The organism is Nonomuraea sp. NPDC050202 (genome assembly GCF_040656115.1).
Classification (GTDB): domain Bacteria; phylum Actinomycetota; class Actinomycetes; order Streptosporangiales; family Streptosporangiaceae; genus Nonomuraea.
In genome coordinates this window covers 165491-268080 of sequence record NZ_JBFALF010000016.1, presented here as the reverse complement: position 1 = coordinate 268080, position 102590 = coordinate 165491, and the positions used below count along the sequence as shown (strand labels likewise).

Below are 102590 nucleotides of genomic sequence, written 5' to 3'. Positions count from 1 at the left end.
GGCGCCCGGCCGCTGCGGCGTACGATCCAGCGCGAGCTGGAGGACTCGCTGTCGGAGAAGATCCTCTACGGCGAGCTCCGGCCCGGCCAGGTCGTGAAGGTGACGATCGAGGGCGAGGGCGACAACGCCAAGTTCATCTTCAAGGGCGAGACCGCCTCGAAGATCCCGGACTCGGCTGCCGCGATCGCCGCTCCGATCCAGAACTGACCCTGGGTCTGACGGAAGCCCCCGCGCGAGGATGCCTCGCGCGGGGGCTTTCCGCATGTCAGAAGGGTGATGCGGGCGGTCGCGGCGCTCGCCCCTGCCGCACACGCGCGGGTGCAGCTGCCCGTCAAACGTGGCGGGCCTCAACGTGGTGGACGTCATCCACGGCACCGATCTCAACGTCCCGGTCTGCGGTGGCGGGGCGAATCTCGTCGAGGTCCCCAACCCGGAGGCCGTCGTGGACTGCGCCGGCGTCCCGCTGTCCTGAAGCCGCCGGCGGCCCGGCCCCGTCAAGGGGCCGGGCCGCTGTCACATTCTGGCGGGCTATCCAGTCATAGCTGTGGACGGTGGCGGCGCTGAGGCCGCCGTTGGGGCCGTGGGAGGTGCCGGATGGAGCCGAGGTCGCCTGTTTGTCCGATAGCGCCCGGACGGGGCCATGGGCGGCATGTACGGCATCTTTGGAGATCTTCACATCCCACCTGGGGAGAAGTGAGAAGGTTGCCGTCGTTGCGTAATTGTTGGGTCAGCGGGTATACCGCCACCGCGAGTAGTACTACACTGCGTAGAGCTTCGCCAAGTCTCATCCAAGTGAGCCACAAGAGCGCGCTCCCAAGCTGGGGGCCTGCTCCCTGGGGAGTAGCAAGAAGTCAACTCAGGGCGGACGCGCGTGCCACCACCTGGCAGGCATGCTCACATGGTTCGCACGTCCGAGGCGGGCGACGGGAACACTAATGCAAGCCCTGGAGGAAACCGATGCGCCTGCGTCACGATGACGGAACGCTCGTTCACCTCGCCTACAACGCAGGCGTCCACCCCGCTGAGGACCTGGAGAACCTCATCGCGCACCTGACCCGCTACGCGGTCCCGGTGCGCAAGCGGCTGGGCGTCGAGCGGATGGGGATCGGGCTGTGGCTGTCCCCCAGCGTGGCCGACCACCTCACGGCCGACCGCATCGAGCTCGTACGCCTGCGCCGCTCCCTGGAGGAGCGCGGCCTGGAGGTCGTGAGCCTCAACGGCACCGGCGGCCGCAACCAGGAGGTCCCGGGCCCCGACTGGGCCAAGCCCGAGCGCTACCGCTACACGATGGCCCTGGCCAAGATCCTGGCGTTCCTGCTCCCCGAGGACGTGCGCTTCGGCAGCATCTCGACGATCCCGATCGGCTGGCGCCGCGACTGGCCCGCAGACCTGCACTCCATCGCCACCCGCCGGCTGGAGCGGCTGGCCCGCGAGCTGCGCGGCATCTACAGCACGACCGGCAAGACGATCAGGGTCGGGTTCGAACCGTGGCCGGGGTGCGTGCTGGAGACGACCGAGCAGGCGCTGGAGCGGGTGCTCGGCATCGACTCCGAGCACCTGGGCGTGTGCCTCGACGCCTGCCACCTCGCCTGCGACGCCGGTGAGCCGGGCGCGGCGCTGAAAGGCCTGGCCGAGGCCGGGGCGCCGGTGGTCAAGGTGGGTCACGTGCACAACCACACGGGCGAGACGCCGGGCACGGGGGCCGTGCTGCAGGACACGCTGACGGCCATGCTGTCGGGCGCGGTGAGCGGCAGCGCGCACATCGAGGTCGAGACGCACAACCTGCTCGTCCCCGGCCGGGCCAAGGGGCCGGGGGCGCTGGTGTCGATGCTGGCCGAGGAGCTGGCCTGGGCGCGTACGAACCTGACCAGCCTGGGTCTCCAGCTCGCCGCCTAGAGCCCTACAGGTTGCCGAACCAGCCCGGCGTGTCCAGCCGCCACGGATTGCCGGGCGTCATCCTGCGCAGGTCCGATTCGAGCTCCCGCAACCGCTCCTCGCCGAGCTCGGCCGCCCAGCGGGCGCGCAGGGTATCGAAGACGCGGGCCGAGCGGTCGAGGGCGTCCATGCCGTAGGGGGTCAGGCGCACGATCTTGCGCCTGGTGTCCTGGGGATCGGTGGTGCGCTCGACGTAGCCGATGCGTTCGAGCGTCTCGATCGTCTTGCCTGCGGCCTGCTTGGTGACGCCGAGCGTACGGCCCAGCTCGACGGCCGTGGTGCCGTCGGGCCCGATGGCCTGCATGACGAATCCGTGCATGGGCCTGATGTCCGGATGGCCCTGCCTGCCGAGCTCGGCGTGGAGCTCGTCGATCAGCAGTCTGAACGCGAGCAGCAGGCGTAGCGGAAGCTCGAAGCCGGGAACGTAGCTTGACACGATAGACAACCTGGTTAACTATATGGACAACGTAGTTGCCTATCTTAGGGGGTGCGGCGGCATGGCCGTCATACGTGGGGCCGAAGCGCGGCGGTCGGAGACTCCAGCCGGGGTCATGACGACCTTCGCCTCGCCGACGCAGGGAGGGGCCTCACGGTCCCTGTGGAAGGTCGAGGCCAGGCCGGGCGCCGTGGGGCCCGTGCACGACTTCGACAGCGAGCAGGTGTGGAGCTGGGTGGCCGGGGCGGCGACCGTGGAGCTGGGCGGCGAGACGTACCACGTCGCCGCCGGCGACACCGTCGTCATGCCCGCCCGCACGGTGCGGCGGGTCCTGGCCGACCCCGCCGCCGGCTACACCGCCGTCGTCACCGCGCCGGGCGGCGCCAGGGCCTCGGGCCCCGACGGCGCCGACTTCGGCGTTCCGCCGTGGATCGCGTGAGAGGAAAGACCGATGACCGTTGTCCTGGGAGTGGACTCCCGCAAGGTCGACACCCCGAACGGGGTCATGACCACCCTCGCCTCCCCGACGCAGGGCTCCGCCGGGCAGGCCGTCTGGCGGGTGGAGGCCAGGCCCGGCATGGTGGGGCCGGTGCACGCGTTCGACGCCGAGCTGGTGTGGACGTGGCTCGACGGGGCCGCCGTGGTCGAGCTGGGCGGTGAGCGGCACGAGGTGGGCGCGGGCGACACGATGGTGCTGCCCGCGGATGTGAGCAGGCAGATGTTCGCCGATGCCGAGCACGGGTTCGTCTCGATCGTGGTCGCCCCGGCCGGGGCCCAGGCGTACAACCCCGGTGGCGTGTCGGAGCCGGACGCCTGCGACCTGGCCCCGAAGGACGCCGAGCGGCTCGTGCCGCCCTGGGTTCGTTAGGGGCGCGGGACGCTCGATCATCACCCGCGCTGAGCCGGCCTCCCGGCCCTGACCCGGAAGGCGGGCCGGGCGTGCGGGGCCGTCAGGTGGAGTGCGGGCCGGGCGTGCGGGGCCGTCAGGTGGAGTGTGGGCCGGGCGTGCGGGGCCGTCAGGTGGAGTGTGGGCCGGGCGTGCGGGGCCGTCAGGGGGAGTGGGGCAGGCGGTAGGTGCCGTCGTCGAGGGCCTCGGCCAGGCCGTCGGCGACCAGGCCGTCCAGGGCGCGCTCGCGCTGCACCGCGTCGTCCCACACCACGTCGAGCGCCGCCTTCGGCACCGGGCCGTGGGCCTCGCGCAGCACCGCCAGCAGGCGGCCACGGCACTGGCGGTCGGTGCCCGCGTACGTCTGGCCCTTGCGCGCGGGGCCGGCGTGCGGCGGCTTGCCCGCCAGCCGCCAGGCGCACACGTGCGTGATCGGGCAGTCGGCGCAGCGCGGGGCGCGCGCCGAACACACCAGGGCGCCCAGCTCCATCACCGCCACCCCCCAGCGGGCGGCGCCCAGCTCGGGCAGCAGGCGCTCCGCCAGCCGCCGCTCGGCCGCCGAGGTGGCGGTCGGCGGGTACTCCTCGGCGCTGATCGCCCTGGCGAACACCCGCCGGACGTTCGTGTCCAGCACCGCGTGCCGCCCGCCGAAGGCGAAGCTGGCGACGGCGGCCGCGGTGTACTCGCCGATGCCGGGCAGGGCCAGCAGGGTCGCGTGGTCGGACGGCACCTCGCCGCCGTGCTCGTCGGTGATGGCGCGGGCGCAGGCGTGCAGGCGCAGCGCCCGCCGCGGGTAACCGAGCCGGCCCCAGTGGCGTACGGCCTCGCCGGGCTGCTCGGCGGCCAGCGCCTTGGGGGTGGGCCAGCGCTCCATCCACTCGTGCCAGATCGGCAGCACGCGGACGACAGGGGTCTGCTGGAGCATGATCTCGCTCACCAGCACGCCCCATGGGGTCGCGTCGGGTGCCCGCCACGGCAGATCCCGGGCGTTGTCCTCGTACCAGTCGAGAACGGCGGTGTGCAGGACGTTCGGCTCAACCACGCGGTCAAGGGTATGGGGCGATGACAACCCTTGGCGCGTCGGCGTTCCAGGAGATGCCATCCCTCGGCGTGTCGTCACTACGCGTCGTTGCCCGCTCACCATCCTGTGCTGTATGGACCCGGATACGATGCGTGGCGACGGCGGTGACATCTACTGGCGGCGCCGGATGAGCGTGCTGGTGGCGGTGCTCGTCGTGGTGGCCGTTGTGGCGTGGGCGTGCTCCAGCGGCGGCAGCGGCCCCGAACGAATGTCCAGCGCGCAGTCCTCACCCAGCGCGAGCGGCAGTACGGCCGCGCAGACCACGCCGGCCGTCGACCCGCTGCTGGCGGGCCTGCGTACGCTGGCCATGGGCACCGCGAGCCCGTCCCCCACGCCCACCCCCAAGGCGGCCCCCTCGGAGCGGCCCAGGCGGCCGGGGGAGCCGTGCGAGGAGAAGGACCTGGTGCTCAGCCTCCAGGGCGGCAGGGAGCAGATCTACGCCGGCGGCTCCCGCCCCACCTTCCTGGTCACGCTGGTGAACACCGGCTCGGTCATGTGCACGGCCGATGTGGGGCCGCGGGCCATGGAGATCAGGATCACCTCGGGCGCCGACCGCATCTGGTCGACGGCCGACTGTGTCAGCGGCGAGGGCAGCGAGGTCAAGGAGTTGCAGCGCGGGGTGCCGTACGTGCGCTCGCTGGAGTGGGACCGGCGGCGCTCCAGCCCCGACTGCCGCTCCACGCCTCCGGCCGCCCTGCCGGGGACGTACGTGGCGGTGGCGCGGATGGGCAAGATGCGCACCAACAAGGGGGTCTTCCACCTGCGCTAGCGTTCCGCGGTCGCCGAGACGGCGCCGCGCCGGCCCGGGCCGGTGGCCAGGCCGGCCTCCGACGTCGATGACATGGCCCGGCTGTGGGGGGACCGTGTTCGGCTCGTCGGCATTACAGGGCCCTGCTTGCCGGCATCGATGCCAGGGCTCAGACGTAGCGCTCCAGGATGGAGGATTCGGCCAGGCGGGAGAGGCCTTCGCGGACGCTGCGGGCCCGGGATTCGCCGACGCCGCCGACCGCCTGCAGGTCGTCGATGCTGGCAGCCAGGAGCTTCTGCAGGCTGCCGAAGTGGTTGACCAGCCTGTCGACGACCGTGGCCGGGAGGCGGGGGACCTTGGCCAGGAGGCGAAAGCCGCGGGGGCTGACCGGGGTCTCCAACTGGTCGGTGCCGTTGTGGCCGAGGACGTGGGCGACGGCCGAGAGGTCGAGGAGGTCGGCGCCCGAGAGTTCGTCCAGCTCGTGCAGGGCCTCCAGGAGGCGTTTCTGGCGGCGGCCCGCGGGGGCGGGCAGGTAGTCGCGGATGACCAGCTCGCGTTCGGAGTCGACCCCTGCCACCAGCTCGTCCAGTTGCAGCGACAGCAGGCGGCCGTCCGTGCCCAGCTCGACGACGTAGCCCTTGATCTCGTCGGAGATGCGGCGGACCATCTCGAGGCGCTGCGCGACGGCGGCGACGTCTCTGACCGTGACCAGGTCCTCGATCTCCAGGGCCGACAGGGTTCCGGAGACCTCGTCGAGGCGGTGTTTGTAGCGTTCGAGCGTGGCCAGGGCCTGGTTGGCCTTGGACAGGATGGCGGCCGACTCCTCCAGGACGTAGCGGATGCCGTCGAGGTAGAGGGCGATGATGCGCATCGACTTGCTGATGGCGATGATGGGCAGGCCGGTCTGCCTGGCCACCCGCTGGGCGGTGCGGTGGCGCGTGCCGGACTCGTCGGTGGGGATGGCGGGGTCGGGGACGAGGTGCACGGCGGCGCGTACGATCTTGTGGTCGTTGCTCAGCACGATGGCGCCGTCCATCTTGGCCAGCTCGCGCAGCCTGGTGGCCGAGAAGTCGACGTCGAGCTCGAAGCCGCCGCTGCAGACCTCTTCGACGACCCTGTTGTAGCCGAGCACGATGAGCCCGCCGGTCTGCCCGCGCAGAATCCGTTCCAGGCCGTCGCGCAGAGGTGTGCCCGGCGCTACCGCGGCCAGGGCTTCGCGACGGCGGTCGTCCAGACTCCTATCCACCTGACCCCCGTGTCGATCGGTCACCTCAGCTTAGCCGCGCTCATGTGACGTGTGTGAGGGCGTCCCAGACGTTCTCCGCCTGGACCACCTCGAACCCGGGCGCGAACGCCACCGGCCCGACCGGCACCAGGGCGCGCTGGCCGCCGCGCCTGCGGCCGCCTTCCTCGAGCGATCCGGCGGGGACGAGGGCGCGCTTGAAGCCCAGGCGGGCCGCCTCCGTCAGCCGCCTGCGCACGTCCTTGACCGGGCGCAGCTCGCCCGCCAGGCCCACCTCGCCCAGCGCGACGAGGCCAGGGGGGAGCGGCTTGTCGCCGGCGGCGCTGGCGACGGCGAGCATGACCGACAGGTCCACGGCGGGGTCGGCCAGCTTGATGCCGCCGACGGTGGCGGTGAACACGTCGCAGCCGCCGAGGCGGGCGTTGAGCCGGCGCTCCAGGACGGCGAGGATCATCTGCACGCGGTAGGTGTCGAGCCCCGACGAGGTGCGCCGGGGCTGCTGCGCCTCGGTGCGGGCCACCAGCGCCTGGACCTCGGCGGGCAGCGGGCGGGTGCCCTCGACCGTGACGGTGACGCAGGTGCCGGGGACCGGCTCGCTGCGCCGGGAGACGAACAGCCCGCTCGGGTCGGTGATGCCCTCGATGCCCCGCTCGTGCAGGTCGAAGCAGCCGATCTCGTCGGTGGGGCCGAACCGGTTCTTGATCGCGCGGACCATGCGGAGCCTGGAGTGGCGGTCGCCCTCGAAGTTCAGTACGACGTCGACGAGGTGCTCCAGGGTGCGGGGGCCGGCGATGGAGCCTTCCTTGGTGACGTGGCCGACGAGGACGGTGGCCATGTTGCGCTCCTTGGCCAGCCGGACGAGGTTGGCCGCCACCTCGCGCACCTGGGTCACCCCGCCGGGCACGCCGGTGGCCTGCGCGGAGCCGATCGTCTGCACCGAGTCGACGACCAGCAGCTGCGGCTGGACCTTCTCCACGTGCGTCACCAGCGCCGACAGCTCGGTCTCCGCCGCCAGGTAGAGCTGGTCCTGGATCGCGCCGATGCGGTCGGCCCGCAGGCGCACCTGGGCCGCCGACTCCTCGCCGGTCACGTAGAGGACGGTCGCCCGCTCGGCGATGCGCGCGGCGGCCTCCAGCAGGAGCGTGGACTTGCCGATGCCGGGCTCGCCCGCCAGCAGCACCACCGCGCCGGGCACCAGGCCGCCGCCCAGCACCCGGTCGAGCTCGGCGACCCCGGTGGTGCGGGCGGTCGCCACCTCGGCCTTGACCTGGCCGATCGGCAGGGCGGGCGCGGTGGTGGCCCCGGCCTGGACGACGTTGACGCCGGCCCTGGCGCCCTCCTCGTCGACCGTGCCCCAGGCCTGGCACTCCCCGCACCTGCCGACCCATTTGGTGGTGCGCCAGCCGCATTCGGTGCAGCGGTATCCGGGCTTCTGGGCAGTCTTGGCCATGCGGAGCAGGCTAGCGGCTGCTACCGACAATCACGCCAGGCCGAGCTCCGACACGAGCATGCGCTTGGGCTTGGCGCCGACGACCTGCTTGGCAGGCTCGCCGTTCTCGAACAGGATCAGCGTCGGGATGCCCATCACCCCGTAGCGGGCCATGATCTCGGGGTTCTCGTCGGTGTTCAGCTTGCCGATCGTCAGGCCGTGCTCGGCCTCGATCTGCTCCAGCACGGGCGCCACCATCCGGCAGGGTCCGCACCACTCGGCCCAGAAGTCGACCAGGATCGGCTTGTCGCTCCTGAGCACCTGCTCCTCGAAGTTGTCGGTGGTCAGCGTGATCATCTTCATCCCCTCACAAAGCAACCCGGGCACGACTGGGCGAGCTGGGCGGCCACCTCGGCGCGGCGGGCGAGCAGCACGCGGATCTCCTGGTCGATCTCGCTGAGCTTGCGCTCGTAGACCTCGACCGACTCGGCGCAGGAGCCTCCCGTGCTGTGCCCCTGGCGCAGGCAGTCGACGAACGGGCGGGTCTCCTCCAGCGTGAAACCGATCTGGAGCAGGGCCCGGATCTCGGAGACCAGCCTGACGTCGTCCTCGCTGTAGGCGCGGTAGCCGTTGGAGGCGCGCCGGGCGCGCAGCAGCCCGTGCTGCTCGTAGTAGCGGAGCGAGCGGGTGCTCACCCCGGTGCGTTCAGCCAGCTCACCGATGCGCATGCCTCCAAGGTAAACGTTGACGTCAGTGTCAAGGTCAAGGCCTCAGAAGTAGCGCCAGCGCAGCACGTTCGGATAGGCCAGCTCCAGGCCGGGCGTCTCGGCGATGGCCTGCTCGGCGACCTCGGGGGTGAACTCGATGCGCAGCACGGCCTCCAGGTCGGCGCGCCGCTGGAAGACCATGCGCAGGTCGAGCTCCTTGCGCTGCCAGCCCTGACGGTCCCAGAACGACTCGACCTCCCGCGGCGAGTACGTCGGCACCGTACGCGAGAACCACCGCCCGAACGACCCCCGGGTGGCGTCGAGGTCCAGGACGAAGGCGGCGCCGCCGCGCCGTACGATCCGGGACAGCTCGCGCAGGCCCGGCTCGCAGCCGGGCCCGAAGAAGTACGCCCAGCGCGCCATGGCCACGTCCACCCCGGCGTCGGGCAGCGGCAGGTCCTGGGCCGCCGCGGCGTGCACGGTCACGTTGGGCAGGCTCGCGCAGCGGCGGCGGGCCAGCGCGGCCAGGTCGCCGTGCGGCTCCACGCCGATCACCCGGGACGCCTCGGCGGCCAGGACGGGCAGGTGGTAGCCGGTGCCGCAGCCGATGTCGAGCACGGTGGCGCCGTCCCACGGGCGCAGGGCGCGCATCGCCGCGTCGGCCGCGCCATCGGGATCGACGGCGCGGTTCTCCAGCTCGTAGATCTGGGGCGTGTTCCAGATGTTCGGGCTGGGGATCGCACCTTTCGCTATCCGGGTCATGCCCCAACGCTAGGGGCTGACGCGCCAGATCGGCTTCTCCGGCTTAGGCTGGCAGCGTGGCTGATGTCATCCGCGTGCCCAATGCGAAGATCGCATTGTCCACCGCCTCGGTATATCCGGAACGTACTCCTGACGCGTTCGAGCTGGCCGCGCGCCTGGGTTATGACGGCGTCGAGATCATGGTCGGCGCCGACCCGGTGAGCCAGGACATCGATGTGATCGAGCGTCTGTCCGACCACTACGAGGTGCCCGTTCTCGCCATTCACGCGCCCTGCCTGCTGGTCACCCAGCGGGTCTGGGGCCGCGACCCGTGGGCGAAGCTGGTCAAGGCCCAGAAGGCGGCCGAGCGGCTGGGCGCCTCGACGGTCGTGGTGCACCCGCCGTTCCGCTGGCAGCGCGACTACGCCCGCGACTTCGAGACCGGGCTCGCCAGGATGCGGGACGAGACCGAGGTCACGTTCGCGGTGGAGAACATGTTCCCGCTGCGGGCCAGGGGCAACGACGTGGTGCCCTACTCGCCCGACTGGAACCCGATCGACTACGACTTCCCGCAGGTCACGCTGGACCTGTCGCACACCGCCGTGTCCGGCTCCGACGCCATGGAGATGGCCGTCAAGCTCGGCGACAGGCTGGCGCACCTGCACCTGGCCGACGGCCTCGGGGTGACGAACAAGGACGAGCACCTGGTGCCCGGCAGGGGCAACCAGCCGTGCGCGCAGATGCTGGAGCGGCTGGCGAACACGGGCTACTCGGGCCTGGTGGTGCTCGAGGTCAACACCCGCAAGGCGGCCAGCAGGACCGAGCGGATCGACGATCTGGCGGAGGGTCTGGCCTTCGCCAGGCTGCACCTGGCGGCATCCACATGAACACAGGGCCGATCAAGGATCTGGGCAGGACGTTCGACCTGGTGGCCGACGCCTACGACGCGGCCAGGCCCGGCTACCCCGACGAGGTCTACCGCGCGCTGACCGAGCTGTCGGGCGTCGAGCTCGACGGTGCCACCACGGTGGACGTGGGCGCGGGCACCGGCATCATGACGCACGCGCTGCGGGCGCGCGGTTCCCACGTGATCGCGGTGGACCCGGGCGAGGCGATGCTGTCCCGCCTCATCTCCAAGGCGGGCGCCCCGAACGGCACGCGGGTGAGTGCCGTGCTGGCCGACGGCAACGCGCTGCCGCTGGCCGACCAGGTGGCGGACCTGGTGACGTACGCCCAGTCGTGGCACTGGCTGGACCCGGTGGTCTCCATCGCCGAGGCCCGGCGGGTGCTGCGGCCGGAGGGCGCCATCGTGGGCTGCTGGAACCTCAACCACGCGGCGCAGGCCGACTGGCTGGCCGCCTACGAGGCCCGGCTGGCGGCCGAGGTGCCCGCCTACTGGGGGCCGGCGGTCGAGCAGTGGTCGGTGCCGCCGATCGCCTCGTCCTTCGAGGTGATCGAGGAGCGCTGGATCCCCTGGACGCGGCTGATCGGCATCGAGGACTTCCTGCTCGACCTGCGCTCCCACTCGTACATGGCGGCGCTGTCGCCGGACCGTGCGGACGAGGTGGTGGCGCGGCAGCGGGCGGCGTTGCGGGCAGAGTTCCCCGAGGGGCTGCTGTCGGTGCCGATGCGGGTCTACCTGGCGGTGGGCAGGTGACGGACAAGCGCAGGCCCGGGCGCAGGCCGGGGTCGGCCGACACGCGCGGCGAGATCCTCACCGCCGCCAGGAGGGTGTTCGCGGAGAAGGGGTTCGACAAGGCGACCGTTCGCGGCATCGCGCGGGAGGCCCAGGTCGATCCCGCCCTCGTGCACCACTACTTCGACACCAAGGAGGGCATGTTCGCCGCGGCCATGGAGCTGCCGATCAACCCTCAGCAGATCCTCCCGGTGCTGCTCGACGGTCCGCGCGAGGAGATCGGGGAGCGGCTGGTCCGGACGATCCTGCGCCTGACCGCCGACGAGAAGACGCGGGCGCCGGTGCTGGCGCTGCTCCGCTCGGCGATGAGCAACGAGCAGGCGGTCGGGATGGTCAGGGAGTTCTTCACCTCGGCCCTGCTCTACCAGGTGGCCTACCGGCTGGAGGTGCCGCAACTGCGGGTGGAGGCGGCTTTCGCGCAGATGCTCGGGATCGTCCTGGCCCGGTACGTGCTCAAGCTGGAGCCGCTGGCGAGCGCCGGGCACGACGAGCTGGTGGAGATCCTGGCGCCGACCATCCAGAGGTACTTCACGGGATAGAGCATTGTTCTGGAGACGGCGATGACCTTAGGGTATGTCGCGTAACCCAGTAAAGTTACTCGTGGGTAGGATTGCTGCTACATGCCTGCGCAGCGGGTGACCGTACGCTGACAGCAACGTCGTCTGTGGGAGGACCCCGTGCTCTGGGTAGCCGTCATCGGGCTCGTCATGACCGTCGCGGCGGTGGCCGTGGCCGGTCGCAGGGTCATGTTCCTGTTCAAGCTCGCCACCGTCGGGCCGCCGGCGCCCGAGCGCATCGAGTACGCCAGGACGCACGTCGGCGACGAGGTCAAGGCGCAACTCGTCGAGGTGTTCGGGCAGAAGAAGCTGCTGAAGTGGACGCCGTCGGGCGTCGCGCACTTCTTCGTCATGTGGGCGTTCTTCATCCTGCTGACCGTCTACATCGAGGCGTACGGCGCGATCATCCAGGGGGCGATCACCGGCACGCCCGACTTCCACATCCCGCTCATCGGGACCTGGGCCGTGCTCGGCCTCCTGCAGGACTTCATCGCGGTGGCGTGCCTGCTCGGCCTGGTCGCCTTCGCGATCATCCGGGTCAAGAACTCCCCGAAGACGCTGGGCCGCGACTCCCGCTTCTCCGGCTCGCACCTCGGCGGCGCGTGGCTCGTCCTGTTCATGATCTTCAACATCATCTGGACGCTCTTCCTGGCCAGGGGCGCGGCGGCGGCCAACGGCAACTTCCCCTACTCCTCCGGCGCGTTCGTCTCGCTCGCGCTCGGTGACGCGCTGCCGCAGAGCGCGCTGCTGGAGGAGATCGCGCTGCTCCTGCACATCGGCTTCATGCTGGTGTTCCTGGTCATCGTGGTGAACTCCAAGCACCTGCACATCTTCACCGCCCCGCTCAACGTGCTCTTCTCGCGCCGCCCCGACGGCCTCGGTGGCGCGCCCGAGATGCGGGTGGACGGCAAGCCGGTCGACTTCGAGGACGAGGACCTCGACCCGGAGCGGCTGGGGCGCGGCAAGATCGGCGACACCACGTGGAAGGGCTTCCTGGACTTCTACTCCTGCACGGAGTGCGGCCGCTGCCAGTCGCAGTGCCCGGCGTGGAACACCGACAAGCCCCTGTCGCCGAAGATGCTCATCCTCGACCAGCGTGACCACGCCTTCAAGGTGGCCCCGTACCTGCTGGCGGCCTCGGCGGGCGTCGAGCACAAGGACACCGACGTGCTGGCGCTGCTGGAGAAGCCGCTCGTCGGCGAGGAAGGCGTCATCCACCCCGACGTGCTGTGGTCCTGCACCAACTGCGGCGCCTGCGTCGAGCAGTGCCCGGTGGACATCGAGCACATCGACCACATCCTCGACATGCGCCGCTACCAGGTGATGGTGGAGTCGTCGTTCCCGTCCGAGGCGGGGGTGATGGTGAAGAACCTGGAGAACAAGGGCAACCCGTGGGGCATGTCCGAGATGAAGCGGGCCGACTGGATCGAGGAGCTCGACTTCGAGGTCGAGGTCGTCGAGGACAAGATGCCCGAGGGCACCGAGTACCTGTTCTGGGTGGGGTGCGCGGGCGCGCTGGAGGACCGGGCCAAGAAGACCACCAAGGCCGTCGCGGAGCTGCTGCACATCGCGGGCGTGAAGTTCGCGGTGCTCGGCCCGATGGAGGCGTGCTCCGGTGACCCGGCCCGGCGGCTCGGCATGGAGTACCTGTTCAACATGCTGGCCCAGCAGAACATCGAGACGCTCAACGAGGCCGGCGTCAAGAAGATCGTGGCCACCTGCCCCCACTGCTTCAACACGCTGGCCAACGAGTATCCGCAGCTCGGCGGCGCGTACGAGGTCGTGCACCACACGCAGCTGCTGTCGAAGCTGGTGGACGAGGGGCTGCTCACCCCGATCACGCCGATCGAGGAGAAGATCACCTACCACGACCCGTGCTTCCTCGGCCGCCACAACAAGGTCTACTCCCAGCCGCGCGACATCATGTCGAAGGTGCCCGGCGTGCAGACGCAGGAGATGCACCGCCACAAGGACCGCGGCTTCTGCTGCGGCGCCGGCGGCGCGCGCATGTGGATGGAGGAGCGCATCGGCAAGCGCATCAACACCGAGCGCGTGGACGAGGCGCTGACCACCAATCCTGACACGGTCTCCACCGCCTGCCCGTTCTGCATGGTCATGCTGGGCGACGCCATCAACGAGAAGAAGAACAACGGCGAGGCCAAGGAATCGCTGGAAGTCGTGGACGTGGCGCAGCTTCTGATCAAGTCTGTCAAGGGCGCTTCCTGACGGGAGATGTCGGACTCCTCCACACCTGGTGTGGAGGAGTTTCGCCTGTCAACGGGTGTGGTTGGAAGAAATCTGCCATCCACATAACGGGAAAATCACGGTAACCTCAACGTCGCATGGCCTTATTCGACGGGGAGGGGGCTCGTGATGGGCGTCGTCGTCACGGACGCCGAAGTCACCCTGGCCGACGTGCTCTCCCTGCGACTCGCCATCGACGAACCACTGGAAGACGGCACCGAACTCGTTCTCCGGCATCGCACCACGGGGGTGGAGCGCGACGTGCTGCTCGGCAGTCCAGGCGCGCGGGCGCGCGAGGCCACGCTGGCGGTCTCGCTGGCGCCGCTCGAGCTCAGCGCCGGCCGCTGGGACGCGTACCTGCGCCACGAGGGCAAGCGCAGCCGGCTGCGCAGCGTCGATCCGGGGTTCTCGCTCGACCATCTCGACGCGTACGCATTGTGCAAGCGCACGCTCGCCTACCGGTCCTATCGAACGCGCAACGGATTCCTCGCGCTGAAGATCTCCGACGCCGAGCCGGTGGCGGAGGTGCGCTCCATCTGGTTCAGGGAGGGCCGCTTCGAGGTGATGGGCCTGCTGGCCTACACCGGCCTGGAGGACGACGACTTCCGCCACGAGGCCGTGCTGACCCTGGAGCGCAGGCAGACGGGCGCCCACCTGAAGGCCACGGCCACGGTGCAGGGCGTGCGCTTCCACGCGGCGGTGTCGCTCGTGGACGTGCTGGCCGCCGACCCCGAGGGCTCCGGCCTGTGGGAGCCGGCGCTGCAGGTGGAGGGCGTGCCCGCGGAGCTGCGGCTCGGCTCGCGGCTCGACGACGTGGACGGCAAGCGCCGCCGGCTGCACTACCCGTCGGCCCGGGTGGACGGCGTGCTGATCAAACCCTGCTACACCGCCGACGACGAGCTGCGGATCGAGGTCGGCGGATGAAGGTCAGCCTGGTCCTCCCCTCCGCGTACGCCATGCGGGGCGACGTGCGCGCCACGCTCAACCTGGCCACCGCGCTGGCCGAGCGGCACGACGTCGAGGTGATCAGCGTCAGGCGGCAGAAGGAGAAGCCGTTCTTCCCCGTCGGCCCCAAGGTGAGCATGCGCAGCGTGGTCGACGTGCGGCCGGGGGTCAGGCACCTGCTCCCGCGCGGGCAGGTGCGCACCGAGGTGGCGTTGTGGCGGGTGCTGCGCAACCTCAGGTCCGACGTGCTGATCACGACCAGGCCCGGGATCGGCGTGCAGGCCGCCAGGCACGCGCCGCGCGACACCATCAAGATCGCCCGCGAGTGGAGCAGGCCGGCTGTGCCCGGGCCCGTGCAGCGCTTCTATCCGCGCCTGAGCGCCGTCGTGACGGCCACGGAGTCGGCGCAGGAGGAGTGGAGCAGGCTCCTCGGCGGCGCGCCCGCCGTGCACAGCGTGCTGGACGCGCTGCCGAGCGGCCCCTGGCCGCGCTCGCGCATGGACAACAGGATCGTGGCCGCCGGCGGCCGGTGGGTGCCGGTGAAGGCGTACGACCGGCTGATCAGGTCGTTCGCGATCGTGGCCGACAAGCGGCCCGACTGGCGGCTGCGGTTGTACGGCGGCGGCCCGGAGGAGCGGCGGCTGCGCTCGCTCGTGCGTGACCTCGACCTGCACAACCACGTCTACTTCATGGGCACCACGCCGGACCTGGCGGGCGAGTTCGCCAAGGCGTCGATCGTGGCCACCACCTCGCGCAGCGAGGACCTGGGCATGACCGTGCTGGAGGCCATGGGGTGCGGGGTGCCCGTGGTGGCCTTCGAGGGCGCCAGGGGGCCCAGGGAGTTCGTGGCGACGGGCTACAACGGGGTGCTGGTGCCCGAGTCCGAGGGGGACCTGCAGTTCTTCGCGGCGGCGCTGCTGGCGCTGATCGACGACGAGCGCAGGCGGCGCTCGCTGGCGGCCGGCGCGCTCGACACCGCGGTGCGGCACTCGGCCGACGAGGTGGCCGAGCAGTGGGAGAAGCTCATCACCGACCTTCGCTAGCCCATACTCCTTACGGGTACCGTAGAAGCATGCATGGGTACAGCGGAGACAAGCAGGCATATCTGACGCGCCTGCGGCGAATCGAGGGCCAGATCAGGGGTCTGCAGCGCATGGTCGACGACGATGCCTACTGCATCGACGTGCTCACCCAGGTCTCCGCCGCCACACGGGCCCTGCAGGCGGTCGCGCTGGGGCTGCTGGAGGAGCACATCTCGCACTGCGTGGCCGACGCGATCAACACGGGCGGCCCGGAGGCCGAGGCGAAGGTCAAGGAGGCGTCGGCGGCGATCGCCCGCCTCGTGCGTTCCTAGCGGGGTCTAGCCCTCCGTCGTGAGGGCCTCATCCGTAAGTCGGATGATCCAGCCGTGGATTGACTAGTTATGTGAAACCCCGGGAACTAGGTCCCCGGGGTCTTGGTAATCGAGTTGGTTCTTCAGCGACTCGCCGAAGTCCGCAATCCGAGCGCGTCGTCGAGTTCGTCCAAGGTCAGCCGCCGCTCACTGACTGCCACGGCGGTGAGCACCTCGGCGTAGAGCGCAATCTCGTCCAACGCGACACGGTCGTGGACCCGAGAGTCCAGGTCGTCGTGCCCCACCGCGTCGTCCTTCCTTCCGCAGCCCACACCCTCTACGAGGTTACGGCGCAGGCCCCTTCCGGCGACATGGCCCATCGGAGTCATTCCTTTCTGCACCGCGGGGGCCCCGTCAGGATCATTTCCCGAATCCGAGATCACAATTCAGCGAAATTGCTGTTATCTGTGGGGTTAGAACGATATAGGAGGAGTAAGGGGGAAATAGCGGCATTAGTGGTTTACATGTGCCCTGTGTGGTGGTCGTCCCGTTCGTGGACGATCTTCCGTACGAGTGCCGACTGCCCCGCCAGACCCCGCTCCGGCAGCTTGGCCCCCGTCAGCCGGCCCCACGCCAGCCCCATGGCGTACGCGGCCCCGAGCACCGCCGCCGCGCTCCCCCTGTCAGGCGGCTCCACCTGGAACACCGGTGCTGCCTCGGCGGTGCGTACGGCAAAGCCCTCCGGCTGCGTCGTCTCGGCCGCGGACGTGCCCGTGAGCCCGGCATGGCGCAGCTCCTCGTACGCCATCCGCAGCCGGTGATCCAGCCGCCCCGGCAGCATCCCCCTGGAGTCGGACAGGTCGGCCAGGAGCGAGGCCGCGGCCCGGCGCGGCTCCGACGTGAACGACAGGGCGTCCACGAGGTCGTAGACGGTGTGGGAGAAATGCGCCTCGGGGTCGTTCTCCACGAGCAGGGCCCGGCACAGGCGGGCGGGGCAGCGCTCCAGCCACTCGCGGCGCATCACCGCGTCGTCGTCGTACGGGTCGCCGAAGCCGGGGCGGCGCAGCATGGGCTCCACCATCGTGAGCAGCGCCAGCGCCCGCGGCCTGAACCGGGTGTCGAGCAGCAGGATCTGGGCCGTGTCCGCCATCACGGCGGCGAGCCTGAGCGCGGCCCGGGGACGCCCCGCCCGCATCCGCTCGGCCACCAGCCTGACGAGATCGAGCAGGGGCGGCGCCTGCAGCCAGCGCACCCACTCGTCGCCGGGCAGGGGGCGGCGCAGGTACTCGCCGAAGACGGTGATCAGCCGCTCGTTGCCGTCGAAGGCGGGCGCGTACGCGCACCACATGATCGTGCCCCAGGCGGCGGCCACCGTGCTCGGCACGTCTGTGGCGAAGATCTCGTCGAAGGACGACAGCGGGTAGTCCAGCTCGGACTTGCGCCCGCAGCCGCGTACCAGCACCCTGAGCTGCTCCGTGAGGCGCTCTGGCACGTCCGGGCCGATGAACGACTGGGTGGAGCCGGGCTCGGCGTGGAAGTCGTGGCCGGGCGGCACCACGGCGTCCGGCAGGACCGCCGCGGCGTGCGTCACCCGGCGCACCCGCGTGCCGCGCGGCGGCGGCGCCGGATGCCAGCGGCCGTCGGCGGGGTCGTGCAGGTGCCAGCGCGCGTGCGCGCCGAACAGCCACCGGTCGCCATCGGGGGTCACCAGGATCCTGGCCGCCAGCACGTGAGCGCGATCGGGCACGGAAAGCCCTCGCCAGCGCGGGTCCGCGACCATCGCGCGGACCTCCGCCTCCGCGGCGGTGAACGCATCCCAGGGTGGCACGGCGGTCATCGTACTGGGGGTACTCGGATCATCCATCGGCATTTCACGGCAGAATGGCCGCTATGAGGGCGAAGGTAGCAGGGACGTTGGTGGTCGTTAGCGTGCTCTCCGGTTGCGGTACGACGACGGCGGCGCAGCCGACACCCACCGGACCGGGCATTCTCACGCTACAGAACGCCACTCCGCCCGCTCCCGGCGGGGAGGTGGGCGAGGCCTCCACCGAGTTCGACGACGCGGCCGACCTGAAGGTGTGGACCAAGCTCAACGAGACCGAGAAGGACATCGACCGGCTCGCCAAGTTCGACGTGAACAAGACCGTGAAGGGCGCGATGTACCTGGAGCCCAACGTCTCGGCCTGGTTCGACGGCTTCCGCGGGCCCTTCGTGTACCAGGAGCTCGCCGGCGACATCGTCATGCACGCCCGGGTCAAGGTCGAGGGCAGGAGCGGCGGCCAGCCCAAGCGGAAATTCTCGCTCGGGGGCCTCATGGCCCGCCAGCCCGGCTCGTACGCCAAGCCCAACTGGGTCTCGGTCACCACCGGCACCGCTGAGAAGAGCGGCCAGGTCGAGGCCAAGCTCACCCAGGACGGCAGCTCCAAGCCCAAGGAGGTCGGCGTCAAGAGCGGCTGGGTGGACCTCGCGCTGGCCAGGGTCGGCCGGGTCTTCGTCGCGCTGTACAAGGAGGACAAGGGCACGTGGAAGGTGGCCCAGCGCTGGCCGTCCACCCTGCCTGACGTGCTCCAGTGGGGCGTGACGGCCTACACCGACTGGGACAGCTACAGCACGCTCAAGAAGGACGCGACCAAGGGCAACGCCAAGCAGGTCAAGGGCACGCCCGACCTCAAGCTCACGGTCGACTTCGTCCGTTTCCTGAGGCCGGAGCTGCCTGACTACGCCGACCCGCTCAACACGGCGTCGGTGTCGGACGAGGTCCTGATCAAAGCGATGACGCCTGCCGGTGCCTGAGTGCCTTGGCCATGTAGTTGTCCGGCGTGCGGGCGAAGGAGTCGCGATCGTCGTCGGTGAGCTCACGTACGATCTTGCCGGGCACGCCCGCGACCAGCACGCCCGCCGGGATCTTCTTGCCGGGGCCCACGAGGGCTCCGGCCGCCACCAGCGTGCCCGCGCCGATGCGGGCGCCGCCCAGCACGATCGCCCCGATGCCGATCAGCGCGCCGGTCTCCACGTGGGCGCCGTGGACCATGGCCTTGTGGCCGAGGCTGACGCGGTCCTCCAGGATCGCGGGCTCGCCCGGGTCGGAGTGCAGGCACGACAGGTCCTGCACGTTGCACTCCGCGCCGATCTCGATCCGTTCGTCGTCCCCACGGAGGACGGAGCCGTACCAGATGCTGGACGCCCGGCCCACGCGTACGTTGCCGACCACGACCGCACCAGGGGCTATGTACGCTTCAGGGTGTATGTCCGGGACTGCTCCGTTGTCCAACGCTGCTATGTACATTCGAGACATCGTAATTCCAGCTCTGGGTATGGCGTTCGGGTTGCGGACGTGGGCAGATGGCAGGAAAGTCGTTTCCTGACGTCCCGTTGCCAGACCCTCACAACCCGCTAGTTTTCCCCCGCCTCACGACGAAACCCCCAGGTAATCGCCATGATGAACCAGCACGAGAGCATTCCCGATCTGATGCAAGAGGACACCTTCGAGGTCGTGATGCGCGGCTACAACCGCCGCCAGGTCCACGACTACATCATCCGCACCCGTAACCAGATAAGGGATCTGGAGGAGCGGCTGGCACGGGCCATCGAGCAGGCGGAGCAGGGCCGCATCGAGCTGGCCGAGGCCAGGCGGCGCATGGTCGAGACGCCGCAGAGCTACGAGGACCTCAGCCCCAGGCTCGCGCAGATCCTCAGGCTCGGCGAGGAGGAGGCCGCGGCCAAGCGCGAGGACGCGGAGGCCGAGGCCGCCAGCGTGCGCGACGCGGCCAAGTCCGAGGCCGAACGGCTCGTCACCACCTCCCGCGAGACCGCCGACAAGATCCTCACCTCCGCCCAGGCCGAGGCCGAGCGGCGGGTGAGCGAGGCCACCCAGGCGGCCGAGCGCATGCTGGCCCAGGCGGGCAGCGACGCGGAGGAGCAGCTCACCTCCGCCCGCACCGAGGCCGAGGAGACGCTGCAGGTGGCCAGGGCCGAGGCCGAGCGCACGGTCACCATGGCCAGGGCCGAGTCCGAGCAGCTCATGCAGTCCGCCAACGCGCAGGCCGAGCAGGTGCTGTCCGGGGCGCACCAGGAGGCCGAGAACATGCTGGCCACCGCGCACCAGCGGGCCACGGCGCTGGACGAGCAGGCCGGGCGGCGGGTGGAGTACCTGAGCAACACGCACACGGAGGTCGTGCGGCGGCTGACGGAGATCAGCTCGGTGCTGGGTGACCTCATGCGTGCCGAGGCGAACGCGGGGTCGCTGGTGCCCGAGGCCATCGCGCCGCCCGCCCAGCCCGTCCAGCCTGCTCAGGCTGCCCAGCCCGCGCAGCCGGCTCAGCCCGAGCCGCAGAACGGCGAGGACGACCCCGAGCAGACCGTGCGGGTGATCGTCAAGGACGACGACCCGGAGCAGCGGGAGGGCGTCATCTCCGACGACACGGACGTGAACATCGGCCGGCTGTCGGAGTCGCGCAAGTAGCGGCTCAGCCCCTGGCCGGCAGGTAGGCCGTCCATGACATCCGCGGCCGAGGTCACCGCCACCGAGGTGACCTCGGCCATCAGGCCGGAGCCCGGGCGATCGCGACCGCCGCTCGAACAGCATGTCCACACCCTGGGGGATGGGGAGCGGAAGCCCCCGCCCCCGATCGGGTCGGGGACTTCCGCGTTCGTGGCCCCTCCTGAATCTTGGAGGCCCGGTGCCGGGGCCGCCGAGACGCTGGACCCGGCACCGGGCTGCTCGTGGACGCGGGCCGCGGAACGCTCCACGACCTGCGTCAAGGTGGTGCGGGGCCGGCTCGCCACGTGTGCTGCTCGCCGGCCCGCCTTTCCTGGTCCCGGAGCCGGTCGCGCAGGCCGTCCGGGTCGTCCGCGTCGATGGTCATCGCACATCCGGCATCGCGCTGCGCCGCGCTCAGCGGATGGTGTCTCGTGGCCCACCAGCGGCCCGCATCGCTCCGCCAGATGGTCCACTGGGGGTACTCCCGGGCGATCTCGGCGAGATGCCGATCAAAGGACATCGCTGTCCGCCTTTCCCGGGCCCCCAGGCGAGGTTCCATCTCCTTAGAAGATGCGGCACTTCTCTAGAGAGCACAATGATCGTCAGGGACAGGTCAACCTATCGCTTGACAGATCGGCTTGATTCAAGCGTCGAAGTCGTACTGAAGTACGTACGCCGCGGAATCCAGCACCATCTCGTTGACCTCGACCGGCAGCCCGCCCGACGTGTACGCCGTACGCGCGATCACGATGACGGGCGTGCCCGCGGGCAGGTCGAGCAGCGTGGTCTCGCGCGGGCTGGGCATGCGGGCCCGTACCTCCTCGGTGAAGTGGGCGGGGGGCAGGCCCAGATCGCTGAGCCTGGCGTAGACGCCGCCGGGGCCGGTGTCCGGGAGGGTGATCGCGCTGCCCTCCACCTGCCGGGCGGGGAAGTAGGAGGTGGCCAGTTGCACGGGCCTGGTGTCGACCGAGTAGCGGCGCCGGCGTACCCAGACCTCGCCGCTCTCGAGCACGGCGGCCACATCCTCGGTGGCTCGCTCCAACGTCACCTCTAACGCGTCGACGGTGAAGGGGCGGCCACGCGTGTCCGCGTCCCAGATGGCCCGTCCCTGGCCCCACTGCTCTCGTGACAGGCGGCGTGAGCCGTGCCTGCGTATCGGTTTGAACAGCCGCACGTAAACCCCCGAGCCTCGTCTGGGCACCGCCAGCCCTTCGTTGATCAGTACGGCAAGCGCCTGCCTGGCGGTGGCTCGTGCGATTGCGTATTCGGCCATAAGCGCGTTCTCGCCCGGTAGTCGGTCCCCGTCGCGCAGTTCGCCGGACAGAATCCGGGCGCGGAGGCCGTCGGCGATGCGTCGATAGATAGGGGGCTCGTGGGGTACCGGGGATTCAGACAACTTTGATCACCCTCTGTCACCAACCAGGTTGTGGCGTCTCCAGAGAACTTGCCCCGTCTTGTCCACGATCGCACAGAAGCAGGCCATGGTCGTGGGCTGATTTTGAGAGGATCGTGCCCGAGTGGTGAATTCCGCGATGTTTTAGCTGGCCGTAATCATGGAACGATCCCGTCCGGTATCCGACCGGGCCCACCAGCGGCGAGTAACCAAAGCGAAGATCGCCGCACCCGTCGCATTGAGGATGACGTCGTCCACGGAGGACAGACGCCCCAGACGGAACGCGTACTGGAGGGCCTCGACCAGGACCGAAAATGCCGCCGCGACCGCCGCAACGCGGCCGAGTGAGGACATCGCGCGGCTGCGTACCGGCAGCAGCGCGCCCAGCGCCGCGAACACCAGCAAGTTGCCTCCCACCTGCACCAACACCGCTTCCCACGGTGCCTCGGCCAGGTCCGCGAGGTCGGTGAACGGCACGAGGTTCACCCCCGAGGGGCCGGCCGACGGGGTCAGGATCATCCATGTCCACGGCGCCGTCCCGAGCGGGATGCCGACGTCGGCGAGGGAGGCGCGCAGGGGCGCGGGATGGCCGGCGCGGGCGCGGTGACGGGAGAGAAGCATGATTGCTAGCAAGCCCAAGGGGAGTGCAAAGGTACCAGCAATAATGACGTTTCCCCACAATTCCCACGTCCGCGCCATTCGCCCAGCATGGCGGTTGATCTAGGGATACCGGAAGCTGTCCAATCGGACAGGTCTCACCGGGCGGGCAGATGCTCGTTCAGGAACGCGATCGCCACCTCCCAGGCGCGCGCCGCGGGCTCCGGCTGGTGGAACATCGGCGACTCGCTGTTGTGGAAGGCGTGCCCGGCCTCCTCCTCGACGTGCATGACCACGTTCGGCCGGCCCTCGGCGGCCTTCTCCACGGCGGCCACCCGCTCGCGCGGGATGTACGGATCGCTGCCCCCGAACACCAGCAGCAGCGGCGACTGGATGCGCTCCATCAGCCCGGTCGCGTCGGGCACGGCCGAGCCGTAGAAGGACAGCACCGCGGCCAGCTCGACCTGGGTGGCGAGCATGTAGTCCACGGAGCCGCCCAGGCAGAAGCCGAGCGCTGCGACGCCGCCGCTCACCTCCGGCATGGCGCTCAGGTGGGCCACCGTGAGCGCGCAGTCGGACACGCCGTGCGCGATGTCGAAGCCCTGGGACAGCTCGATCGCGGCCTGCGTGCCCTCGGGCGTGTGCTCGCCCAGCCAGTGCGGCTGCAAGCGCCAGAACAGATCGGGCGCGGCCACCACGTAGCCGCGGGAGGCCAGGTCGACGGCGACCTTCTCGATGTACGGTCCCACGCCGTAGATCTCCTGGACCAGGAGGATGCCGGGGCCCGAGCCGGAGTCGGGCAGCCACACGTGGACGTCGAAGGTGCCGTCGTGGGCGGCGATGTGATCTGTACGGGTCTGCATGTCCACCAGCATCGCTCATAGCGCGCGCCGCGTTCGGGCGAGACGATGCGATCGGAGGTTCCGTGTCCCGGAACATCCTGTTGTCCACGAGCCGCACAACGATCTATACCGGGAGGCGAGGGAGAAATGAGGAGACAGTTGTGCTGACCCATTTCATCGGTGGCCAGCCGGTGGCCGCGGGCAAGACGTTCCCCGTCCACGACCCGGTCACGGGCGCGGTGGTCAGGCAGGTCCACGAGGCTGACCCCGAGGTGGTCGACCGGGCGGTGCGGGCGGCGCGGGAGGCGGCCCGCGACTGGGCGGCGATGCCTGTCGGCGAGCGCGCCGGGTGGATGAGGAGGCTGGCCGAGGGCATCGAGGCCCGCTTCGACGACCTGGTCGCGGCGGAGATCGCCGACACGGGCAAGCCGCTGGACCAGACCCGCACCCTCGACATCCCGCGCGGCATCGCCAACTTCCGGGCCTTCGCCGAGATCGCCGCGCAGCGTCCGGAGGACGCCTTCCACCTGTCGGGCGTGTTCAGCTACACCGTGCGCAGGCCGCTCGGCGTGGTCGCGGTGATCGTCCCGTGGAACCTGCCGTTCCTGCTCATGACCTGGAAGCTCGCGCCCGCCCTGGTCTCGGGCAACACGGTCGTGGTCAAGCCGTCGGAGCAGACGCCGGGCTCGGCCGCCGTGTTCGCCGAGCTCTGCGCCGAGGCCGGCCTGCCGCCCGGCGTGGTCAACATCATCTTCGGGTACGGCTCCGCCGGCCAGCTCCTCGTCGAACATCCCTGGGTGAACGCCGTGACGTTCACCGGCTCCACCGCCACGGGCACGGCGATCATGAAGTCCGTGGCCGACCGGGTCAAGCCGATCTCGTTCGAGCTGGGCGGCAAGAACGCGGGGCTGGTCTTCGAGGACTGCGACCTGGACAAGGCGGTCGAGGGCGCGGTGAAGTCGGTCTTCACCAACGGCGGCCAGGTCTGCCTGTGCACCGAGCGCCTGTACGTGCACCGCTCGATCTTCGAGGACTTCTGCGCCCGGCTGGCCGCCCGCGCCCAGGAGGTGGAGCTCCAGCCCATGATCTCGGCGGAGCACCGCGAGAAGGTGCTCTCCTATTACGCCTTGGCCCGCTCGGAGGGAGCCAAGGTGCTCGCAGGGGGCAGTGTCCCCGTGTTCGGCGATCATCGCGATTCCGGTTATTTCGTGGAGCCGACTGTGGTGACAGGCTTGTCTGAATGGTCGAGGTTCAACAGAGAAGAGATCTTCGGTCCCGTGTGCCACGTCGCGCCCTTCGACAGCGAGGCCGAGGCCGTCGACCTGGCCAACGGCAGCGAGTACGGCCTGGCCGCCACGCTGTGGACCACGAACCTCGACCGCGCCCATCGCGTGGCCCAGCGCCTGGAGGCCGGGCTCGTCTGGGTCAACACGTGGTACCTGCGCGACCTGCGTACCCCGTTCGGCGGTGTGAAGCTGTCGGGCATCGGCAGGGAGGGCGGCACCCGCTCGCTCGACTTCTACTCCGAACCCACCACGATCACCATCAAACTGGAGCAGCCCGATGCATGACGAATGGTCCCAGGCAGTGGACGCGCGTTCCCAGGCGGCCGAGCGGCTGGCCGAGGCGGCGCGTACAGGCCGCCCCTGCGCGCCGATCAGGGACCTGGTGGGCACGGCGGCCGACGCGTACGCCGTGCAGGAGCTCGGCACCAGGCAGGCGCTCGACGCGGGGCGGCGGCCGGTCGGCAGGAAGGTCGGCCTGACGAACACGACGGTGCAGCAGCAGCTTGGCGTCGACCAGCCGGACTTCGGCACGCTGTTCGCCGACGCCTGTTACGGCGACGGGCAGCCCATCCCGCCGGACCGGTTCCTGCAGCCGCGGGCCGAGGCCGAGGTCGCCCTGGTGCTCGGCAGGGACCTGAAGGGCGGTCCGTTCACGGTGGCCGACGTGATCAGGGCGGTGGAGTTCGCGCTGCCGGCGATCGAGATCGCCGACTCGCGGATCGCCGGCTGGGACATCACGCTGGTCGACACGGTCGCCGACAACGCCTCGTCCGGCGCGTTCGTGCTCGGCGGCACGCCCGTGCCGCTGCTCGGGCTCGACCTGCGGGCGGCGCGGATGACGATGACGCGGGGCGGCCAGGAGGTCTCGACCGGCTCGGGCGAGGCGTGCCTGGGGCACCCGCTCAACGCCGCCGTCTGGCTGGCCACCCGCCTGGGCCGCACCGACCACCCGCTGCGGGCCGGTGACGTGGTGCTGACCGGCGCGCTCGGGCCGGTGGTGCCGGTCGAGCCCGGAGACGTGTTCGAGGCGCGGATCGAGGGCCTCGGCCCGGTGCGGGCGGTGTTCGGCAAGTGAGCCCCCAAGTAAGACCGAGGGCCATGCGCGTGCCCGGCAAGGCCACCCCGCGAGGCAGGTTCCCCCACGTCAAGCGGGCCGGAGACTTCCTGTACGTCTCGGGCACGAGCTGCCGGCGCCACGACGACACGTTCGTGGGCGTCGAGGTGGACAAGCACGGCGCGACCAGCCTGGACATCCGCGCCCAGACCAGGGCGGTCATCGAGAACATCGGCGACATCCTCAAGGCCGCGGGCGGCTCGCTGGCCGACCTGGTGCAGATCACCACGTACCTGGTGAACATGAACGACTTCAAGGGCTACAACGAGGTCTACGCCGAGTTCTTCGACGAGGAGGGGCCCACCAGGACCACGGTCGCGGTGCACCAGCTCCCGCACCCGCACCTCCTCATCGAGATGCAGGCCGTCGCCTACCACCCGCAGGAGATCTCATGATCCCGCCCATCGACTTCACCGCATGGATCGACGAGCACGCCCACCTGCTCAAGCCGCCGGTCGGCAACAAGGTGGTCTTCGAGGCGGCGAACGACTTCATCGTGATGGTGGTCGGCGGGCCCAACTCCAGGACGGACTTCCACGTGGATCCGTACGAGGAGCTGTTCTACCAGGTGCGCGGCAACATGCACGTCAACGTGGTCACGGAGAACGGCCCGCAGACCGTGCACGTCCGCGAGGGCCAGATGTGGCTGCTGCCGCCGCGCGTGCCGCACTCGCCGCAGCGGCCGGAGGCCGGGTCCGTGGGCCTGGTGGTCGAACGGATCCGGCCGGAGGGCGAGCTGGAGAAGTTCCAGTGGTACTGCATGGCGTGCGGCGCCCTGGTGCACGAGGTCGAGCTGCAGGTACGTGACATCGTCAAGGACCTGCCGCCGGTCTTCGAGGCGTTCTACGGCGACGAGAAGGCCCGCACCTGCGGTCGATGCGGCGCGCTACATCCTGGCAAGGGCTGAATGTCCATCGACGAGCGCGCGCTGCGGCTGCTCGTCGACACTCTCGGGGAGGACCATGTGATGCTCGGCAGCGACTTTCCCCACCCGCTGGGCGAGTCACCCTCCGGTGACCTGATCCGGCGTGCCCCCTTCCTGTCCGGCACGGCCCGCGCCAGGCTGCTCGCAGCCAACGCCGAGGCGTTCCCGGGCTGAAGGGAGCTCCCCCATGCGCGCACCCGTGCTGGGGCTGCCCGTGGTTGGCCTGGCGGTGCTGATGGCCGCCGGTTGCGGCGGGACGGTACCGCCGCCTGACGAGGACAGGCTCCCGGTCAAGATCGGCGCGATCATCTCGCAGACCGGCGTGTACGCCATGCTCGGCGACGACATGGAGACCGCCATGCGCCTCTATCTCGACGACCACGGCGGCCGCCTGGGCGGCAGGGCGGCCGAGCTGGTGGTGGCCGACGACGGGGGCAACTCCGAGCAGGGCAGGAAGGAGGCCAGGAGGCTGATCGACGAGGTGGGCGTGGACGTGCTCACCGGCCTGATCGCCTCACCCGTCGCCGTGTCGGTGGTGGACGAGGCCGCCGGCGGTACGCCTGTGGTGGTCGCCAACGCCGGCTCCGACGAGCTGGACGGCCCGAACGTCTTCCGCGTCTCCTACACCAACCGCGACCACGGCCACGCCGCGGGCCGCTACGCCGCCGAGCGGTACGGGCGGCGCGGCGCGGTGCTCATGGCCTCCGACTACTCGGCCGGCGTCGAGACGCTCGACGGCTTCGCCGAGGGGTACGGGGCCGAGCCGCTCAAGCGCATCCTGACTCCGCACGGCCGGGTCACCGACCTCAAGCCGTACCTCGACCAGATCCCGCCCGAGGCCGGGCTGCTGTTCGCGTTCTACGCCGGCGGCGAGGCGGTCGCGTTCGCCAGGACGTTCAAGCAGCTCGGCTACGACACCAGGATCGAGCTGCTGGCCTGCATGAACCTCACGGACGAGGACGTGCTGCGGGCCGTCGGCCCCGACGCCGAGGGCATCACGAGCGTCGGCATGTACTCGCCCGCGCTGGACAACCCGGACAACGCCGCGTTCGTGGCCAGGTGGCGGGCCAGGACCGGCGGGAACCCCTCGGCCGTGGCCCTGCAGAGCTGGGACGCCATGCGCCTCATCGACGCGGCGCTGTCCAGGGGCGGCGAGCTGACCCGCGCGCTGGGCGAGGTGGGCGAGCTGGCGGGCCCGCGCGGCACGTTCCGGTTGGACGCGGCGCACAACCCGGTGCAGAACTGGTACGCCCGTCAGTACCAGAATGGTGTGAATAGGGTGATAGCCACCATTCCTCCATGACGGGAGTGACCTTGGATCGCGACCAGTGCCTCGCGCTCGACGCCGCGGACCCGCTGCGGGAGTTCAAGGACGAGTTCGTGCTGCCGGAAGGGGTGATCTACCTCGTCGGCAACTCGCTCGGCGCGCCGCCCCGCCGGGCCGCCGAGCGGCTGCGCAGGACCGTCGAGGACGAGTGGGGCAGGCACCTCGTCGGCGGCTGGAACCACGCCGGCTGGTACGAGCAGCCGCTCACCGCCGGCGACCGGATCGCCCCGCTGATCGGCGCGGGACCCGGCCAGGTCGTCGTGGGCAACACCACCTCGATCGCGGTCTTCCAGGCCGTGGCGGCGGCGCTGAAGCTGCGGCCCGAGCGGCGCGTGATCGTCTCCGACACCCGGAACTTCCCCACCGACCACTACATCGTGCAGGGCCTGGCCTCGCTGCTGGGCGGCTACGAGCTGCGCGACCTCGGCGAGGGGTTCGACGACGCGGCCGTGGTGCTGCTGTCGGAGGTGGACTACCGGACGGGCGCCCGCCAGGACGTGCCCGCGGTCACCGCCGAGGCGCACGCCGCCGGCGCGCTCATCGTGTGGGACCTGTGCCACAGCGTGGGCGCCATGGAGGTGGACGTCTCGGGGGCGGACTTCGCCGTGGGATGCACGTACAAGTACCTGAACGCCGGTCCCGGCGCGCCCGCGTTCCTCTACGTCAACCCGCGCCACCAGGCCGCCGCCGAGAACGTGCTGTCCGGCTGGTACGGCCACGCCGAGCCGTTCGCGTTCGAGAGCGGTTACCGGCCGGCCGAGGGGGTGCGCCGGTTCGCGGTGAGCACCCCGCACGTGCTGTCGTTGGCGGCGCTGGACGCGGCGCTGGAGGTGTGGGAGCGGGTGCCGATGGCGCAGGTCAGGGCCAAGAGCATGGCGCTGGGCGAGCTCTTCGTGAAGCTGGTCGGCGACCGGCTGGAGCTGGCCTCGCCCGCCGACCCGGACGCGCGGGGCAGCCAGGTGTCGCTGCGCCACCCCGACGGGTATCCGGTGATGCGGGCGCTGATCGACCGGGGCGTGCACGGCGACTTCCGGGCGCCGGACGTGCTCAGGTTCGGCTTCGCGCCGCTCTACATCGGCTACACCGACGTGTACGACGCCGCGACCACGCTGCTGGAGGTGCTGGACAAGGAGCTGTGGCGGGAGGAGAAGTACGCCACCCGCCTGGCCGTCACCTGAGATCGAGCTCCTTGACCGCCCGCTTGGGCGCGATGGCCCGGTAGCTCTCCTCCACCCAGTCGAGCAGCACCTCGGTCTCCGGGAGCCGCGACAGGAATGGCACGGTCACCCAGCCCGCCTTGCCCAGCCCGTAGCCGCTGGGCCGGGCGCCCTCGACGGTCAGCGCGTGGCCGTGCGCCTGCGACAGGAGCTTCACGCCGAACGAGGGGTCCCACTTCTCGGTCTGCTCGTCGACGCCGAGGAAGAGGAAGACCTTCTTGTTGACCTTGATGACGGTGTCGCCCCAGGGATGGTCCTCGTGGGCCTCCGGCAGGCCGAGCGCGAACGCGCGCAGCTGTTCCCTGACGTCGTGCCAGTCGTCGCTCATGCTCCCGACCTTAGCCCGGACGGCGGAATTCTTCGAGCTTGCGTTCGATACCGGCCCTGATCCGCTCGCGGGCCTCCATCCGGGGGACGCCCGCCATGAGCAGGTTGTCGTAGTCGGTGTCGAGGTGGCGGATCGAGGCGATCACGGCGAGCGTGATCGCGTTCTCGTCGAGCGCCCTGGCCGCCGCCGACCTGCCCACCCGGCCGCTGCCGCGCTGGCCGGCGTGCTCGGCGATCTCCCGCGCCCGCTCGTCCGGACAGCCGGGGAACAGCCGGGCGATCTCGGCGGCCATCGCGGCCTGGTACTCCACGTCCTGCTCCGCCCTGCGCACGCGGTCGCGCTCGCGGCGGCGCAGCCGTACCTCCTCGTCGGCCAGGCAGCGCTCCTCGGCCGCGGCCAGCGCGGACTCCTCCACCAGCAGGCCCATGCGCTGGTAGACCTTGCGCCGCCGGTTGTACTGCACGACCACCGCGGACAGGCCGCTCTCCTGCTTGGCCCGGCGGCTGAGCGCCGCGTTGCCCGACGGCAGGAACACCAGGTGGTCCAGGTCCGCGCAGGTCAGGCAGTGCGGCCGGTCGTCCTCCATGATCAGGTAGGGGCCGGTGTCGCCGCAGGACGCGCACGTCCACGCCTCCAGCGGGGCCACCGCCACCAGATCCGGCGCCTTGCTCTGCGCCTCGGTGAGCCGGCGCACCCTGGCCTCGCTGAGATCGGGCGAGAGCCAGTGCACCCGGAACGGCTCCTGCTCGTGCCGGGCGGTGAAGCGCAGCTCGCGACGGTCGCGGGTGCCCGCCACGTACGGGGTGTCCACCGGCCGCAGCCCCCTGGCCCGCGCCCAGTCGCGCAGCAGGCCGGCCGCGGTGAGCAGGCGGTCCTCGTCCACGGCCGCCAGCTCCGCCAGCGTGGCCGCCCGGCCCTGCCGCCAGGTGTCCACATGCCTGGAGTGCAGCCAGCGCAGGCCCGTCACCACGTCGATGAACGTCACGTACTTGCGGGTGGTCAGCGCGATCTCGGCCGCCTCCGCGACCCGCCTCGCCAGGTTGGGCTTACTCACGGTTCAAGTTTGTCGTGAGATGGCGAGCCCCGAAGCTTTCCTTGGAACAGTTGCGGCAAGTAACTCCTCTGGATCTGGCCCTGGAGGAAATCGTGCGTCTGTTCTGGCCTGCGCTCCTCGTGCTCACCACCTCGTGCGGTGTGGCCGAGGAGGGCACGCAACCCGTCGTGACGGGAAGGTTCGGCAGCAAGCCGATCGTCTCCATACCCAAGGGCCAGCCGGGGCGCACACCGCGGATCACGGTCCTGTCGGTCGGCAGCGGGCGGCGTACGGTGCCGGGGGACGTGGTGCTCGCCGATGTTGACATCCGGCGCTGGTCGGACAACCGGCCGTACCTGAGCACCCACGACGGCAACCAGCCCACCACGGTCGTGTTCGACGGCAGGCAGGTGGCGGAGACGTGGCGGCAGTCGCTCATCGGGCGGCCGGCCGGCAGCCGCGTCATGCTGGTCAGCCCGGCAGGGGAGGCCTTGGGGCCGAACGTGCCGCTGACCGGCGTCTCGCCCGCCGACACGCTGGTGCTCGTCTTCGACATCCTGGGCGGCTACCCGCCCGACGCGCGCCTCGTCGGCCGCCCGCTGCCGGTCGTCCCCGCCGACCTCACGCCCGACGCGCCGCCGCGCACCCTGATCGACGGGTCCGGCCAGGAGGTCGTGGCGGGATCGAAGGTGGTCGTCCAGTACGTGGCCGCGTCGTGGCCGTCGAGGGTCGTGGTGGACTCCTCGTACCGGCGGGGCGGGCCCAGCGCGTTCACGCTGGAGGCGGGGTCGGTGCCGGCGGCCTGGGTCGGCGCGCTGGCCGGCCGGCGGGTCGGCAGCAGGGTGGCGGTGCCGTCGCCGGGCCCGCGGCCCATGCTGTACGTGATCGACATCCTCGACACGATCACGCGCGCGTAGGCCGGCGGCTCCCGTCGCCGCCCGGCCTGCCCTCGAGGCGGGCGCCGATCACGCCGGGGAGCGTTCGGCGGGGCGCGGCGGAACAGTCATGATCGCGACACGATGCGGCGGACGAACCGCCTGAGCCGGGAGCCCTGAGCGGGCGTGCTGCGCAGCATCTCCAGCGCCTCGGCCGCCGACGGGCGCTTGGCGGGGGAGTGGTCGAGCATGCGCCGCACCACCTCGGGCACGTCGGGCCCGTGGGCGTCGCCGCTGGTGGGGAACTGGCCGGTGAGGAGCTGGTAGGCGATGACGCCGGCGGCGTACACGTCGGAGGCGGTCGTCATCAGGTCGGCCCGCTCCTGGCACTCCGGCGCCACGTACGCGGCGTCGAGGATGTTGCCCAGCTCGTGGGCCACGGTGTAGTTGCGCGGCCCTGGCTTGGCGTAGTCGAACCCGGTCAGCACCGCGTGCCCGTCGTCGGTGACCAGCACGGCGGCAGGGGTGAGCGCCCGGTGCACCACGCCGTTGGCGTGGGCGTGGGCCAGCCCGCGCAGCAGGTCCTGGATCACGCCCAGCGGCGCGCCCTTGCCCAGCGCCAGGTGCAGCGCCTCGCCGTGGACGTCGTCGAGCACCAGCACGAACCGGCTCTCGTCGTCGATGGCGAAGAAGTCGCGCGAGCGCACCACGCACGGATGGGGCGGGATCCTGGCCAGCGTCTGGTAGGCGTTGGCGATGCGCTGCCGCTCGGCAGCCCGCGCCTGCTGGTCGGCCAGCGGATCGGCCTGGTAGACCCGCAGCAGCACGGTCTCGCTGCCCGGCAGCGTGACGTTGAACGCGCGGTACTCGGTGACCTTGGAGTCGCCGCCGAGCTGCTCCTCGACCTCCCAGTTGCCGTACCTGGGCGGGGCCGTGCTGCGGCGTACGGTCTGGTTGAGCGCGTCGAGGATCGCGGTGAGGTACGGCCTGGCGTCGGGGCTGCACCCGCGCCTGACCCGGGAGACGTCGCTCAGCGTGGCCAGCAGGCCGGGCAGGTCGGTGACGTTGACCGCGTCGCGCCCCGCGGGGTCGACCAGCTCGGCGTCGGGCGAGGTGAGCACGACCAGGCTGTCGACGTAGACCCGCTCCAGCTGGGTGGCCCTGGACACCAGCAGGCCCTTGAGCGCCTTCGCGGTGCCCCGCAGCTTGGTCACCGGCGATCCGAACGCCTCCCTGCGCGGCGGGAACCAGCGCGTGCCGGACACCTCGATGCGGCCCCGGGTGCCCTTGACGTCGACCACGACGAGCGAGTGGCCGGTCAGCACGATCAGGTCGACCTCGAAGATGTCGGAGCCGCGTGGGACCTCGACGTTGTGCAGCAGCAGCCAGTCGGCGGGCGCGTGGTCACGGAGATAAGCGATCACGCGCCGTTCGGCGTCGTTGACCGGACGTCCTCCGCCGACGATCTCTGCCATGCGGCCTATCCTTCCACGGTTATGAGTTGACAGCATGTTGTCGAAATGACAAGATGTTGTCATGCAGAAAATCGTTCACCACGCCGTTTACGACACGCTCGCCGACTGGGAGACCGGTCACCTCACGGCTCACCTGCGCAACGGCAACTACCAGCGCGAACCGGGCGGATACGAGATCGTCACCGTCGGCCTGACGACCGGCCCGGTCGTCAGCATGGGCGGCCTGCGCATCACCCCCGATATCGCGCTGGCAGACCTCTCCCCGGCCGACAGCGCGCTACTCCTCCTGCCGGGCGCCGACCTGTGGGACGCGGGTGACTCGCTGGCGCCGTTCGCGCGCAAGGCCCGCGAGTTCCTCGACGCGGGGGTGCCGGTGGCCGCCATCTGCGGCGCCACGGCGGGGCTGGCCCGCGAGGGGCTGCTGGACGACCGCGACCACACCAGCGCCGTGGCGCAGTACCTGGAGGCCCAGGAGGGGTACGCCGGAGCCAAGCACTACCTCGACCGCGACGCGGTGCTCGACGGCGACCTGGTCACGGCGGGCCCGACCGAGCCGGTGGCCTTCGCCAGGGAGGTCTTCCGCCGGCTCGACGTCTACCGGCCCGAGGTGCTGGACGCCTGGTTCCGGCTGTTCTCCAGGAGCGACGCCTCGGCCTTCGAGGTGTTGATGACGGCGTGAGCGAGAGCGGCGAGCTGTTGTCGGGGATGGCGCTGGGGGCGTTCCGGCTCAACGGGCAGTTCCTGCAGGTGGCCGAGGAGCTGGCGCGGCCGGCCGGGGTGACGGCCGCGTGGTGGCAGGTGCTCGGCGCCGTGCTGCGCGAGCCGCTGCCCGTCGCGGGGATCGCCCGCGTCATGGGGATGACCAGGCAGGGGGTGCAGCGCATCGCGGACCTGCTGGTGGAGCGGGGCCTGGCCGAGTACCGGCCCAATCCCGCGCACCGGCGGGCCAAGCTGCTGCAGCCCACGCAGGCCGGGCGGGAGGCGATCGCCAAGATCGACCCCGGCCACCAGGAGTTCGCCGACCGGCTCGTGGGGGAGCTGGGGGTGGAGGATGCCCGGCGGTGCCTGGAGGTCCTTCAGCGGCTCTCGGCCGCCCTCGACCGCCTGGCGGAGGATTCGTGACCCGGCGCCGGCGGCGAACCGCCGGCGCCGGCGAACTCCCAAAGCGCCGGTCGAACTTTGTCCAAAGAGCGGTGAACGAATTCCCCTGCGCGTCTCGCCGGGGCGTGAAACCGGTTGAATGGCGGATCGCCGAAGTCCTGTGCAGGGGCGGTGCCGTGGCGGGCCGGGAAAACCGACGCCAAAAAATAGAGGCGGCACTTTGACCTAGCCGAGGCCTTTCCGAGTTGCGGTTTTCGTCGCATCCCATGAGGGTTATTCGCGGCACCTCACAGCCCTGCACGAACGACCACGGCGCCGGAATTCCGCGCCGATCCACGGAGGAAAGCAATCATGATCCGTCGTATTCTGGCCGGTGCCGCTATCGCGGCCGCCGCCTTCGGGCTCCCCGCGACCACCGCGTCCGCCGACGTCGGCCCCAACGTGCGCAACGAGGGCGCCGCCATCCTCAGCCAGTTTCAGATCATCGACGATGCGCTGAACAAGGTGCTGAACCACTCGGCCAACGACATCGAGGTCCAGATTATCAACATCCTGGACGAGGTCAACGTCCCGCTGCTGAACAACAACCAGCCCACTGTCGGCAACCACAACAAGGACACCGACATCGACAACGGCTCGGCCAGCGCCGAGTAGGCCCAGGGCGTTCATGGGCGGAGGGGCGGCGGCCGGGAGCCATGACCCGGCCCCCCTCCGGCCCCGCGCGTATGCGAATGAGCCGGCGGTGGCGATCCGCGAGGCCATGGAAAGACTTAAGCGCCGTCGATGTTTCGGGTGGGCAACCGCGCTGCACGGATGCCGGTTTCCTGACCGCGAAAACCTGACACCAAAAAATCGAGGCGGCTTCTTGACCTCCATAAGGCCTTTCCGGGTTGCGGGCTACGCCGCCCGCCGCAATTGTTATTGGCGGCACCTCACAGCCCTGCACGAACGACTATGGCGCCGGAATTCCGCGCCGATCCATGGAGGAAAGCAATCATGATCCGTCGTATTCTGGCCGGTGCCGCTATCGCGGCCGCCGCATTCGGGTTCTCCGCGACCGCCGCGTCCGCCGACGTCGGCCCCAACCCGTACAACGGCGGCCAGGCCATCCTGAGCCAGTTCCAGATCATCGACGACATCCTGAACGACGTCGCCAACCACTCGCTGAACGACCTCGAGGTCGAGATCATCAACATCCTCGACGAGGTCAACGTCCAGGCGCTGAACAACAACCAGCCCTCCGTCGGCGACCACAACAAGGACACCGAGATCGACAACGGGCACTCCAAGTCCGAGTAAGTCTCGGGAGGCGGGGGAGGTGCGGCGGCACCGCACCGGAGCGGGCCGCGTGGCCAACCGCCCTCCTCTCTCCCAGGTGCACGAAAGAATCTGATCGTGGAGACTCGCGAGGCCACGGAGCGGCTTTCGGGGCACTGAGGCGTTCGGCGGCCGTACGTCCTCAGCGTGACCGGGCGAAGGTCACCTGGGGACGTACGGCAGACGCTTCCGCGCTTTGTGCCGGGGCCGGCCGGGAATATCGTGAGTGACACGGACGCCGATTTCCACGGACACCGATACTCAACGACGACTTCTCCGGTCGCCGAAATCCAGTGCCAAAGAATCCAAGCGCCTCCTTGACCTCCATGAGGGCATTTCGAGTTTGCCATCTCCGATGTCCGCCACGATCGTTGACTGCGGCACCTCACAGCTCTGCACGTATGAACACGGCGCCGGGAGCCCCGCGCCGATCCATGGAGGAAAAGCAATCATGATCCGTCGTATTCTGGCCGGTGCCGTTGTCGCGGCCGCCGCCTTCGGGTTCTCCGCCTCCGCCGCGTCCGCCGACGTCGGCCCCAACCCGAGCAACAAGGGCCAGGCCCTGCTGTCCCAGTTCCAAATCATCGACGACGCGCTGAACGACGTGCTCAACCACTCGGTCAACGACCTCGAGGTCGAGATCATCAACATCCTGGACGAGGTCGACCTCCAGCTGCTGAACAACAACCAGCCTGCGGTCGGTAACCACAACAAGGACACCGAGATCGAGAACGGCCAGGCCAAGTCCGAGTAGCACCCCTGGGTGGCCGGGAGAGCCGGCCGTGGTGACTCGCGAGGCCACGGCGCGGCTTCCCGGACATCGAGACGAACGGCGGCCGCACGTCCCCCGGCGCGCTTCGGGTGAGGAGCGCCCGAGGGGACGTGCGGCAGGCAGCCGGCTCACAGCTCCACATCGCCGCGACCCCGATCCGGCCGCACCACGCCGAGCAGGTCCGGCCTGTCGAGCGGGTCGATCCGCACGAGCGCGCCGGTGTACGGCGCGTGCACCATGCGTTCGCCGTCCAGGGCCAGCCCCACGTGCTCCGGCCCCGGCCGCTTCCGGTCGTTGTCGTAGAAGACCAGGTCCCCTGGCTCCAGCAGGTCCTCAGGCACCCGCACGCCCGAGCGCCACTGCTCCGTCGTGGTCGTGCCGATGAGGATGCCCGCCCGCGCGTACGCGTACTCGGCCAGCCCCGAGCAGTCGAACCCCTTGGTCCCGGCGCCCCGCCCGATGCCGTAGCCGGGCCCGTGCACCCCGCCCCCGCCCCAGGAGTAGGGCACCCCGATCATCTCCAGCGCGGCCCTCAGCGCGATGCCCCCTGACGCGGACGCCGCCGTCGCCGGCGCCGGCCAGGCGACGCACCCGATCGTGCACACGATGGCGCACGCCGCCGCCGCTTTCCGTCGAATCCCTTTCTCTTTCATGGCTTATCAGCGCTCCCGTTCCGAGCGGCGTCCGGGGGCATGACCGCCGACCTGTACGCAGTTGTCTTATCTGCGTCTTTTTCTCGCTTCTCTTGCTACAAAACGCCCTCTCATAGCGCACGCAATAAGCGGATATTTCGCGTTATTTGGCGGCGAGGGGCAGGCGGCCGACGGAGCCGGCCGCCTTTCGGGAGATCCTCGGTAAGCCGCTGACGCCACGCGTATGCCGGGAGTGCCGGTGCTCGGCTGAAGCCGCCTGGCGGAGATGTTCAGGATTGTCCGAAAAATCGGTCATTTTCCTACGAAAATTACATCGTCAAACATCTGTCGTGTAATCTGGACTCGGGTCAACGGCCGGCGGCGCGTGCCGGCGGCCATCCCGATCGGCAGGACGACCCCCAGAGCGCGTGTTGGGGGGTGCGAGGAGCGTGAGCGTCCAGGAGCAACTGCTCTACCAGGACAGGCAGCTGACCATCGTGATGGCGAAGGCGCCGGGGGTGCCGGCCGTCGCGCTCATCGGCGAGATCGACGCCTCCAACAGCCCCGCGCTGGCCACCACGCTGGCCGGCTGCCGCAGCCCGGCGCAGGGCGCCTACATCGTGGTCGACACCGGCGAGCTGCGCTTCATCGACGTCTCGGGGCTGCGCGTGCTGGTCATGCCCACCCTGCCTCCCTCACAGCGGTGGATCCGGCTGCACAACGTCACGCCGTACCAGCGGAGACTCCTGCGCATGATGGGCTGGTTCTACCAGCCCAGGAGCCACCACGTGCCCCTGTAGGGCCGATCATGGCGGCCGAGGTGCCCAGGCCGCTGGGCCCGCCGAGCCACCGGCGCGGCGGGAGGTTGTGACGCAGCAGCGTCGGCTCGTCGTAGCGGAAGCAGCCGCGGTGCCAGTTGAGTATCCCGGCCAGCCAGTTGTGCAGCTCGCTCACGTACGCGTCCACGTCGCGGCGCGCCTCGGCGTCGAGGCCGAAGTCGTCGCAGACGACCGGCAGCTCGTGCTCGACGATGTGCTGGAACTGCCGCACCCGCGACTCCTGCAGGTCCCTGACGATGCCGAGCGCCGTCGGGTAGTCGCAGTCGAAGAAGCTCTGCACCACCAGCACGCAGTTGTGCACCTCGCCCTCGAACTCGATCTCCTTCTGGTACGAGAACACGTCGTTGACCAGGGCCCCGGCGTCCATCATCGCGTTCTCCAGCGCCACCACGGGCCCGCTGGCGTAGAACTCCCCGGGTATCCCCCTGGCATGCCGCAACCGGCACAGGCTCATCGTGAAGTGGGAGCCGAAGGTCGCCCGGCGCATCTCCATGTAGTCCACCGGGTCGGGGACGTGCCTGCCGATCTCGTTGGCCAGCTCCCACAGCCAGCCCTCGCACATCTCCTCGATCGCCGCGCGCAGCTTGCCCCGGTCCTCCGGCGGCATCGGCCCGGTCGTGCGCGCCCACACGTCGGCCAGGCCCCGCTCCAGCGCGTTCGCGGGGGGCGGCGGAGGGGTGCCGTCGAGCGGCATGAACAGCCCGAACCTGTCCACCGTCACCTTGGCCGCCGACAGGTTGCGTGTCCGGCCGAAGACGACCGGGAAGTAGTCGTCCCCGTACGTCCCCCAGGCCAGCCAGAAAGAGGCCAGGTCCAGCTCCTCCGGCGAGGCGTCCGGATGCAGGCCCGCCGCGCACAGCGGCAGGTCGATGTCGATCAGCTTGGCCTCGTCCCACACGGCGGACCCGACCACCCCGTTCTGCGGCTCCAGCATGCCCATCGCCGCGCACCAGGCCACGACGCCCCGCCGGGCGGCGTCCAGGTGGGGCGAGAGCTTCAGGTCGAACGGCACGTGCAGCTCGGGGATCACCGACGGCCCCACCCGCTGGTGCGGCACGTGCGCGAAGTTCCGCAGCCGCTTGGCCCCCAGCAGATCGGCCAGCGACGACATGCCCAGCGGCCGGGTGGCCCGCGCCCGCTCGTTCATGTAGCGGCTGGAGCGCAGGTGCCACTCGTGCCCGCCCGACTGCCAGTCCTGCAGCCCCTTGACGTAGGCCAGCACGCCGGCCGCGCTGAGCGGATCGACGGCGTGCTCCACGAACAGCGGCCCCAGCTCGAAGACCGCCGTGTGCTCGAACTGCTGCATCCGCGAGGTCAGCAGGTCGTTGACCGCGTCGGCGGCCTCCTGCGTGGTGCAGCCGAGGAACTTCTCCAGCACCAGCACCCCGTTGCTCAGCTCGCCCTCGTCGCCCACCTCCCGCTGGTAGGAGAACAGGTCGTTACGCAGGTGCACGGCGTCGGAGAAGGAGTCCTTGAGCACGCGCAGCGGCCGCGTGGCCGCGAGCACGGCCGGCACCTCGGCGCGCACGGCGTGCTCGACGAGCCCCGCCGACCAGGGCGCGCCGCCGACCTTGCGGCGCATCTCGATGTACTCCACCGGGTTCGCCACCCGGCCGCTGTTGATGTTGGCCAGCTCCCAGAGAGACTCGTTCAGCAGGTTGCGCGTGCTCTCCGCGAACCGGCTCCGCCAGTCCAGGGACATGCTGGGCACCGTGCGCGGCCACAGGTCGGCCAGGCCCGCCTCGACCGGGTTGGTCGGCTCCGGCACGGTCAGGTCGGCGCCCATCGGCATGAAACGGGCCAGCCGGCTCAGGTACTCCTTGCCGCCCCGCAGGTCGCCGGTGCGCTTGAAGACCTCCAGGAAGTGGTCGTCGAAGAAGAAGACCCAGACGTACCAGTCGGTGATCAGGCCGAGCTCCACGGCGTCGCACTCGGGATGGGTGTAGGCGCACATCAACGGGTAGTCGTGGGCGTCGAGATCGGCCTCCTCCCAGACGCCCGAGCCTTCGAGCATGCCCATGTCGCGAGCCCACTGCTTGGAGTGCGCGCGTGCCTCCTCCAGATGCGGGTTGAGCCGGGCCGGGTACGGCACGTAGAAGTCCGGCAGTTCGAACGGCTGGGACATCATCACTTCCTTACCTGTTTACCTCGACGTTCTCCAGCGCCCCGAGCGCGTCCGGTACCAGGACCGCGGCCGAGTAGTAGGCGCTGACCTGGTACGACGCGACGGCTCTGGCGTCGATCCCGGTGAACTTCACGCTGAGCCCCGGCTCGCGCTCGTCGGGCACGCCGCTCTGGTACAGGCCCACCACCCCCTGGTCCTCCTCACCCGTGCGCAGGACGAGGATCGTGCTCGTGCCGTGGCGGGTGATCGGGATCTTGTCGCACGGCAGGATGGGCACGCCGCGCCACGCGGTCAGCCTGGAGCCGTCGAGCTCGACGCTGTCGGGGTAGACGCCCCTGGCGCTGCACTCCCGGTGGAAGGCGGCGATGGCCCGCGGATGGGCCAGGAAGCAGCGCGACTTCTTCCTGCGGCACAGCAGCTCGTCGAGGTCGTCGGGGCCCGGCGGGCCGTTCCTGGTGTACAGCCGCTGGCCGGGGTCGGCCTGGTGCAGCAGCCCGAAGTCACGGTTGTTGATCAGTTCGCGCTCCTGCGACTCGCGCACGGCCTGGATGGTCAGCCGGAGCTGCTCCTCCCTCTGCTCCATCGGCTGGTTGTACAGGTCGGTCACCCGGGTGTGCACGCGCAGCACGGTCTGCGAGACGCTCAGCTCGTACTCGCGCGGCCCCGGGTCGTAGTCGGCGAACGTGCCGGGCAGCACGGTCTCGCCCCGGTGCCCGGCGGCCGTGACGATCTCGGCCTCGCCCCACTTGTTCCGCGGCGCCGCCCGCCGGGCGCGGTAGCGGTCGAGGTGGGCGCGCAGCGAGGGCGACTGGCCGGCCACCGCGTGGAACTCCGCCCACGGCAGGGCCAGCACCGTGCACGTGGTGCCGGCCTCCAGCGTGTACGCCCACACCTCGCCGTCCGCGGGCAGGTCGGCGCCCGCGTGGTCGCCACCGGCCAGCGAGCCGAGCAGCACGCGGTCGCCGTACGCGCCTGCCTGGAGCTTGTCCGCCTTCCCGCGGGCGAGGAGGATCAGCTCCCGCGCCGGCCGTCCGGCCCGCACGATCGTGTCACCGGGTGCGAACTCCCGCTGCTCGAACAGCCTCGCCAGGCTGTCGAGCACGCGGTCGTCCTGGAGCCCGTGCAGCGGCGGCAGCTCGGTCAGGCTCGGCGGCACCACGCGGACCCGGGCCCCGGTGTTGGAGAAGCCGACCCGGCCGCCGCCGACCCGGTACGTCAGCCGCCGGTTCACCCGGTAGACCGCGCCCGCGACGCTCACCCACGGAAGCACCCGGAGCAGCCAGCGGGGGGAGATCTCCCGCATCTGCGGGGGTGTCTTGGTCGTCGTGGCGAGTCGCCGCGCCGCCCCGGTGCCGAGGCTCAGCCGCTGTTCGGACTCCAATGACATGGTCACCACCGATCCATGGGGCCGGACGGACGAGAGCGGGGCCGGGTCAGCCGTTCCTGCCGAGCTCGACGTCCTCCAGCACGCCGAGCGCGTCCGGCACCAGGACGGCGGCCGAGTAGTAGGCGCTGACCAGGTAGGAGATGACGGCCCGCTCGTTGATGTTCATGAACCGGACCGACAGGCTGGGCTGGTACTCGTCGGGGATGCCGGTCTGGTGCAGGCCGACGACGCCCTGGTTCTCCTGTCCGGTCCGCATGAGCATGAACGACGTCGTGCGGGTGCCGCTGATCGGGATCTTGTTGCACGGGAAGATCGGCACGCCCCGCCAGGCCGGCACCCGGTGCCCGCCGACCTCGGTGGACTGCGGGTAGATGCCGCGCTTGCTGCACTCCCGCCCGAACGCGGCGATGGCCTGCGGGTGCGCCAGGAAGAACGAGGGTTCCTTCCACACCGTGGACAGCAGGTCGTCGAGGTCGTCGGGGGAGGGCGGGCCCGAGCGGGTGCGGATGCGCTGGCCGAAGTCGGCGTTGTGCAGCAGGCCGAACTCCTTGTTGTTGATCAGCTCGTGCTCCTGGCGCTCGCGCAGGGCCTCGACCGTGAGGCGGAGCTGCTGGTCGAGCTGGCTCATCGGCTGGTTGTACAGGTCGGAGACCCGGCTGTGCACGCGCAGCACGGTCTGGGCCACGCTCAGCTCGTACTCGCGCGGGGTCTGCTCGTAGTCCACGAACGTGCCGGGCAGCACGGCCTCGCCGACATGGCCGGACGACATGTTGATCGCGGCCTCGCCGTAGTCGTTCTGGTCGCGGTCGCCGCTGGTACGCCAGGCCTCGATGTGCTCACGCAGCGCCGGCGCCCGCTCGGCGACCTGCTCGAAGTCCGCCCTGGACAGCGTGAGCACGGTGGTGGCCGTCCTGGCCCGCGCGCTGTACTCGAACTGCCCGCCCTGGACCAGCGCCTGCTCGCCGAGGTAGTCGCCGTCGGCCAGCACGCCCAGGTTCTGGTCGTCCCCGTACGCGCCGCGCCCGATCTTGGCCACGCGGCCGTGGGCGATCAGCACGAGCTGGTCCACCTGGCCACCCTCGGAGACGATCTCCTCATCCGTCTCCACCTCACGCTGGGTGAAGCGGTCGGCCAGGGCTTCGAGCACCTCCATGTCGTCGAAGCCGCGCAACATCGGCAGCTCCGTCAGCTCGGCGGGGATCACCCGCACGTCGGCGCCTGTGGTGGTGAAGGTGATCCGGCCATCGCCCAGCGTGTACGTCAGCCGCCGGTTCACCCGGAACACACCGCCGGAGCACTGCACCCACGGCAGCAGTTTCAGCAGCCAGCGGGTGGTGATCTCCTGCATCTGCGGCGGAGTCTTGGTGGTCGTCGCGAGTTGCCTGGCGGCATCGGTGCTGAGGCTGAGCTGCCCGTTGCCGTTCTCAGGTGCGGTTGAGTGGGTCGGTTCGGTCATCGTGCTGCACCACCAATCTCGGTGTGGGCCCTAGCCCGGCTTGCGGTTGGAGCGGAGTTCGAGTGGAAGGGAGAAGGTCAGGGTCTCCTCGGTCACGGTCACCGGCTGCACGTCGGCGAAGCCGCGGGCGGCGAGCCAGTCCAGTAACTCGGTGACCAGCCCCTCCGGCACCGAGGCGCCGGAGCTCACGCCGACGGTCCGCACGCCGTCGAGCCAGCGCTCGTCGGCGTGCGCCGCCCGGTCGACCAGGTAGGCCGCGCCGGCGCCCGCGCCCAGCGCCACGTCCACCAGGCGCTGGGAGTTGGAGGAGTTGGCCGAGCCGACGACGATGACCAGCTCGCAGCGCGGCGCGATCCTGGTGATCGCCACCTGGCGGTTCTGGCTGGCGTAACAGATGTCGTCGCTCGGCGGGTCGACCAGGTCGGGGTGGCGTTCGCGCAGCTTCTCGACGGCCTGCAGGGTCTCGTCCACGGCCAGCGTGGTCTGCGACAGCCAGCTCAGCCGCCTGGAGCCGTCGGTCCGCAGGTCGCCGGGGGCGGCCGGGTCCATGACGTGGATGCGCTCGGGGGCCTCGCCGAGCGTGCCCTCGACCTCCTCGTGCTCGGCGTGGCCGATGAGCACGATCTCGTAGCCCGCCTCGGCCATCCGCACGGCCTCCTTGTGGACCTTCGTCACCAGCGGGCAGGTGGCGTCGATGGTCCGCAGCCCGCGCCGCGCCGCCTCCTGCTTCACCGCGGGCGAGACGCCGTGGGCGGAGAAGACGACCAGCGCGCCGTCGGGGACCTCGTCGAGCTCGTCGACGAAGACCGCGCCGCGGCGGCTCAGGTCGTCGACCACGAACGTGTTGTGGACGATCTGCTTGCGCACGTAGACGGGGGATCCGAAGCGCTTGAGCGCCTCCTCCACCGTGATGATCGCGCGTTCGACGCCCGCGCAGTAGCCGCGCGGAGCCGCCAGTAGTACCTGTCCCATGGTGAAGACGCCCCTCACTTGGTGCGGTGCGCGAGCTGGTCGGCCATCGCGGCCAGCACCGTGGCGGCCTCGGGCTTGATCTGGGCCCCGGCCAGGGCGGCCATGGCCTCGCGCACACGTTCTTCGATCATTTCCTCGACCCGGGCCAGCGCCCCGGTGTCAGTGAGGATCCGGCGCACCTCGGCGGCGCGCTCCTCGGTCAGCTCCGGGTTGCCGTGCCAGGTCCTCAGGTGGCCGAGCTGGGCGGGGGTGGCGTTCTGCACGGCGTAGGCGTACATCACGGTCTGCTTGCCCTCGCGCAGGTCGTCGAGCGCCGACTTGCCGGTCTCCGACGACGAGCCGAACGTGCCCAGCACGTCGTCACGGAGCTGGAACGCCTCACCCAGCGGCACCCCGAAGCCGGAGTACGCGTCCAGCAGCTCCGGCGGGGCACCGGCCAGCGCGCCGCCGATCTGCAGCGGCCGCTCGACGGTGTACTTGGCGCTCTTGTAGCGGATGACCGTCAGCGCCTCGGCCTCGGTCGCGCCCGAGCGGAGCTGGGCCAGGACGTCGAGGTACTGGCCGCTGATGACCTCGGTGCGCATGGCGTCGAACAGGTGGTGGGCGGCACGCAGCCGTGCCGCCTCCACCCCGCACGACGACAGCAGCGCGTCCGACCAGGCCAGGCTGAGCGTGCCCAGCAGGATGCCGCCCGCCCGCCCGAACGCCTCCGCGCCCGGCCCCTGGTGCAGGTCCGTCAGACTCCTGTGCACGGTGGCCTGCCCGCGGCGGAGCTGGCTGCCGTCCATGATGTCGTCGTGGATGAGCAGGCCGGCGTGGCACAGCTCCAGCGCGGCGGCGGCGCTGATGATCTCCTCGCAGTCGTCGCCGCCGGCGCCGCGCCAGCCCCAGTAACACAGCTGCGGGCGCACGCGCTTGCCGCCGCCGAGGATGAAGTCGGCCAGCAGTCCGTACGCGGCCTCGACGCCCGGGTCGGAAACGGGGTTCCGCCAGGCGTCGAGGAAGCCGCTCAGCCGCCGGTCGATGCGTGCGCCAAGGGAGGGCTGAGTGAAGCTCACCGGCATACGCGCGGCTCCTTCTGTCCGTCGGTCACTACCGCTAGTTACTCATCGAATACGCAGCGTGTAAAGTGTCTTTTGCGGCTCAAGCTTTCTTTTGCCACAGCAGTCCCACCTTCTGGGGAAGTCATGAAGACCCTGCTGCCCTACGTCTCCACCCCCGATGACCTGCGGTCCCTGCCCGCCGAGCTGCTTCCCGGGCTGGCCCGCGAGATCCGCGACTTCCTGATCGACAAGGTGAGCGCCAGAGGCGGTCACCTCGGCTCCAACCTCGGCATCGTGGAGATCACGATCGCGCTGCACCGGGTGTTCGAGTCGCCCGACGACGTGATCGTGTTCGACACGGGCCACCAGACCTACGTCCACAAGATCCTCACCGGCCGCCGCGACGGCTTCGACACCCTGCGCTGCCGGGGCGGCCTGAGCGGCTACCCCAGCAGGCAGGAGTCCCCCCACGACCACCTGGCCAGCTCCCACGCCTCCACCGCGCTGGCCTACGCCGACGGCATGGCCAAGGCGCGCCGGATCACCGGCGGCGACGCGCGGGCCGCCAGGTCGGTGGTCGCGGTGGTCGGCGACGGCGCGCTCACCGGCGGCGTCGCCTGGGAGGCGCTCAACAACCTGGGCGCGGCCCGGCACCGGCCGGTCATCGTCGTGCTCAACGACAACGGCCGCTCCTACGCCCCCACGGTCGGCGGCTGCGCCGGCCACCTCGGCCGGCTGCGCGCTGCCCCCGGCGTCACCGTCTTCGAGAACCTCGGCCTGCGCTACCTCGGCCCCGTGGACGGGCACGACATCGAGGCGCTGGAGCAGGTCATGCGGACGGCCCGCGAGCTGCGCGCGCCGGTGGTGATCCACTGCCTGACCCGCAAGGGGCTCGGCTACCAGCCCGCCGAGCAGGATCTCGACGAGCACCTGCACGCGATCCCGGTCACCGACCCGGCGACCGGGCGGCCGCTGTCGCCGCGCACCAGCACCTGGACGCACGCCTTCGCCCGCCACCTGTGCGCGCTCGGCGAGCGGCGCCGCGACCTGGTCGCCATCACCGCGGCCATGCCGGGCCCGACGGGGCTGGCCGAGTTCGGCCGGCGCTTCCCCGAGCGCATGTTCGACGTCGGCATCGCCGAGCAGCACGCGCTGGCCTCGGCGGCCGGCCTGGCCATGAGCGGCCTGCACCCGGTGGTCGCCGTCTACGCCACCTTTCTCAACCGCGCCATCGACCAGGTGCTGATGGATGTCGCGCTGCACCGGCTGCCCGTCACGCTGGTGCTCGACCGGGCCGGGATCACCGGCCCCGACGGGCCCAGCCACCACGGCATGTGGGACCTGGCGGCGCTGGCCATGGTGCCCGGCATGCGGGTGGCCGCGCCGCGTGACGCGGTGCGGCTGTCGGAGCTGCTGGAGGAGGCGGTGGAGCACGACGGCCCCACGGCGCTGCGCTTCCCCAAGGCCGCGGCGGGCCCGGAGATCCCGCCCGCGGGCAGCGTCGGCGACGTCGACGTGCTCTCCTCCACCGGCCAGGACGTGCTGCTGGTGGCCATCGGCCCGATGGCCGGGCCGTGCCTGAGCGCCGCCGCCATGTTGTCGGCCGCCGGCCTCGGCGTGACCGTGGTCGACCCGCGCTGGGTCATCCCGGTCTCCACCGATCTGCGCAAGGCGCTGTGCGGCAGCCGGCTGGTCGTCACGGTCGAGGACGGCATCGCCGCCTCGGGGGCCGGTGCGCTGGTGCGGCAGGTCTGCGTGCCGGGCCAGCACGTGCTCAACCTGGGCCTGCCGTGCGAGTTCATCGGCCAGGGCAGCCGCTCGGAGCTGCTCGCCGAGGCCGGGCTGACCGGCCAGGGCATCGCGTACGCCATCAGAAAGGAGCTGAACAGATGGCCGCTGTAGATCTGGGCCTGCCGTCCGTCCGCCGGCCCCGGCGGGTCTCCCGCCAGGTGAGAGTGGGGGACGTGCCGGTCGGCGGAGACGCCCCCGTCTCCGTGCAGTCGATGACCACGACGGTCACGGCCGACGTCGACGCCACGCTGCAGCAGATCGCCGAGCTGACCGCGGCCGGCTGCCAGATCGTCCGGGTGGCGGTGCCGTCGCAGGACGACGCCGACGCGCTCCCCGACATCGCGCGCAGATCGCAGATCCCCGTCATCGCCGACATCCACTTCCAGCCCAAGTACGTCTTCGCCGCGATCGACGCCGGGTGCGCGGGGGTGCGGGTCAACCCCGGCAACATCAAGAGATTCGACGACAAGGTGGGCGAGATCGCCAGGGCGGCGGCCGGCAGCGGCGTGCCGATCAGGATCGGGGTCAACGCCGGCTCGCTCGACCCGCGGCTGCTGGCCAGGCACGGCAGGGCCACGCCCGAGGCGCTGGTGGAGTCGGCGCTGTGGGAGTGCTCGCTCTTCGAGGAGCACGGGTTCCGCGATCTCAAGATCTCGGTCAAGCACCACGACCCGCAGGTGATGGTGGCCGCCTACCGGCTGCTGGCCGCGCGCTGCGACTACCCGCTGCACCTCGGCGTGACCGAGGCGGGGCCGCTCATGCAGGGCACGGTCAAGTCGGCGGTGGCCTTCGGGGTGCTGCTCGACGAGGGGATCGGCGACACGATCAGGGTGTCGCTGTCCGCGCCTCCCGTGGAGGAGGTCAAGGTCGGCATCGGGATCCTGGAGTCGCTGGGCCTGCGGGAGCGGCGGCTGGAGATCGTCTCCTGCCCGTCGTGCGGGCGGGCCCAGGTGGACGTCTACACGCTGACCGACCGGGTGACGGCCGCGCTCGACGGGTTCCCGCATCCGCTGCGGGTGGCCGTCATGGGCTGCGTGGTCAACGGGCCAGGCGAGGCCCGCGAGGCGGACCTGGGCGTGGCCTCGGGCAACGGCAAGGGCCAGATCTTCGTCAAGGGTGAGGTGGTCAAGACGGTGCCCGAGTCGCGGATCGTGGAGACGCTGGTCGAGGAGGCCATGCGCCTGGCCCGGGAGCGGGAGGCCCAGGCCGGGGAGGGGGCTCCCCAGCCTGGGGGCTCTGCCTAGACACCTTGTTCAAGCGTGCTGCCCAGGCGCCCTGTTCGAGCCGCGCCGCCTGGACTCGCCGCCTAGACCCGCTGCCAGAGAGCGGGCACGTTCGGCGGTTCCCAGCCGGGCTGCGAGGTGTGGCCCTGCAGGCACCGGTACGTCGCCCCGCCGTAGGTGACGGTGGCGCCGGCCGCGTACGCCGTGCCGGGCGCCCACGTGCCGCCCGGGTTCGTCGGCGTGACGGTCGGCGAGGGGCCGCCGCCCTGGGTGGCCAGGGTCAGGCCGTACGTGGAGAGGATCTCGTTGACCGGCTGGAAGTACGTCGTCCCGCCCGAGCCGCAGTTGCCCGAGCCGCCCGAGGTCACGCCCTGGGCCTGGTCACCGGAGATGAACGAGCCGCCCGAGTCGCCGGGCTCGGCGCAGACGCTGGTCCTGGTGACGCCGCTGACCGTGCCCTGCGGGTAGGTGACGCTGGTGTTGAGCTGCTGCACCGAGCCGCAGCGCCACTGGGTGGTCGAGCCGGAGCGGCAGATCGACGAGCCGGGCTGGGCCACGGTCGAGCCGCGGACCGGCAGGATGCCGGCGCTGTAGCCGTTCACCACGCCGGTCGGGGTCCACTGGGTGTTGACCTCGACCCAGGCGTAGTCGTTGCCGGGGAAGGAGGAGCCGCGGAACGTGCCCTGCGCCACCCGGTTGGAGCCCGTGGTGGTGGCGCCCGTGCTGCCGCAGTGTCCCGCCGTCACGAAGCCGCCCTGCGAGCCGGCCCGCGTCACCGAGAACCCGACCGAGCAGCGCGAGCCCGAGCCGATGTAGTAGGCGTCGCCGCCGCGCACGTCGTAGTAGGGCCGCGGCTGCTCCTGCGAGGGCACCACGCGCACGGCCGAGACGTCGGCGCCGCTGGTCCGGATCCAGGCGGTGGCCTTGGCGGGGGTGGAGGTCAGGACGATCACGGCGTTCTCGACGACGTCCACGTACCAGACGGGCGCGGTTCTCGGGGCCGTGGCCGAGGCCTGGTCGAGGGCGGCCTTGGTCCGGTCGAGGTGGCCGAGCGAGCGGGTGACCACGCGGGCCTCGACGCCGGCGGCCGTGATGGCGGCCGCCTTCGACGGGTCGGTGGTGGCGGCGACCGGGGTGGCGGTGGGGCCGGTCACCCAGGTGCCGGCGTACGCGGGGCCGAGCAGGGCCCGGAGCCTGGGCTCGATCCCGGCCGCGGCGGCCTCGTTGAGCAGCCGCTGCTCGGCCTGCTCGCCGGTGACGCCGAGGTCGCGGGCGAGCGCGTCCACCAGGCCGGGAGGGGGATCGGCAGTGACGGACGCGCTCGCCCTGGCCGCGGCGAACAGGGAGTCGTCCTGCCGCGCGGCGTACGCGACGGCGGGGACGACGATCAGGGTGACGGCCGCCAGCGCGATGCCGGCCGTCAGGGTCTTCCTGGGGAGCATGGTGACTCTCCTCGTACTGGGGGGTGCCGTCACCGTACGGGACCCGACACGAGGAGTGGTCGTGTCAAATAACACCTATCGCGGTGTTATGGCGGATCGCTCCTGCTCAGGCAGCTGCTCGTCGGCGAACTCGAACGTCATGCCGTGGCTGCTGGTCACGGTGATCACCCGCCGTCCGAGCATCGTGCTCACCCGGCCGGCCACCTCCTGGAAGTTGCGCTGGCTGCCTGGAGTGTCGAGGGCGGACAGGCGCACCGAGCCCTTTTCGAGCAGTTCCCTGGCGAGCCAGTCGGTCATCGCCGGGAGGAATCTGGCCATCTCGTCGGGGGTGAGCGGGGTGGGCTCTCTGCGTTCCATGCGGCGCAGTCTAGGGCGGTGGCCGGTGCTCGGAACCGTTTGGAGAGCTATGTGGGGGTATGCGGCATTTATGAAAGCAGTCACCTGGCACGGCAAACGGGACGTACGGGTCGAGGAGGTTCCCGACCCGGTCATCAAGGAAGCCAACGACGCCATCATCAGGGTGACCAGCACCGGCATCTGCGGCTCCGACCTGCACCTGTACGAGGTGCTCGGCCCCTTCATGGCCGAGGGCGACATCCTGGGGCACGAGCCCATGGGCGTCGTCGAGGAGGTCGGGGCCGGCGTCGAGAACCTCAAGCGCGGCGACCGCGTGGTGATCCCCTTCAACATCGCGTGCGGCCACTGCCACATGTGCGGGATGGAGCTCTACGCGCAGTGCGAGACCACCCAGGTCCGCGAGCGGGGCATGGGCGCCGCCCTGTTCGGCTACACCAAGCTCTACGGGCAGGTGCCCGGCGGGCAGGCCGAGTACCTGCGGGTGCCCGAGGCGCAGTTCGGGCCGATCAGGGTCCCCGACGGGCCGCCGGACGAGCGGTTCCTCTACCTGTCCGACGTGCTGCCCACCTCCTGGCAGGCCGTCGCGTACGCGGAGATCCCCGACGGCGGCAGCGTGACCGTCTTCGGGCTCGGCCCCATCGGCCAGATGTGCGCCCGCATCGCCCGCCACCTCGGCCACCGCGTGATCGGCGTGGACGGCATCACCACCCGCCTGGAGATGGCCCGCCGCCACGGCATCGAGGTCGTCGACGCCAGCGAGGTGCACGACGTGCCCGAGGAGATCCGGCAGCGCACCTCAGGGCGCGGCACCGACTCCGTCATCGACGCCGTCGGCATGGAGGCCCACGGCTCGCCCGCCGCCAAGCTCGCCCAGACGCTGACCGGGCTGCTGCCCGACGCCATGGCCGCGCCGCTCATGGCGAACGCCGGCGTGGACCGGCTGGCGGCGCTGAACCAGGCCATCGACTGCGTCCGGCGCGGCGGCGTCATCTCGATCATCGGCGTGTACGGCGGCATGACCGACCCCATGCCCATGTTGCGCATGTTCGACAAGGGCATCACGCTGCGCATGGGGCAGGCCCACGTCAAGCGGTGGATCCCGATGCTGATGCCGCTGGTGACCGACGACGCCGACCCGCTCGGCGTCATGGACCTGACCACCCACCGGATGCCGCTGGAGCAGGCGCCGCAGGCGTACGAGATGTTCCAGAAGAAGGCCGACGGCGCCGTGAAGGTCATGCTCCAGCCCTGAAGCCCGCAGCTCACAGGGTTTCGCGGCCTGAGAGCGGGGCAGCGGAGCACGCATGAGAGTCGTGGTGGTGGGAGCAACCGGGAACGTCGGCACCAGCGTGGTGCGCGCGCTGGCCGCGGACGGCGGCGTGACGTCGATCGTCGGGGTCGCCCGCCGGTTGCCCGGATGGCGGATCGACCGCACCGACTGGCGTCAGGCCGACGTCGCGTCCGCCGACCTGACGCGGATCTTCGACGGCGCCGACGCGGTGGTGCACCTGGCGTGGCTGTTCCAGCCGACCAGGGACCCCGCCACCACCTGGCGGGCGAACGTCCTCGGCAGCATGCGCGTCTTCCGCGCCGCCGCCGAGGCCGGGGTGCCCGCGCTGGTGCACGCCTCGTCCGTGGGGGCGTACTCACCGGGGCCCAAGGACCGGCCCGTGGACGAGAGCTGGCCCACGCACGGCTGGCCCGGCGCCGCCTACGGGCGGGAGAAGGCCTACGTCGAGCGGGTGCTCGACGTCTTCGAGCACGACCACCCGAACATCCGCGTGGTGCGCATGCGGCCCGGCTTCGTCTTTCAGCGGGCCGCGGCCACCGAGCAGCGCAGGCTGTTCGCCGGGCCGTTCCTGCCGCGGCGGCTCATCAAGGCCGGGCGGATCCCGTTCGTGCCGGACATCCCCGGGTTGCGGCTGCAGGCGCTGCACGCCGAGGACGCGGCGCAGGCGTACCGGCTGGCCGTGGTCAAACCCGTACGGGGCGCGTTCAACATCGCCGCCGAGCCCGTGCTCGACGCGCACGACCTGGCCAGGCTGCTGGACACGCGCACGGTGCGGGTCCCGCGTGGCCTGGCCACCGCGGCCGTGGCCGCGGGCTGGCACCTCAGGCTCATCCCCGCCGCGCCGGGGCTGCTGGAGCTGGCCCTGCGGGTTCCGGTCATGAAGACGGAGCGGGCCCGCGAGGTGCTCGGCTGGCAGCCGCGGCACTCCTCGGAGGAGGCCATGCGGGAGCTGTTCGAGGGGTTGCACGACGGTGCGGGCATGGAGACCGCGCCGCTGGCGCCCGACGCCGGTCCCGTCGGCCGGGTACGCGAGCTGGCGACGGGGATCGGCGGACGTCCGTAAACGGATGACCGTGTGTAAGTTCCGCCGGCCGGGGAAGGTGAATGACCACGCGAGGTCCTGAAGCGTGGCCTGCGTGTCGAGTCGGACGACACGGAGGAGCGCATGCGTACCTTGATCGCCCAGACGTTCACCCTTCAAGACGTGAGCAAGCTGCGTCACGTCGTCGCCGAGCACGCCGAGACCTGCGGGCTGCACGGGCCGCGGCTGGACGACTTCGTGCTCGCCGTCCACGAGAGCGTGGTCAACGCCGTCGAGCACGCGGGTGGGTGGGGACGGTTCAAGCTCTACACCGTCGACGGCGTCATCTGCTCCGAGACGAGTGACCGGGGGGCGGGCATCCCCGAGTCGTACGTCAACGGGGGCAAGCGACCGTCCGACTCGTCGTACACGGGGCGGGGCATCTACCTCATCCGCAGGCTGTGCGACGCCGCCGACTTCCGCACCGGGCCCAGCGGCACGACCGTCCTGCTCACCATGCGGTTACCGCGCCCGGCCGGCCTGAACGCCCGCAGCCGCATGCGGCGCATCAGGGTCACCGCGCCCGGCGGGCGCCCGTTCGGCCGCTTCACCGCCTGACCTGCGCCTGACCTGCGCCTGAGCCTGCCAGGTAGGCTCAAGGGGTGAGCGGCGAGAAGCTTTCCCCCGAGATCATCTCACCCGTCCGGCGCATCGGGCGGCGCGAGTTCGATTTCGAACGCCAGGTCGCCATCATGGCCATCGTCAACCGGACACCCAACTCCTTCCACGACCAGGGGCGCACCTTCGAGCTCGACAGCGCCGTCGCGGCGGCCACGAAGGCCGTGGACGAGGGGGCCGACTGGGTCGACATCGGCGGCTTCGCCTTCAGCGCCGCCCAGGCGCGGATCGGGGTGGCCGAGGAGATCGACCGGGTGGTCCCGGTCATCGCCAGGGTCAGGGCCGCCACCGACGCCGTGATCTCGGTGGACACCCACCGGCCCGAGGTGGCGGCGGCCGCCGTCGAGGCCGGCGCCGACGTCATCAACGACACCAACGGGCTGCGCGAGCCCGGCATGGCCGAGGTCGCGGCCGGGACCGGCGCCTGCGTCGTGGTCACCCACAGCCTCGGCGGGCCGGGGCGGCGGGTCTTCCGGCCCAGCTACGCCGACGTGGTCTGCGAGGTGGCCGACTTCCTGCGCGAGCGGGTGTCGGCCGCGCTGAAGGCCGGGATCGCCCCCGACAGGATCATCATCGATCCGGGGCACGACCTGAACAAGAACACCTTCCACTCCCTGGAGCTGACGCGGCGGCTGGAGGAGATCACCGCCATCGGCCATCCGACGCTGGTCGCGCTGTCCAACAAGGACTTCATCGGGGAGACGCTCGACCGGCCCCAGGGCGAGCGGAAGGAGGGGACGATCGCGGCCAATGTGGTCTCCATCCTCAAGGGGGCCCGCATCCTGCGCGTGCACGACGTGGCGGCCACCGTCGCGTCCGTCCGCATGACCGAGGCCGTGCTGGGGTGGCGCGGTCCCGCCGCCCCGAGCCACAACCTGGCATGAGGAGGATCCGTACGTGACCGATCGCAAGCCCCTCGGGATGCCCTTCGAGAGCTGGATCGACCGGCAGATCAGGGAGGCGGAGGAGCGAGGGGAGTTCGAGGACCTGCCGGGGAAGGGCAAGCCGCTGCCAGGTGAGGGGCGGCCCCTCGACGAGATGTGGTGGATCAAGCAGAAGATCGAGAGCGAAGGGCTGTCGATGCCGCTGCCGCCGACGCTGGCGTTGCGCAAGGACGCCGAGGAGGCGCTGCGCCAGGCGCGGGGGGCGCGGTCGGAGGCAGAGGCGAGGCGGATCGTCGAGAAGATCAACGAGCGGATCCGGGACGCCATCCGCACGGGGCTCTCCGGGCCGCCGCTCGACCTGGTGCCCTTCGACGTGGACCGGATCGTGTCGGAGTGGCGGCAGCCGCGGTGAGCACGGGAAAGGGGCCCGGGCGCGAAGCCCGGGCCCCTTCCGGTAACTGAGGGACCCGGGTCAGGCGGGTCCCTCGGGCCGGTCGGGGGCCCGGGTCAGGCGGGTCCCCGGCCGGCCGGGTCCATTCAGTTGATGGGCGGGTAGGCGTTGGCCAGCAGCTCGCGGAACTGGGCGGAGAACCACTGGCCCGAGAGCGGCGCGTCGGCCTTGGCGCCGGACATGTTGTTGCCGTTGAGGCTGTTGCCCGTGTACGTCGGGTCGCACATCCGGTCGAACTTCTTGCCCTCGTCGTTCGGGATGTCCCGGCTGGCGCCGTCGGACTCGCCCGGAGGCTTGATCCAGACGTAGGCGTCGAAGCCGGCGGCGGGGCTGGCGGTCGGGCGGGTGCCCATGCCGGCGCCGCTCTGGTTGCACCAGTTGCCGGCGTGGATGCGGCGGTCGACGCGCGACTGGTTGACGAAGTCGTCCACGGTGGTCGCGGTGCTCGGGCCGCTCGGGCGGGCGCTGCCGCCCCAGCCGTTGCGCGAGGTGTCGATCAGCATGCCGAGCCCCGACCGGAAGCCCTTGGCGATGAGCGCGTTGCGCAGCGCGGTGGCGAAGGTCTGCTCGTCGACGTAGTAGTTCCAGTCGACCCACTTGGACTGCCTGACCGTGGTGTTGTTCGGCCCCACCGTCGTGTTGATGGTGAAGTGCGGCTCGGTCGTGGCGGAGTAGTTGGCGGTGTTGACGATGAAGCCGTCCACGCTGTCCACCCCGGCGGTGGTGCCGGCGACGGTCTCGTGGAAGAGGTTCACGGACGGCTGGAAGTTCGAGTCCCAGCCCAGCCACGCGTGGTGGGCGGCGTCGATGTAGGTGTAGACGTTCGGGATGGCGTGGAGCTGGTTGAGCGCGTACCGGACGCCGTCGCGGTAGCCGCCGGGGCCGTTGGCCTCGCGGCACTTCTCGAAGGAGTTGAGGTTGGTGACGAGGTTCGGCAGCGAGTCGGGCTCGATGATCGTGACGATGCGCAGGTTGGCGTACGCGGAGTCGCGCATGATGGCCGCGATCGGGTCGATGTACTCGCTCTTGTAGCGGTTGAACCCGTCCTGGGCGATGAGCAGCTCGCCGTTGGAGGCCAGCGCCGAGCAGTCGCGGTTGGGCAGGTTGTAGATGACGACCTGGATGGTCAGCGGCGCGGAGCCGTTGGCGGCGTCCTGCCTGACGGCCTCGTCGAGGTGGGCGCGCAGGCCCATGGCGTTGGCGTTGCCGGCGATGGCGGCGATGCGGTCCATCCACACGGCGGTGGAGGTGTTGGCGACCGCCGAACCGCCGGGCTCGGCCGCGGCCTTGGCGCTCCAGTTCGGGTTCACGTAGCCGGTGGCGCCGGCGTACGGGTTCTCGACGTGGGTGGGGTTGGGGCCGCCGTCGTCGTCGGCCTCGGTGGCGGTGACCGTGCGCGAGGTCAGGCCGGTGGAGGCGACGGTGAAGGTGCGGCTGCCGTTCGTCGTGTCGGTGTCCTGCGCGGCGGCCAGGGTGACCGTCTGCGGGGTGTTCCAGTTCGACGTGCTGAAGGTCAGCGAGGCGCCGGAGCTGACGGTGATGTTGCTGTCGCCGCTGCCCGCCGTCGTGGTGACGGTCACGCTGGAGCTGGGCTGGGCGGCCAGGCGCGCGGTGAACGTGCCGGTCGAGCCCTCGGGGACGGTGACCGAGGTCGGCGTCACGACGATCGACTGCTCGACCGTGGCGTCGTCGTCCACCTCGGTGGCGTTGACGGTGACTCCGGTGACGCCGGTGCCGCCGACGCTGAAGGCGGCGCTGCCTGCGGTGGTGTCGGCGTCCTGGGCCGCGGCCAGGGTGACCGTCTGCGGGGTGTTCCAGTTGCTCGGCGTGAAGGTGAGCGAGCCGCCCGAGGTGACGGTCAGGTCCGTGTCACCGCTGGTACGGGCGGTGGTGACGGTGACGTTCGAGCTCGGCGCGGAGGAGAGCCTGGCCGTGAACGTGGCCGTGCCGCCCTCGCCGACCGCCACCGCGCTGGAGGAGGTGACGACCGTCGGGGTGGTCGGGCCCGTGCCGCCGCAGGTGGTGTTGTTGACGCTGAACGACGTCGGGTTCGGGTTGGTGCCCGTCCAGGTGCCGTTGAAGCCGACGGAGACGGACGCGCCGGTGGCCAGGCTGCCGTTGTACGGCATGCTGGTCCCGGTCACGGTCGTGCCGGACTGGCTCCAGTTCGCGCCCCAGCCGGTGGGGGTGTACTTCTGGCCGGTGGTCGGGTAGTCGAAGGCCAGCGACCACGAGGTCAACGGGTCGCCGGTGTTCTTCAACGTGATGCTCGCGGTGAATCCGCCCTGACCAGGGCTGCTCGTCCACGAGTTGGCTGTGTAGGTCACGTCGCAGGCGACGGCGGCGTTAGCGGCCGAGGTCTGGCCGACGACGAGCCCTAAGGCCGCGACACTCGCGGCGGTCATGGTCACGGCCCATTTGCGGAGGCCGCGGTGGAGTCTCACGAGCGATCATCTCCAGTGCTAGATGGCTGGGAGCGCTCCCATGGTGTGCCGTGGCCGGGGCTGTGTAAATCGGCCCCCCTCCGGCAAGGTGTCCACCGCCCCGCATGCTCGTTGAATGCCCCGGAACGGGGATGAAACTTTCATCCCGGGCAGCCTGGTGAGAGGAAACACGGGGGTTACCGCGACGCCATTCCGTTGACATACGCCGGAGGGCACCCACAATCCACTTTGGGAGCGCTCCCACACCCCTACTCCCATGGAGACCTCGTGAAGTACAGACCTCCCATCCTTTTGACCCGCTTATCGAAACGCCTCGCCGTGGCCACGACCCTTGTCCTCGTGGCGGGTGTGACCTCGGCGGTCACGGCCGCGCCCGCCCAGGCGGCCGTGGCGTGCGACGTGACGTACGCGGCCAACCAGTGGACAAGCGGCCAGGGCCAGGGCGGCTTCACCGCCAGCATCACGCTGAAGAACACCGGCGACCCCATCACGTCGTGGTCGCTGGCCTTCGACTACCCGACCACCGGCCAGAAGTACACCCCCACCGGCTGGGGCGCGAACTGGAGCCAGTCCGGCACCCGCGTGACCGGCACCAACATGCCGTGGAACGGCAGCCTGGCCACCGGCGCCTCCACCAACATCGGCTTCAACGGCACCTGGACGGGCAGCAACCCCAACCCGACCTCGTTCAGCGTGAACGGCGTCACCTGCGGCGGCACCGGCAGCGCGCCCACCGTGTCGCTGACCTCGCCGACCGCCGGCCAGACGTTCACCGCCCCGGCCACCGTGCCGATCTCGGCGAACGCCGCCGACGCCGACGGCACCGTGGCGAAGGTCGACTTCTACCAGGGCTCCACGCTGCTGGGCACCGACACCTCCTCGCCGTACAGCTACAACTGGCAGAACGTGGCGGCCGGCAGCTACTCGATCACCGCCAGGGCGACCGACAACGCCGGCCTGGTCACCACCTCCGCCCCGGCCGGGATCACGGTCTCCCCGGACACGGGCCCGGCGCTCGTGGTGAGCCCGACGACTGTGTCCGTGCCCGAGACGGGCACCGCGACCTTCGGCGTGAAGCTGTCGCAGGCCCCGTCGGCGAACGTGACCGTCTCCGCCGCCCGCGCCAGCGGTGACGCGGACCTCACGGTCGCCACGCCCGCGTCGAGGACGTTCACGCCGTCCAACTGGAACACCGAGCAGACCTTCACGCTCGGCGCGGCCGACGACGCCGACACGACCGCCGGATCGGCCGTCATCCGGGTCAGCGCCACCGGCTACACCCCCGTGGACGTCACCGCCAACGAGGCGGACGACGACGTCGGCGGCGACAACGTCTACGTCCAGCGCTTCGTCGAGCTCTACAACGAGATCCACGACCCGGCCAACGGCTACTTCTCACCCGAGGGCGTGCCGTACCACTCGATCGAGACCTTCATGGTCGAGGCGCCGGACCACGGGCACGAGACCACGTCCGAGGCCTACAGCTACTACCTGTGGCTGGAGGCGGCGTACGGCCGGGTGACCGGCGACTGGTCGAAGTTCAACACCGCGTGGGCCTCGATGGAGAAGTACATCATCCCGGCCACCGCCGACCAGCCGACGAACTCCTTCTACAACGCCTCGAAGCCGGCGACGTACGCGCCCGAGCACAACACGATCAGCAACTACCCGTCGCAGCTGGACTCCGGCGTCAGCGTCGGCACCGACCCGATCGCGAGCGAGCTGCAGTCCGCGTACGGCACCCGCGACATCTACGGCATGCACTGGCTGCTGGACGTCGACAACACCTACGGCTTCGGCCGCTGCGGCGACGGCACGACCAGGCCCGCCTACATCAACACCTACCAGCGCGGCCCGGAGGAGTCGGTCTTCGAGACGATCCCGCAGCCGTCCTGCGACACCTTCGCCCACGGCGGACCCAACGGCTACCTGGACCTGTTCACCAAGGACGCCTCGTACGCCAAGCAGTGGAAGTACACCAACGCCCCCGACGCCGACGCCCGCGCCGTCCAGGCCGCCTACTGGGCGCTGACCTGGGCCAAGGAGCAGAACAAGGCCGGGGACATCTCCGCCACCGTGGCCAAGGCCGCCAAGATGGGCGACTACCTGCGCTACGCGATGTACGACAAGTACTTCAAGCAGCCCGGGTGCACCAGCCCGTCGTGCCCGGCGGGCACCGGCAAGAACGCCTCGAACTACTTGCTGAGCTGGTACTACGCCTGGGGCGGCGCGACCGACTCCAACGCCGGTTGGGCCTGGCGCATCGGCTCCAGCCACAACCACTCCGGCTACCAGAACCCGTTCGCGGCCTGGGCGCTGTCCAACGTGACCGAGCTCAAGCCGAAGAGCTCCACCGGCGCGACCGACTGGAGCACCAGCCTGACCCGCCAGCTGCAGTTCTACACCTGGCTGCAGTCGGCCGAGGGCGCCATCGCCGGTGGCGCCACCAACAGCTGGAACGGCAGCTACAGCGCGCCGCCGGCCGGCCTGCCGAAGTTCCACGGCATGGCCTACGACTGGCAGCCGGTCTACCACGACCCGCCGTCGAACCAGTGGTTCGGCTTCCAGGCGTGGACCATGGACCGGGTGGCGCAGCTCTACTACGCCACCGGCAACGCCGACGCCAAGGCCCTGCTGGACAAGTGGGTGGCGTGGGCGCTGGACAACACCACGATCAACGCCGACGGCAGCTACCAGATCCCCTCCACCCTGCGGTGGACGGGCCAGCCCGCGGGCAACTTCAGCGCCACCACGGGCATGCCGCCGGCCAACCCCGGCCTGCACGTGACCGTCGTGGACCACACGCAGGACGTGGGCGTCGCCGGCGCGTACGCCAAGGTGCTGATGTACTACGCGGCCAAAGCCAACCACGCCGAGGCGCGCGACACGGCCAAGGCGCTGCTCGACGGCATCTGGGACAACCGTGACGCCGAGGGCGTCTCGGTGCCGGAGACCAAGACCGACTACCAGCGGGTGGACGACCCGGTCTACGTGCCGCCGGGCTGGACCGGCGAGATGCCCAACGGCGACCCGATCAACTCGAACTCCACGTTCCTGTCGATCAGGTCGTTCTACGAGGACGACCCGGACTGGCCGAGGGTCCAGGCGTTCCTGAACGGCACCGGCCCCGCGCCGGTCTTCAACTACCACCGGTTCTGGGCGCAGGTGGACGTCGCCGTCGCCCTGGCCGAGTACGGGCGGCTCTTCCCGTGATCCGAAAGGCAGCTCTGATCGCTGCGGCGTCGCTGGTCCTGCCCCTCTCCGCAGGGGTGGGGCCGGCGGCCTCCGCCGCCGGCGCCGCCGCGCCCGCCTTCGCGTACGGCGAGGCGCTGCAGAAGTCGCTGTGGTTCTACGAGGCCCAGCAGTCGGGCGCGCTGCCCGACTGGAACCGCGTCTCCTGGCGCGGCGACTCGGGCATGAACGACGGCGAGGACGTGGGCGTGGACCTCACGGGCGGCTGGTACGACGCGGGCGACCACGTCAAGTTCGGCTTCCCGATGGCGTTCTCCGCCACGATGCTGGCCTGGGGCGCGGTGGAGTACCGCGACGCGTACGCGGGCTCCGGCCAGCTCACCCACCTGCTCAACAACCTCAAGTTCGTCAACGACTACTTCATCAAGGCCCACCCGTCGCCGAACGTGCTCTACGGGCAGGTCGGCAACGGCGGCACGGACCACGCCTGGTGGGGCCCGGCCGAGGCGATGGCGATGAACCGGCCGGCGTACAAGATCGACGCCTCGTGCGGCGGGTCGGACCTGGCGGGCGAGACGGCGGCGGCGATGGCGGCCTCCTCGATCGTCTTCCGCCCGACGAACCCGTCGTACGCCGACACGCTGGTGACGCACGCCAAGCAGCTCTACTCCTTCGCCGACACCGTCAGGAAGAAGTACAGCGAGTGCATTACCGACGCCTCCAGCTTCTACAACTCCTGGAGCGGCTTCAACGACGAGCTGGTGTGGGGCGCGATCTGGCTCTACCGGGCCACGAACGACGCCTCCTACCTGGCCAAGGCCGAGAGCGGCTACGCCAACCTGGGCACCGAACCGCAGAGCACCACCAAGTCGTACAAGTGGACGATCGCCTGGGACGACAAGTCGTACGGCGCGTACGTGCTGCTGCACAAGCTGACCGGCAAGCAGCAGTACCTGGACGACGCCAACCGCTGGCTCGACTTCTGGACGGTCGGCGTGAACGGCCAGAAGGTGGCGTACTCGCCGGGCGGCCAGGCCGTCCTGGACCGGTGGGGCTCGCTGCGCTACGCGGCCAACACCGCGTTCGCGGCGCTCGTGCACAGCGACACGATCACCGACGCCACGCGTAAGACCCGCTACCACGACTTCGCGGTACGGCAGATCAACTACGCGCTCGGCGACAACCCGCGCAACTCCTCCTACGTGGTCGGCTTCGGCGCGAACCCGCCGAAGAACCCGCACCACCGCACGGCGCACGGCTCGTGGACCGACCAGATCACCAACCCCGAGCAGACCCGCCACACCCTGTACGGCGCGCTCGTCGGCGGCCCGCCGAGCCCCGACGACGCCTACACCGACAAGCGCGACGACTACGTCATGAACGAGGTCGCCACCGACTACAACGCCGGCTTCACCAGCGCGCTGGCCCGCCTGTACAAGGAGTACGGCGGCGCGCCGGCGGCGAACTTCCCGGTGGCGGAGACCCCGGACGGGCCCGAGATCTTCGTCGAGGCGGGCGTGAACGCCTCGGGGAGCACCTTCACCGAGATCAAGGCGCTGGTCCGCAACCAGTCGGCCTGGCCCGCCAGGGTCCTGTCCGACGGCTCCTTCCGCTACTACTTCACCCTCGACGGCTCGACGACCGCCTCGCAGATCAGCGTGTCGTCGGCCTACACGCAGTGCAAGGCACCGACGCTGCACCAGGCGAGCGGCAGCACGTACTACGTGTCGATCGACTGCTCGGGCCAGGACATCGCGCCCGCCGGGCAGTCACAGCACCGCAGGGAGGTGCAGTTCAGGATCAGCAGCTCGGGGACCTGGGACCCGGCCAACGACTGGTCCTACCAGGGCATCCCGACCACGCCCGGCACGACGCCGGCGCGTACGGACAACATCACCCTCTACAGCGGCGCCACCAAGATCTGGGGTGAGCCGCCAGGGCCGGTGGAAGAGGACACGACCGCGCCCAGCAAGCCGGGCAAGCCCGCCGTCTCGGCGGTCACGGGCTCCTCGGCCAGGCTGAGCTGGACCGCTTCCACCGACAACGTCGGCGTGACCGGCTATGACGTCTACCTGGGGTCCACGAAGGTAGGCACGGCCACCACGGCGTCGTTCGACCTGAGCGGGCTCACCCCTGCCACGGACTACACCGCCCACGTGGTGGCGAAGGACGCGGCAGGCAACACCTCGGCGCAGTCCGACAGCACGGCGTTCACCACCTCGGACACGGTGGACGGGACGCCGCCCAGCAAGCCGGGCAAGCCCTCGGTGTCCGGGATCACCGCCACGGGCGCGCAGGTGAGCTGGGCGGCGTCCACGGACAACGTCGGCGTGAGCGGCTATGACGTCTACCTGGGGTCCACCAAGGCAGGCACGGCCGGCACGACGTCGTTCGGGCTGAGCGGGCTGACGCCGGGCACCGCGTACACGGTGACCGTGGTGGCCAGGGACGCGGCGGGCAACAGCTCGGCCGCCTCCGACGGCACCGGGTTCACCACCACCGACGCGCCGGCCGGCGGGTGCACGGCCACCTACAAGGTGGTCAACTCGTGGGGCGGCTCGTACCAGGCAGAGGTGACGGTGAAGAACGCCGGCACGTCCGCGACCCGCGCGTGGACGGTCGCCTGGAGCTCCCAGAGCTCGATCACCCAGCTCTGGGGCGGCAAGCACACCGTGTCCGGCGGGACGGTGACGGTCGGGAACGAGGCGTGGAACGGCGCGCTCGCGCCGAACGCGACCACCACGTTCGGCTTCATCGCCAACGGCACGTCCGCCACTCCGGACCCGATCACCTGCACCCCGGCCTGACCCACGATCCCGCCCCCGCCGCAGCCGCGGCGGGGGCGGTTCCACCTGAACCCCAAGACCCACAGGTGCGTATGAGGAGGTGAGGCCCTAACCCATCTGATCCCTGCCCGAAAACCATCCCCGCCCGGATGGGACGGACGCGGCCGACACCTCTGCTTCGGCCGCGTCCGTTTTCGTGTGCCCGTGGGTTGGTGAATCCGTGGGTCCGGGGCCAGGGGTCCCAGGACCGGGGACCGGGACCGGGGGTCGGGGATCGGGGACCCGGGGCCGGGGTCCTATTTCGCTGCCGAGGAGGCCAGCGCGAACCGCTCGCGCGCGGCCTCGATCGCCGCGTCGTCCGAGAACTCCTCGAACGCCAGCGTGTGGTACCGCTCGGGGATGAGCTGCCTGACCCGGTCCGGATAGCCGGCCCCGGCCTTGGGCACCCGGACCTCCGGCGGGATGTCGATCTTCACGGCGATCGGGCCCGAGGCCCGTACGGAGGCCGCCCAGTCCGGGCTGTCCCCGGTGATCGCGCACATGTGGCGGGCGTAGACCCACCGCACCTCGACCAGCGAGGTGGCGTTCGGGGGCTCGGTGCCGAAGGGCTCCACGGCGCACACGACGCCGGATTCGAAGCTGTGGCCGTGGGCGTGGTGCTCGCCTGGCGAGGCCTGCTCGAGTATCAGGGTCACCTGGGCGGCGAGCTCGTCGTTGAGCGTCGATGACGGCTGCCTGGCAACGAAGAACGTCACCCCGGCCAGCACCACGCCGGCCAGGGTGACGATCGCCGCGATGAGCCCGCGACGGGTTTTGATCACGGGCTGGTACAGGTCAGGGTCGGGGCGGTGGCCGGGACCGAGCCGGTCGCGTTGAAGCCGAACGTGGCGGACGCGTTCGGCCCGAGCTGCCCGTTGTGGGTGGCGTTCTTGACCGTCACGTTGGGCGGCTGCCCGGCCAGCACGCCGTTCCACGGCGAGCCCTCGAAGCCCTCACCGTTGCTGTAGGTCCACTTGACCGTCCAGCCGTTGATCGAGCTGGTGCTGGTGTTCTTGACGGTCACCTCGCCCTGGAAGTGGCCGGCCCAGCCGGTGTTGGTGGCCTTCCACGTGGCCGTGCAGGCGCCCGTGGGGATCGGCTCGGTGGGCGTCACCGTGGGGGACGGGCCGGGGGTGCTGCCGCCGGGGCCCACCCCGGTCACCTGGCCGTTGCCGCCGTCGAAGACGACGTCGGAGCAGCTGTAGAAGTTCTCGTTGCTGTCCGAGCGGATCCAGTGGGTGAAGATGATGTGCCGGCCGCTCTTGCCGGACGGGAGCTGGGCGTTCCAGTAGTAGTAGTTGAGCCCGCCGGCGCCACCGGACTTGGGCGGGTTCGTGACGCTGCCGAACGGCTCCAGGTCGGACCACTTCAGCGGCCCGTTCGGGTTCCAGCCGTTCTTGGTGACGTAGTAGTTGAAGGACCCGGGGTGCTCGGCCCAGTTACTGTGCCGCATCTGGATGCTCGCCCCGGAGGTCAAGTGGGTCAGCGGCCAGTCGGACCGGACCGCGTTGTAGGCCGAGAAGTCGTAGGGCCCGCCGGTGCCGCCGCTGCAGATCTGCCCGTCGGGGATGAAGCCGGTGGTCCGGCCGGCGCCGTCGGAGCGCAGCACCGCGAACCAGTTGTACAGGGGGGTCGCGCCGCTCTGGTTGACCGCGGCGGCGCACGCTGGGTTGTAGGGGAGGATCTGGCCGTTGTCCCGCAGGCCGTCCTGCCAGCACAGGAACGTACGGCTGCCGGGGAACATCGACACGCCGTGGGCCTGCGCCTGGGTAGGCGCCATCAAGACAGAGGTGATCAGGACCAGGACGGCGGTGATCGCCGCCGACTTGAAGAACTTCATGGGGATTCCCTTGCGCTGACGACAGAGGAAACCTGCCCACGACCTGCCCGCCCGGCGAGCGCATTGAATCACGCCCGGCGCAATCCGACAACGTTCAGTGAAACTTTCAGCCGATCTTGGTCACGGTTTCCGCTGGTGGCCTGGCCCGCTCCACCTCACCGGCATGCGTACGTGCTTGCCGCGTTCGTGACCCCCAAGGAGGCTGAATGCTGGGAGCGCTCCCACTACACTCCCCTGTCAGAGAGGCGGGAGCAACACGCCATGAGGCACGCGCACATCCACCTGATCATCGGGGCGTTACTCGCCCTCGGCCTGTTCGCCGTTCCGGCCCAGGCCGCGCCGGTGATCTGCGAGAAGTACGGCTCCACGAGCATCCAGAGCAACCGCTACATCGTGCAGAACAACGTCTGGGGCGCCGACACCGCCCAGTGCATCGACGTCAACCAGAGCGGCGGCTTCACCGTCACCCAGGCCGCGCACAACAACTCCACCAGCGGCGCCCCCGCCGGCTACCCGTCGATCTACGCCGGCTGCCACTACGCCAACTGCACCACGGGCAGCAACCTGCCCATGCAGGCCAGCGCCTCGGGCTTCGCGGCGCTGCGCAGCAGCGTCAGCATGACGTACCCGGGCTCGGGCACCTACAACGCCTCCTACGACCTGTGGTTCGACCCCACGCCCCGCACCGACGGCCAGAACACCGGCGCCGAGCTGATGATCTGGCTCAACCGGCAGGGCTCCATCCAGCCGATCGGTTCCCAGGTCGGCACCGTGAACCTGGCCGGCGCGACGTGGCAGGTCTGGTTCGGCAACATCGGCTGGAACGTGATCTCGTACGTGCGCTCCTCGCCCGCGACCTCGCTCGACTTCACCATCGACACCTTCTACTCCGACGTGGTCAGCCGGGGTTACGGCCAGCGGTCGTGGTACCTGACCAGCGTGCAGGCCGGCTTCGAGCCCTGGATCGGCGGCACCGGCCTGGCGGTCAACTCCTTCTCGTTCGGCACGGGCGGCGGCACCTCCGACCCGACCCCGCCGAGCACCCCCGGCACGCCGTCGGCCTCGAACGTCACCTCGTCCTCCGCCACCCTCACCTGGGCCGCCTCCACCGACAACGTGGGCGTGACCGGCTATGACGTGCTGCGCGCCACCGGCGACACCTTCACCAGGGTCGGCGGCGGCACCGCCACCTCCTACACCGACACCGGCCTCAGCCCGTCCACCACCTACCGCTACCGGATCAGGGCCAGGGACGCCGCCGGCAACGTCTCGCCCGACTCGGCCGCGGTCACGGTGACCACCCAGCCGGGCAGCGGCGGCGGGGGCTGCGCCGTCACGCCCACCACCCAGACCTCCTGGAACAACGGGTACGTCATCCAGCCGGTCACCGTCGCCAACCGCGGCACGTCCACGCTGAACGGCTGGACGGTCACGTTCCCGCTGCCGTCCGGTCACACGATCACCGGCATCTGGGGCGGCACCTACACCGTCAGCGGCGGCACGGTGACGGTCAGGAACCTGGCCCACAACGGGAACCTGGCGCCCGGGGCCGGCACCTCGTTCGGCTACCAGGCCTCGCGGCCGACCGGGAACACGCAGGTGCCCAGCGGATACACCTGCTCATGAGGACTCGCGCGGGCACGCTTTGCGAGGGGCCCGGCCCGCGCGACGGAGGGGTACGGCTGGTGCTGCCGTACCCCTCATCAATCGTGCTCGTCAGTCGTGGCGCAGCGCCGTGTCGAGATCGTCCAGCCGCGCCTCCAGCTCGCTCAGGCAGGCGGGGGTGAGCCTGCCCTCCCTGAGGCGGTCGGAGAGCTTCTGGCGCAGGCTCCTGGTGCCGGAGGACCGCGCCGAGGGGCCGTGTTGCGGCGTCAGGGCGTTCTGCAGCACCTGCGTGAGGTCGAGCACGACGTCGTCGTCCGTCGCGCCGCACGGGGTCCGCGCCCGCAGCACGGTCGTGAAGCCGGCCGCGGCCTGCTCGACGGTGATCACCGCGCCCGGCGAGCTCTCGATCAGCCTGGCCGTGGGTGACGGCGTGGGCTGGGCGAGCTTCGGCGGCGGCTCGGGCGCCGGCGTCTGCTGGAACCACAGCAGCGCCGACAGCGCGAGGGCCGCCGAGCTCGTCACCGTGAGCCCGCGCCGCACGTGGCGGCCCAGCGTCGCCGCGCCGAGCGTGGAGGTCAGCCCCGAGACGATCTGTGCAGCCGTCGGGCGGTCCTCCGGCTCGTGCGCCAGGCAGCGCTGGCAGAGGGAGGCGAGCGCGTACGGCACGCCGGCCACCCGGGGCGGCGGCTCGGTCCTGTGCGCCGCCTCGATCTCCTCCCACGTCGTCCCCGGGTACGGCGTGCGCCCGGTGAGCATGGTGTGCAGCAGCACGCCGAGGGCGTACACGTCGACGGCCGGGTGGGTCGGCGCGCCGAGCAGCCGTTCGGGGGCGACGTAGGGAGGGGTGCCGCGGTCGTCGTCGGGGTCGCCGGCCCACGCCGCGATGCCGAAGTCGAGCAGCTTGGGGCCGTCGGCGGTGAGCAGAACGTTCTCCGCCGTGACGTCCCTGTGCACCAGGCCGCGGGCGTGCCCGGCCATCAGCACGCGGGCCAGCCGCAGGGCGATGGCCGCGGCCTCCGGCCACGGCAGCGGCTCCTTCTCGATGCGCTCGGCCAGCGGGGTGCCGTCGAGCAGCGGCATCACGACGTAGGCCGCGACGCCGCCGCTCGTGGTGACGGTCTCCCCGTAGTCGTAGATCTCGATGGAGTCGGGGTGGATGAACCTGGCCGCGGCGCGGGCCTCGCTGCGTACGCTGACCCGCTCTCCCGGGTCGGTGTGCAGCGAGGCCGTGAGCACCTTGACCGCGATCATCCGGTGCAGGGACTGGTCGAAGGCACGCCAGATGACCGACATGCCCCCGCGGGCCAGCGGGTCCAGCAACAGATACCTGCGGGCCAGTACGTCCCCAGGCTCAAGCCGACTCACGGATGACCAGTTCCGTTGGGAGCACGGGGTCGATCCCCGCGGCCCCCGTCAGGAGCAGCCGGGTGGCGACCGTGGCGAGCTCCTCGACGGGCTGGCGGATGGTGGTCAGGGCCGGGACGGTGTGCCTGGCGACCGGGGCGTCGTCGAACCCGATCACCGCCACGTCCGCCGGCACCTTGCGTCCTGCTCTTCGCAGGGCCTGGATCGCGCCCGCCGCCATCAAATCCGAGGCGACGAAGACGGCGTCCAGGCCCGGGGCATGGCGTAACAGCCACTGCATGGCGTGGGTGCCCGACGCGGCGGTGAAGTCCCCGTAGGCCACGGGTACGTCGGGCGCTCCTGCTGCCTGCAGGGTGCGTACCAGGCCCTCCAGCCGGTCGCGGGCGCCGGGTAAGGACGGCGGGCCGCCGATGGCCGCCACGTTACGGCGGCCCGATAGGAGGAAATGTTCGGCCGCTTGGCGGCCGCCGTCGAGGTTGTCGACGTCGGCGAACGGCAGCTTGAGGTCGTGGGGCGGGCGTCCGATGTTGCGGACGGGGACGCCCGAGGTGGATAACTTGATCGCCAGGGGGTGACGCTCTCGCGCCCCCACGATCAGCACCGCGCCGGATAACGCGGGCAGCGTGGAGGAGGTGGGGGTGACGGTGGTCACCATGAGGTGGGTGCCGTGCTCGGCTATCACGGCGCCCGCTGCGGACAGGAGCCTGGCGTAGTAAGGCTCGGAGAAGAGCCGGGGCAAATGGTCACAGACCACTGCTGTGACGCCGTCGGCCATGGTCTTGGCGGCCGTTCCCCGGGGTGCGCGTTGTCGGACGTATCCCATTCGGGACACGGCGTCGTAGACTTGGCGGCGGGTCGAGGTACTGACCCGCACCGAGCCTGTGAGGACTCGAGATGCGGTCGCGGGGGAAACCCCTGCAGCGGCCGCCACCTGTGCCAGTGTGGGCTGCTCGGTCATGGAGCACCTCGCGGAAAGATCCTGGGAGCGCTCCCACGTTACCAATGTTTCGCCGCTGTTAATAGGGCCTTTGCAAGGAGTGCGTCCCGCAGTACGGACGCACTCCGAATTTGCTCAGCTAGGGGCACTGGTAACCGATAGAGGTTTCTGTGCCGGATGTGGATCACGGCATATTGTCCATGCCCGATTTGTCTTATCCGGCGATCAGGAAACCCCTCCTACCCAAGATCAGTCGAAATCGGCGACGTCCACGTCCTCGAGCTGGCCGTCCGAGTCGTCGTCACCCTCCGGCTCGTCCGAGCGCTGCACCGGCTGGCAACCGGCGCCGCAGCCACCGAAGCGGCTGCTGTTGATCGGGGTGAACTCCGTCGCCGGCGTGCCCTTGAGCGCGGCCAGCATGGTGTCCTTCCAGATCGGCCCGGGGATGGAGGCGCCGAAGACCGAGCCGTAGTACTTGCCGCCGATGGTGACGTTGTTCAGCTTGTACTTCTGCGCGCCGCGCGAGTCGCCGATGCTGACCGCACCCGCCAGGTCGGGGGTGAACCCGGCGAACCAGGCGGTGGCCTGCGCGTCCGTGGTGCCCGTCTTGCCGGCGGCGGGCCGGCCGATGCCGCCCACGCCACGCATCGTGCCCTTGGTGAACACGCCGGACAGGATGTACGCCGCGGCGTCGGCGACCTCGGGGTCCAGGGCCTGCTTGCAGTCGGGCTTGTAGTTCGTCACCTTGCCGTCGCGGTCGGTGATCTTCGTGATGGCCATCGGCTTGCAGTACTTGCCGCGCGCGCCGATCGCCGCGTACGCGTTGGCCACCGTCACCGGGTCCATCTCGTTGGTGCCCAGCGTGAACGTCTCGTACTCGGTCAGCGCCAGGCCGTCGGACCGCTTGATGCCCAGCGACTTGGCCGTCTTGATCGTGTCGCAGAGGCCGACGTGCTCCTCCAGCTTCATGAAGAAGGTGTTCACCGAGCCCCAGGTGCCGGTCTGCAGCGACTTGAAGCCGCCGCCGCCCTCGTCGTTGGTGACGGTGTGGGAGGGGTCGCCGATGTTCTCGCCCTTGCAGTTCTTGAACGTGGAGTAGTACGGCGCGCGGTAACCGCTGCCGACGGAGAAGCCGTCGTTGACCTTCATGCCCTCCTTGAGGGCCGTGATCAGGGTGAACGTCTTGAACGTCGAGCCCGCCTGGAAGCCGATGCCGCCGCCGTGCACGGCGTCCGCCACGACGTTGTACGACATCTCCTTCTTGCGCTTGTTCTGGCCGTACTTGCGGCTGGCGGCCATGGCCTTGATCTGGCCCGTGCCCGGCTGCACCAGCGCCTCGGAGGCGACGGGGTTGTCGGAGGCGAACACGTGCTTCTTGATCGCGTTCTCGGCGGCCTTCTGCATCTTCGGGTCCAGCGTGGTCTGGATCGTCAGGCCGCCCCGGTTGAGGAACTGGCTCCTGGCCTTGGGCGTCTTGCCGAACGTCTTGTTGCTGAGCACCTCGTTGCGGACGTACATGCAGAAGTACGGATACGGGCTGGCCTCGCAGCCGCCCGGCAGGGGAGTGCCCTTGTAGCCCAGCGGCTTCTTCTTGGCCTCGGCCGCCTCCTCGACGGTGATCTTCTTCAGCTCGGCCATCCGGTCGAGCACCACGTTGCGCCGGTCGAGCAGCCTCTTGCGCTGCGCCTTGCCCAGGTTGGGGTCCGTGGCGTTGGGGTCCTGCACGGCGCCGGCCAGGGTCGCCGCCTGCACGAGGTTCAGCTCGGACGCCTTCACGCCGAAGAAACGCTTGGCCGCCGCCTCGATGCCGTTGGCGTGGGCGCCGAAGTAGGCGATGTTGAGGTACTTCTCCAGGATCTCGTCCTTGGTGTACTTCTCCTCGACCGCCATCGCGTAGCGCAGCTCCCTGAGCTTGCGCGCGTAGCTGGCCTCCAGGGCCGCGTTCCGCTCCTCGTCGGTGGTCGCCGAGTTGAGCAGCACCTGCTTGACGTACTGCTGGGTGATGGACGAGCCGCCCTGCGCGATGCCGCCGGAGGTGAAGTTCTTGGCCAGGGCCCGGATGGTGCCCTCGATGTCGATCGCGCCGTGCTCGTAGAAGCGGAAGTCCTCGATGGAGATGATCGCCGTCTTCATGATCGGGGCGACCTGGTCAAGAGTGATCGTCTCGCGGTACTCCTCGTAGAACTGCGCGATCTGGTTGCCGTTGGCGTCCAGGACCGTGGTCTTCTCCGCGAGAGGGGGCTCCTTGAGGTCCTCGGGTTTGATACCGAGATCCTCCGATGCCGAGACGAACATCGCCCCTGTCCCCCCGACCGCGGGCAGCGCGATGGCCGCGGCGACCACGCCGGCGGCGGCGGCCGCCGCCGTCAGGCGTGCGACACTCGACAAACGGGAACCCATGCTGGTAAAACCTCCCCATCCTGGCAATACGGTGCATCCTAAACCCGGGCATGACATGCTCCAGGTAAAAGTTGGACGTCCGGCGGGCCCGGATTGTTCGGGGTTTTTCGCCGAAATCGGGGTCATCGGCGGGTTCGTGCAGCGTGGGGCTGGTGAACCCTTCTGAGGTTCTTCGGGATTCCGCCACGCTACGGCAAAGAACCGTGTCGCCCGCGCGGCCGGTCAGGGCCCTTCTGGCAACGTCTACCAGGGCATTTCTTGCTGCCTTGGTGGAGGGGCTTATGCGTCGTCGTGTCGGCGAGGACGGCGGGCATGTCGAACGGCTGCTCGCCGCCGCCAGGACCTGCTGGGGAAACACCCCCGGCGGTGACGGATGCGTCGTGGCGGAGGCGTACGACGAGGATCTGCGCATCGTGGTGCGGACGCTGACCGTCGCCAGGGCGGTCTGCGGGCTGCTCTCGGCTCGGCTGGCCGTGCTGACCAGGCCCGAGTGGAGCCCGCTGGCCCGGGCGTTCGGCGCCGCGCAGGACCCGCGGCCCGAGCTGCCGCCCGCCGCGCTCGTCACCAGCAAGGCCGAGCGGGCCGTGCCACGCGACATCCCCGTCGTGCACGTGCACGGGACGGGGACGCTGCAGGCGTACGCGCTCTTCCCCGACCAGGGGCCGTGCTCCATCCAGGACGAACTGCCCGCCAGGGTCGGCGCCTTCTTCGAGCGGCACGTCTGGCCGCACAGGGAGCTCATCCGGCCCAGCGCCGAGCGGGTCGCCTGGCGGGCCAGGAGCGGCTACCAGGTCCGTACGGACACCGAACGCCGCCAGCTCCGCCACCACGGCTGCGCCCGGCTCGGCATCGACGCCGACCGGCCCACGATCGCGGTGCTCGGGCACGTGCCGTCGCGGGACGCGGAGCTGTTCGGGACGACGGCCGAGTTCGCCGCCGCGGACGAGAGCGCCAACTGGCTCTTCCTCGACCCCGTGCCCGCCGCCGACCATCCCCGCATCCGGTGCGTGAGCGGGACGCTGTCGACCACCATGGTGTGGAGCATGGCGGACGTGGGCGTCACGTTCGGCGACAGCGACCTGCCCGCCTTCGGCATCCCCGTCATCCAGGCCGGCTGGTCGGAGGGCGGCGCCTGCGGGAGCACGCACGTGGCCGGCTCGCCGTACGAGCACCGGCGGCTGCTCGAAGAGGCCATCGCCCAGCACGCCAAGGGCGAGTCCATCCTCGGGCCCGAGCAGCGTGAGCGCGCCCGGCTGTGGTTGTGGCTGCGCCGCTGCGGGGCCGACGTGCCCACCCAGCTCCTGCCGCACTGGGAGCAGGGGGACGACTACGCGCGGGCGCTCGCCGTCAACCTGCGGCACGTGGAGCCCGGGGGCGATCCGCTGTACAGGGCGGTCGGGCGGATGTGGCAGCGGCGCGAGCCCATGCTCACCCGCCTCGACTTCCGCGACCCGGCGGCGCTGAGCACCTTGGGGAGCACACGATGAGCATCCTTCGCGTTCCGGTAGGGCCGATCCCTGCCGGCTCGTCCGACCCGGCGGGGCCGATCCCCGCCCGCAGCATCCGATGAGTGGCCGCCACGACACGGCCGGACCTATTCCCTCCAGGAGCCTCACATGAGCAGCTCAGGATCCGCCACCGATCTGGACCAGGTGATCCTTCCCGCCATCCCGCCCGTCCACCTGACCAGCGGCCAGGTCGCCTCCTTGCAGGTCACCGACCGGCTGCAGCGCGGCAGCCAGATCGTGGGCAGGTTCGAGACGTCCGGGCTGGCCGGGTTCAAGGTCTCGGCGCAGGGTCGGCCGCTACGAGTGCTGGTGTCGCTGTCGGCGGACGAGCGGTCGGTGAGCGGCTGGCACAGCGGGCGCGCCGAGGCCGCCACGCTGCCGCGGCTCGTACAGATCCGGTCCCAGGGCCGGCTGCGCCAGTGCGTGCTGCTGCGCGGCAAGAAGGCGCACGCCAGGGTGGCCTTCGACCTGACGCCGGAGGAGATCCCCGACGACGGCCTGATCTGCGTCGAGGCGCTGGACATCACCGAGGGCGACGGCGTCTGCGACTCGGTGCGCCAGGCCGTGGCCGGGCGCGTCGCTCCCGACGGCGTGGCCGGGGTGCGGCTGGACAAGGTCGTGTTCGAGGAGCCGCCGCCGGTGGACTACGACCCGGACACGCTCGACGGGTCGCGCTGCGAGCTGTACTCGCTGATCAGCGCGGGCGGGCTGGCCAACGTCAACCGGCAGGGCGTGCGGGCGCTGCGGTCCGGCATGTTCGTGGTCAACCCGGTGCTGAAGGACCGGTTCGGGTCGAGCGGGCGCATCACACTGCGGCTGGGCACCAGGGCGGAAGCAGTGAGCATGATCCCCGCGACGTGGCGGCGGGTCAACAGCGAGCTGCGCTGGCTCCGGCACGCCACCAGGAAGCTGCTGCACTCGGCGGCGCCGTCCGTGGAGCGGATCATCAGCTTCAGGGACGGGGACCTGGGGGCGCCCGAGCAGCAGGCGCACGGCAACGTCACCGAGCTGGAGCTGGCCAGCCCGGCCGGCTCGCCGCTGCTGGTGATCCTCGCCCCGTGCCCGGACGCGGTGCCGACCCTGGAGTCGGGCACCTCGCACTAGGAGCCCGGCATCGCCCGCCCCGGCGGCTAGGATGCGAGGTCATGGGCGACGCCATCGACAGGATCATCGAGCAGTGGCGGCGTGAGCGGCCCGACCTCGACCTGTCGGCCATGGCTGTCTTCGGCAGGCTCGCCCAGGTCACGCGGCTGATGATGCCGCAGGTGGACCAGGTCTTCACCAAGCGCGGGCTGCGGCAGGGCGAGTTCGACGTGCTGGCCGCGCTGCGCAGGGCGGGGCCGCCGTACACGCTGATCCCCTCCGAGCTGTCGGACGTGCTGATGATGTCGCGGGCCGGCATGACCAACCGGCTCGACCGGCTGGAGGCCGCCGGCCTGGTCGAGCGCAGCCTCGACCCGGCCGACCGGCGCAGCTTCCGCGTCAAGCTGACCGAGGAGGGCCTGCGGGTCATCGACGACGCGCTCACCGAGCACGCCGCCAACCTCGCCCGCCTGGCCTCCCCGCTCACCACCGAAGACGTCGAGACGCTCTCCGAGCTCATGCGCAAGCTGGTCAACGGTCCCCTTGGTAAGCGCGGGGACGGCGGTGCCCAATGGACCCGGAAAAATAGCGATCACCTGTGATAACGCCGCTCACCGGGCAGTGGATCCGTGTGGGCATGAGCGGTTTGCGAATCGAGACGACCCGGCATCTGCCTTGCACGGTCATGCGCGCCAGCGGCGTGCTCGACCACGCGGGGCGCGTCCGGTTCAGTGCCCGCATCAACGCCGTGTGGGACTGGTCGCCCGGGCCCACCCTCGTGTTCGACCTGGCCGACCTCGACTTCTACGACTCGTCGGTCATCGGGGTGCTGGCGATGGCGATGCAGCGGATGGCCGAGGAGGGCAGCGGCCGGATCTTCGTCGTCCGCCCCTCCGACCACCTGCTGTCGGTGCTGCGGCAGACGGACCTGCTCCCGCACGTCGAGCTGCGCGACAGCGTCGAGGAGACGGTGGCGGAGCTGATGCTGCAGCAGCGAGATCGTGGAATCGGTGAGCGTGCCACGAACTCACGGTCGCCGATCATGTCGCGCCTGAACGTACGGCGGGATCTCGGCTGATCCGCCCGTGACGGCCGCGCCATCCAGAAGGCGGCCCGCCCGGCTCGCCGGCGCCTGCCATCGCGCAGGCGGCGGCCGGCCGCGTTCGGGCTCGGGGCGGCCGGCCACGTCCGCTCGCGCGTCACAGACCGTAGGCCTCCAGCAGCCGGAGCCAGATCTCGCTCACCGTCGGGAACGACGGCACCGCGTGCCAGAGCCGGTCGAGCGGCACCTCGGCGGTCACCGCGATCGTGGCCGCGTGCAGCAGCTCGGCCGCGCCGGGGCCCGCGAACGTGACGCCGAGCAGCACCTTCCTGTCCTCGTCCACGACGGCCCTGGCCTTGCCCCGGTAGCCGTCACCCATCAGGTACGCCCCGGTGACCGCCCCCATGTCGTAGTCCACCACCCGCACCCGGAAGCCGTCCGCGCGCGCCGCCTCCTCCGTCCGGCCGACCGCGCAGATCTGCGGGTCGGTGAAGACGACCTGGGGCGAGCCGTAACCGCCCGCGAGATCCCGCATCGCGGGCAGCTCGTCGCCCCGCGCCCGCGCGGCGATCACGTCACCGCAGATCCTCGCCTGGTACTTGCCCATGTGCGTCAGCAGCGTCCGCCCGTTGACGTCGCCCACGGCGTACAGCCAGCCGCCCTCGACCCCGGTGGCCCGCAGGCTGTCGTCCACCTCGACCGGCTGGTCCTCGGGCAGGCCCACCGAGGCGAGCCCGAGGTTACGGGTCGAGGCGTGCCGGCCGGTCGCCACCAGCAGCTCGTCCGCCTCCAGCGGCGGCCCGTCCGGCAGGTGCACGGTGACCTTCCCGCCGGGCTCGGGACGCTCGACCCTGGCGACGTCGGTGTGGGTGCGTACGTCGATGCCCGCCTCGGCGAACGACTCGGCGAGCAGTTCGCCCGCGAACGGCTCCATGCGGTTGAGCAGCCGGCCGCCGCGCACCAGCACCGTGGTCTGCCGCGCGCCCAGCCCGTGCATCGCCTGCGCCATCTCGCAGGCCACCACGCCGCCGCCGATCACGACCAGCCGCTCGGGGATGGAGGTCGCCGCCGTCACCTCGTGGCTGGTCCACGGGGACGCCTCGGCCAGGCCGGGCGTGCGCGGGATGGCGGCGGTGCTGCCCGTGGCCAGCACGACGGCCTGGCGGGCCGTCAGGACGCGCTCCTCGCCGGTCTCCGTCGTCACGCGTACGCGCTTGGGGCCGTCGAGACGGCCGCGGCCGCGTACGAACTCGGCGGGGACGCTCTCGACCCAGCGCACCTGACCGGCGTCGTCGTAACCGGACACGGCCTCGTCGCGCCTGGCCAGCACCTTGGCCACGTCGATCGGCCCGAGCGAGAGGCCGGGCACCCGCGAGACCTCGCCCGCCAGGTCGACCGGCCGCAGCAGCGCCTTGCTCGGCACGCACGCCCAGTAGGAGCACTCGCCACCGGCCAGCCGTTCCTCGACGATCGCCGCTGTCAGACCACCCCGCACGGCCCGGTCCACCACGTTCTCACCGGCGGGCCCCGCCCCGATCACGATGACATCGAACTCGTCAGCCACCCCTGCCTCCACAAGACTCGTTCGGCTATCGAGGAAATGCTTTCACGTGCGGTCGGCGGTCCGCGAACGCGCCCCGGCCGGTGCGTCGCCCGAGACGGCCGGGGAGGCGTGAGAGTCCTTTCATCTCGACCTCATCGTGGTCCCACGGCCCCTCGACACCCTGAATTCAGCCGCGGACATCCCGCGACCGGCTTCTAGGAGGAGCACATGCCTCAGGAATTAGGGCGGGCGCTGCTCGCCCTGGCGATCGCACTCGGACTGGGCGCCACCGCCACCCTCGCCACGACGACGGCGGCGCAGGCGGTCACCCTGACGAGCATCCAGGCGACGGCGGACGATGACGACGATGTCGGTGGTGGCGGGGACGATGACGGCGCGCCGCGCGGTGGGGTGGATACCGGCGTGGGCGGTTCAGCCGCGCGGGACGACGACGATGACGATGACGGCGCGCCCCGGGGCGCGGTGGATACCGGCGTGGGCGGTTCGGCCGCGCGGGACGACGATGACGACGACGGCAGCGCGCCGCGTGGTGGGGTGGACACCGGCATGGGTGGGACCGCTGGCAAGGGGGCCGTCGAAGACAGCACTGCCCTGACCGGCGGCGGGGCTGACGACAGCCGGTCGGTGCCTGTGGTGCCGCTGAGCCTGGCGGGCGCCGCCCTGCTCGGAGCCGGTGCGTACTGGGTGCGGCGCACGCTCTTCGCAGGCAGCTGAGCATGCGCACGCGACTGGCGGCCGTGATCTGCCTCATGGTCGCGGCCACCGCCTGCGCCACCGGCAACGCCACCGCCGCCGCACAGGCGCAGGCGGCCGGCGCCCTGAGCGGCTCCCTCCACGGGAGTGCCGGGGACGTGGCGGACCCTGTGCGGTTGCGGATTCCGGCGATCAAGCTGTCCACCCGCGTGATCCCGCTGCGGCTCGACGCCAAGGGCCGCCTGGTCGCTCCCACCGCGTTCGACCGGGTGGGGTGGAACAGGTCGGGCCCGGAGCCGGGCGAGAAGGGGGTCGCCGTGATCGCCGGTCACGTCGACTCCGCGACCGGGCCGGCGGTCTTCTACCGCCTGCGCCAGTTACGCGAGGGCGACCGCATCCACGTCGACCGCGCTGACGGCAGCACGGTCACGTTCAGGGTCGGCCGCCTGGCCCGCTACCCCAAGAGCCGCATCCCGGACAAGGAGGTCTACGGTCCCGCTCCAGGGGCCCAGCTCCGGCTGATCACCTGTGGCGGCACGTTCGACCACGCCCGCCGCAGCTACCGCGACAACGTCATCGTGTTCGCCCGTTGAGGTGACATCGCGCGGCCGTGCCGCCGAGGAGACAGAGACGCCTCCCCGGCGGCACGGCCGTGCCCGCGTGCGTCGTGCCCGTGTGCGTCGTGCCCGTGTGCATCGTGCCCGCGTGCGTCGTGCCTGCCTGCGCCGTACACGCCGCCGGGCTGGTGATGTTCGTGCGCGGGGCGCCTGTGCGCCGCGGTGGGGTGATGTCCGCCTGTGTCACCTTCGCACCGCCATGCGGCGGCGCCCACACCAGATGGTCTCCGCGTCCCCGGCCTCATTCGCCGTCACGTACGGCTCGCGTCGGAGTCCGTTAACCCGCGAGTCGTAGCGTGCCCGCATGGCGGATGACTACCCCACCTCGCTCCCGTACCGGCAGTCGACCGACGGCTACCACACCTACCGGATCCCGGCGGTCGTGGTGACCCGGGACGGCACGGTGCTGGCGTTCGCGGAGGGGCGGCGGGGCTCGGCGTCCGACTCCGGGCACATCGACCTGGTGCTCAAGCGATCGTCCGACGGCGGCCGTACGTGGGGCGAGCTGCAGGTGGTGGCGACGGAGCCGCGGCGGGGGACGGCCGGGAACCCGGCGCCGGTGGTGCTGGACGACGGCCGGATCGTGCTGGTCTTCGTGCGGCAGGGGCCCTCGGCCACCGAGGAGAAGATCAGGCGCGGCCAGGTCGCGGCGGCTGAGGGGCGGCGGGTGTTCGTCCAGGTCAGCGAGGACGACGGGGTCACCTGGTCGGCGGCCAGGGAGATCACGCAGAGCACGAAGCGGCCCGAGTGGCGGTGGTACGCGACCACGCCGGGGCACGCGCTCGTGTTGCGGCAGGGCGAGCACGCCGGGCGCATCGTCGTTCCCGCCAACCACTCGCTGCCGCCCGGCGGGCAGGACAACGGGACCGAGGGCAAGTACAACGGGGGCCACTCGCTGCTGAGCGACGACGGCGGGCAGACCTGGCGGATCGGGTACGTGGACGACAACCCCGACGGGTACGTCAACGTGAACGAGACCACCGGCACCGAGTTGCCCGGCGGGCGGATCTACTTCAACGCCCGCACCGACTCCACCGCCCCCGGCACCAGGGCCGACGCCTGCTCCGCCGATGGCGGGCAGACGCTGGAGCTGCCGTTCCGGCCGCAGGTCGGGCTGGCCGGGCCGGTCGTGGAGGGCAGCGTGTTGTGGTGCGAGTCGCCGGAGGTGCTGCTGTTCTCGGGCCCGGCGGCGCCCGACGCGCGGGCGCTGATGACCGTACGCGCCAGCCACGACCACGGTGTCACCTGGCGGGCGGTGCACACGGTGTCCGGGCTGCCCGCCGCCTACTCCGACCTGGTGCGGGTGGACGGCGACACGGTGGGCCTGCTGTTCGAGACGGGGAACTTCGGCCCGTACGAGAGCATCGCCTTCCGCCGCATCCCCGTCTCGGAGCTGGCCGCGGCCTCCTCCTAGGGCCGGGGGCCGCAAGCCCCCGCGGGTGGCTAGCCGTCGGAGTTGACGACGTTCATCATCATGATGAGCCCGTGCACGCTGTTGTCCTCCGTGCGCAGGTGCGACAGCTGCACCGTCAGCGGCGCCGGCCGGCCCCGGCGGTTCACCGCGTCGAGCACCAGCCCCTCCACCGTCTCCAGCGGCCTCGACCCGTCGGCGAGGGCGGTGCGCAGGCGCGGCAGCAGCAGCTCCAGGGGCAGGCCGATGTCGAGCCCGGCGAGCGGCTCGCCGACGGCCTCGTCGGAGCGCATCCCCCACAGCTCCTCGGCCCCCGGGCTCCAGACCACCACCCGCAGGTCGCCGTCCAGCACCACCACGGCGTCGCCGAGGCTGCGCACCACCGAGGAGACGAACCTGTTGACGTCGTCGAGCTCGATCGTGCGGGCGGTCAGGGCGTCGTTGATGTGCTGGAGCTCGTCGTTGGTGGACTGGAGCTCCTCGTTCATCGTCTCCAGCTCCTCGTTGGTGGACTGGAGTTCCTCGTTGGTGGTCTCGAGCTCCTCGTTGGTGGACTGGAGTTCCTCGTTGGTGGTCTCCAGCTCCTCGTTGAGCGACTGCAGCTCCTCGTAGGCCTGCTCGAGCTGCCTGTTGGCCTGCTCCAGCTCGTCCCTGAGCTTGCGGTAGCGGGTGACGTCGTAGAAGTGGATGCCCATCCCGACCAGGTTGCCCGAGGCCAGCAGGGGGACGACCGAGACGTCGAAGACGCCGGCCTCCGGCGATCCGACGCGGCGCCAGACCACCTCCCGCAGCTCCACCGGGCGCAGGTCGTGGCGGGCCTGCTCGATGACCGAGCGCAGCTCCACCGGCCGGTAGGAGACCTCCAGGTCCTGGAAGGGACGGCCGACGTCGCGCGGGTTGAGGTTGAACAGGGCCTCGGCCCTGGAGTTGGCCAGCGCCAGGTTGCCCGAGGAGTCCACGACGATCTGGGCCACGGGGCCGGAGGCGAGCGCCACGGACGCCAGTGTGGGCAGGCGTGAGGCCAGGTCTGCGGCGGCGCCGGTGACCGACCACGGCGCGCGGTTGCCGTGGTGGGCGGGCCGGATCTTCCTGAACAGGCGCATGCGCAGGTCGACCGGCTCGAAGTTGTCGCTGTGGTTGAGCAGCATCTCCGCCTTGCCCAGGAACAGGAACCCGGGGTCGGACAGCGCGAAGTGGAAGCGCCGGACGATGTTGAGCTGCGTGTCCGTGTTGAAGTACATCAGCGTGTTGCGGGCCAGCAGCAGGTCGACGCGGGAGATCGGCGCGTCGTGGGTGAGGTCGTTGTGGCCGAAGATGAGCTGGCGGCGCAGGTCGCGGCGGAAGGTGTAGCCGTTGTCCACCCGCTCGAAGTAGGTCTCGCGCAGATCGATGGGCACGTCGGCGAGCGACCGGTCGGTGTAGACGCCCGTCCTGGCGACGTTCAGCGCCTTCTCGTCGAGGTCGGTGCCGTAGATCTTGACCCGGTTGCGGAACTCGTCCAGGCCGAGCTCCTCGGCCAGCACCATGGCGATGGTGTAGGCCTCCTCGCCGGTGGCGCAGCCGGCGCTCCAGATCCTGATGGGCCGGCCCGCCGGCTTCTGGTCGAGCAGGGCGGGGACGACGAGCTCGCGCATCCGCTGCCACGCGGCGGCGTCCCTGAAGAAACCGGTGACGTTGATCAGGAGGCTGTCGAAGAGCCGCGTGAACTCCTCGGGCTCCAGCTCCAGGAGATCGCGGTATTCGCCGTAGTCGCGCAGCTTCAGTACCTCGAGGCGGCGGGCGATCCGCCGGATCAGGGTGGTGCGCTTGTATCCCGTGAAGTCGAAACCGCGCGTCTCCTTGAGGAGAAGGAGGAGGTCGTCGAAATCACGCTCTTCCTCTGTGGCCACGAGCGAAGCCTACGCCGATCCGGCCTGCTCAGCCCGGCTGCAGCGTGCCACCGTTACGACCGATGCCGGATTGCAGCATGCGAATGGTATTCAGCGCCTCCCCGGTGCGCTCCAGCTCCTCGTCGAAGTAACGCGACGAGACGTGCTGGCCCCGCTCCCCGGCGGAGCGGCGCATGCGTTCGAGCACCCGCAGCCGCTCCTCCAGCCGCTGGATCGCCACCCACAGGGCCCGCTCGACGGCGTCCGACTGCGCGTCCATCATGCTGTCGCGCGACCACGCATGCCCCACCCTGCAGACGTACCGGTCGGTCCTGCGGCTCCTCTGCTCGTAGATGGGACCGTTGCACTCCGGGCAACTGAGGGCGACCAGGGTTCCTTCGGGCTCGCCCAGTGCCGGCGCCTCCCGCAGGAACTGCTCGATCTCGTGCTCCATCTCGCCGTCGCACACCTGGTTCTCCGTACTCACAGGGGTACGGCTCTGCTCCGTGATCCACCCGGCGATCTGGCGTACCGGGAGTGCCCGTGCCGTCGGCACCGCCGTCTTGGCGGCCCTCGGCATGCCGGGGAAGGCGCACTCCGAGAGCTCCTGTACGGCGACCGCGCCCCCGTGCCTGTCGATCGCCTCGCATCCTCTCGCGCCGTCGTCCAGCGTGCCGCTCAGCACCACGGCCGCCACGCGTGCTCCGGCATCCAGGGCCGCGCTCATGAACAGCGGGTCGGCCGCCGGGCGGTGCCCGTTGTGCCGCGGGCCCCGCGACAGGCGGACCTGGCCCTTGCTCAGGAGCAGGTGGAAGTCGGGCCGCGCGACGTACACGCAGCCTGGACGCAGGCTCTCCCCGTCGTCCGCGGGGGCTGCCTTGAGCGGCCCTGCCCGGTCGAGGATGCCGGCCAGCACGCTGTTGCCCTGCGGCGGCACGTGCAGCACCACCAGCACCGCCGCCGGCAGATCGGGCGGCAGCCCGCCCAGCAGGACCCGCAGTGCCTCGACACCGCCCGCCGAAGCGGCGACCACGACCACGTCACGCCCTGCAGCCTCCATGCCCTGCCCTCTATCCGCGGGGGAGGGCCCCATGCGCGCGCATCGCCCTACAGTGGGGGAGATACCCGGTCCGCCTCCGTGAGCGTCAGGATCGAGCGGGCCTCCGAGAGGCTGCTGCGCAGGGCCAGCAGGCTGTCGTCGCAGCGGCGGCGGGCCCTGAGGAGCCGCGTGCGGGCCTCGGCCGCGGCGTGGAGCCGCTTGTGCAGTGCCTGCTGCTGGTGGACGGCCTGGTCGCGCAGCGAGCGCGACTCGAAGATGATCTCGGGGAGCCGGCTCGCGTCGAGCTCGACGGGCGGCGCGAGCGGGCGGGGCTGCTCGGGTGCCGGCTCGCGTCGCGACCGGGCCTGCCCCCGCGCCGGGGGCTGGGCGCGGGGCACGGTGCGCAGGCGCGGCAGGTGACGGCGCCGCACGGGCGGCTCGGGAAGCTGGTACGCCTCGACGCCGGCGGCGGCGAGGGCCTCGGGCATGCTGGCGAACAGCGGGATCGCCGTCAGGGACCGCTCGGTCATCAGCGCGACGAGACGGCGCAGCGGCGGCTGCACCTCGGCCAGGGCCAGGTAACCGTCCTTCTCCTGCAGCGCGCGGTGCGTGCGGGCGAGCAGGTCGAGCCCGTTCAGGTCGCAGAACCACAGGTCGCCCGCCGCCACGAGCACGTGCTTGACGGGGGTGTGCGGCAGGGGGTCGAGGAAGGCGGCGAGCACGGGTTTCGTCGTCGAGTCGAGCTCCCCGGTCAGCGCGATCACCAAGGTGACGTCGTCGACGGGCACGAGGCGCACCGACAGCTGCATCATGGTGAGCCCCCTCTCTCTGGGTCAGCGCGCCTTCTGGGACGGCCGCGCGTGGCAGATTCCGGCTCGGCCTCCATAGTCTCGCTCCGCCGCGCAAAGGGCCAGGCGATTGGCCATCAAGCACCCTGCCGGACGGTGAGAAAGTTGGGCAGGCTGGTCCAGCTGTCGCCCGGCGGGGCGCCGTCCAGCCGCGCGACCAGGTGGGCCTTCACCGCGATGCGCTCGCCGAAGAGGGCATTCCGGTCGGCACGTACGTCAGGCGTGTCCGGCAGCGCCTCGAACGCCTCGTGGGCGGCGGCGGCCACGATCGCCCAGAGCCGCCGCTCGACCGCCCTGTCGCGCTGCCCGAAGAGGGCGATCAGGCTGCCGAACGTGGTGCCCACCAGCGAGCCGAAGAGCTTGGCGTGCAGGACCGCCGGATCGTCACTGAGCAGCCGGGCACTGACCGGCGGCGGCTCGATCCCGTTGCGCGCCAGCCTGGCGGGGCTGATCCGCACGTCGGCCAGGTCGCGGTAGACCAGCCGGTACGGCAGGCCGTCCCCGCCGAGCGCGACCAGCAGGTTCTGGCCGTGTGCCTCCAGAGCCACGCCGAGCGCCAGCATCCCCAGCGTGTCCGCCAGCGCCAGCCGGGCGAACGCGGCGAGCCAGGCGGCCGGGTCGTGCGCCGTCGCACGGGTGACGGCGGCGACGGGCAGCACGGGGCCCTTCTCGGGGGTGGGCTCGCGGAGCATGCAGGACAGGTCGGCGCTGTACTCGCCGCCCGCCCTGCCGGCGGCCCCGGACAGGTAGCGGGCGATGCGCAGCCCGCCGCCGCACCGCTCGGACACCGTGGTGAGCAGGCTCGACAGGGGGACGCAGTCGCGTACGGAACCGGGGGAGATGTCCCTGACGCCAGAGGTCATCCGGGTGGTGAACGCCGTCTTCAGGTGCGGGCCGCCGTCGAGCGGGGCGAGCGTGCGTGCGGACATGAGCGGGCGGGCCCGGATGGCCCCCGTGGCGTGCGGGCGCAGGCCCAGGGCGGGCAGGACGTGCCGGGTCTGCCACGGGTGCACGGGCAGCAGCAGCCGGCCGCCGTCCACGAGCGAGGCCGGCCACGGCCCGGAGACGAGGCAGTCGCGCAGGGGCAGGGCCAGCAGGTCGAGGGCCACGGTGGGGCGGTGCTCGGGCATGTACGCGAGTTGCTCGGCCACGGACACGCCCGGCCGGTTGCGGCACCCCGGATGGTAGGGGTGACCGTCCACCACGCTCTGCTCGTGATCCTCCGGGGTGTCGCCCGGCCGGGGTGAGGCGCCGGCGCGGGACAGCGCCATGGAGGCGACGCTGTGGTCGAGCTCCTCGACCAGGCGGTCCGTGCAGGGCAGGCCGAGGGCGGCCAGCAGCTCGGCCGGATGGGCGTGGGGCCGCCCGTCCAGCCAGAGCGCGGGCTCCTCCCCGAGGTCGTACGGCCGCCGCTCCCGCCCCGTCAGCTCGCGCCCGTCGGCCAGCAGCAGGCGCGCGGGCCCGGCGGGCGTCAGGCCGGGGAGCGGTTCGTACAGCAGCCCCCGCCACAACCTCCCCAGCACGGCGGCCCGCGCGCCGGGAAGTGCCGCGGCGTAGCGGGCGGACAGACCGGGCCGGACGAGGGCCAGTTCGGCGGCGAACTCACCCTCTAAACGCCTCATAACCCCCATCTTCCCCAGAAACCAGCCTGATAGCTACTCTGAGGGCATCAATGGGGACAAAGGGTAGGAGTAGGTCGCCATGGCTTTTACCGACGGCCTCCTGCCCGCCGCAGGGCCAGGGCTCGAAGCCGAGTCCCTCGCCGTGACGGCGCTGCTGAACTGCCTCATCCGCGAGGTGGCCCGGCCCGCCGAGCCCGGAGCCTTCCTGCTGCCCGCGACCGGTCACCTGCTGCGGGCCGGCGGCACCCGGTTCCCCACCGCCCCCGCCCTGCGCACCCCCGACGGCTGGTGCCCGCTGCCGCTGCCGGAGCTGGTGGCGCTGACGGCCGCCGAGCTGCGCGCGGCCACCGGCGTCGCCAACGACGGGCTGCCCGCCGAGATCCTCGACAGCCGGGACGTCACCGCCGTCCTGCTGGCGGCCAGGCGCACCACCGTGCCGCCCGCCGACGCGTACCTGCGCTCAGAGCAGGCACTCGTGGCGGGACACCGCTACCACCCCGCCCCCAAGGCACGCGGCGGTGGCGACCCGGGGTCCTGGCTGCGCTACTCGCCCGAGGCGCGGGCGAGCTTCCCCCTGCCGCTGCTCGGCGTGCCCGCCGAGGACCTCGTGGAGGACGGGGACGCGAGCGCCCTGGACACGCTCGATCTCGCGAGCCCTCCGGACCGGCGCGGCGGCCTCCCGGATGACGGCCTGACCCTGCTGCCCGCCCATCCCTGGCAACTCGAGCTGCTGGGCGAGCCCGGCCTGCGCCGGCTGGGCGCCACGGCCGCCACCGCCGTGGCCACCGCGTCCGTCCGCACGGTGTACCTGCCCGAGGCGGACCTGTTCTGCAAGTTCAGCCTGGACGTGCGGATCACCAACGACATCCGCCGCCTGTGGCTGCACGACCTGCGCCGGCTCTCGCTCGTGGCGGCCCTGGTGGACGTGGCGTTCGACGACCTGCCCTGCCACCTGCCGCGCCCGGCCGTGCTGCGCGACCGCGGCTGGCGCAGCGCCCGGCTGGGCGGGGACGGCGGCGAGGCGCTGGCCGTGATCGTCCGCGACGGGCTGGGCGAGCACCTGCTCCCGGGGCTGACCGCGCTGCTGGCGGCGGGGATCAGCGAGGGCTTCCCCGGCAACCCGCTCGACGCCCTCGACGAGGACGGGGCGCTCGTGTGGTGGCAGCGGTACCTGGAGCACGTCGTGCCGCCGGTCCTGCACGCGTACCTGCGGCACGGGGTGGTGCTCGAATGTCACCTGCAGAACGTGCTGATCGCCGTGGACGAGCACGGCATGCCGGGGCAGGCGCTGTTCCGCGACCACGAGGGGGTCAAGCTCGTCGCCGAGCGCCATCCGGACCTCAGCGCGCCCGTGCTGGGCGGCGTGCGGGCGTGGGAGCGGCTGGTGTACTGCCTGCTCACCAACAACCTGTGCGAGATCGCCGGGGCGGTGGCGGAACGGCATCCCCGGCTGCGGGACGAGCTGTGGGCGCGGGCCAGGGCCGGGCTCGCCGACGCGGCCAAGGAGTACGGCGACCCGCCGGAGCTGCGCGACCTGCTGGCCGCCACGCACATCCCGGCCAAGGCCAATCTCCTGCTGCGCTGGCTGGACGCCGACGGCGCGGCCATGCGGTGGGTGCCGATCCCCAACCCGCTGCGGCTCTTCAGCCCGTGAGCGTCTACGGGCGCTCCTGGGCCCAGGGCGGCAGGGCGGCGTCCTGGCCGCGGCCCTTCGCGGGGCGGTCCTCGTGGGGCCACGGTGAAGCGGCCACCACCATGCCGTACAGCACGTGGTCGGCGAGCAGCGCCAGCCGCTCGGCCTTGCCGTGCCGGCGCGGCAGGCCCAGCGCGGGCGCGATCGCGACCTCGAAGGCGGCCCAGGCCAGCACCCCGTAGACCGGTCCCGCCCAGCGCCGCCGGCGCACGGCCCTCGGCAGGCAGCCGAAGAACGCGCCGCCGCCCGCCCCGTACAGCCAGTGCACGGCCTCCACCACGGCCGGTCGCCGCTCGGCGGGGACGTTGTGGAAGGCCGTGGGCGCGGTCCGCTCGATCACGGACTCGGGCGGGGTGCTCGGCACCATGCCGAGCGCGGTGGTGAGCTGCCGCAGGCCCGACATCGCCATGGAGGCGATCGCGCCCCTGGCGGCCGCCCGCACGATCGGCTTGCGCTCCCGCTCGGGTCGTACGTCTTCGCGCAGGTGAGAGGGGGTCTGCAGGGTCTGTGTCATGGTGTGCCGCCTACCGAACGGCACGGCGGCTAAACCTCGCTACGGCAGCGAGCGCATGCGGCCGATGATGGCGGTCGTGGAGCGGTCGGGCAGGTAACCGAGCACCCGCACCTCGCCGCCCAGCGCGCGGACCAGCGGCGCCTCCGCCAGCATCTCCGCGGTGTAGTCGCCGCCCTTCACGTACAGCTCGGGCCGCATCATCCTGATCAGCCGCTCGGGCGTGTCCTCGTCGAACTCGGTCACGTAGTCCACGTCGTTGAGCGCGGCCAGCACGGACATCCTGTCCTCGCACGGATTGACCGGCCGGCCGGGGCCCTTCAGCCGGGCCACGCTGGCGTCGCTGTTGACCGCCACCACCAGCACGTCGCCGAGCTGCCCCGCCTGCTCCAGGTACGTCACGTGCCCCCGGTGCAGCACGTCGAAGCAGCCGTTGGTGAACACCACCCGCTCGCCCCTGCGCCGGTGCTCGTCGAGGAGCTGGGCCAGCCGCTCGGCCGTCTGCACCGTGCCCTCCTGGCGGCGCAGCGCGCGCAGCAGGTCGTAGCGGGTGCAGACGGCGGTGCCCTGGCGGCGTACGACCACGCCGGCCGCCGCCTGCCCCGCCTCCGCCGCCTCCTCGGGCGAGGCCCCGCCCGCCAGCCAGAGCGCGAACGCGGCCGTGTAGGTGTCGCCCGCCCCCGTGGCCATGTGCTGCGGCGCCGGCTGGGCATAGGTCCGGTACGGCGGGCTGCCCTTCCTGTGCAGCAGCGTGCCCTCGCCGTCCAGCGTGGTGACCACGATCCCGGCGCCGGTCAGCTCCAGCAGCCGCTCGGACCGGCCCATCAGGTACGCGGGCCGGTCCACCGCTCCGCCGTCGTCCCCGAGCAGGCGTACGACCTCGGCGTAGTTCGGCAGCACCGCGGACGGCGCGCACTCCCGCCACGGCGCTACCCCGTGCGCGTCGACCACCAGCAGCGGCAGCCCCGCCAGCGCCCGCCGCACGGCCGGGGTGAACACCCCGCCGCCGTAGTCGCACGCCACCACCACGTCGGCCTCCGCCACGGCCTCGACGATCCGCCCGAGCAGCTCGCGCTCGGCCGCCTCCGGGATGGCGGACAGATCCTCCTCGTCGTAGCGCGCGGTGAGCTGCCCGCTGGTGATCAGCCGCCGCTTGTGCGCGGTGCGCCGCCCCGGCACGGTCACCAGGTCGGCGCCGACGCCGAACAGCCGCAGCGAGCGCTCCAGCTTCTCGCCGCAGTCGTCGTCGCCCACCACGCCGACGAGCCGGACGCGGGCCCCGAGTGCCACCAGGTTGGCGGCGGTGTTGGCGGCGCCGCCCGGGGCGTCCTCGGTCGCCTCCAGGCTCATCACGGGCACCGGCGCCTCCTGCGCGAGGCGCTTGGCCGAGCCGTGCAGCCATGAGTCGAGCATGACGTCGCCGACGACCACGGCGTTGACGATCCCCTCTGTGCCCATAGAGGAGCGTGTACCTGTGAAAGACCAGCTCAAACCATATATAGCGGAAGTTACGGACGGGGGACCCCGGGTAGCCAGGCCGCTATGCACCGCCCTTCAGACCTCGATGTGCTCGTCCCGTCCAGGGACCGGCCGGCCGCGCCCGCGGGCCCGCCGGCCACCGTCGCGGACCGGGGTGCGGAACGCCACGACTACGTGCTGGAGCCGTCATGACAGCGCTGATCGGGGACGTCCGGCGGATCGCTGTGCTGCGGGCCAACGCCATCGGCGACTACCTCATGGCCGTGCCCGCGCTGGAGGCGCTCAAGCGCGCCTACCCCGGCGCGCGCCTGACGCTGCTGGGCACCGCCTGGCACGCCGGGTTCCTCACCGGGCGGCCGGGCCCCGTGGACGACGTGGTGGCGCTGCCGCCGATCTCGGGCGTCTCCACCCGGGAGCCCGGGCACGCGGCGCCCGAGGAGCTGTGCGCGCGGCTGCGGCAGCGGGAGTTCGACCTGGCGGTGCAGATCCACGGTGGCGGCCGGTTCTCCAACCCGTTCGTGCGCCGGCTCGGGGCCAGGGTGACCGCCGGGCTGCGCGCGCCGGGGGCCGAGCGCCTGGACCGCTGGGTGCCGTACACCGACTACCACCACGAGACCCTGCGTTTCCTCCAGGTCGCGGCGCTGGTCGGCGCGGTGGACGGCGGGTTGGAGCCGCGGGTGACGGTCACCGGGGCCGACCGCGCCGAGCTGGCCCGCGCGCTCGGGCAGCCGCCGCAGGGGCTGGTGGCCGTGCATCCGGGCGCGACCGACCCGCGGCGGCGCTGGCCGGTGGAGCGTTTCGCCGAGGTGGCCGACCTGACCGGCCGCCCCGTGGTCGTGACCGGCACACGGGCGGAGCGGGAGCTGGTCATGGGCGTGGTCGAGGCCATGCGGCGGCCTGCGATCCCCGTCGTGGGCGCGCTCGGCCTCGGCGCGCTCGCCGCCCTGTACGAACGCTGCGACCTCCTGATCGCCAACGACACCGGCCCCCGCCACCTGGCCGCGGCCGTCGGCACCCCCACGGTGGCCATCTACTGGTGCGGCAACCTGATCCAGGCCGGCCCGCTCAGCAGGACCGCGCACCGGCCGCTGATCTCCTGGACCACGTCCTGCCCGCGCTGCGGCGCGGACGGCGTGGACCCGGCCGCCGAGCGTTGCCCGCACGACGAGTCATGGGTGCGCGACGTCTCGGTGGACATGGTGACGGAGCAGGTGGAGGACCTGCTGATCAAGGGTGACCGATGACGGAGCGGGTGCAGTGCCTGCGGACCGAGGAGGACCGATGACCGACCACGCTGTGCTGGACGAGCTGCGCCAGGCCATTGACGAGGCGTTCCACGGGCGCGAGCGGGTGGTGATGCGGGAGGTCTACGCGCAGGCCTCCCGGCACGTGAACCTGTCCGCCGACCTGCTGACGCACCTCAACGAGCTGCCCGAGGGCCCCTATGACAGGCGGGAGCTGACCGAGGCGATCAACGAGGTGATCGCCCGCAGGGGCGAGCAGGACACGCTGGGGCTGCTGGAGGTGCCCCGGCAGGCCGGGCCGGTGGACGAGACGGCCCGCGAGGAGACGCCGATGGAGTACCGCAACCCCAGGCCGACCTGGTCGGACGAGGACGAGGGCCCCGATCTGATGCGGTAGGCATAGCGGGAGGTGCCGCGCGGCGTCTGAGAGGGTGATGTCGATCCCCTGGAGGTGACCGTGGACGCCGCGGACGAGCAACGGTTCCGCGAGTTCGTCGACGCGCGTTCTCCTGCCCTCATGCGGCTCGGGTTCCTGCTCACCGGTGGTGACCAGCACGCGGCCGAGGACCTGGTGCAAACTGCGCTGGCGAAGCTGGCGGCCGGCTGGCGGCGGGTGGCGGCGCCGGAGGCATACGCCAAGCAGATCATGTACCGGCAGCAGATCAGCTGGTGGCGGGCGAGCACGCGGCGGGGCGAGGTGGTGCAGGCGAGCCCGCCCGAGCGGGAGGCGCGCGACGCGCACCACCAGAGCGAGCTGCGCCTGGTGCTGCGTTCCGCGCTGGCCAGGCTCACCGCCCGCCAGCGCGCGGTGCTGGTGTTGCGGTACTACGAGGACCTGCCCGAGCAGGAGGTGGCCCAGGTGCTGGGCTGCTCCATCGGTACGGTCAGGAGCACCGCGCACCGATCGCTGGCGCGGCTGCGCGAGATCGCCCCCGAGCTGGCCCGCGACCTGGAGGTGACCACGTGACCCGGCTGCTGCGCGACACGCTGGAGGACTGGGCCGGCGAGGCCAGGGTGCCGCCGGGCCTGGCCGACCGGGCGCTACGCAGGCGCACCTGGCGGCCGTACGGCGCGGCGGTGCTGGTCGCGGCCATGATCGCGGCCGTCGCCGTGTTCGTCACCGGGCAGCGCGAGCCCGAGCCCGTCGTGCGCCCGCTCAACAACATCACGCTGCCGCCCCGGCCGTCGCCCGCGCCGACGGACGTGCGTACGGACGTGGAGCACAGCCCGCCTGCCAAGCTCATCGCGGCCGGCCGGATGGCCGTGTCGGCGTACTACGTGACCACGCTGGAGCCGGTCGCGGGCGGCCAGCAGCGGGTCCGGCGCACCTGGTCCCTGTACGACCCGCGCACCGGCGGTTACGAGCAGACGCCGTACGCGTGGGTGGACGTCGCTCCAGGGTTGCAGGTGGCGGCGGTGATCGAAGGGGACCTGCTCGGCAGGCGCGTGGGTGTGATGGACCTGAACACCCGGCAGATGCTGGGCTGGTACGAGCTGGAGCACTCCGTGGGTTCCGTCGCCTGGTCCCCTGACGGCACCAGGATCCTGGCCACCGCCTACTCCGGCTACCCCGACCTCATGCAGGGCGAGGGCGACCAGATGGCGCCGGTGATGCGGGACAGCCCGCGCATCGGCTACTACGTCATCGACGTCCCCGGCGGCACGGCCGACTACCACGAGCTGGAGCCGTTGCCCGGTTTTCACGGCGACGCGCAGATCACCGGCAGCAACCGCCAGGACCTCGGCTGGAGCCTGGACGGCACGCTCATCTGGTCGCCCACGACCACCACGCCCGACCGGCTCTTCTACACCCCGGACGGCGAGTCCAGGGACGCGCCCGAGGGGGAGCGGTACCGGCGCGGGACCAGCCTCCCGGCCACCTCACCCGACGGCCGCCTGGTGCTGGGCCGCGACGGCATGCCCACGAGGATCACCGAGGTGGGGACGGGGAAGATCGTCGGGCGGCAGCAGGTGCTCCAACTGCACGCCTGGGCGGACGACGAGAACGTCATCGCGCTCGGCTGCGCGGGGAAGTGCGAGAACGAGTTCAACAACGGCCTCGTGCTGGTCAGCGTGGACGGCTCCAGGATGACCCAGCTCGCCGCCAACCGCGACAGCAACGGCGGCGGCGCCTGGCGGTGGGTCCTCACCCCGAGGTGAGGCTTGCGGTCCCGCGCATGACGTGATCCCGGCGGGGCAGCGCTCCGGGCATGACGAGGACGGCCCTCCTCCTCCTGACCGGCGCGCTGCTCCTGGCCGCCTGCGGCACGCGGCCCGCCGACACGCGGGTCACGCTGGAGTTCTTCCAGTTCAAACCGGAGGCCATCGAGACCTTCGACCGGATCATCGAGGGCTTCGAGGCCGCGCACCCCGGCATCCGCGTGGTGCAGAACCACACGCCCACCGCCGAGAGCGCGATCAGGGCCAGGCTGGTCAAGGACGACGTCCCCGACGTGATGGCGCTGAACGGCAACGGCGTCTTCGGCGAGCTGGCCAGGGCCGGGGTGTTCTACGACTTCTCCACAGCGGCGGTGCGCGTCTACCCGCCCGTCCAGCGCATCCTCGACGACCTCGGGACGCACCGGCAGGGGGAGCGCAACGGGCTGCCGTTCGCCTCCAACGGCAGCGGCGTGATCTACAACAAGGACCTGTTCAGGCGGCACGGCGTACGGCCACCGGCGACGTGGTCCGAGCTGGTCGCGGCTGCCAGGACGTTCGAGGCCGCCGGGGTCACGCCGTTCTACGCCACGCTGGCCGACGCGTGGACGGTGCTGCCCGCCTTCAACGCGCTGGCCGCGAACGCCGCGCCGCCCGGCTTCTTCGAGCGGCGCGAGGCGGGGCAGACGTCGTTCGCCGCCGCGTACCCGCCGGTGGCCGGCAAGCTGCGTGAGCTGTTCGGGCACAGCCAACGGGACCGGCACTCGCGCACGTACGAGGACGGCAACCTCGCCTTCGCCCAGGGCAAGGCGGCCATGTACCTGCAGGGCAGCTTCGCGCTGCCCGCCATCGCCGCCGCGCGCCCGGGCTTCGAGCCGGGCACGTTCGCGCTGCCCGCCACCGACGACCCCGGTGGCACCCGGCTGGTGTCGGGCGTGGACGTGGCGCTCACCCTGCCCCGCGAGCCGGAGCACCCGCGCGAGGCGATGACGTTCATCGAGCATCTCCTCCGGCCCGAGGTGATGAACGCGTACGCGCGGGAGCAGCGGGCCGTGCCACCGCTGGAGAACGCCACCTCGCCCGACCCCGCACTGGCCGGGCTGATGCCGTACTTCACCCAGGGCCGCCTGTCCGGCTACGCCGACCACCACATCCCGCTGACGATCCCGCTGGAGCAGCTCCTGCAGCAGTTCCTCATCGACGGGGACCAGGCCCGCCTGTTACGCGAGCTCGACGAGGAGTGGGACAAGGTCGCCGCCAGGAGCACCTCATGACGACCTCCCGCGCCTACTACTGGATGGTCCTCCCGGCCCTGCTGCTCTTCCTGGTCTTCCACACCGTGCCGGTGCTGCAGGGCTTCTACTACAGCCTCACCGACTCGCCCGGTTACGGCTCGTACGGCTTCGTCGGCCTGCGCAACTACGCCAACCTCTTCAGGGACGACCGCATCCTCGACGCCTACCTGTTCACCTTCAGGTTCGCCGTCGTGGCCACCGTGCTGACCAACGCGCTGGCGCTGGCCGTCGCGCTCGGGCTCAACGCGCGCATCGGCTTCCGCACCGCGCTGCGGGGCATCTTCTTCATCCCGAACGTGCTGGCCATCCTCATCATCGGCTACATCTTCAACTACCTGTTCGCCAACTCGCTCCCGGCCATCGCGCAGGCGCTCGGCATCACCGCGCTGAGCACGAACATCCTGGCCGATCCCGGCCTGGCCTGGCTCGGCATCGTGGCCGTGGCCACCTGGCAGGCGGCGGCGTTCAACATCATCATCTATCTCGCCGGGCTGCAGACCATCTCCGACGACGTGCGCGAGGCCGCCACCATCGACGGGGCGGGCGCGTGGCGGCAGTTCAGGTCGATCGTCTTCCCGCTCATCGCGCCGTTCTTCACGATCAACATGGTGCTGTCGCTGAAGAACTTCCTGCAGGTCTTCGACCACATCGTGGCCCTGACCAACGGCGGCCCCGGCACCGCCACCACCTCGGTCTCCCTGCTCATCTACAGCGGCGGCCTGGAGGGCGGCGAGTACGCGTACCAGACCGCCAACGCCGTCGTCTACTTCCTCGTCATCGTCGCCGTCTCCGCCTTCCAGCTACGCGTGCTGCAACGCCGTGAAATGAGCGCCTGATGCTGAGCCGATCCGTCAACCCGTGGCTGACAGCCCTGATGGCGGCCTGCGCCATGACCGTGCTCGTGCCGCTGTACTTCACCGTCGTCACCGCGCTGAAGCAGCCGGCCGAGCTGGCGGGCGCGGGCTTCGACCTGCCCGCCGACCCCCAATGGGGCAACTTCGCCACCGCCTGGCGGCTGACGGACTATCCGCGGGCCGCGCTGAACAGCGCGCTGATCACCGTCGGCGCGGTGATCCTGACGCTGCTGACCAACTCCCTCGTGGCCTACGCCATCGCCCGCAACCTGCACCGCCGCCTGTTCAAGGGCCTGTACTTCTACTTCGTCTCGGCGTTGTTCGTACCGTTCCCGATCATCATGCTGCCGGTCATCAAGCAGACCGCGCTGCTCGGCCTGGACAACCAGCTCGGCCTGATCCTGCTGTACGTCGTCTACGGCCTGGCCTTCAACATCTTCCTGTACGTCGGCTACATCAAGTCGATCCCCAGGGCCCTGGAGGAGGCGGCCCGCACGGACGGCGCGGGCACCTGGACGGTGTTCTGGAAAGTGATCTTCCCGCTGCTCGCCCCGATGAACGCCACCGTGGGCATCCTGACGTTCCTGTGGGCCTGGAACGACTTCCTGCTGCCGCTGGTCGTGCTCTCCAGCCCGAGCGCCAGGACGCTGCCCCTGGTCCAGTACGTCTTCCAGAGCCAGTTCGCCACGGACTACACCACGGCCTTCGCCTCGTACCTCATGGCCCTGGCGCCCGCGCTGCTCGTCTACCTGCTGGCCCAGCGCTGGGTGATCTCGGGCGTCCTGCGGGGTGCCATTAAGTAGACCGATCGTTCTCGATAGTGCTAGCGTTCTCGGTGTGGCAAGGAGCAAGGAGTTCGATCCCGAGGTCGCCCTGCAGCAAGCGCTTGAGCTGTTCTGGGAGCGCGGTTACGAGGCGACCTCGATGGCCGACCTCGTGGAGCGGCTCGGCCTGGCGCGGGCGAGCATCTACGCGACGTTCGGCGGCAAGCGCGAGCTCTACCTGAAGGCGCTGGAGCGCTACCTGGAGCAGGGCAACGTGATCGAGCGGCTGTCCCAGCCGGGGCCCGCGCTGCCCGCCATCCGCGCCTTCCTCGACTCGTACGTCGCCGAGATCCTCGCCGACGACCTGCGGCGGGGCTGCATGGTGGTCAACACGGCCGTGGAGTTCGCCTCGCGCGACGCGACCATGCTGGCCAAGGTGGTGACGAGCTGGGCGGGGCTGGAGGCGGCCCTGGCCGGCACGCTCGTCAGGGCGCGCGCCCAGGGGGAGATCCCGGCGGGCAAGGATCCGCACGCGCTGGCCAGGTTCCTGCTCGTGCTGCTGCAGGGCCTCAGGGTGCTCGGCCGGGCCGACCCCGACCCGCGCAGGCTGCGCGACGCGGTCGAGCAGGCCATGACAGCTGTCCAAATATGAGAATGATTGGTCTTGAATAATGACTGGACGATTTGCCGGAAAGGTTGCGCTCGTCACGGGCGCGAGCGGGGTCGTGGGACGGGCGGCGGCGCTGGCGTACGCGCGGGAGGGCGCGGCGGTCCTGGCCGCCGGCCGTGACGCCGCCCGGCTGGCCGAGGTCGTGAAGCTCGTCGAGGAGGGCGGCGGCCGGGCCGGCGCGTTCACCGTCGACCTCACGCGCTCCGCCGAGGTCGCCGCCATGGTCGAGGCCGCCGTCTCCCGCTTCGGCGGTCTCGACGTGGCGCTCAACGCGGCCGGCGTCTTCGGCACGCTGGCGCCGCTGGCCGACTACGACGAGGACGTCTGGGACGAGGTCCTGGCGGTCAACCTCAAGGGGGTGTTCCTGTCGATGAAGCACGAGATCGCCCACATGCGGGCTCACGGGGGCGGGGCCATCGTCAACGTCTCCTCCAACCTCGGGGCGCACTGGCGGCTGGCGGGGGCGAGCGCGTACGCCGCCTCGAAGGCCGCGGTCAGCCACCTGACGCGTGCGGCGGCCCGCGACCACATCGCCGACGGCGTCCGCATCAACGCCCTCAGCCCGGGGCCGATCGACACGCCCATGTCGTCGCGTCCCGGGGAGACGCGGGAGGAGCGCGACGAGCGGATGAAGACCGCGCTGCCCATCGGGCGCGTGGCCACCCCTGAGGAGATCGCGGCCGCGGCGCTGTGGCTGTCGTCATCGGAGTCGAGCTTCGTGGTGGGCGCGGACCACGTGATCGACGGAGGGGCGACGGCGTGAGAACCGCCGCACAGGCCAAGGGACTGTTGCCGCCTGGACCCGTTGCCGGCTGGCCGTGCTCCACGGCCCCTTCGCCAACTGGTACGAGCCCGCTACCGGCCCCGCGTCGGCGGAGGCGCTGCGCCGGGCTCTGCTGACCGCCGAGGCCGTCACCGTTCACCGGGACGCGTCGGAGGTCACCGCCTCGGTCACCGTCGAAGGCACCGCCACGGGCGTCCTGATCGGCGGGAACCTGGACGCGATCCGTACGTGCCACCCGAACTCCGGTCTCCTCCAGAAGCCCTCGGCGCCGGGAGCCTCGACGCCGAGGGCTGGTTCATGCCGCCGGAAGGGCTACGCCACGAGCCGGCCGGGAGAATCGAGCCAGATCTGCTGCCCGGAAGGCGTCACCGTCATACCGAAGCGGTCGCGCCCGGGCTGCCCCCAGCTCACCCACCGGAAGTACGCGTCCAGGACCTCGTCCCACAGGGGCCGGTCGCCTACCTGGTACACCTCGTACTCCGAGGAGCCCGGTCTCCAGGCCACCGCCGCCCACGAGTAGGAGTCGCGGGGATCGCACATCCACAGCCGGAAGAGCTTCCCGTCCTCATCCGGCTTGTCGGTGCTGCTGGACTCGACACCGGTCAGCGCCGCGATGGCCAGGTCCGCTCCGGCGGGTGCGTGGGCGATCACGCGCGGATCGACGTGAGTGGTCAGGTAATGCTTGTCCCGCGAACCTCGCGCCGCGCGCTGAGGGACCGAACGTTGCGCGCGCAGCATCATGTATGAGGCGAAGCCGGGGAAGCGGCCGATCGCGGTGCCGTCCGGGCAGACCACCAGTCGCAGTGAGTGGTTGTTGCCGAAGTTGGGGCAGAACGGCATGACGATGGTCGCGCCGATCCGGCATTGCGCGATCCAGGCGTAGGGGACCGTACGGATCCCGCAGGTGACGTGTACCCGGTCGTAGGGTGCCCGTTCGGGGCAGCCCAAGGTGCCGTCACCGATGATCAGGTTGGGTCGTGCGCCCGCGTCGGCGAGGTTCTTGGCGGCCTGCTGTGCGACGGCGGGATCGACTTCGATCGAGGTGACCTGTCCGTGCTCGCCCACCAGATGGCACAGCAGGGCGCTGGTCCAGCCCGTTCCGGTGCCGACCTCGAGTATGTGGTTGCCGGGGTCGGGATCCAGCAGGGTCAGCAGGTTCGCGACCGTCCAGGGAGAAGATGACGAGGAGGTGTAGCCGCCGATCATCTCGGTGACGGTGGTGGCCCCGTCGTTGAGCTGGGTGACGATGGGCTCGTTGGAGTAGACGGTGTCCCACCAGTCATCCGGATCCGCGTTGCGGTCGATCAGGTACGCGGAGTCCTTCTTCTGTGAGACGAGCCCGACCGGCGGAATGAACTGGTGGCGGGGCACCGCGCGGATCGCTTGCTTGACCGTGTCCGTGATCTCTCCATCAGGATCAAGGCCGGCGATCAGCCGATCCATCAGCGAAGCGACGTCCGTCACTTCTTGCCACCCTTGCCTTCGCCGCTGTGCTTGCCGGAGGGTCTCGGCTGGTGGTCGTCGTTGCTGCCCTGGCCCTTGTGCTTGTTCGGGTCCAGGGGCTGGTCCTTGGGGCTGCTGGGATCTTCGTGACGACCCATTCGTGCTCCTCTGTATCCACGGGGTTGCTCACTGTGAAGATACAGGGATTGGACGTGTCGCTTCAGCTAGAAAGACGTAACGGCCCACGCCCGGAAGGGGTCGGGCGCGGGCCGTCACTCAGGAAGGGGTCACTGCCTGCTGATGCGGACCGCGTCCGCGATCACGTAGCCGGTGCCCGAGGTCCACCGGCTCACCCCGACCACGTTGTACGTGCCGGCGTTCAGCGAGAACGTGCCGATGCTGCGCCAGGCCCCGCCGCCGGAGCGTTGGTCGACGAACACGGTCTGGTTGCCGCCGGACGTCGCCACGATGTACGGCGCCGAGCTGTTGTACCCGGCATCGGCCGGATACCAGACCTCGACCTGGTACGTCCCGGCGCTCGGGATCGTCGCCGAGTACCATGCCGGGTCGCTGGCGGCGACCGGGTCGGCGAAGCGGTAGTCGGCGCCGTGGCGCTGGCTGGAGTAGGTGGAGGTGCCCCAGTTCGCGCTGGCGGTGAACTGGCCGGAGGTGGCGTTGTCCACCGTGGTGGTCCACGAGGGGGTGCCGCCGCCACCGGTCACGTAGTTCATGTACGTGGTCCAGTTCCAGTTCGAGCCCGGGTCGGTGTGGGTGGCGCCGGGGACCTCGTTGTGGCCGATGATGCCGGTCCTGGTCTTCGGGATGCCGTACTTGTCGCAGAGGTAACGCGTCAGCGCGGCCGAGGCCCGGTACATGGCGTCGGTGAACCAGGAGGGGTCGCTGACCCAGCCCTCGTGCTCGATGCCGATGGAGCGGTTGTTGTAGGTGGAGTTGCCCGCGTGCCAGGCGACGTCCTTGTCGCGGACCATCTGGGTGATGGCGCCGTTGGAGGACTTGACCACGTAGTGGGAGGAGACCTGCGCGCTGGGGTTCTGGAACCAGGAGATGGTCCCGGCGTAGGAGCCCTGGGTGACGTGGATGACCACCCGGTCGATGTTGTAGCTGGTCTCGCGGCTGGAGACGCGGTAGTTGCTGGAGCTGGCCGGGACCCACGCGGCCGGCGGGTAGTCGGCGCTGGCCACGGCGACAGGCGATTCCGCCGGCTCGCCGGCCTGCTTGCCGGCGCGGGCGTTCAGGTCGCGGACGTCCGCGTACTCGCCGCGGTCGGCGCTGACCTCCTGCGGCCTGACCTGGACGCCGCGCAGGTCGATGCCGAGGCCGAGCTGCTCGTAGACGGCGTCGGCGTACAGGCGGGCCAGCTCGGGCGAGGAGGCGTTGCCGTACTGGGCGACGGCGCTGTACCAGCGGCCGGCGTCCTTCCTGGCGGCCTCGTCGAGGCCGAGCTTGTCGGCGAGGGAGCGGAGCACGGCCGCGCCGCCGAGGATGTTGGCCTCGTCGTCGGCCTTGAGCTTGTCGGCGGGCAGCCCGGTGAGCTCGGCCGCCTTCTCCAGTGAGTGGTTGGTCGGGTTGCTGACCAGGTGCATCACGCCGTAGCCGTTGCTGGCGCTGGGCTCGCCGTGGTGGCCGTCGAGGTGGGTCTCGGCGTAGGCGAGGGCGACGAGCAGGTCGCGAGGTACGTCGTGGGCGGCGGACGCCTTGGCGAAGGCCGCGGCCATCGGGGTTTCCTTGACCACGGCTGCCTGGCTCTGCGACCAGGCGGGCTGGGCCGCGGTGAGGGGGGCGATGGCGAGGATCGAGGTGGCGAGGGCTGCTACTAATCGCGTGCGGGCGAGAGTCATGGGGTGCTCCTCGTTCACAAGGTGACGGGTGCACGCTACGACACTCTTCTGACTGATGTCGATAATTGACATTACTTCTGAGTTAAGTGAAAATTATCGCCTTTGCTGAGGGGTGAGGTTTCCGGGGACCTCCGATCTTTGTGAAGACTATTGCGCTTTCTGGCGGATGCGCTGAAACTTCCCTTCGTGACCGCGCTCCTGCGTACCGTCGTCCTCGCGGTGCTCATCGCCGCGTTCGTCAGTCCACTCACCCCCTCAGCCGCAGCCGCAGCCGCCTGCACCGTCGATCCGGCCACCCCGAAGCGGCAGCTCAGAGCCATGTGGATCTCCTCGGTCGCCAACATCGACTGGCCCAGCCGCACCGGGCTGAGCGCGTCGGCGCAGCAGGCGGAGTTCCGGGCCTGGCTCGACCTGGCCGTGTCCAAGCGCATGAACGCCGTGGTCGTGCAGGTCCGGCCGACGGCCGACGCGTTCTGGCCCTCCCCGTACGAGCCGTGGTCGCAGTGGCTGACCGGCACCCAGGGCGGCAACCCGGGCTACGACCCCCTCGCCTTCATGGTCAAGGAGGCCCACGCCCGTAACCTGGAGTTCCACGCCTGGTTCAACCCGTACCGGATCGCCAACCACGACGACCCGTCCAGGCTGGTCGCCACGCACCCGGCGCGGCAGCACCCCGACTGGCGCTTCCCCTACGGCGGCAAGCTCTACTACAACCCGGGCATCCCGGAGGTACGCGACTTCATCGAGGACGCGATCATGGACGCCGTCTCCCGGTACGACGTGGACGGCGTGCACCTCGACGACTACTTCTACCCCTATCCGGTGAGCGGTCAGAGCATCCCGGACGCCGCCACGTTCGACAGGTACGGCGGCTCGTTCTCCAACGTCGGGGACTGGCGGCGGAACAACGTCAACCTGCTGGTACGCGAGCTCGACCAGCGCATCCACGCCGCCAAGCCGCACGTCTCCTTCGGCATCAGCCCGTTCGGGATCTGGCGCAACGCGGGCACCGACCCGCTGGGCTCGCGCACCTCGGGGCTGCAGTCGTACGACGCGATCTACGCCGACAGCCGGCAGTGGGTCAAGCAGGGCTGGGTGGACTACCTGGCGCCGCAGATCTACTGGCACCTCGGCTTCTCCACGGCCGCCTACGAGGTGCTCACGGCCTGGTGGTCCGAGCAGGTCAGGGGCACCGGGGTGCAGCTCGTGATCGGCCAGGCGGCCTACCGCGCGGGCGCGTCCGGGCAGGAGGCCGCCTGGCAGGACCCGGCCGAGCTGAGCGACCACCTCTACGACAACCGGCAACATCCCGAGGTGTCCGGCGACATCTACTTCAGCGCCAAGGACGTCAAGGCCGACCGGATCGGGGCGTTCACCAGGGTCGTCAACGCGCACTACACCAGGCCCGCGCTGCTGCCCGCCCGCGGCTCGGCGGCGGCGCCCGCCGCACCCGCGATCACCTCGGCCACGCGGGGGTCGAGCGGCGTGCAGCTCTCCTGGACGGGCTCCGGCACGTCGTACGCCGTCTACCGGGTGGACGGCACCCCGTCGGCAGCCGACCCGTGCTTCTTCGCCGACGCCCGCAACCTGGTCAAAACGACCAGGCAGACCACGTTCACCGACACCACGGCCACCGGATCGGCGTACACGTACTACGTGACCGCGCTCAACCGCACCCACCAGGAGAGCGCGCCCAGCGCGGGCCGGGCCGTCACCTCGTCGCCCGGCGGGTTCAGCGTCGTGATCGACAACGCGGACGCCGGGTTCGCCGCCGGCTCGGCCTGGGGCACCTCGACGTACTCCGGGCAGCTCCACGGCGCCGACTACCGCTTCGCCGCGCCGGTCGCGGCCAGCGACCCGGCCTGGTTCCGCGCGGCCGTCCCCAGCGCCGGGAGTTACCGGGTGGAGGTGTGGTATCCGGCCGACCCCGGCTACAACAGCGCGACGCCGTACATCGTGGCGGCCTCGGGCGGGAACCGGACGGTCACCGTCGACCAGCGCACGGGCGGCGGGGCCTGGCGTGACCTGGGCACCTTCACGCTGAACGCCGGCACCTACAACGTGGTCGGCGTGAGCCGCTGGACCTCCACGACGGGGTACGTCATCGCCGACGCCGTCCGCATCACCAGGGTGTGATCCGCTACGCGACCGGGGATGGGCAGACACGCCGGGTGATCGTACGATGAGGCGGTGGACGGTGCCCGCGCGCGACCGATCGACGCTGCCGCGGTCCTGGTCGCGGCAGGTTTGACGCCCGCGACAGGCTATGCGGGCCCAGGTCTGGTGGTCGCGCTGGCGGGGGCGCTGCCGCTGCTGTGGATGCGCCGGGCGCCCCTCGCCGTCGCCTGGATCTGCGCGGGCACCGCGCTCGCCGTGCCGGTGCTGGCCCTGGTCGTGCCGTCCGCCGTCCCGCTGCCCGCGGAAGGGGCGCCGCTGTGGCCGCCGGCGGCGCCGTTCGCCGCCTACGGCGCGATGGCGTTCGCGGCCGACCGGCGCCCGCTGTCCCGCTGGATGCCGGTGCTGGTGATCGCCTTCGCCGTGCTGACCCTGCCCGACCGGCTCCCGCTGATCGCCAGGAGCGAGGCGGTGATCGCCCTCGCGATCATGTACGGCCTGTACGTGTCCGTCAGGGAACAGCTCCGCGCCGAGCTGGCGGAGCGCTCCGAGCGGATCGAGCGCGAGCGCCTGGCCGGCGAGATGCACGACGTCGTCACCCACCGCGTCAGCCGGATCGTGCTGCAGGCCGGCGTGCTGGCCCTGGCCACCGGCGACGACCGCGCCAGGGCGGCGGCCGAGGACATCCGCGCGACGGGCTGTGACGCGCTCGACGAGCTGCGGCACATGGTGGCGCTGCTGCGCCGCGGCACCGGCGAGGGGTTCGACCTGGGGCTGCCGCTGCCCGACCTGCGGCCGCTGGTGATCGACTCGGCCCGCGACGGCGTGCCGGTGGAGCTGACGGTGGACGGCACTCCTGCGCCCGTCTCGGGCCTGGTGGGGCGGACCGCGTACCTGGTGGCCGAGGCGGCCCTGGCCAACGTGCGCAAGCACGCGCCCGGCGCGGAGGTGCGGGTCCTGGTGCGGTACGCGCCGGGCAACGTGCGGATCGTGGTCCGCAACACCGGCGGCCTGCCGGACGCCTGGGTCGCCGTCGCCGGCCCCGGGATGAGCCTGCCCGACCTGCGGACGCGGGTGGAGCTGGCCGGCGGCACGCTGGTGTGCCGGCCGGGGGAGGACGGCGGGTTCCGGGTGGAGGCCACGTTCCCCACGTCCTGAGAGGACGCGCGTCGTGAAGGGCGCGTCGTGAAGGGCGCGTCGTGAAGGGTGCGTGGCGAGGGCGTATGGCGAGGGCGCGACCGTGGTGTGACAGGCGGGTCATCCCAGGGAAGTAGGCAAAGCATCCCGGGGAAGGATGCCCGGCGGCCTCCCGCGGGCGAGTGTTGACGTCATGACGCGATTCGCCCGGACGGCCGCCGCGCTCGCCGCGGCCGTCCTGCTCGCCTCCTGCGGCGTGCCGGCTTCCCCGGCTTCGCCGACTTCCCCCGCTTCCCCGGCCTCCCCGGCTTCCTCGGGGCATTCCGGGCACGCTGCCGAGCCCGCGCCCGTGGCGTCCCCGCTGCGGCCGGGCGAGCGGTTCGTCAACCTCGCCATGGCGGAGCCGTACGCGCCGGGGCCGCCCAACGGCGGCACGGACGACTACCGCTGCTTTCTCGTCGACCCGGGGCTGACCGGCCGGGTGTCGCTGACCGGCGCCCAGTTCGAGCCCCAGAACACCGCCATCGTGCACCACGCGATCTTCTTCAGGCTCGGGCCCGAGCAGGCCGAGCGGGCGCGCGAGCTGGACGAGAGCACCCCCGGCCAGGGCTGGTCCTGCTTCGGCGACGCCGGCATCGGCGACGCGGGCTGGGTGGCGCACTGGGCGCCCGGCACCAAGGAGGCGCTCCTCGACCCGAAGTACGGCTACGACCTGCAGCCGGGCAGCCGCCTGATCATGCAGGTGCACTACAACCTGCTGGGCGTGAAGGGCGAGCCGGGCACCGACCGTTCGGGCATCCGCCTGCGCGTCACGGACCGGCGGCTGGAGCCGCTGGAGACCGGACTGTTCTTCGCGCCCGTCGAGCTGCCCTGCACGGCGAGCGAGTCAGGGCCGCTGTGCGACAGGGACGCCGCCGTGCGGGACGTCGGCAAGCGGTTCGGGCGCGACAGCCTGACGCAGGTGCGGCTGCTGGAGCAGTACTGCGGCCCGGCCGAGCCGGGGCCGACCCAGCACTGCGACGTGCCC

101 protein-coding genes (1 of these 101 cut by a window edge) are annotated in these 102590 nt (G+C 71.0%); 60 read left to right on the top strand and 41 right to left on the bottom strand.

Annotated features, from left to right (window positions below; translation table 11 throughout):
* The 3 genes from AB0I79_RS35295 to AB0I79_RS35285 all read left to right on the top strand — a co-directional run.
* The coding region (locus tag AB0I79_RS35295) for a hypothetical protein (RefSeq protein ID WP_357882661.1) at positions 1-207 on the top strand (207 nt) is incomplete at its 5' end.
* A 130-nt stretch (positions 208-337) separates the two neighbouring features.
* A complete protein-coding gene (locus AB0I79_RS35290; RefSeq protein WP_357882658.1) occupies positions 338-472 on the top strand; it encodes a hypothetical protein in 135 nt (44 codons plus the stop codon).
* A gap of 485 nt (positions 473-957) precedes the next feature.
* Positions 958-1896 carry a TIM barrel protein gene (locus tag AB0I79_RS35285; protein ID WP_357882655.1) on the top strand — a complete coding sequence of 313 codons (939 nt, stop codon included), beginning with the start codon at positions 958-960 and terminating at the stop codon, positions 1894-1896.
* 4 nt (positions 1897-1900) lie between these two features.
* On the opposite strand, the gene AB0I79_RS35280 is transcribed toward AB0I79_RS35285, so the two are convergent.
* Complete coding sequence (locus AB0I79_RS35280; RefSeq protein WP_357882652.1) at positions 1901-2371, bottom strand: MarR family winged helix-turn-helix transcriptional regulator; 471 nt, start codon at positions 2369-2371, stop codon at positions 1901-1903.
* A gap of 61 nt (positions 2372-2432) precedes the next feature.
* Here AB0I79_RS35280 and AB0I79_RS35275 point away from each other — a divergent pair, with 61 nt between their 5' ends.
* Entirely contained in the window at positions 2433-2810 is a 378-nt protein-coding gene (locus AB0I79_RS35275; protein ID WP_357882649.1) for a cupin domain-containing protein, read from the top strand.
* 12 nt (positions 2811-2822) lie between these two features.
* Complete coding sequence (locus AB0I79_RS35270; RefSeq protein ID WP_357882646.1) at positions 2823-3239, top strand: cupin; 417 nt, start codon at positions 2823-2825, stop codon at positions 3237-3239.
* A gap of 181 nt (positions 3240-3420) precedes the next feature.
* Here the strand turns inward: AB0I79_RS35270 and AB0I79_RS35265 are convergent, their stop codons facing one another.
* Entirely contained in the window at positions 3421-4299 is an 879-nt protein-coding gene (locus tag AB0I79_RS35265; RefSeq protein WP_357882643.1) for an A/G-specific adenine glycosylase, read from the bottom strand.
* Between the two features lie 112 nt (positions 4300-4411).
* Here AB0I79_RS35265 and AB0I79_RS35260 point away from each other — a divergent pair, with 112 nt between their 5' ends.
* A complete protein-coding gene (locus AB0I79_RS35260) occupies positions 4412-5107 on the top strand; it encodes a hypothetical protein (RefSeq protein ID WP_357882641.1) in 696 nt (231 codons plus the stop codon).
* A 148-nt stretch (positions 5108-5255) separates the two neighbouring features.
* Here the strand turns inward: AB0I79_RS35260 and disA are convergent, their stop codons facing one another.
* From disA to AB0I79_RS35235, 5 genes are read right to left on the bottom strand one after another with little or no spacing between them, the layout of a single operon-like run.
* Positions 5256-6332, bottom strand: a complete 1077-nt coding sequence (gene disA / locus AB0I79_RS35255; protein WP_357882638.1) for a DNA integrity scanning diadenylate cyclase DisA — start codon at positions 6330-6332, stop codon at positions 5256-5258.
* A 40-nt stretch (positions 6333-6372) separates the two neighbouring features.
* Complete coding sequence (gene radA / locus AB0I79_RS35250) at positions 6373-7779, bottom strand: DNA repair protein RadA (protein WP_357882635.1); 1407 nt, start codon at positions 7777-7779, stop codon at positions 6373-6375.
* 30 nt (positions 7780-7809) lie between these two features.
* On the bottom strand, positions 7810-8115 hold the full coding sequence (gene trxA, locus AB0I79_RS35245) for a thioredoxin (RefSeq protein WP_221524547.1): 306 nt from the start codon (positions 8113-8115) through the stop codon (positions 7810-7812).
* 2 nt (positions 8116-8117) lie between these two features.
* Positions 8118-8486, bottom strand: coding sequence for a MerR family transcriptional regulator (locus AB0I79_RS35240; RefSeq protein WP_357882632.1), 369 nt, complete (start codon positions 8484-8486; stop codon positions 8118-8120).
* A 42-nt stretch (positions 8487-8528) separates the two neighbouring features.
* Positions 8529-9227 (bottom strand): class I SAM-dependent methyltransferase, encoded by a 699-nt coding sequence (locus tag AB0I79_RS35235; RefSeq protein WP_357882629.1) that lies wholly within the window; start codon positions 9225-9227, stop codon positions 8529-8531.
* A 56-nt stretch (positions 9228-9283) separates the two neighbouring features.
* Between AB0I79_RS35235 and AB0I79_RS35230 the strand changes: the two genes are divergently transcribed.
* The 7 genes from AB0I79_RS35230 (at position 9284) to AB0I79_RS35200 (ending at position 16002) form a co-directional block, all read left to right on the top strand.
* Complete coding sequence (locus AB0I79_RS35230) at positions 9284-10093, top strand: sugar phosphate isomerase/epimerase (protein ID WP_357882626.1); 810 nt, start codon at positions 9284-9286, stop codon at positions 10091-10093.
* Complete coding sequence (locus AB0I79_RS35225) at positions 10090-10863, top strand: class I SAM-dependent methyltransferase (protein WP_357882623.1); 774 nt, start codon at positions 10090-10092, stop codon at positions 10861-10863. Before AB0I79_RS35230 ends, AB0I79_RS35225 begins: the two co-directional genes overlap by 4 nt.
* Complete coding sequence (locus AB0I79_RS35220; RefSeq protein ID WP_357882620.1) at positions 10860-11441, top strand: TetR family transcriptional regulator; 582 nt, start codon at positions 10860-10862, stop codon at positions 11439-11441. The genes AB0I79_RS35225 and AB0I79_RS35220 overlap by 4 nt, the downstream gene beginning before the upstream one ends.
* Before the next feature lie 138 nt (positions 11442-11579).
* On the top strand, positions 11580-13685 hold the full coding sequence (locus AB0I79_RS35215) for a (Fe-S)-binding protein (protein ID WP_357882617.1): 2106 nt from the start codon (positions 11580-11582) through the stop codon (positions 13683-13685).
* 147 nt (positions 13686-13832) lie between these two features.
* Positions 13833-14627, top strand: coding sequence for a hypothetical protein (locus AB0I79_RS35210; protein WP_357882695.1), 795 nt, complete (start codon positions 13833-13835; stop codon positions 14625-14627).
* Complete coding sequence (locus tag AB0I79_RS35205) at positions 14624-15691, top strand: glycosyltransferase (protein ID WP_357882614.1); 1068 nt, start codon at positions 14624-14626, stop codon at positions 15689-15691. Before AB0I79_RS35210 ends, AB0I79_RS35205 begins: the two co-directional genes overlap by 4 nt.
* Positions 15692-15720: 29 nt before the next feature.
* Positions 15721-16002, top strand: coding sequence for a metal-sensitive transcriptional regulator (locus AB0I79_RS35200; protein ID WP_080044376.1), 282 nt, complete (start codon positions 15721-15723; stop codon positions 16000-16002).
* A 122-nt stretch (positions 16003-16124) separates the two neighbouring features.
* Here the strand turns inward: AB0I79_RS35200 and AB0I79_RS35195 are convergent, their stop codons facing one another.
* Together AB0I79_RS35195 and AB0I79_RS35190 are read right to left on the bottom strand one after the other, a co-directional pair.
* Positions 16125-16286 (bottom strand): hypothetical protein, encoded by a 162-nt coding sequence (locus AB0I79_RS35195; RefSeq protein ID WP_020540796.1) that lies wholly within the window; start codon positions 16284-16286, stop codon positions 16125-16127.
* Between the two features lie 215 nt (positions 16287-16501).
* Positions 16502-17818 (bottom strand): hypothetical protein, encoded by a 1317-nt coding sequence (locus tag AB0I79_RS35190; RefSeq protein WP_357882610.1) that lies wholly within the window; start codon positions 17816-17818, stop codon positions 16502-16504.
* A 53-nt stretch (positions 17819-17871) separates the two neighbouring features.
* On the opposite strand from AB0I79_RS35190, the gene AB0I79_RS35185 reads away from it, so the two are divergent.
* A complete protein-coding gene (locus tag AB0I79_RS35185) occupies positions 17872-18774 on the top strand; it encodes a hypothetical protein (protein WP_357882607.1) in 903 nt (300 codons plus the stop codon).
* Here AB0I79_RS35185 and AB0I79_RS35180 read toward each other — a convergent pair.
* Positions 18746-19276, bottom strand: coding sequence for a gamma carbonic anhydrase family protein (locus tag AB0I79_RS35180; protein WP_357882604.1), 531 nt, complete (start codon positions 19274-19276; stop codon positions 18746-18748). The genes AB0I79_RS35185 and AB0I79_RS35180 overlap by 29 nt on opposite strands.
* Before the next feature lie 141 nt (positions 19277-19417).
* Here AB0I79_RS35180 and AB0I79_RS35175 point away from each other — a divergent pair, with 141 nt between their 5' ends.
* Entirely contained in the window at positions 19418-20443 is a 1026-nt protein-coding gene (locus tag AB0I79_RS35175) for a hypothetical protein (protein ID WP_357882601.1), read from the top strand.
* Between the two features lie 295 nt (positions 20444-20738).
* On the opposite strand, the gene AB0I79_RS35170 is transcribed toward AB0I79_RS35175, so the two are convergent.
* From AB0I79_RS35170 to AB0I79_RS35155, 4 genes are all read right to left on the bottom strand, one after another.
* Complete coding sequence (locus AB0I79_RS35170) at positions 20739-20981, bottom strand: hypothetical protein (RefSeq protein WP_253755240.1); 243 nt, start codon at positions 20979-20981, stop codon at positions 20739-20741.
* A 123-nt stretch (positions 20982-21104) separates the two neighbouring features.
* Positions 21105-21857, bottom strand: coding sequence for a GntR family transcriptional regulator (locus tag AB0I79_RS35165; RefSeq protein ID WP_357882598.1), 753 nt, complete (start codon positions 21855-21857; stop codon positions 21105-21107).
* Positions 21858-21998: 141 nt separating this feature from the next.
* Positions 21999-22553, bottom strand: coding sequence for a VanZ family protein (locus AB0I79_RS35160; RefSeq protein WP_357882595.1), 555 nt, complete (start codon positions 22551-22553; stop codon positions 21999-22001).
* 56 nt (positions 22554-22609) lie between these two features.
* Entirely contained in the window at positions 22610-23314 is a 705-nt protein-coding gene (locus tag AB0I79_RS35155) for a dienelactone hydrolase family protein (protein WP_357882592.1), read from the bottom strand.
* A gap of 140 nt (positions 23315-23454) precedes the next feature.
* Here AB0I79_RS35155 and AB0I79_RS35150 point away from each other — a divergent pair, with 140 nt between their 5' ends.
* The 7 genes from AB0I79_RS35150 to kynU are packed head-to-tail and all read left to right on the top strand — an operon-like array spanning position 23455 to position 29123.
* A complete protein-coding gene (locus tag AB0I79_RS35150; protein ID WP_357882589.1) occupies positions 23455-24864 on the top strand; it encodes an aldehyde dehydrogenase family protein in 1410 nt (469 codons plus the stop codon).
* Positions 24857-25654 (top strand): fumarylacetoacetate hydrolase family protein, encoded by a 798-nt coding sequence (locus AB0I79_RS35145; RefSeq protein ID WP_357882586.1) that lies wholly within the window; start codon positions 24857-24859, stop codon positions 25652-25654. Before AB0I79_RS35150 ends, AB0I79_RS35145 begins: the two co-directional genes overlap by 8 nt.
* A 23-nt stretch (positions 25655-25677) precedes the next feature.
* Positions 25678-26088 carry a RidA family protein gene (locus tag AB0I79_RS35140; protein ID WP_357882583.1) on the top strand — a complete coding sequence of 137 codons (411 nt, stop codon included), beginning with the start codon at positions 25678-25680 and terminating at the stop codon, positions 26086-26088.
* Positions 26085-26600 (top strand): 3-hydroxyanthranilate 3,4-dioxygenase, encoded by a 516-nt coding sequence (locus AB0I79_RS35135; RefSeq protein ID WP_357882580.1) that lies wholly within the window; start codon positions 26085-26087, stop codon positions 26598-26600. The genes AB0I79_RS35140 and AB0I79_RS35135 overlap by 4 nt, the downstream gene beginning before the upstream one ends.
* A complete protein-coding gene (locus tag AB0I79_RS35130) occupies positions 26601-26792 on the top strand; it encodes an amidohydrolase family protein (protein WP_357882577.1) in 192 nt (63 codons plus the stop codon).
* Positions 26793-26805: 13 nt separating this feature from the next.
* A complete protein-coding gene (locus AB0I79_RS35125) occupies positions 26806-27921 on the top strand; it encodes an ABC transporter substrate-binding protein (protein ID WP_357882574.1) in 1116 nt (371 codons plus the stop codon).
* Complete coding sequence (gene kynU, locus AB0I79_RS35120; protein WP_357882571.1) at positions 27918-29123, top strand: kynureninase; 1206 nt, start codon at positions 27918-27920, stop codon at positions 29121-29123. Before AB0I79_RS35125 ends, kynU begins: the two co-directional genes overlap by 4 nt.
* Here kynU and AB0I79_RS35115 read toward each other — a convergent pair.
* On the bottom strand, positions 29116-29490 hold the full coding sequence (locus tag AB0I79_RS35115) for an MmcQ/YjbR family DNA-binding protein (RefSeq protein ID WP_357882568.1): 375 nt from the start codon (positions 29488-29490) through the stop codon (positions 29116-29118). The two genes, kynU and AB0I79_RS35115, sit on opposite strands and share 8 nt — an antisense overlap.
* Before the next feature lie 10 nt (positions 29491-29500).
* Complete coding sequence (locus tag AB0I79_RS35110; protein WP_357882566.1) at positions 29501-30544, bottom strand: DUF2293 domain-containing protein; 1044 nt, start codon at positions 30542-30544, stop codon at positions 29501-29503.
* Positions 30545-30636: 92 nt separating this feature from the next.
* Between AB0I79_RS35110 and AB0I79_RS35105 the strand changes: the two genes are divergently transcribed.
* Entirely contained in the window at positions 30637-31440 is an 804-nt protein-coding gene (locus tag AB0I79_RS35105) for an FKBP-type peptidyl-prolyl cis-trans isomerase (RefSeq protein ID WP_357882564.1), read from the top strand.
* A gap of 86 nt (positions 31441-31526) precedes the next feature.
* Here AB0I79_RS35105 and AB0I79_RS35100 read toward each other — a convergent pair whose 3' ends face one another.
* Positions 31527-32873 (bottom strand): NERD domain-containing protein kinase family protein, encoded by a 1347-nt coding sequence (locus AB0I79_RS35100; RefSeq protein ID WP_357882561.1) that lies wholly within the window; start codon positions 32871-32873, stop codon positions 31527-31529.
* Positions 32874-32934: 61 nt separating this feature from the next.
* Here AB0I79_RS35100 and AB0I79_RS35095 point away from each other — a divergent pair, with 61 nt between their 5' ends.
* The 5 genes from AB0I79_RS35095 (at position 32935) to AB0I79_RS35075 (ending at position 36045) form a co-directional block, all read left to right on the top strand.
* Entirely contained in the window at positions 32935-33552 is a 618-nt protein-coding gene (locus AB0I79_RS35095) for a type 1 glutamine amidotransferase family protein (protein WP_357882558.1), read from the top strand.
* 26 nt (positions 33553-33578) lie between these two features.
* Positions 33579-33995, top strand: a complete 417-nt coding sequence (locus AB0I79_RS35090; RefSeq protein ID WP_357882692.1) for a MarR family transcriptional regulator — start codon at positions 33579-33581, stop codon at positions 33993-33995.
* Between the two features lie 330 nt (positions 33996-34325).
* The gene (locus AB0I79_RS35085; protein WP_357882555.1) at positions 34326-34628 is read left to right on the top strand and encodes a hypothetical protein; all 303 of its coding nucleotides are present in this window, start codon (positions 34326-34328) and stop codon (positions 34626-34628) included.
* 342 nt (positions 34629-34970) lie between these two features.
* Positions 34971-35273 (top strand): hypothetical protein, encoded by a 303-nt coding sequence (locus AB0I79_RS35080; RefSeq protein WP_357882552.1) that lies wholly within the window; start codon positions 34971-34973, stop codon positions 35271-35273.
* Positions 35274-35742: 469 nt separating this feature from the next.
* Positions 35743-36045, top strand: a complete 303-nt coding sequence (locus AB0I79_RS35075) for a hypothetical protein (RefSeq protein WP_357882549.1) — start codon at positions 35743-35745, stop codon at positions 36043-36045.
* Positions 36046-36191: 146 nt separating this feature from the next.
* On the opposite strand, the gene AB0I79_RS35070 is transcribed toward AB0I79_RS35075, so the two are convergent.
* The gene (locus AB0I79_RS35070; RefSeq protein ID WP_357882546.1) at positions 36192-36716 is read right to left on the bottom strand and encodes an NlpC/P60 family protein; all 525 of its coding nucleotides are present in this window, start codon (positions 36714-36716) and stop codon (positions 36192-36194) included.
* Between the two features lie 428 nt (positions 36717-37144).
* Between AB0I79_RS35070 and AB0I79_RS35065 the strand changes: the two genes are divergently transcribed.
* Positions 37145-37495: an STAS domain-containing protein gene (locus tag AB0I79_RS35065; protein WP_357882543.1), complete on the top strand. Its 351-nt coding sequence runs from the start codon at positions 37145-37147 to the stop codon at positions 37493-37495.
* Here AB0I79_RS35065 and AB0I79_RS35060 read toward each other — a convergent pair.
* The 5 genes from AB0I79_RS35060 to AB0I79_RS35040 are packed head-to-tail and all read right to left on the bottom strand — an operon-like array spanning position 37419 to position 44532.
* On the bottom strand, positions 37419-39659 hold the full coding sequence (locus tag AB0I79_RS35060; RefSeq protein WP_357882540.1) for a terpene synthase family protein: 2241 nt from the start codon (positions 39657-39659) through the stop codon (positions 37419-37421). The genes AB0I79_RS35065 and AB0I79_RS35060 overlap by 77 nt on opposite strands.
* A gap of 10 nt (positions 39660-39669) precedes the next feature.
* Positions 39670-41046: a family 2B encapsulin nanocompartment shell protein gene (locus AB0I79_RS35055; protein ID WP_357882689.1), complete on the bottom strand. Its 1377-nt coding sequence runs from the start codon at positions 41044-41046 to the stop codon at positions 39670-39672.
* Between the two features lie 46 nt (positions 41047-41092).
* Positions 41093-42502, bottom strand: coding sequence for a family 2B encapsulin nanocompartment shell protein (locus AB0I79_RS35050; protein ID WP_357882537.1), 1410 nt, complete (start codon positions 42500-42502; stop codon positions 41093-41095).
* 30 nt (positions 42503-42532) lie between these two features.
* The gene (locus tag AB0I79_RS35045; RefSeq protein WP_357882534.1) at positions 42533-43474 is read right to left on the bottom strand and encodes a 4-hydroxy-3-methylbut-2-enyl diphosphate reductase; all 942 of its coding nucleotides are present in this window, start codon (positions 43472-43474) and stop codon (positions 42533-42535) included.
* A gap of 14 nt (positions 43475-43488) precedes the next feature.
* Positions 43489-44532 carry a polyprenyl synthetase family protein gene (locus AB0I79_RS35040; RefSeq protein WP_357882531.1) on the bottom strand — a complete coding sequence of 348 codons (1044 nt, stop codon included), beginning with the start codon at positions 44530-44532 and terminating at the stop codon, positions 43489-43491.
* 129 nt (positions 44533-44661) lie between these two features.
* Between AB0I79_RS35040 and AB0I79_RS35035 the strand changes: the two genes are divergently transcribed.
* Together AB0I79_RS35035 and ispG are read left to right on the top strand one after the other, a co-directional pair.
* Positions 44662-46419: a 1-deoxy-D-xylulose-5-phosphate synthase gene (locus tag AB0I79_RS35035; RefSeq protein ID WP_357882528.1), complete on the top strand. Its 1758-nt coding sequence runs from the start codon at positions 44662-44664 to the stop codon at positions 46417-46419.
* On the top strand, positions 46407-47552 hold the full coding sequence (gene ispG, locus AB0I79_RS35030; RefSeq protein ID WP_357882525.1) for a flavodoxin-dependent (E)-4-hydroxy-3-methylbut-2-enyl-diphosphate synthase: 1146 nt from the start codon (positions 46407-46409) through the stop codon (positions 47550-47552). Before AB0I79_RS35035 ends, ispG begins: the two co-directional genes overlap by 13 nt.
* A gap of 62 nt (positions 47553-47614) precedes the next feature.
* On the opposite strand, the gene AB0I79_RS35025 is transcribed toward ispG, so the two are convergent.
* A complete protein-coding gene (locus tag AB0I79_RS35025) occupies positions 47615-48973 on the bottom strand; it encodes a carbohydrate-binding protein (protein WP_357882522.1) in 1359 nt (452 codons plus the stop codon).
* 75 nt (positions 48974-49048) lie between these two features.
* Entirely contained in the window at positions 49049-49330 is a 282-nt protein-coding gene (locus AB0I79_RS35020) for a hypothetical protein (protein ID WP_357882519.1), read from the bottom strand.
* 70 nt (positions 49331-49400) lie between these two features.
* On the opposite strand from AB0I79_RS35020, the gene AB0I79_RS35015 reads away from it, so the two are divergent.
* The 5 genes from AB0I79_RS35015 (at position 49401) to AB0I79_RS34995 (ending at position 53616) form a co-directional block, all read left to right on the top strand.
* Positions 49401-50582, top strand: a complete 1182-nt coding sequence (locus AB0I79_RS35015) for a zinc-dependent alcohol dehydrogenase (protein WP_357882517.1) — start codon at positions 49401-49403, stop codon at positions 50580-50582.
* A gap of 52 nt (positions 50583-50634) precedes the next feature.
* Positions 50635-51684: an NAD-dependent epimerase/dehydratase family protein gene (locus AB0I79_RS35010; RefSeq protein WP_357882514.1), complete on the top strand. Its 1050-nt coding sequence runs from the start codon at positions 50635-50637 to the stop codon at positions 51682-51684.
* 102 nt (positions 51685-51786) lie between these two features.
* Complete coding sequence (locus tag AB0I79_RS35005; protein ID WP_357882511.1) at positions 51787-52260, top strand: ATP-binding protein; 474 nt, start codon at positions 51787-51789, stop codon at positions 52258-52260.
* A gap of 44 nt (positions 52261-52304) precedes the next feature.
* Positions 52305-53204, top strand: coding sequence for a dihydropteroate synthase (folP, locus tag AB0I79_RS35000; RefSeq protein ID WP_357882508.1), 900 nt, complete (start codon positions 52305-52307; stop codon positions 53202-53204).
* A gap of 13 nt (positions 53205-53217) precedes the next feature.
* Positions 53218-53616: a DUF1992 domain-containing protein gene (locus tag AB0I79_RS34995; RefSeq protein ID WP_357882505.1), complete on the top strand. Its 399-nt coding sequence runs from the start codon at positions 53218-53220 to the stop codon at positions 53614-53616.
* Between the two features lie 125 nt (positions 53617-53741).
* Here AB0I79_RS34995 and AB0I79_RS34990 read toward each other — a convergent pair whose 3' ends face one another.
* On the bottom strand, positions 53742-56060 hold the full coding sequence (locus tag AB0I79_RS34990; protein WP_357882502.1) for a glycoside hydrolase family 6 protein: 2319 nt from the start codon (positions 56058-56060) through the stop codon (positions 53742-53744).
* A gap of 357 nt (positions 56061-56417) precedes the next feature.
* On the opposite strand from AB0I79_RS34990, the gene AB0I79_RS34985 reads away from it, so the two are divergent.
* A complete protein-coding gene (locus AB0I79_RS34985; RefSeq protein WP_357882499.1) occupies positions 56418-59312 on the top strand; it encodes a glycoside hydrolase family 48 protein in 2895 nt (964 codons plus the stop codon).
* 32 nt (positions 59313-59344) lie between these two features.
* Entirely contained in the window at positions 59345-62098 is a 2754-nt protein-coding gene (locus AB0I79_RS34980) for a glycoside hydrolase family 9 protein (protein WP_357882686.1), read from the top strand.
* A 275-nt stretch (positions 62099-62373) separates the two neighbouring features.
* Here AB0I79_RS34980 and AB0I79_RS34975 read toward each other — a convergent pair whose 3' ends face one another.
* Entirely contained in the window at positions 62374-62898 is a 525-nt protein-coding gene (locus AB0I79_RS34975) for a hypothetical protein (protein WP_357882496.1), read from the bottom strand.
* Positions 62895-63956 (bottom strand): lytic polysaccharide monooxygenase, encoded by a 1062-nt coding sequence (locus tag AB0I79_RS34970; protein ID WP_357882493.1) that lies wholly within the window; start codon positions 63954-63956, stop codon positions 62895-62897. The genes AB0I79_RS34975 and AB0I79_RS34970 overlap by 4 nt, the downstream gene beginning before the upstream one ends.
* Before the next feature lie 261 nt (positions 63957-64217).
* On the opposite strand from AB0I79_RS34970, the gene AB0I79_RS34965 reads away from it, so the two are divergent.
* On the top strand, positions 64218-65582 hold the full coding sequence (locus AB0I79_RS34965; protein ID WP_357882490.1) for a cellulose binding domain-containing protein: 1365 nt from the start codon (positions 64218-64220) through the stop codon (positions 65580-65582).
* 90 nt (positions 65583-65672) lie between these two features.
* On the opposite strand, the gene AB0I79_RS34960 is transcribed toward AB0I79_RS34965, so the two are convergent.
* From AB0I79_RS34960 to AB0I79_RS34950, 3 genes are all read right to left on the bottom strand, one after another.
* Positions 65673-66926, bottom strand: coding sequence for a serine/threonine-protein kinase (locus AB0I79_RS34960; protein ID WP_357882487.1), 1254 nt, complete (start codon positions 66924-66926; stop codon positions 65673-65675).
* On the bottom strand, positions 66913-67884 hold the full coding sequence (locus AB0I79_RS34955; RefSeq protein WP_357882484.1) for a LacI family DNA-binding transcriptional regulator: 972 nt from the start codon (positions 67882-67884) through the stop codon (positions 66913-66915). The genes AB0I79_RS34960 and AB0I79_RS34955 overlap by 14 nt, the downstream gene beginning before the upstream one ends.
* A 228-nt stretch (positions 67885-68112) precedes the next feature.
* The gene (locus AB0I79_RS34950) at positions 68113-70263 is read right to left on the bottom strand and encodes a transglycosylase domain-containing protein (protein WP_357882481.1); all 2151 of its coding nucleotides are present in this window, start codon (positions 70261-70263) and stop codon (positions 68113-68115) included.
* Positions 70264-70544: 281 nt separating this feature from the next.
* Here AB0I79_RS34950 and AB0I79_RS34945 point away from each other — a divergent pair, with 281 nt between their 5' ends.
* From AB0I79_RS34945 to AB0I79_RS34930, 4 genes are all read left to right on the top strand, one after another.
* Positions 70545-71750 carry a hypothetical protein gene (locus AB0I79_RS34945; RefSeq protein WP_357882477.1) on the top strand — a complete coding sequence of 402 codons (1206 nt, stop codon included), beginning with the start codon at positions 70545-70547 and terminating at the stop codon, positions 71748-71750.
* Between the two features lie 129 nt (positions 71751-71879).
* The gene (locus AB0I79_RS34940) at positions 71880-72875 is read left to right on the top strand and encodes a hypothetical protein (protein ID WP_357882474.1); all 996 of its coding nucleotides are present in this window, start codon (positions 71880-71882) and stop codon (positions 72873-72875) included.
* A gap of 41 nt (positions 72876-72916) precedes the next feature.
* Positions 72917-73456: a MarR family transcriptional regulator gene (locus AB0I79_RS34935; protein ID WP_357882471.1), complete on the top strand. Its 540-nt coding sequence runs from the start codon at positions 72917-72919 to the stop codon at positions 73454-73456.
* 35 nt (positions 73457-73491) lie between these two features.
* The gene (locus tag AB0I79_RS34930; RefSeq protein ID WP_357882468.1) at positions 73492-73932 is read left to right on the top strand and encodes an STAS domain-containing protein; all 441 of its coding nucleotides are present in this window, start codon (positions 73492-73494) and stop codon (positions 73930-73932) included.
* A gap of 121 nt (positions 73933-74053) precedes the next feature.
* Here AB0I79_RS34930 and AB0I79_RS34925 read toward each other — a convergent pair whose 3' ends face one another.
* Entirely contained in the window at positions 74054-75460 is a 1407-nt protein-coding gene (locus AB0I79_RS34925; RefSeq protein WP_357882465.1) for an NAD(P)/FAD-dependent oxidoreductase, read from the bottom strand.
* Positions 75461-75667: 207 nt separating this feature from the next.
* On the opposite strand from AB0I79_RS34925, the gene AB0I79_RS34920 reads away from it, so the two are divergent.
* From AB0I79_RS34920 to AB0I79_RS34910, 3 genes are all read left to right on the top strand, one after another.
* Positions 75668-76174, top strand: coding sequence for a hypothetical protein (locus tag AB0I79_RS34920; RefSeq protein WP_357882462.1), 507 nt, complete (start codon positions 75668-75670; stop codon positions 76172-76174).
* 2 nt (positions 76175-76176) lie between these two features.
* Positions 76177-76746 (top strand): class F sortase, encoded by a 570-nt coding sequence (locus AB0I79_RS34915; protein ID WP_357882459.1) that lies wholly within the window; start codon positions 76177-76179, stop codon positions 76744-76746.
* Positions 76747-77074: 328 nt separating this feature from the next.
* Positions 77075-78184, top strand: coding sequence for a sialidase family protein (locus AB0I79_RS34910; protein WP_357882456.1), 1110 nt, complete (start codon positions 77075-77077; stop codon positions 78182-78184).
* 29 nt (positions 78185-78213) lie between these two features.
* Here AB0I79_RS34910 and AB0I79_RS34905 read toward each other — a convergent pair whose 3' ends face one another.
* From AB0I79_RS34905 to AB0I79_RS34890, 4 genes are all read right to left on the bottom strand, one after another.
* Complete coding sequence (locus AB0I79_RS34905) at positions 78214-80070, bottom strand: CheR family methyltransferase (RefSeq protein WP_357882453.1); 1857 nt, start codon at positions 80068-80070, stop codon at positions 78214-78216.
* Between the two features lie 28 nt (positions 80071-80098).
* Positions 80099-81109: a chemotaxis protein CheB gene (locus AB0I79_RS34900; protein WP_357882450.1), complete on the bottom strand. Its 1011-nt coding sequence runs from the start codon at positions 81107-81109 to the stop codon at positions 80099-80101.
* 47 nt (positions 81110-81156) lie between these two features.
* Positions 81157-81900, bottom strand: coding sequence for an STAS domain-containing protein (locus AB0I79_RS34895; RefSeq protein ID WP_357882447.1), 744 nt, complete (start codon positions 81898-81900; stop codon positions 81157-81159).
* Between the two features lie 113 nt (positions 81901-82013).
* Positions 82014-83558, bottom strand: a complete 1545-nt coding sequence (locus tag AB0I79_RS34890) for an IucA/IucC family C-terminal-domain containing protein (RefSeq protein WP_357882444.1) — start codon at positions 83556-83558, stop codon at positions 82014-82016.
* A 79-nt stretch (positions 83559-83637) separates the two neighbouring features.
* Here AB0I79_RS34890 and AB0I79_RS34885 point away from each other — a divergent pair, with 79 nt between their 5' ends.
* Positions 83638-85212, top strand: a complete 1575-nt coding sequence (locus tag AB0I79_RS34885) for an IucA/IucC family C-terminal-domain containing protein (protein WP_357882441.1) — start codon at positions 83638-83640, stop codon at positions 85210-85212.
* Between the two features lie 4 nt (positions 85213-85216).
* Here the strand turns inward: AB0I79_RS34885 and AB0I79_RS34880 are convergent, their stop codons facing one another.
* Complete coding sequence (locus tag AB0I79_RS34880) at positions 85217-85765, bottom strand: hypothetical protein (RefSeq protein ID WP_357882438.1); 549 nt, start codon at positions 85763-85765, stop codon at positions 85217-85219.
* A gap of 39 nt (positions 85766-85804) precedes the next feature.
* Entirely contained in the window at positions 85805-87220 is a 1416-nt protein-coding gene (gene rfaE2 / locus AB0I79_RS34875) for a D-glycero-beta-D-manno-heptose 1-phosphate adenylyltransferase (RefSeq protein WP_357882435.1), read from the bottom strand.
* An 84-nt stretch (positions 87221-87304) separates the two neighbouring features.
* On the opposite strand from rfaE2, the gene AB0I79_RS34870 reads away from it, so the two are divergent.
* The 10 genes from AB0I79_RS34870 to AB0I79_RS34825 are packed head-to-tail and all read left to right on the top strand — an operon-like array spanning position 87305 to position 94988.
* A complete protein-coding gene (locus AB0I79_RS34870) occupies positions 87305-87433 on the top strand; it encodes a hypothetical protein (protein ID WP_357882433.1) in 129 nt (42 codons plus the stop codon).
* Positions 87430-88485, top strand: a complete 1056-nt coding sequence (locus AB0I79_RS34865; protein WP_357882430.1) for a glycosyltransferase family 9 protein — start codon at positions 87430-87432, stop codon at positions 88483-88485. Before AB0I79_RS34870 ends, AB0I79_RS34865 begins: the two co-directional genes overlap by 4 nt.
* Before the next feature lie 37 nt (positions 88486-88522).
* Positions 88523-88882, top strand: coding sequence for a hypothetical protein (locus AB0I79_RS34860; RefSeq protein WP_357882427.1), 360 nt, complete (start codon positions 88523-88525; stop codon positions 88880-88882).
* A 60-nt stretch (positions 88883-88942) separates the two neighbouring features.
* The gene (locus AB0I79_RS34855; RefSeq protein WP_357882424.1) at positions 88943-89452 is read left to right on the top strand and encodes a SigE family RNA polymerase sigma factor; all 510 of its coding nucleotides are present in this window, start codon (positions 88943-88945) and stop codon (positions 89450-89452) included.
* Positions 89449-90645 carry a hypothetical protein gene (locus AB0I79_RS34850; protein ID WP_357882421.1) on the top strand — a complete coding sequence of 399 codons (1197 nt, stop codon included), beginning with the start codon at positions 89449-89451 and terminating at the stop codon, positions 90643-90645. Before AB0I79_RS34855 ends, AB0I79_RS34850 begins: the two co-directional genes overlap by 4 nt.
* Positions 90646-90695: 50 nt before the next feature.
* A complete protein-coding gene (locus AB0I79_RS34845) occupies positions 90696-91916 on the top strand; it encodes an extracellular solute-binding protein (protein WP_357882417.1) in 1221 nt (406 codons plus the stop codon).
* Positions 91913-92773: a sugar ABC transporter permease gene (locus tag AB0I79_RS34840; protein ID WP_357882414.1), complete on the top strand. Its 861-nt coding sequence runs from the start codon at positions 91913-91915 to the stop codon at positions 92771-92773. Before AB0I79_RS34845 ends, AB0I79_RS34840 begins: the two co-directional genes overlap by 4 nt.
* On the top strand, positions 92773-93594 hold the full coding sequence (locus AB0I79_RS34835) for a carbohydrate ABC transporter permease (RefSeq protein ID WP_357882411.1): 822 nt from the start codon (positions 92773-92775) through the stop codon (positions 93592-93594). The genes AB0I79_RS34840 and AB0I79_RS34835 overlap by 1 nt, the downstream gene beginning before the upstream one ends.
* 34 nt (positions 93595-93628) lie before the next feature.
* Positions 93629-94207, top strand: coding sequence for a TetR family transcriptional regulator (locus AB0I79_RS34830; protein WP_357882408.1), 579 nt, complete (start codon positions 93629-93631; stop codon positions 94205-94207).
* 19 nt (positions 94208-94226) lie between these two features.
* Positions 94227-94988 carry an SDR family oxidoreductase gene (locus AB0I79_RS34825; RefSeq protein ID WP_357882405.1) on the top strand — a complete coding sequence of 254 codons (762 nt, stop codon included), beginning with the start codon at positions 94227-94229 and terminating at the stop codon, positions 94986-94988.
* Positions 94989-95321: 333 nt separating this feature from the next.
* On the opposite strand, the gene AB0I79_RS34820 is transcribed toward AB0I79_RS34825, so the two are convergent.
* The 3 genes from AB0I79_RS34820 to AB0I79_RS34810 all read right to left on the bottom strand — a co-directional run bounded on the left by AB0I79_RS34820 (position 95322) and on the right by AB0I79_RS34810 (position 98311).
* Positions 95322-96473: a methyltransferase domain-containing protein gene (locus AB0I79_RS34820; protein ID WP_357882402.1), complete on the bottom strand. Its 1152-nt coding sequence runs from the start codon at positions 96471-96473 to the stop codon at positions 95322-95324.
* On the bottom strand, positions 96470-96610 hold the full coding sequence (locus AB0I79_RS34815) for a hypothetical protein (protein WP_357882399.1): 141 nt from the start codon (positions 96608-96610) through the stop codon (positions 96470-96472). The genes AB0I79_RS34820 and AB0I79_RS34815 overlap by 4 nt, the downstream gene beginning before the upstream one ends.
* Positions 96611-96739: 129 nt before the next feature.
* Positions 96740-98311, bottom strand: coding sequence for an N-acetylmuramoyl-L-alanine amidase (locus tag AB0I79_RS34810; RefSeq protein WP_357882396.1), 1572 nt, complete (start codon positions 98309-98311; stop codon positions 96740-96742).
* A gap of 186 nt (positions 98312-98497) precedes the next feature.
* Between AB0I79_RS34810 and AB0I79_RS34805 the strand changes: the two genes are divergently transcribed.
* The 3 genes from AB0I79_RS34805 to AB0I79_RS34795 all read left to right on the top strand — a co-directional run.
* Positions 98498-100447 carry a family 10 glycosylhydrolase gene (locus AB0I79_RS34805; RefSeq protein WP_357882392.1) on the top strand — a complete coding sequence of 650 codons (1950 nt, stop codon included), beginning with the start codon at positions 98498-98500 and terminating at the stop codon, positions 100445-100447.
* 54 nt (positions 100448-100501) lie between these two features.
* Positions 100502-101584: a histidine kinase gene (locus AB0I79_RS34800; RefSeq protein ID WP_357882389.1), complete on the top strand. Its 1083-nt coding sequence runs from the start codon at positions 100502-100504 to the stop codon at positions 101582-101584.
* A 172-nt stretch (positions 101585-101756) separates the two neighbouring features.
* A protein-coding gene (locus AB0I79_RS34795) for a monooxygenase (RefSeq protein WP_357882385.1) crosses the window boundary here: on the top strand, positions 101757-102590 show its 5' portion. The gene runs 327 nt beyond the window's last position; only the first 834 of its 1161 coding nucleotides appear in the window; its start codon is at positions 101757-101759; its stop codon lies beyond the right edge, outside the window.

Bases quoted from the DNA above. Each gene is read 5' to 3' on its own strand.
- AB0I79_RS35005 (WP_357882511.1), top strand. From the start codon at position 51,787: ATGCGTACCTTGATCGCCCAGACGTTCACCCTTCAAGACGTGAGCAAG.
- AB0I79_RS34965 (WP_357882490.1), top strand. From the start codon at position 64,218: ATGAGGCACGCGCACATCCACCTGATCATCGGGGCGTTACTCGCCCTC.
- AB0I79_RS35130 (WP_357882577.1), top strand. From the start codon at position 26,601: ATGTCCATCGACGAGCGCGCGCTGCGGCTGCTCGTCGACACTCTCGGG.
- AB0I79_RS34930 (WP_357882468.1), top strand. From the start codon at position 73,492: ATGAGCGGTTTGCGAATCGAGACGACCCGGCATCTGCCTTGCACGGTC.
- AB0I79_RS35100 (WP_357882561.1), bottom strand. From the start codon at position 32,873: ATGGCAGAGATCGTCGGCGGAGGACGTCCGGTCAACGACGCCGAACGG.
- AB0I79_RS35075 (WP_357882549.1), top strand. From the start codon at position 35,743: ATGATCCGTCGTATTCTGGCCGGTGCCGTTGTCGCGGCCGCCGCCTTC.
- AB0I79_RS35205 (WP_357882614.1), top strand. From the start codon at position 14,624: ATGAAGGTCAGCCTGGTCCTCCCCTCCGCGTACGCCATGCGGGGCGAC.
- AB0I79_RS35200 (WP_080044376.1), top strand. From the start codon at position 15,721: ATGCATGGGTACAGCGGAGACAAGCAGGCATATCTGACGCGCCTGCGG.
- ispG (WP_357882525.1), top strand. From the start codon at position 46,407: ATGGCCGCTGTAGATCTGGGCCTGCCGTCCGTCCGCCGGCCCCGGCGG.
- AB0I79_RS35180 (WP_357882604.1), bottom strand. From the start codon at position 19,276: ATGTCTCGAATGTACATAGCAGCGTTGGACAACGGAGCAGTCCCGGAC.
- AB0I79_RS35085 (WP_357882555.1), top strand. From the start codon at position 34,326: ATGATCCGTCGTATTCTGGCCGGTGCCGCTATCGCGGCCGCCGCCTTC.
- AB0I79_RS35235 (WP_357882629.1), bottom strand. From the start codon at position 9,227: ATGACCCGGATAGCGAAAGGTGCGATCCCCAGCCCGAACATCTGGAAC.
- radA (WP_357882635.1), bottom strand. From the start codon at position 7,779: ATGGCCAAGACTGCCCAGAAGCCCGGATACCGCTGCACCGAATGCGGC.
- AB0I79_RS35145 (WP_357882586.1), top strand. From the start codon at position 24,857: ATGCATGACGAATGGTCCCAGGCAGTGGACGCGCGTTCCCAGGCGGCC.
- AB0I79_RS34900 (WP_357882450.1), bottom strand. From the start codon at position 81,109: ATGGAGGCTGCAGGGCGTGACGTGGTCGTGGTCGCCGCTTCGGCGGGC.
- AB0I79_RS35185 (WP_357882607.1), top strand. From the start codon at position 17,872: ATGAGGGCGAAGGTAGCAGGGACGTTGGTGGTCGTTAGCGTGCTCTCC.
- AB0I79_RS34940 (WP_357882474.1), top strand. From the start codon at position 71,880: ATGAGCAGCTCAGGATCCGCCACCGATCTGGACCAGGTGATCCTTCCC.
- AB0I79_RS35010 (WP_357882514.1), top strand. From the start codon at position 50,635: ATGAGAGTCGTGGTGGTGGGAGCAACCGGGAACGTCGGCACCAGCGTG.
- AB0I79_RS34970 (WP_357882493.1), bottom strand. From the start codon at position 63,956: ATGAAGTTCTTCAAGTCGGCGGCGATCACCGCCGTCCTGGTCCTGATC.
- AB0I79_RS35055 (WP_357882689.1), bottom strand. From the start codon at position 41,046: ATGTCATTGGAGTCCGAACAGCGGCTGAGCCTCGGCACCGGGGCGGCG.
- AB0I79_RS35260 (WP_357882641.1), top strand. From the start codon at position 4,412: ATGGACCCGGATACGATGCGTGGCGACGGCGGTGACATCTACTGGCGG.
- AB0I79_RS35015 (WP_357882517.1), top strand. From the start codon at position 49,401: ATGAAAGCAGTCACCTGGCACGGCAAACGGGACGTACGGGTCGAGGAG.
- AB0I79_RS34945 (WP_357882477.1), top strand. From the start codon at position 70,545: ATGCGTCGTCGTGTCGGCGAGGACGGCGGGCATGTCGAACGGCTGCTC.
- AB0I79_RS34895 (WP_357882447.1), bottom strand. From the start codon at position 81,900: ATGATGCAGCTGTCGGTGCGCCTCGTGCCCGTCGACGACGTCACCTTG.
- AB0I79_RS35025 (WP_357882522.1), bottom strand. From the start codon at position 48,973: ATGCTCCCCAGGAAGACCCTGACGGCCGGCATCGCGCTGGCGGCCGTC.
- AB0I79_RS34910 (WP_357882456.1), top strand. From the start codon at position 77,075: ATGGCGGATGACTACCCCACCTCGCTCCCGTACCGGCAGTCGACCGAC.
- AB0I79_RS34885 (WP_357882441.1), top strand. From the start codon at position 83,638: ATGGCTTTTACCGACGGCCTCCTGCCCGCCGCAGGGCCAGGGCTCGAA.
- AB0I79_RS34840 (WP_357882414.1), top strand. From the start codon at position 91,913: ATGACGACCTCCCGCGCCTACTACTGGATGGTCCTCCCGGCCCTGCTG.
- AB0I79_RS35140 (WP_357882583.1), top strand. From the start codon at position 25,678: ATGCGCGTGCCCGGCAAGGCCACCCCGCGAGGCAGGTTCCCCCACGTC.
- AB0I79_RS35275 (WP_357882649.1), top strand. From the start codon at position 2,433: ATGGCCGTCATACGTGGGGCCGAAGCGCGGCGGTCGGAGACTCCAGCC.
- trxA (WP_221524547.1), bottom strand. From the start codon at position 8,115: ATGATCACGCTGACCACCGACAACTTCGAGGAGCAGGTGCTCAGGAGC.
- AB0I79_RS35240 (WP_357882632.1), bottom strand. From the start codon at position 8,486: ATGCGCATCGGTGAGCTGGCTGAACGCACCGGGGTGAGCACCCGCTCG.
- AB0I79_RS35050 (WP_357882537.1), bottom strand. From the start codon at position 42,502: ATGACCGAACCGACCCACTCAACCGCACCTGAGAACGGCAACGGGCAG.
- AB0I79_RS34845 (WP_357882417.1), top strand. From the start codon at position 90,696: ATGACGAGGACGGCCCTCCTCCTCCTGACCGGCGCGCTGCTCCTGGCC.
- AB0I79_RS35090 (WP_357882692.1), top strand. From the start codon at position 33,579: ATGGCGCTGGGGGCGTTCCGGCTCAACGGGCAGTTCCTGCAGGTGGCC.
- AB0I79_RS34915 (WP_357882459.1), top strand. From the start codon at position 76,177: ATGCGCACGCGACTGGCGGCCGTGATCTGCCTCATGGTCGCGGCCACC.
- AB0I79_RS35020 (WP_357882519.1), bottom strand. From the start codon at position 49,330: ATGGAACGCAGAGAGCCCACCCCGCTCACCCCCGACGAGATGGCCAGA.
- AB0I79_RS35190 (WP_357882610.1), bottom strand. From the start codon at position 17,818: ATGACCGCCGTGCCACCCTGGGATGCGTTCACCGCCGCGGAGGCGGAG.
- AB0I79_RS35035 (WP_357882528.1), top strand. From the start codon at position 44,662: ATGAAGACCCTGCTGCCCTACGTCTCCACCCCCGATGACCTGCGGTCC.
- AB0I79_RS34935 (WP_357882471.1), top strand. From the start codon at position 72,917: ATGGGCGACGCCATCGACAGGATCATCGAGCAGTGGCGGCGTGAGCGG.
- AB0I79_RS35175 (WP_357882601.1), top strand. From the start codon at position 19,418: ATGATGAACCAGCACGAGAGCATTCCCGATCTGATGCAAGAGGACACC.
- AB0I79_RS34835 (WP_357882411.1), top strand. From the start codon at position 92,773: ATGCTGAGCCGATCCGTCAACCCGTGGCTGACAGCCCTGATGGCGGCC.
- AB0I79_RS34860 (WP_357882427.1), top strand. From the start codon at position 88,523: ATGACCGACCACGCTGTGCTGGACGAGCTGCGCCAGGCCATTGACGAG.
- AB0I79_RS35070 (WP_357882546.1), bottom strand. From the start codon at position 36,716: ATGAAAGAGAAAGGGATTCGACGGAAAGCGGCGGCGGCGTGCGCCATC.
- AB0I79_RS35285 (WP_357882655.1), top strand. From the start codon at position 958: ATGCGCCTGCGTCACGATGACGGAACGCTCGTTCACCTCGCCTACAAC.
- AB0I79_RS35060 (WP_357882540.1), bottom strand. From the start codon at position 39,659: ATGTCCCAGCCGTTCGAACTGCCGGACTTCTACGTGCCGTACCCGGCC.
- AB0I79_RS34950 (WP_357882481.1), bottom strand. From the start codon at position 70,263: ATGGGTTCCCGTTTGTCGAGTGTCGCACGCCTGACGGCGGCGGCCGCC.
- AB0I79_RS34890 (WP_357882444.1), bottom strand. From the start codon at position 83,558: ATGAGGCGTTTAGAGGGTGAGTTCGCCGCCGAACTGGCCCTCGTCCGG.
- AB0I79_RS35155 (WP_357882592.1), bottom strand. From the start codon at position 23,314: ATGCAGACCCGTACAGATCACATCGCCGCCCACGACGGCACCTTCGAC.
- AB0I79_RS35225 (WP_357882623.1), top strand. From the start codon at position 10,090: ATGAACACAGGGCCGATCAAGGATCTGGGCAGGACGTTCGACCTGGTG.
- AB0I79_RS34955 (WP_357882484.1), bottom strand. From the start codon at position 67,884: ATGACCGAGCAGCCCACACTGGCACAGGTGGCGGCCGCTGCAGGGGTT.
- AB0I79_RS34880 (WP_357882438.1), bottom strand. From the start codon at position 85,765: ATGACACAGACCCTGCAGACCCCCTCTCACCTGCGCGAAGACGTACGA.
- AB0I79_RS34920 (WP_357882462.1), top strand. From the start codon at position 75,668: ATGCCTCAGGAATTAGGGCGGGCGCTGCTCGCCCTGGCGATCGCACTC.
- kynU (WP_357882571.1), top strand. From the start codon at position 27,918: ATGACGGGAGTGACCTTGGATCGCGACCAGTGCCTCGCGCTCGACGCC.
- rfaE2 (WP_357882435.1), bottom strand. From the start codon at position 87,220: ATGGGCACAGAGGGGATCGTCAACGCCGTGGTCGTCGGCGACGTCATG.
- AB0I79_RS35125 (WP_357882574.1), top strand. From the start codon at position 26,806: ATGCGCGCACCCGTGCTGGGGCTGCCCGTGGTTGGCCTGGCGGTGCTG.
- AB0I79_RS35135 (WP_357882580.1), top strand. From the start codon at position 26,085: ATGATCCCGCCCATCGACTTCACCGCATGGATCGACGAGCACGCCCAC.
- AB0I79_RS34870 (WP_357882433.1), top strand. From the start codon at position 87,305: ATGCACCGCCCTTCAGACCTCGATGTGCTCGTCCCGTCCAGGGACCGG.
- AB0I79_RS34810 (WP_357882396.1), bottom strand. From the start codon at position 98,311: ATGACTCTCGCCCGCACGCGATTAGTAGCAGCCCTCGCCACCTCGATC.
- AB0I79_RS35210 (WP_357882695.1), top strand. From the start codon at position 13,833: ATGGGCGTCGTCGTCACGGACGCCGAAGTCACCCTGGCCGACGTGCTC.
- AB0I79_RS34990 (WP_357882502.1), bottom strand. From the start codon at position 56,060: ATGACCGCCGCGAGTGTCGCGGCCTTAGGGCTCGTCGTCGGCCAGACC.
- AB0I79_RS35160 (WP_357882595.1), bottom strand. From the start codon at position 22,553: ATGGCGCGGACGTGGGAATTGTGGGGAAACGTCATTATTGCTGGTACC.
- AB0I79_RS35080 (WP_357882552.1), top strand. From the start codon at position 34,971: ATGATCCGTCGTATTCTGGCCGGTGCCGCTATCGCGGCCGCCGCATTC.
- AB0I79_RS34815 (WP_357882399.1), bottom strand. From the start codon at position 96,610: ATGGGTCGTCACGAAGATCCCAGCAGCCCCAAGGACCAGCCCCTGGAC.
- AB0I79_RS34825 (WP_357882405.1), top strand. From the start codon at position 94,227: ATGACTGGACGATTTGCCGGAAAGGTTGCGCTCGTCACGGGCGCGAGC.
- AB0I79_RS35045 (WP_357882534.1), bottom strand. From the start codon at position 43,474: ATGGGACAGGTACTACTGGCGGCTCCGCGCGGCTACTGCGCGGGCGTC.
- AB0I79_RS35270 (WP_357882646.1), top strand. From the start codon at position 2,823: ATGACCGTTGTCCTGGGAGTGGACTCCCGCAAGGTCGACACCCCGAAC.
- AB0I79_RS35115 (WP_357882568.1), bottom strand. From the start codon at position 29,490: ATGAGCGACGACTGGCACGACGTCAGGGAACAGCTGCGCGCGTTCGCG.
- AB0I79_RS35095 (WP_357882558.1), top strand. From the start codon at position 32,935: ATGCAGAAAATCGTTCACCACGCCGTTTACGACACGCTCGCCGACTGG.
- AB0I79_RS35170 (WP_253755240.1), bottom strand. From the start codon at position 20,981: ATGTCCTTTGATCGGCATCTCGCCGAGATCGCCCGGGAGTACCCCCAG.
- AB0I79_RS34865 (WP_357882430.1), top strand. From the start codon at position 87,430: ATGACAGCGCTGATCGGGGACGTCCGGCGGATCGCTGTGCTGCGGGCC.